Here is a 113,533-nt window from a genome sequence, read left to right on the forward strand (position 1 = left end):
AGGAGGCAGGCGCCCCAAAGCGATCCTGAGCGGCGGCGCTGACGGAGGGGCCGGTGCTTTCGCGAGCGGGAGCAGCAGGCGCGCGGCCGGTCGTCTCCTCGGCACGCGCCATTGTCTGAGCGCGGGGGGGTGCATTCCGGCGCTCGCCTTGCAGCTCGGCCTCCAGCCCGGAGAGCCGGCCCATGATCGCCTCGAGCGACATGTGGACGGCGCCCAGCGCATCCTGCGTCTGGCGCTCGGACGAGACATGGGTGTCGCGCAGGCCGGTGACGAGGTTCGACAGCTCGGCGATGCCCTTGCCGGGCGCCGCGGCCGTGCTGGTCGCCTGGACGAGGGCCGCCCGCTCGGCCGCAGTCTCCTCGCGCATCGACCGCAGATGCACGACGAGATCCTGCAGCGTGCGCTCGATGCCGGTTTCGGCCGTACGTGTCGCTGCCGCCTCGTCGAGGCGAGTTGCAATGCCTGAAATCTGCTGTTCCAGGGCTTCGAACGATTGCGAGTCGGCGCCGGGGGCGCCGGCTTCGTCGATCTTGTCGGCGAGATGGCGCAGCATCTGCTCGATCGGGCCGAGATCGACCGGCGTCGCCGGGTCGCCTGTGCCGACCATGCGGTTGAGCTGGCTCGATGCGGCGAGGCTCTCGATCCGGCCGGCCAGCGCTTCGATCTGGCGGGTGACGGCGGATGGGCCCTGCTCGGCGAGGAGCTCGATGCGGTGCTGCAAGGCGTCGATGCGATCGTCGAGATGGTCGCCATGCCGCTGCGCCGTGACGTCGTCGAACTTGCGCGACAGCATTTCGATCTGCGTCGCGAGCGAAGCCAGGGGCGCGGCGTCGAAGTCCTGTGGCCGGCTGGACAGGACCGTGCTGCGCACGTCCTCGATCGCAGCCGAGAGCGTACGCATCTCCCGCGGGTCCGGCTGGATTTCGCGCAACCGGCCGATCTCGAAGCCGAGCGAGGCGACCTGCTGGGCGAGGTCCTCGAGCCGGTGATCCTGGCCGCCGGATGCGACCAGGCTGCGCAGCTCCGCGATGTCGCGCATCACCGGGTCGAGGTTGGCCGTCTCGCCGCCGCGCGTCGCGAGCGCGTCGATCTTGGCGGCGAGATGCGCGATTTCGAGCTGGAAGCGCTGATAGCTGTCGCCCGTGCGATCCTGCGACAGCCGCGAGACCTCGGCCTCGATCCGGGCCAGGGGCTTGAGCAAAGGTTCGAACTGGTCGCGCCGGTCGAAGCGGTCGAGACGCTCGGCGAGGCCGGCGATCTTGTTCTCGATGATGCTGGTGTCCGCCTGGCGCGGCTGCGGAGCGGCGGGGCGCTGTGCCGAGGTGCGCCGGGTCCCGAGGGAGAGTCTCGATTCCAGCTCCCGCAAATCCTCCCGCAACGCGGAGATACGTTCCGGCGCGACGCTTGCGGCACGCGAGGGCACGGTTTCCTCGGTGTCGAGAACGCGCTGGCGCGTGCGGATGTCGGTGACGGCCGCCGCCAGCCCGTCGCGGCTGAAGGCGAGACGCGGCGAATGCTCGGCCCGGTTCTGCTGGATCTCCTGGCTGCGCCGCTCGATGTCGGCGATGCGTTCGCCCATCGTTTTGATCGCCTCGGCGATGACGCTGGTCGCGCGCTCCTGTCGTTCGGCGGAGCCGCGCTCGCTCGACGACATGCGGTCTTCGGTCTTCTCGATCCAGCGGGCGATGGAATCGAGCGCGCCCGCGGTGCGGGTGCTGGCCTCCCGGGTCAGGCGTTCGATGCTGGCGGCCTGGTTGACCACGGCATCGAGTTCGAAACGCGACAGGTCGGGAACGGCGTTGCGCGGCGCGGTATCCATCTGTCCCTGGGACAGGCGTGCGAGCCTTTCGGAAAGGGCCGCGATATCCAGCTGCTCGGGCTTGGCGGGTGTCGGTGTCGGGGCGAACTCGGGCTCCCCGCTCTCGTCGCGGATCTTGTGGTCGAGCCATTCGCCGAGCGTCATGCCGGCGCGCCGTGCCGCTGCCTTTGCCGCGTCGCGCGTCCGGGGATCAACGCCCTTGACGCTCCAGGGCAAGCTGTTGGCCATGTTCTCGCTCGCCTACGGGGCCGATCTCCACGTCGGGTGCGGCCCCCTGATGCCGCAAACCCGCCGCGCGAACCTGGGCAGTCGTGAAGATAATGTTGACGACGCCGATGCGCGTTCCCGACATTTGACGGCCATGGTAAACAACGAGTTAAGAAACGGCTTCCGAACCGTTAATTTTCCGCCATTGACTCATGGGAACATCGGCCGGGCCGCGATGTAACGGTAACTTACCCGGGCAAAGCGACGTATTACCTGACGCAACGAAAGCGTCTTCCGTATGAGGAGGTATCCTGATCGATGCTGCCGTATGGGCAGCGATTCGATCTCCCGCAAGGAACGAGACCTCCATGTCGCGCCAAAGCCTGGCTATGGCGGGTTCTTCGAGTCATGAAGCCCGCTCTATAAACGCACCCGCCGAGGCCGATGAGGCCGGCGAATTCACCATCAGCGATCTCGCTCGCGACTTCGACGTCACGCTGCGTACCCTTCGCTTCTACGAGTCGCGCGGCCTGATCACGCCGACCCGTTCGGGGATGGTGCGCATCTATTCTGCGCGCGATCGCGCGCGGCTCGCATTGATCCTCAAGGGCAAGCAGCTCGGCTTCACGCTGGTCGAGATCCGCGCCATGCTCGCCAATGAGGACAAGAAGGGCGGGGCCGGGGACAAGGCCGCCAATGTCGGTGGCCTTCAGCTCAGCCGCGACCAGATCGTCGAGCAGCTCGAGCTGCTGCGCAGCCAGCGTGCCGAGATCGAAAGCGCGATCTCGGAGCTTGAGGCTTCGCTCGCCCGCTTCCCGAAAGCCTGATCTCCTTTTCGTTCTGGCTACCCACGAAACCCCGGCTTTGCCGGGGTTTTTTTATGCCGCATGCCCAGCGGCCGTCCGCAGAACGACAAAAAGGCGGTGTACCCGGTTGCATGTCGACCGGGATTGTTTATATATGAACCATCTTCAAGCGGCCCGGTTGACGAAGTGCCGCTCAGCGACGAGAGGGAGGACCAGATGCCGGTCTACAAGGCGCCCGTCGACGATACGCTTTTCCTGCTCAACGACGTTTTCAACATCGAGCGCTACAACAATCTCCCGGGCTTCGCCGATGCGAGCGCGGATGTGGTCGAGGCTGTGCTCGGCGAGGGCGCCAAGCTCTGCGAGGAAGTCCTTCAGCCGATCAACTATTCCGGCGACCAGGAGGGCTGCACGCGCCATCCCGACGGCCGGGTGACGACGCCGAAAGGCTTCAAGGCGGCCTATGAGGCCTATGCCGGCGGCGGCTGGATCGGCCTCGCCATGGACCCCGAATATGGCGGCCAGGGCCTGCCCTACACGCTCGGCGCCGTGATGAACGAATATGCCTCCGCCGCGAACATGGCCTTCGCCATGTATCCGGGCCTGACCATGGGCGCGATCGCCGCGCTCTACGTCCATGGCTCCGACGAGCAGAAGCGGGCCTATCTGCCGAAGATGATCGAAGGCACATGGTCGGGCACGATGAACCTGACCGAGCCGCATTGCGGCACCGATCTTGGCCTGCTCAAGACCAAGGCCGTGCCGAACGGCGACGGCTCCTACGCGCTGACCGGCACCAAGATCTTCATCTCGGCCGGCGAGCAGGACATCACCGAGAACATCATCCACCTCGTGCTTGCCCGCATCGAGGGCGCACCGGCCGGCGTGAAGGGCATCTCGCTCTTCGTCGTGCCGCGCAACCAGATCGGCGCGGATGGCTCCGTCGGGGAGAACAACCACGTCTCCTGCGGCTCGATCGAGCACAAGATGGGCATTCACGGCAATTCGACCTGCGTCATGAACTATGAGGGTGCGCAGGGCTGGCTCATAGGCGCCGAGAACAAGGGCCTCAACGCCATGTTCGTGATGATGAACGAGGCCCGCCTCGGCGTCGCCATCCAGGGCCTCGCCCAGTCGGAGGTCGCCTATCAGAACGCCGTCGTCTACGCCAAGGAACGCCTGCAGGGCAGGGCGCTGACCGGCGCCCAGGCTGCCGACAAGCCGGCCGACCCGATCATCGTTCATCCCGACGTGCGCCGCACGCTGATGTCGATCAGGGCGTTCAATGAGGCGGCCCGCGCCTTCGTGCTCTGGAACGCGTTGCAATCCGACATCGCCCATCGCTCGGGCGATGCCGCCGAGCGCCAGGCGGCCGACGACCAGCTCGGCCTGATGACGCCGGTGCTCAAGGGCGTGCTCACCGATATCGGCTTCGACAATGCTGTGAAGGCGCAGCAGATGTTCGGCGGCCACGGCTACATCGCCGAGACCGGCGTCGAGCAGTTCGTCCGCGATGCCCGCATCGCCATGATCTATGAGGGCGCCAACGGTGTGCAGGCCATGGATCTCGTCGGCCGCAAGCTCGGCCGCGACGGCGGGCGTGCCATCATGGCCTTCTTCAACGAGGTCGGCGGCTTCCTGAAGGACAACGCCGAGGACGAGGCTCTGAAGCCTCTGCTCGGGCCGCTCCAGGTCTCGCTCGGCCATCTCCAGCAGGCGGCGATGTGGTTCATGAACAACGCGCTCGCCAAGCCGGACAATGCCGGCGCGGGGGCGAACGACTTCATGCACCTGCTCGGTCTGGTCTCGCTCGGCTACATGTGGGCGAGGATGGCCAAGGTCGCGCAGGAGAAGCTCAAGGCCGGCGCCAACGGCGCGACCGAGCGGATGAACGCCAAGCTGGTCACGGCCCGCTTCTTCATGGAGCGCACCTTGCCCGAGACTGCCGCGCATCTGGCGCGGATCACTGCCGGTGCCGATACGACCATGGCGCTGACGCCTGAGCAGTTCTGACGATCGACGGTCATGCCTGGGCTCGACCCGGGCATCTCTTGCAGAACCCGCTGGATGACGAGATGGTCGGGCCAAGCCCGACCATGACGTCCGGCACCAGAACGCGCCGGCCGACGGCGCCCCGGGAGGCCACCAAATGGCAGACGCATTCATCTACGATCACGTCCGCACGCCGCGAGGCAAGGGCAAGGCTGACGGCTCGCTGCACGAGGTCACGGCGATCGAGCTGGGCACGCAGGCCCTGCGTGCGATCAAGGACCGCAGCAACCTCGATCCGCTGCTCGTCGAGGATGTGGTGCTCGGCTGCGTCGATCCGGTCGGGGAGGCTGCGGCCGACATCGCCCGCACGGTCGCGCTCAAGGCCGGCTACGGCAAGGAAGTGCCGGGCGTGCAGATCAACCGCTTCTGCGCCTCCGGCCTCGATGCGGTGAATCTCGCGGCAGCGCAGGTCATGTCCGGCCAGAAGGAGATGGCGATCGGCGGCGGCGTCGAATCCATGTCCCGCGTCGGCATGGGCGCCTCCGGCTTCGGCATCGCCGTCGACCCCAGTGTCGCGATCGACACCTATTTCATGCCGCAGGGCATCTCGGCCGACCTGATCGCGACGAAATATGGTTTCTCGCGCGACGATGTCGACGCCTTCGCCGTCCGCTCCCACCAGCGCGCCGCCAAGGCCTGGAAGGAAGGACGCTTCAAGAACTCGATCATCCCCGTGACCGACGTCAACGGCCTCATCATCCTCGACCACGACGAAACCATTCGTCCCGAGGCCAACATGCAGGCGCTGGCCGCGCTGAAGGCCTCCTTCGTCCAGATGGGTGAGATGGGCGGCTTCGATGCGGTCGCGACTGCCGCGCATCCGGATGTCGAGTTCGTCAACCACGTCCACCACGCCGGCAATTCGTCGGGCATCGTCGATGGCGCGGCGGCCGTCCTCGTCGGCTCGAAGCGCGCTGGCCGCGCGGCGGGCCTGAAGCCGCGCGCTCGCATCAAGGCCTTCGCCACGGTCGGCTCCGACCTCGCGCTGATGCTGACCGGCCCGATCGACGTCACCCAGCTCGTGCTGAAGAAGGCCGGCATGACCTTGAAGGACATCGACCTCTTCGAGCTGAACGAGGCCTTCTCCTCCGTGGTCCTGCGCTATCAGCAGGCGCTCGACATCGACGACGACGTTCTGAACGTCAACGGCGGCGCCATCGCGATGGGCCACCCGCTGGGCGCGACCGGCGCGATGGTGCTCGGCACCGTGCTCGACGAGCTGGAGCGGCAGGACAAGCAGACCGCGCTGGTGACGCTCTGCGTCGCGGTCGGAATGGGCGTTGCGACCATCATTGAGAGGGTCTAGCGCCGCCGTCATTCCGGGGCGCCGCATAGCGGCGAGCCCGGAACCCATGACCACCAGCCGCTGCGGAAGAGGCGCAGCGGCTGCCGCAGCAAATCAACATCACACGTCGTTCATGGGTTCCGGGCTCCTCGCTGCGCTCGGCCCCGGAATGACGAGGGAGGATTTCAGATGAACCTCACCAATTTCCGCTTCGAGACCGACGCCGACGGTATCGCCGTCGCGACCTGGGACATGCCGGGCCGCTCGATGAACGTCATCACCCCCGAGGCGATGGAGGAGCTGAACCAGATCGTCGACAAGGTCGCCGCTGACGAAGCCATCAAGGGCTGCGTCGTCACCTCCGGCAAGGAGAGCTTCTCCGGCGGCGCCGACCTCACCATGCTCCAGGGCCTGCGCGATCTCTATGTGAAACTCGCCAAGGAGAAGGGCGAGGCGGTCGCGATGCAGAGCTTCTTCGACGAGAGCCGCAAGCTCTCGCTGCTCTACCGCAAGCTCGAGACCTGCGGGAAGCCCTTCGCCGCCGCGATCCATGGCGTCTGCCTCGGCGGGTCCTTCGAACTCTCGTTGTCCTGCCAGTACCGTGTCGTTTCGGACGATGCCTCGACCCGCGTCGGCCTGCCCGAGATCAAGGTCGGGCTCTTCCCCGGCGCCGGCGGCACCCAGCGCGTCGCGCGTCTGATGCAGACCGGCGACGCGCTCCAGATGATGTTCAAGGGCGAGCAGGTGAAGTCGCTGCCGGCGCGCAATTCCGGCCTCGTCCACGCCGTCGTGCCGCGCGCCGACATCGTCCAGAACGCCAAGGACTGGCTCAAGGCCAACCCGCAGGCGACCGCGCCCTGGGACCAGAAGGGCTTCAAGCTGCCCTCCAACAAGGTGCATTCGCCAGCCGGCATGCAGATCTGGCCGCCGGCCAACGCGATCTATCGTCGCGAGACCAACGACAACTATCCGGCCGCCCGCGCCATCCTCTCGGCTGTTTATGAGGGGCTGCAACTGCCCATCGATCTCGCGCTGAAGGTCGAGAGCCGCTACTTCGCCAAGATTCTGCGGACGAAGGAGGCGGCCTCGATGATCCGCTCGCTCTTCGTCTCGATGCAGGAGCTGAACAAGGGCGCCCGCCGCCCGGCCGACGTGCCGCCCTCCAAGCTCAAGAAGGTCGGCGTCATCGGCGCCGGCTTCATGGGCGCCGGCATCGCCTATGTCACGGCGCAGGCTGGCCTGGACGTCGTGCTGATCGACAGGGACATCGAGGCGGCTGAGAAGGGCAAGGCCTATTCGCACAAGCTGGTCTCCGACCAGATCATGAAGGGCCGCGCCAAGACCGCCGACCGCGACGCGCTGCTTGGCCGCATCAAGGCCTCGTCCGACTATACCGACCTCAAGGGCTGCGACCTGATCGTCGAGGCCGTGTTCGAGGATCCGAAGGTCAAGGCCGCGGTCATCGCCGAGGTCGAGGCCGTGGTCGGCCCGCGCACCATTTTCGGCTCCAACACCTCGACGCTGCCGATCACCGGCCTCGCGGAAAACAGCCAGCGCCCGAAGAACTTCATCGGCATCCATTTCTTCTCGCCGGTCGAGAAAATGCTGCTGGTCGAGGTCATCATGGCCAAGAAGACGGGCAAGAAGGCGCTCGCCATGGCGCTGGATTATGTCCGCGCCATCAAGAAGACGCCAATCGTCGTCAACGACACCCGCGGCTTCTATGCCAATCGCTGCGTCGGCAACTACATCCGCGAAGGCCATCTCATGCTGATGGAGGGCGTGCCGCCGGCGATGATCGAGGCTGCCGGCAAGCAGGCCGGCATGCCGGTCGGCCCGCTCTCGCTCAATGACGAGGTCGCGGTCGATCTCGCCTGGAAGGTGCTGAAGGCCACCAAGGCCCAACTCGGCGACGCTGCCGTCGATCCGGCGCAGGAGAAGCTGCTTTCCGACATGGTCGAGAAGCACGGGCGGCTGGGCCGCAAGAATAAGAAGGGCTTCTACGATTATCCGGAAGCCGGGCCGAAGCGGCTCTGGCCGGGCCTGGCCGATCTCGTCGGCAAGCGGCTCGATCCGGAAAGCGTCGACATGGAGGAGCTGCAGCAGCGCCTGCTCGTCACGCAGGCCCTGGAAGCAGCCCGTACCTATGAGGAAGGCGTCGTCACCGATCCGCGCGAGGCCGATGTCGGCTCGATCATCGGCTTCGGCTTCGCGCCTTACTCGGGCGGCACGCTCTCCTACATCGACAACATGGGCGCGGCCGTCTTCGTGAAGCTCTGCGAGAAGCTGGCCAAGGCCCATGGCGAGCGCTTCAAGCCGAACCGGCTGCTGAAGCGCATGGCCAAGACCGGCGAGAGCTTCTACGCCACGGCGGAGAAGAAGGCGGCGGCCTGACGACGAGCCGCCGCCATGGCTATCCGCCAGATCGTGCGGTTCCCGGATCCGCGTCTGCGCGTGGTGGCCGAGCCCGTCATCCGTTTCGACGCCGATTTGCGGGCGCTCGCCGAGGATCTGCGCGACACGATGCGGGCGGCGCCGGGTGTCGGCATCACTGCGCCGCATATCGGCGTGCCGCTGCGGCTGGTCGTGCTGGAGCCGACGCCGGGCGAGGTCGCGGTCTACGTCAATCCGGTCGTCGTCGAGGCGTCGTCCGAGATGATCCGCCATAGCGAGGGCAGCGTCTCGATGCCGGGCGTAGTCGACGAGATCGAGCGCCCGGCGCGGGTGACGATAGGCTATCGCGATCTCGACGGCGTCGAGCGGACCGAGGCAGCGGAAGGCTTTCGGGCGATCTGCCACCAGCACGAGATCGACCAGCTCGACGGCATCTTCTGGATCGACCGCCTGTCGCGCCTCAAGCGCGATCGGCTTATCGCGCGCTACAACAAGTTGCAGCGCGGGTGAACTGATCGCCGGCTATCGCGCCAGCCCGCCGAAGACGAACTCGTTCGTCAGCTTCACCGATGTCTGCCAGCCATCCGGCTGGTTATAATTGCCGGCGGTGACCGCGACGACGATATCGAGGTCCGGTGCGACGACCAGGCGCTGGCCGCCATTGCCGAAGGCGCCGTATCGCACCGAGGGTGTGCCATAGCGCGGCAGGTACCAGTGATAGCCGTAATCGAGGCCGTCGCCCGTCCTGATGCGCGAGGTCAGGCTCGCCTCCAGCCAATCGGCGGGGACGACCTGCCGGCCGCCATATGCGCCCTTGTCGAGCAGCAGCTGGCCGATGGCGGCGAGATCGCGCGGGCGCAGGCGCAGGCCGGAAGCCGCGGCCTCCAGGCCGTTCGAGCCCTTGATCCAGGCGAAATCGCCGATACCCAGCGGAGCGAACAGGCGCTCGCGGGCAAACGAACCGAGCGGCATGCCGCTGCCCTTCGCGATCAGATGGCCGAGCAGCGCGGTTGCGCCGCCGCTATAGGTCCAGGCCTCCCCGGGCGACCGGTCGATCGGCCGGTCGAGGATGAAGCGATAGCGATCGGGCGCGCGTTCCATGGCGATCTCGCTGTTGCGCGGATCGCTATACGGCAGGCATTCGTCCCATTGCGTGCCCATGGTCATCGCGAGCACATGCGATACGCGCAGCCTCTGGCGGGCCGCGTCGGCGGTGAGATCGGGGTACTCGGGGAAGCTCGCGAGCAAGGGCGCGGTCGGCCCCGGCACCAGCCCGTCCGCGAGCGCGATTCCGTAGAGCAGCCCGACGATGCTTTTCGAGACGGAGCGCAGATCGTGCAATTCGCCGGCATCGAAGGCGACGACGCCGCGGCTATCGCCCCAGATCTCGTCGGCGCCGGGGAAGTAACGCTCGAGTGCGATCTTGCCTTGCCGCAGCACGACAACGCCGTGGAGGCCTTTCAGCTCTCCAGCGGCGAAGGCCTTGTCGATGCGTTCGCCGGCATCTGCCCGGAAACCGGCCTCGACGGGCGAGAGGCTCTGCCACTCTCTCATCGATTGTCGTGCGGCGACAGGGGCAGCCATAAGGGCCATGCCCGTCGCTGCCAGGAAAGCGCGGCGGTCCATGGCCTGGTGCGAATCAGTTCGCCACAGCCCGGATCACCCGGCGCAGCTTCTCGACCAGTTCGCCGACCTGGCTTTCCGTGATGATCAGCGGCGGCGAGAAGGCGATCGTGTCGGCGGCGGTGCGGACCATCAGCCCTTCCTCGCGGAAGGCACGGTCCATCGCCTCGTAGCCGCGCTTGCCCGCGCCTTCCGCGCGCGGAGCGAGATCGACGGCGCCGACGAGGCCGAGTGTGCGGATGTCGACGACGTTGGGCTCGCCCTTCAGGCTCATCACCGCATCGGCCCAGGCATCCTCCATCGCACGGGCGCGCTCGAACAGCCCTTCCTCGCGATAGATGTCGAGGGCCGCCAGCGAAGCGGCCGCTGCCAGCGGGTGGCCCGAATAGGTGTAGCCGTGAAACAGCTCGATGACGTTGTCCGGGCCGTTCATGAAGGCGTCGTAGATATGCTTGCGCACGATCACGCCGCCCATCGGCACGGTGCCGGAGGTCACGCCCTTGGCGAAGGTGATCATGTCCGGGATAACGCCGTAGCGCTCCGAGGCGAAGGCGAAGCCGAGGCGGCCGAAGCCGGTGATGACCTCGTCGAAGATCAGCAGGATGCCGTGCTTGTCGCAGATCTCGCGCAGGCGCTTGAGATAGCCCTTCGGCGGCGGCAGCGCGCCGGTGGATCCCGCCATCGGCTCGACGATGACGGCGGCGATGGTCGAGGCGTCATGCAGCGCGACGACGCGTTCGAGATCATCCGCGAAATGCGCGCCGTATTCCGGCTCGCCCTTGCTGAAGGCCTGCTTCTCGCGGTCATAGGTGTGGGCGATATGGTCGGTGCCGGTCAGCAATCCACCGAAGAACTTGCGGTTGTTGACCATGCCGCCGACCGAGATGCCGCCGAAGCCGACGCCGTGATAGCCACGTTCGCGGCCGATCAGACGGGTTTTCGAGCCCTTGCCCGAGACGTTCCAATAGGCAAGCGCGATCTTGAGGGCCGAATCAGCCGCTTCCGAGCCCGAGCCGGCGAAGAAGACATGGTCGAGATCGCCTGGCGCCAGCGCCGCGATCCGGGCGGCGGCGGCAAACACCTTCGGGTGGCCGTATTGGAAGGACGGCGCGTAGTCGAGTTCGCGCGCCTGCGCCTGGATCGCCTGGATGATCGGCTCGCGGGCGTGGCCGGCATTGCAGCACCACAGGCCCGCCGTGCCGTCCATGACCGGCTTGTTGTCCGGCGTATAGTAGAACATGCCCTCGGCCCGCGCGACCATGCGCGGGTTCTTCTTGAACGACCGATTGGCCGTGAACGGCATCCAATAGGCTTCGAGATCGTTCGGCGTGCCGATGGCGGAAGGTGCTGAAGTCATCGAAGGGCCCCTGTGGATTAACCTTCGTTGAACCTAGCAGGCGAAAGCGGGCTGTAAATCGCCATCATGGTGCGCCATGGCTGCACCGGACAAATAGCGGTCTGGGCAAGGCTGCACGTGACGTTAGGTCGTCGATGGCGTAATCTCCCCACTTGGGGCGCAGACTGAACGGACCCCGATGATAGAAGGCGATGGTGATCCTGGACGGCTGGACGAACGGGCCGCAGCGATCATCCGCGCGGAGCTGGCCCGTGTCCTTGCGTCCGACGCTTTTCGCGCCGCGCCTCAGCTTTCGGCTTTCCTGAGCTTCATCGTCGAGCGCACGATCGAAGGCCGCGCCGCCGAATTGAAGGGCTACACAATAGCCGTGGAAGGCCTCGGCCGGCCGGCCGACTTCAACCCTCAGATCGACCCGATCGTCAGGGTAGAGGCGGGCCGGCTCAGGCGTGCGCTGACGCAGTATTATGGCGGCGAAGGCCAGGGCGATCCGGTCGGGATCTCTATGCCGGTCGGCGGATACGTTCCCGTTTTCGAGATCGTCGACGCGAATGAAGAGATTGGTTGGGTTCCGGCTCCCGCCCGTCGGGACGAGGACACCATGGCGGCGCCACGGGCCGCAAAACCCGCCGATCGCGTCGCCGCGCGTCGGTGGTCCGTGGTTACCATTGCGGCGCTCGCGCTCGGCCTTCTCGCGCTCGGCTGGTGGTATCTGGCGCTGCCCGACGCGCCGGCCGAGCTCGCTTCGGCCAAAACGGCGGGATTAGAACAGGGCGCGGGCACACCGCAGGGCATCGCAGCTTCACTGCAGCTTGTCCGCGTCGCGATCACGATCCCCACCATGCCGTCCGATCCCAAGCTGGCAGGCATCCTGCGCCGGTTCTCCGATCTGCTCGTCGATGCGATGGCCCGCTTCGACGATCTCGTGACGATCAAGGCTCCTGCGCCAGGGGCGGCGGCGCCGGCCGACGTCGACTATGTTTTCGAGATGAACGTCCAGGCCGTCGATGGCGGCGTCGAGGGGTTGGGTCGCCTGCGTTCCGTTCGGGACGGACGCATCGTCTGGACGGCGTCCTCCGGCCGGCCATCGCTCGAACTGCTGCAGGAATCCGACCTTGCCGAGATGGCCCGCAGGCTGGCGACAAGGCTGATCGAGCCGTTCGGCATCATCCCGGCCGATGCGCGCCAGTCGCCGCCGACACCGGCGGTTGGCTGCGTCCTGCAATCCTTCGATGCCCGGCGCTCGATGTTGCCGGACGACCTTCTCGCCGCCCGCTCTTGCCTCGAAAAACTGGTGGAGCAGGAGCCGGGCTTCTATCCGGCCTGGGCCCATCTTGCGATCATGACGCTTGGCGAGCACGGCTCCGGTTTCAATCCCGAGACCCTCGTTCCCAAGAACCTGGACGACAAGGGCCGTTCACCGCTCGACCGTGCGCTGGCCGCGGCTCTCACTGCCATTCGCCTGGCTCCGTCCGGCGCGCGCGCCTATCAGGCGATGATGAAGGTCCTGCTCTTGCGCGGATCGACCGAGGAGGCGATCCAGAAGGGGCGGGAAGCTCTGACGCGCAATCCCTATGATCCCGACATCATGGCCGATCTCGGGTCGCTCTATGTCCGGCTCGGCCGGCCGATCGAGGGGCTGCCGCTGCTCGAGCGCGCGACGGCGCTGAGTGTCGGGCGCCCGCCGCGCTACGATTTCTATGCCTTTCTGGGGGCCTATCTGATCGGGGCGAAGAAGGTTTCCGAGACCTATGCCGCCACGCTCGCCGCCGACACCAGCCCGTTCGGCCTGCTGGCCCAGGCACTGCGCGCCGTATCGGACGACGACTCGCCGGCACAGGCCAAGGCCATCGCAGGGCTGCGCGACAAGGCGCCGCTCTTCGCCAGGGATCCGCGCGCCTATCTGGCCCGAAAGGGGTTCGCCGAAGAGGTGACGGGCAAAATCCTGACCGCGCTCGGGCTCGACAAGTCCTAGGCGTTTTCTGCAAGCCGCCCAGAGCGCCCGCGCTCCCATGTGACGCTGCTCGCATAACATTGTGCGCGCAGGTACTCTGCGGCTCAGTGTTGTGATTCGTTCCCCGCTTTCCGATCCACCCTTGTAGCGCGAACGCTGCCGTGGCCCCCTTGCGCTTGAAAGCCTTGCATCCTCTCGCCGGCGCGATCACCGGCCTTTCGGCCGGCGCGGTGATGACGATCCTGTTGCCTGGCGCGCTCGGCTCGGCGTTGGGGTTGCTCGCCTCGGGCGCTGGCGTATTGGCCACCATCCGTGCCTTCGAGCGCTATGGCCTCGCGCGGCATGAGCAGGCTCTGGCCGGACTCGGCGAGGTCAAGGTCCGGCTCGCCACCAATGCCATCCGTCTCGATGCCTTGTCGCAGCGTGTCGAGCAGATGCCGATGCGGGATGTCGATGCGGCGCCGGCGCGGGCGGCGATCCATGAGCTCACCGCCGAGGTCGGGCTCCTCGGCGATCTCATCCATCAGGTGGCGATGACGCTGGCCGATCATGAGAACGTGCTGGCCCGCCTGCCCGAACCGGCCGCAGCCGCGCCGGCGCCAGCGGCTTCAGCCATTCCCGAGGTCGTTCTCGATCCGGAAGCGGCGCGGCGCGCGCGGGCAGAACAGCTCGCCGCCGAACGCGCTGCCGCGGCCAAGGCTGCCCGGGAAGAGGCCGAAGCCGAGCGTGCCGCCCTTATCAGCACCGCGCTCAGCGAGGGGCGCCTCGAAGTCCACCTCCAGCCGATCGTGTCGTTGCCGCAGCGCCGCACCCGCGGCTATGAGGCGCTGGCGCGGCTGCGGCTCGACGAGAACACGCTGCTTCTGCCGCATGAATTTCTCGATACCGTCGAAGCCCGCGGCTTCGGGCCGACGCTCGACGCGCTTGTCCTGACGCGCGCCTTGGCGATCGCCCGGCGCCTTGGCTCGAAGGATGGCGATATCTTCGTCTCCTGCAATTTCAGCGCCGCGACCTGGGATTCGTCGCGCGCATTGGCCGCCCTGACGCGCATTCTCGACAAGTATCGCGACCACACCAGGCATCTCGTCATCGAGATGCCGCAGGCGGTCTTCCGCAAGCTTGATCCGACCAGCCTCGGCCTGCTCGGCGCGATGTCAGCGAATGGCGTGCGCTTCGCGCTCGATCATCTCGTCGATCTCAGGCTCGATCCGCATGCGCTGTTCGAGCGGGGCGTGCGTTACGTCAAGGCTCCGGCGGCGCTGCTGCGGGACCATGTCGAGGGCAGGATTGCCAGCGATATCGCGGCTGGCGATCTCGCGGCGATGATGGGCCGCGCATCGGTCACGCTCGTTGCCGAGCAGGTCGAGGACAACCCGCTGGCCGCCGACATGATCGAGCTCGGCGTCACGATGGGACAGGGGCAGGCGTTCTCTCCGCCGCGCCCGGTCAAACCGGAGGTCTTCGCCGAGCCGGAGGCTGCTTCTGCGCTGTCTCAGGCAGTCTCGTCGCAGGCCCCGCAGCAGGACGCAGCAAACGACGTCGTGCGTCCGATGGTGTCTGCCGAGCTGCCTCCGGCCCCACCCATTCAGCAGGCGGAAAGCCGCCCAGAGCGGCTGCCCTTCCGCTCCGTCCTGCGCCGCGCCACAGCCTGACGCGCGGCGGTGCGCCGCAACATCCGGTTCCGCTCTCTGCGAATCCCGTCTAGACCTGCCTGCGCGAGGCGGCTTCCGCATCGCTACCAGCCGCCGGAGATCGAGACAGTGTCGCCATCGGGGATCGCATCAACCATCGCGCTATCGGGCTTTTCCGAGGTCGCGGACCGCTTCGATCTCTGCCTGTGCGACGTCTGGGGCGTGGTCCACAATGGCGTTGCCGCCTATCGCGAGTCGATCGTGGCGCTGATGCGCATGCGCGAACGTGGCATGAGCGTCGTGCTCGTCACCAATGCGCCGCGTCCGAGCGATGTCATCGTCGGTCAGCTCGACAATTTCGGTGTGCCGCGCGAGGCCTGGGACGCGATCGTCACATCCGGTGATGTCTGCCGGTCCCTGATCCGCGCACGCGCCGGCGAATCGATGTTCCGCCTCGGTCCGGATCGTGACCTGCCGCTGACCGCGGGTCTAGACGTGCGGGAAACTGGTCCCGACGACGCGGCCTATGTGCTCTGCACCGGCCTGTTCGACGACGAGAACGATACGGCGGCGACCTATGCCGATCTGCTGGCAGGCTTCGCCGCGCGGAAGCTGCCGCTGATCTGCGCCAACCCGGACCTCGTCGTCGAGCGCGGCGGCCGCATCATCCCCTGCGCCGGTTCGGTCGCGCTTGCCTATGAGGAGATCGGCGGGCAGGTGATCTATGCCGGCAAGCCCCATCTGCCGATCTACGAGGCAGCGTTGGCCGCGGCCGAGGAGAAGCGCGGTGCCCCGATCGCCCGCGACAGGATCTGCGCCGTGGGCGATGCGATCCGCACCGACATCGCCGGTGCCGAGGGCTTCGGCGCGGCCGGCGTCATGGTGCTGGCGGGCATCCACGCCCAGGATCTGATGGAAGCGTCGTGGGAGGAGCGTCACGGCTGGTTCGGCCGGCAGACGCACCGCCCGGCCTATGCCATGCCTCATCTGGTCTGGTGAGCGGCGCTAGAGCATTTTCGAGCGAAGTGGATACCGGTTCGCGTGAAGAAAATGCGGCGCAACAAAGAGGTGGAGCATTTCGCGCTTCGAAGCACGCGGGAATGCTCTACGCGGCCACGCAGACCGATTCGATCTTGGTCTTCAGCATCTGGGCGTTGAACGGCTTGACGATGTAGTTGCTGACGCCGGCCTTCTTGGCGGCGATGACGTTCTCGGTCTTCGATTCGGCCGTGACGATGATGAAGGGCGTCTCGGCCAGCCGCGTCTCCTCGCGGACCTTCTGCAGCAGCTCGAAACCGCTCATCGGCTCCATGTTCCAGTCGGAGATCACGAGCCCGTATTTCTTGTCGCGCATCTTGGCGATCGCGACCGAGCCGTCCGAGGCGTCGTCGACATTCTCGAAGCCGAGCTGCTTCAGCAGGTTGCGGATGATGCGGATCATCGTTTGGTAGTCGTCGACCACGAGGATCGGCATGGTTGGATCGAGAGCCATCGAGACGCTCCAGGGCAGTGCAGCGGTTCCGGCGCCGGAACATACCAGCGCCACGCCGCCCGTTCGGGGCGGCCTCCACTCGCATTCGGTGATAGCTCCGGCACGTTGCGAAGCGGTTAATCCGATTGCCGAGTGACGTAACGACATGATGGCGCGCCGCACCAAAGTTCAATTGCCGTCATATTGCAGTTGCGAGATGCTTAACCCGATCGCTGACAGGGGCTGGGGGCCGCCTGCAAGCCGAGAGAGATCCATGACAGTTCAGCCGATGCCCGGCGCGCTCTATACCGTTCATGCCTTCGAGGATCTGGCCGTCGGCCAGAACGAGAGCCTGATGCGGACCGTGATGGAACGCGATGTCGCGCTCTTCGCCGAGCTGTCGGGCGATGCCAATCCGATTCATCTGTGCGATCATTTCGCTGCCGGCACCAAGTTCGGCCAGCGCATCGCCCATGGCATGCTGACGGCGAGCCTCGTCTCGGCGCTGCTCGGCACGCGCCTGCCAGGGCCGGGTGCCGTCTATCTCTCGCAGACGCTGACCTTCCTGGCACCCGTGAAGATCGGGGATGTCGTCACCGCCCGGGTCGAGGTCGTCGAGCTCGTCACTGAGCGCCGCAGGGCGCGCTTCTTCTGCGAATGCCTGGTTGACGGCAAGGCGGTGATGGAGGGCGAGGCCTGGGTGGCGATGCCGCCGAGGCCGAAATCCTGAGGCGTTCGGCCGGCCGTGGCCTTGACGCCTCGCCGGCCTTCGCCGCAAAGACGACCGACGCCCGGCTTTCGCGGGCAGACGGACGTTCTCGATCGATGTCATCCCCAGCCGATGCGCCGTTGCGCCCAGAGCCGGCGGCCGTGGTCCTCGACCTCGACAAGCCCATACCCGATAGCCTGCGCGGCGCCGTCCTGGCGCTCGGCAATTTCGACGGCGTCCATCGGGGCCACGCCGAGTTGGCGCGCGTGGCGGGCGCCATGGCGAGTGACCTCGGAACCAGGCCCGCCGCCTTCACCTTCGAACCGCATCCGCGCAGCGTCTTCCGCCCGGAGGAGCCGGTATTTCGGCTAACGCCGCCGCAGCTCAAGCTCGAATTGCTGGCCGATTCCGGCCTGGCCCAAGTCTTCGTCCTGCCCTTCGACCGCGACATCGCGGCGATTCCCGCCGAGCGCTTCGTGGACGATCTGCTCATCGGCCGGCTGGGCGCCTCCGGCCTCGTCTGCGGTTACGATTTCCATTTCGGCAAGGGCCGCACCGGTTCGCCGGAGATGCTGCAGGCTCACTGCCTTGCGGCCGGCATCCCGGTCAGGGTCGTCCCGCCCTTCGCGTGGCAGGGCGAGGCGGTGTCTTCGACGCTGATCCGCCAGGCATTGGAGGAGGGCGATGCCGCCCGCGCCGCAGCGTTCCTGGGCCGCCCCTGGTTCGTGCGCGGGCTCGTAGCTCACGGCGACAAGCGCGGCCGCGAACTCGGCTACCCCACCGCCAACATGCACCTCGCTCGCGATTGCCGGTTGCGCCACGGCATCTATGCCGTGCGCATGCGCATCGATGGCGCCTGGCATGACGCCGTCGCGAGCTTCGGCCGCCGCCCCACCTTCGACGACGGCGCGCCGCGGCTGGAGACATTCGTCTTCGATTTCTCGGGCGATCTCTACGGCAAGCGCGTCGAAGTCGCTTTTGTCGACTGGTTGCGCGGCGAGGCGAAGTTCGACTCGCTCGATGCCCTGATCGTGCAGATGGACGCAGACAGCGCCCGCGCGCGCGACATTCTGACCAAGGCCCCTGCTTTCGACGCGCCGCCCTTCCTTCCGTGAGCGGCGCCTGCTAGAAGCCCCTCATGCCCGCTGAACGCGCCATGCTGATCGATTTTCCCCGGCGAATTACGGGCCCGGCTGCCGCCTCGCGCTAGACAGGCGCGGGCGCTTGCGCAGTCCGGGTTGAAGACCGCTTTTCCCGTTTCAAGAGTGGACGCGCCGGGGCCTGATCGAAGGCCCGCCGTTCCGATTGCCCGAGCCGGATGATGACTGACAGCACCAAGACCGCCCAAGTTGCCGAGAGTGTCGACTATTCGCAGACGCTCTTCCTGCCGCAGACCGAATTCCCGATGCGCGCGGGCCTGCCGCAGCGCGAGCCGGAGCTGCTCGCCCGCTGGGCGAAGCTCGACCTCTACCGCAAGCTGCGCCAGGCCGGGCAGGGCCGGGACCGTTTCGTCCTGCATGACGGCCCGCCCTATGCCAACGGCAACATCCATATCGGCCATGCGCTCAACAAGGTCCTGAAGGACCTCGTCACACGCTCGCAGCAGATGCTCGGCTACGATTCCAACTACGTGCCCGGCTGGGACTGCCACGGACTGCCGATCGAGTGGAAGATCGAGGAGCAGTACCGCGCCAAGGGGCTGAACAAGGACGACGTTGATGTCGTCGAGTTCCGCAAGGAATGCCGCGCCTTCGCCGAGCACTGGGTCGACGTGCAGCGTCAGGAGTTCAAGCGCCTCGGCGTCGAGGGCGACTGGGCCCACCCCTATCTGACCATGGCCTATCCCGCCGAGGCGCAGATCGCCCGCGAAATCATGAAGTTCGCCGAGACCGGCCAGCTCTATCGCGGCTCCAAGCCGGTGATGTGGTCGGTCGTCGAGAAGACGGCGCTCGCCGAGGCCGAGGTCGAGTACGAGGAGCATACGAGCGACACGATCTTCGTGGCGTTTCCGATCATCGATGTTGAGCAGGCTCCGGTGGTTTACGAGTTCGGCAAGCCGCCGGAAGACCCAAGCGCGCTTGAAACGCAGCTTGAGGAGGTGAATGCGCTTATCGATTGCTCGGTCGTTATCTGGACGACGACGCCTTGGACCATTCCCGGTAATCGGGCGATCGCCTACTCCTCCAAGTTGTCCTATGGCGTGTACAAGGTTGACGACGCGCCCGAAGGGAATTGGGTGAAGCCGGGAGCCAAGTTCGTCCTCGCTGACAAGCTGGCGGAATCCGTCCTGAAGGCTGCCAAGGTATCGAGCTTTCATCGGATCAAGGCCGTTGAGGCCAACGAGCTCAGAACGATGTTTTGTGCTCACCCGCTGCGCGGCCGCGGCTATGATTTCGACGTTCCGCTGCTCGATGGTGATCACGTCACCGACGAAGCCGGTACCGGCTTCGTTCACACGGCACCGAGCCACGGTCGCGAAGACTTCGACGTCTGGATGGCGAACGGCCAGAAGCTTGTGAAGGCAGGCATCGAGACCCGCATCCCCTATACCGTCGATGCCGATGGCCGCTTCACCAAGGAGGCTCCGGGCTTCGAGGGCGCGCAGGTCATCACCGACAAGGGCGAGAAGGGCAACGCCAACGACGTCGTCATCAAGGCGCTGGTCGAGGCCGGCAACCTCGTCGCGCGCGGCCGCCTGAAGCACCAGTATCCGCATTCCTGGCGCTCGAAGAAGCCGGTGATCTTCCGCAACACGCCGCAATGGTTCATCGCCATGGACAAGCCGATCGGCGAGGCCGGCGCGCCGGACGTAGCCGATCCGCAGCCGGTCGCGGGTGGCAACGCCGACACGCTGCGCAACCGCGCGCTGAAGGCGATCAAGGAAACCGAGTGGGTGCCGGCCGCTGGCGAGAATCGCATCAACGGCATGATCGCCAATCGGCCCGACTGGGTGGTCTCGCGCCAGCGCGCCTGGGGCGTGCCGATCACCGTCTTCGTCGAGAAGGAGACGAAGGAGATCCTCATCGACGCGAAGGTCAACGCCGCCATTGCCGAGGCCTTCGAGGCCGAGGGCGCCGATGCCTGGTTCACCGACACCGACGGCGCCCGCTTCCTGAAGCCGCTCGGCTATGATCCGGCGAAATATGAGCGCGTCACCGACGTGCTCGACGTCTGGTTCGACTCCGGCTCCACCCACGCCTTCACCCTGGAGAAGCGGGCCGATCTGCGCGCCCGCCGCAAGGACGAGGGCGGCAAGGACCGCGTGATGTATCTCGAAGGCTCGGACCAGCATCGCGGCTGGTTCCATTCGAGCCTGCTTGAAAGCTGCGGCACGCGCGGACGTGCGCCCTACGACATCGTCCTGACCCATGGCTTCTGCCTGGACGAGAAGGGCGAGAAGATGTCGAAGTCGAAGGGCAACGTCACCGCCCCTCAGGACATCATCAAGGATTCCGGCGCCGACATCCTGCGCCTCTGGGTCGCGGCGGCGGATTATTCCGACGATCTGCGCATCGGCAAGGAGATCCTGAAGACCTTCGTCGAGACCTATCGCAAGCTGCGCAACACGCAGCGCTGGATGCTCGGCACGCTCGCGCATTTCAGCGAGGATGTCCGCGTCTCCGACGTGCAGACCATGCCGGAGCTGGAGCGGCTGATGCTGCACCGGCTCGCGGAACTGGGGCCGCAGGTCGCGGAGGCCTACCGCACCTATGACTACAAGAAGGTCGTGACGCTGCTCTCGCAGTTCATGAACACCGAGCTGTCGGCCTTCTATTTCGACATCCGCAAGGACGCGCTCTACTGCGACCCGCTGTCGAGCCACGTCCGCAAGAGCGCGCTGACGGTGGTCGATCATCTGTTCCGCAGCCTCACCACCTGGCTGGCGCCGATCCTCGTCTTTACCTCCGAGGAAGCCTGGCTCGAACGCTACCCGGAGCAGAAGGCCGCCGAGGGTTCGGTCCATCTCGAACTCTTCGCACGCGCCCCGGAGGATTGGCTCGATCCCGAGCTCGCCGAGCGCTGGAGCAAGATCCGCCGCGTCCGCCGCGTCGTCACCGGCGCGCTCGAGCTTGAGCGCGCCGCCAAGCGGATCGGCTCCTCGCTTGAAGCTGCTCCCCAGGTCTTCGTTTCCGACGCCGATCTCTACGCAGCCCTGTCGGGCGTCGATCTCGCCGAGATCGGCATCACCTCCGATGTTCGCATCGAGAACGGGGAGGGGCCGGCCGAGGCCTTCCGTCTCCTCGATGTGCCGGGCGTGGCAGTGGTGCCGCATCGCGCCGACGGCATCAAATGCGCCCGTTCCTGGAAGTATTTCGACCCGGCGACGGCCGACCCGGCCTATCCGCAGGTGACGCCACGCGACGCGAAGGCGCTGAAGGAGTTGGGAGTGCGCGCCTGATGACGCCTGCCCGCCGCCTCGGCCTGGCCACGGTCCTGATCGTCTTCATCTCCGATCAGGTCCTGAAATCCTGGCTGCTCTACAATGTCGGGCTGGCCGAGAACGGCCCCTTCGATCTCGCCCCGTTCCTGACGATCGTGCTCGCCTGGAACCGCGGCATCTCCTACGGCCTGTTCCAGCAGGGCACCGATCTCGGCCGCTGGTTCCTGGTGGTGATCTCCTTCGTCGCGGCCATCTGGCTCTGGCGCTGGATGTGGCGCAGTCCTGACAGGCTGACGGTCCTGAGCCTCGCCCTGATCATCGGTGGGGCGCTGGGCAACGGCGTTGATCGTGCTGTCTACGGCGCGGTTGTGGACTTCGTTCACTTTCACTGGGGTAATTTCAGCTGGTACATCTTCAACATCGCCGATGTCGCGATCGTTGTCGGCGTGGTCGGGCTCCTGTATGAGTCCTTCCGACCGGCTGGGGAAAAGACAGCTGAGTGACGGTCTCGCCATCCTTTCGCCGCTCCTCCGTGGTTGAGGCGGGTCTTGAGATCGTCCAAAGGGAGATTTGACATGGCGCAACGCATCCGCGTGACGCATCTGCTGCTCGCCGGCGGGCTCGTGCTGGCCGCTCAACCTGCCTTTGCGCAGGAGGGCATGCTGTTCAAGAACCTGATCGAGGGAACTTTTGGCGGCCGTGGTGCCGGCGGCGATATCGAGTATCGCGCTCGGCCGCCGCTGGTCGTGCCGCCGAATTCGACGCTGCCGCGTCCGCAGGATCCTGCCAGCGCCCGCAGTGCCGCCTGGCCCAATGATCCGGACGTCCAGCGCCGCAAGGACGAGGCCAATCGCCCAGCCTATGTGCTGACGGAGAAGGCGCGCAACAACCCGGTCCTGTCGCAGGAAGAGCTGCGCCGCGGCCGGATCTCGCGGGGCGAGGTGGCGCCGACCATCGTCGAGGAACACAGCAACTATAACAACCAGATTCAGCCGATCCGCATCGGCAAGGATCTGGCTGCCCGCCGCAATCAGGCTGCCGAGGAGACGCTGGCCTATGGCAGCGAGCCGCCGCGTCGCCTGCTGAGCGAGCCGCCGACCGGATATCGTCGCCCGGCAGCCACGGCCGCATTCGGCCCCGGTCGCGGTGGCCCGGTCGAGGACAAGCAGGCCGTCGGCCAGCGCGAATTCGTGACCGGCCAAGGCCCGGTGATGCAGATCAAACCCGAATAGGGGCGATCCGCGGAATCGGCTGAGGCGAGCCCTTGCCGAAGCCGGGCAAGCTGACCAAGTTCTCTTTGGGGCGGGCGCATCGTGCCCGCCCCTTCTTATCTGAGCAGGAGACGGCATCAGGTGAATATCCACGCGCGCCAGCCCGACGCGGCGGAGCCCGTCGAGTCCTTCCGCCTCGGTAATGGTCTCGATGTCGTGGTCGTGAAGGACCACCGCGCGCCGGTCGTCACCCACATGGTCTGGTACCGCAACGGCTCGGCGGATGATCCGGCCGGCAAGTCGGGCATCGCGCATTTCCTTGAACACCTGATGTTCAAGGGCACGCAGCGCTGGCCCGCCGGCGAGTTCTCCAAGATCGTCGCCGGCTATGGTGGCCAGGAGAACGCCTTCACCTCCTTCGACTACACCGCCTATTTCCAGCGCGTGCCAAAGGAGCATCTGCGCGCGATGATGGACTACGAGGCCGACCGGATGACCGGTCTCTCCTTCGACGAGAGCGTCGTCGCGCCGGAGCGCGACGTGGTGCTGGAGGAGCGGCGCATGCGCGTCGATTCCGACCCGGCTGCCGAACTCGGCGAGGAATTTTCCGCGACGCTGTTCTTCCACCATCCCTACGGCACCCCGATCATCGGCTGGGAACATGAGATCGAGGGCCTGAGCCGGGACGACGCCTTCGCCTATTACCAGCGCTTCTACACGCCCGAGAACGCGATCCTCGTCGTCGCCGGCGACACCGATGCCGCCGAGGTGCGCCGTCTCGCCGAGGAGAGCTATGGCAAGATCGCGGCCCGCGGCGCGGCGCCGGTCCGCAGCCGCCCGATCGAGCCCGAGCCCCGCGCCTCGCGACGTGTGACGCTGAACGACCGCCGCGTGCAGCAGCCCTCGCTGCGCCGTGGCTGGCTGACCCCGACATACACCAGCGGAGACCGCGACGAGGTTCTGGCGCTCGAACTCGTCGCCGAGATCCTCGGCGGCGGCACGACCTCGCGGCTCTACCGCAAGCTCTGTGTCGAGGACGAGCTGGCGGCCGGCGCCAATGCTTATTTCATGGGCTCGATGGTCGATCGTTCGGCCTTCCAGCTCTCGGCGAGCCCGCGCCCGGGCGTCGAGATGGCCGCGATGGAGGCAGGCCTCGACGCCGTCCTCGCGACCTTCCTGGCTGAGGGGCCGAGCGAGCTCGAATTGGCGCGCGCCCGCACGCGGCTCGTCGCGGAGACGATCTTTGCCCGCGACAATCAGGCCTCGCTCGCCCGCATCTTCGGCTCGGCCCTGGCTGTCGGCGAGACCGTCGAGGACGTAATCGCCTGGCCGCAGCGCATCGAGGCGATCAGCCGCGACGCCGTCGTCGAGGCTGCCCGCCGCTATCTGAAGCCGGATCGCAGCGTCACCGGCCTGCTCCTGCCCGCCTGACCTCGCGGTCTTACCCTTTCGAACGGGCGGGCTTCAGGGCCCGCCGACAGGAAGCGACATGAACGCGCCGATTCCGACCCCCAAGCTCAATACCGCCGGCCCCGCCATCGCGGTCCAGACCGTCCGCTCGCCCGGCGGCATCGAGGCCTGGCTCGTCGAAGACCATAGCCTGCCGTTGATCGCGGTCGATTTCGCCTTCGACGGCGGCGCCAGCCGGGATCCGGAGAACGCGACCGGTAGTGCCTATCTGATCTCGGGACTCCTCGACGAGGGTGCCGGCAATCTCGACGCCGAAGCCTTCCAGGGCCGGCTGGCGGACCACGCGATCAGCCTCGGCTTCGAGGCCCGCCGGGATGATTTCCACGGTCATCTGCAGACCCTGGCGGGCCACCGCGACACCGCCTTCGAACTGCTGGCGCTGGCGCTCAACCAGCCGCGTTTCGATGCGGACGCCGTTGCCCGCGTCCGGGCGCAGATCATCGCCGGTCTGCAGCGCCAGGCACAGAATCCCGAAGTGATGTGCCGCAACGCACTCTTCGCCGCGGCCTTCCCGGGCCATGCCTACGGCCGGCCGGAGAAAGGCGATGTCGACAGCGTCTCGAAACTGGAAGCCCCGGCGCTCAGGGTGCTGACGCCGGACCTGCTCGATCGCGGCGGGCTCAAGGTCGTCGTGGTCGGCGACATCACGGCTGCCGAGCTCGCCGGGCGCCTCGACCTGCTGTTCGGCGGCTTGCCGGCCGGGGAAGCGCGTCCGCGCCCTTCCGAGCCGCTGCCGATCCAGGGCCTCGGCCAGACACATGTCATCGATCTCGACGTGCCGCAGACCGTCCTGCGCTTCGTGGGACCGGGGCTGATGTGGCACGACCCCGACTTCATCCCCGCGAGCGTGCTCAACCACATCCTCGGCGGCTCCGCCTTCACCTCGCGCCTCTTCATGGAAGTGCGCGAGAAGCGCGGCCTCGCCTATGGCGTCTCCTCCAGCATGATGCCGCTGCGCGAGAGCGCCATGCTGGTCGGCGGCACGGCCACCCGCAACGACCGCGCCGCAGAGTCGATGAAGGTGATCCGCGAGGAGATGATGAAGCTCGCCAGCGAGGGCCCGACCGAACATGAGGTCGAGGAAGCCAAGCGCTACATCATCGGCTCCTACCCGCTGCGCTTCGACACCTCCCCGAAGATCGCCGGCGAATTGCTGCATCTCGCCTTGCGCGGCGACACGCCCGATTTCCTCGCCCGGCGCAATGGCCTCTTCGCTGCCGTGACGCTGGCCGACGTCAAGCGCGTCGCGCAGCGCCTGTTCGGCAATCCCGACCTGCTCGTCCAGGCGGTTGGCAAGCCGGTCGGGCTGGTCTGAAATAGCCCTGTCTTCCTGTCGATACGGATAGTGCCCATGCTTCAGCAAAGCTTCGATCTCGCGCTCGAATCCAAGGTCGGCAAAGGGGGCATTCCCGATGCGGCCTTCGAAAAGGCGCTGGGGGATCTCAAGCCTGCGCTGGCGAAGCTGCAGGGGCAGGCCAGGGATGGCTCGCTTCCGCTGCTGAAGCTGCCGAGCGACACGGCCGATCTCGGCCCCGTGAAGGCTGCCGCCGAGCGCTTGAAGCAGGGCGGCACCACCGATGTGCTCGTGCTCGGCACCGGCGGCTCCAGCCTGGGCGGCCAGACTCTCGCGCAACTCACCGGCTACGGCATCCCCGGCCTCTCCCAGTTCACCTCCGGCCCGCGCGTCCACTTCATCGACAATCTCGACCCGGCGACATATGCGGCGCTGCTCGCCAGGCTGCCGCTCAAGACGACAAAGTTCGTCGCGATCTCGAAATCGGGCGGCACCGGCGAGACCCTTCTGCAGTCGATCGCTGCGATCGAGGCGCTGCGGGGCGCGCATCTCGACGACAAGCAGATCGGTGATCACTTCCAGGGGCTTTCCGAGCCGGCCAAAGCCGGCAAGCTGCACCCGCTGCGCGCGCTGCTGGAACCCTATGGCACGCCCTTCCTCGAGCACCACACCGATGTCGGCGGCCGCTATTCGGTATTGACCAATTGCGGCCTGCTGCCGGCCGCCGTGCTCGGCCTCGACATCGAGGCGCTGCGGCTTGGCGCGGCAAGGGCGGTGGCGCCGCTGCTGGCCGGCAAGGATGTCCGCGAGACGCCCTCGGCGGTCGGAGCCGCGCTTCACCTCGCCGCCATGCGCTCCGGCAAGAACATCGCCGTGCTCATGCCCTATGCCGACAAGCTGGCGCTGCTCACCCGCTGGTGGATGCAGCTCTGGGCCGAGAGCCTCGGCAAGGACGGGCAGGGCACGCAGCCGGTCGGCGCGCTCGGCCCCGTCGACCAGCATTCGCAGCAGCAACTCTATCTCGCCGGGCCGAAGGACAAGTTCTTCACGGTCTTGACCACGAACGTGAAGGGCAAGGGTCCGAAGATCGACGCAGCCCTGGCGGAGAAGATCGGGCAGGCCGATTTCGCCGGCAAGACGATCGGCGATCTGGTGGCGGCGCAGGGCATCGCCATGATCGACACCTTCGCCAAGAATGGCTGCGCGGTCCGCCGCTTCCATGTCGAGCGGATCGACGAGACCAGCCATGGCGAGGTGCTGATGCATTTCATGCTGGAGACGATCCTGACCGGCTACGCCATGGGTGTGGATCCCTTCGACCAGCCCGCGGTGGAGGAGGCGAAGCTCCTCGCCAAGAGCTATCTTGCCGAGGGGCGCAGCTGAGCGAATCGGCTGGCCGCATTGTCATTCCGGGGCAGGCCGAAGGCCTGAGCCCGGAACCCATAACCGCAGGTCCGACATGGTTCCCTCGACCGCAGCAGCCCCTGTCGGCAAGCTCCGGTGTTCATGGATTCCGGGCTCTTCGCTGACGCGAAGCCCCGGAATGACGGCGAGTCCATGACCGTCCGCCGCCTCGATCCCGTCCTGGTCGACCGCATCGCCGCCGGCGAGGTGATCGAGCGCCCGGCAGCGGCCGTGAAGGAACTGGTCGAGAACGCGATCGATGCCGGCGCGCGCGCGATCGCCGTCACCATCGCGGGCGGCGGGCGCGAGCTGATCCGCGTCGTCGACGACGGCGCCGGCATGACGCCGGAAGACCTCGAACTCGCGGTCGAGCGCCACGCCACCTCGAAGCTGCCCGAGGGGGACCTCTTCGCGATTCGCTCGCTCGGCTTCCGCGGCGAGGCGCTGCCCTCCATCGGCTCGGTGGCGCGGCTTTCGATCGCGACCCGCCGGCGCGAGGCGCCGCAAGGGCACGGCCTCGTCGTCGAGGCCGGCGAGAAGGGCGTGGTCCGCCCCGTTGCCGCCGCGCCCGGCACGCGGATCGAGGTCAGCGACCTCTTCATCTTCACCCCGGCGCGCCTCAAATTCCTGAAGAGCGACCGCGCCGAGGCGCAGGCCGTTTCCGAGATGCTGCGGCGCCTCGCCATCGCCCATCCCGAGATCCGCTTTTCGCTCGAAGGCGAGCATGTCAGCGCCTTCGACTGGGCGGCCGAGCCGCTCGGCGAGGAAGGGCTTCTGCGCCGCCTCGGCCGCGCGCTCGGCCGGGACTTCCCCGAGAATGCGCTGAAGATCGATGCCGAGCGCGAAGGCTTCCGCATCAGCGGTTTCGCTGGCCTGCCGACCTTCCATCGCGGCACCTCGGCCGGCGTGCATCTCGCGGTCAACGGCCGCCCGGTGCGCGACAAGCTGCTGCTCTCGGCCGTGCGCGGAGCCTATGCCGACGTCGTCCCTTCCGACCGGCATCCGGTGCTCTTCGTCGATGTCGGCTGCGATCCGCGCTCGGTCGACGTCAACGTCCATCCGGCCAAGAGCGAGGTGCGCTTCCGCGATCCGGCGCTGGTGCGCGGCCTCGTCGTCTCCGGCCTGAAGGCGGCGCTCGCCGCCGCCGGCCACCGCGCCACCACGACCGGTGGCGCGCGCACGCTCGATGCCTTCCGCGCCGTTTTCTCGATGGGCGGCAGCGGCAACGCCATCCCGCGTCCCGCTTTTCCGGAGACGCCGGGCTGGAGTGCCGCAGCGTCGGCCTCGTACTCACCGCCGCAATCCGGCTTCTCCGATTTCGCCGCGCCTTCCGCCGATGCCCGCGCGCATCTCGCCGAGCCGTCAGCCGACGCGCTCGACCGGCCGCTCGGCGCCCCGCGCGCCCAGCTCCACGAAACCTATATCGTCGCCCAGACCCGCGAGGGTGTCGTCATCGTCGACCAGCACGCCGCCCATGAGCGGCTGGTCTATGAGCGGCTGAAAGCCGAGCGTGCCCGCTCCGGCATCGCCCGCCAGCCCTTGTTGCTGCCCGAGGTGGTCGAACTCGACCCCGTCGATGCCGACCGGCTGGTCGCTGCCGGGAGCGAGCTTGAAAGCCTCGGCCTCGTCATCGAAGCCTTCGGCCCGGGCGCGGTGCTGGTGCGCGAGGCGCCGGCCCAGCTCGCCGGCGGCAATCTCCAGCGCCTCGTCCGCGATGTCGCCGATGCGCTGGCCGAGCATGGCACGGCCGGCTCCTTGGAGCGCCGGCTCGACCATGTGCTGGCGACGATGGCCTGCCACAACTCGGTCCGCGCCGGCCGCCGGATGCGCCCCGAGGAAATGGACGCGCTGCTGCGCGAGATGGAGATCACGCCGAATTCCGGCCAGTGCAATCACGGCCGCCCGACCTATGTCGAGCTGAAGCTCAGCGATATCGAGCGGCTGTTCGGGCGGCGGTGAGGGAACGATGACGGCGCCGGCGGATGGGGGCCCGGCGCGACTGCGATCAACTCGGTCGATAGAAACCGGAATCGAGATTGTCCAGCGTCATGCCGGCATCGCCGGCTTGTGGAAACCATTGCTCGTCGACGATGGCCTGAAGTTCGCGTCGCGCAGCGACGTAGTCGACCGCGAGATTGGCATGCGCAGCCGTCAGGCGGACTTGCATGTTGGGGTGACCAAAGAGTTCCATGAGGACGCGCCTCTGATCTCCACGACGGGATTTGAGTTCAGTTGCCAGAGCCCATGTTTTCAAGATTAGGCGATTGGCTCGTGCGTTTTCGTTACGCTCGATCGCATCGTATTGCTCGATGCAGAGCTGTTCAAAAAGTCGCACGATCTCGGCGTTCGACAGGGACTTCAAATCTCGTTGCCGCATCATTTGAGCACCTTAAACTGCCGCAAGGCTTGATGACCGATCCGCACATGCTCCGACCAGTCTCTGCCTCGAAGATAGTCGCGTGGCGTCTGCATGCCGAGCTTCCAGTTTCGCCTACCATACCACCCGCTGATCTCGTGGTGCTTGTATCGCGGGATACTGACCACATTCTCGACGCTATCGATCATGGAGCGCGAAAAGTCCTGGTTCAACCGCGTGTGCTGTTCGACGATATGGTGGTCGTCATAGCCCGGTCGCTGCTGACCGACATGCTGCTGCAACTCGTCGAGCGACTTCGGCTCGTCCTGATAGGAGCGGATCGAGGGATACTCCGTATAGAGCCAGTGCCCCACTTCGATCGCTGTAATGACGACGCCGACCGGACCTGCTCGGCGCAGAGCCTGAAGCGCGATCGCTTTGGCCAGCGCCTTTGCGGCCTGTGTCTTTGAAGGCTGGCCCCTCGCTGTATCCTTGGGCAGGTCGAGCGCCGGGCCGCCATTGTCGCCGATGCCGGGCTGCCGGCTTTGGCCGGAGCCCTCGCCGCCACCCCATTGGCCGCCCTCGGGGCTGCCCGCCGGAACACGCGGTTGATCCGGATTGAAGCCGCCCTTCTCGATCAGCGCCTGCAGGCGGGCGAGGGCACGCATCATGCGATCGCCGGCGAGCCGGCAAGCAACGGCATGGTGGCGGGCAGCGTGCCCGCAAGGTTCGATGGATCGTAGGGTGGGCATCCGGCGCTGGGTCTCCGCGGCGGATGCGGAGACTAAGCGCGAAACAGCGGGTGGGGATAAGTTCGCTGGCGCCGCCGTGGCTCTATGAGGCCCGCAGCACCATCACCTGCGTCTCGCCATAACCCCGCCGCTCCAGCTCCTCGAAGCCCTCGGGCAGGACGATCTCGGCATCCGCCGCCTCTTCCAGCACGATCAGCGCCTCCGGCTCCAGCCAGCCGCCTTCGCGGGCCGAGACCAGAGCCTTTTCGCCCAGCCCCTTGCGGTAGGGCGGGTCGCAGAAGACGAGGCCGAAGGGGGTCATGCCGGTGATCGGGCCGAGCTTGGTCGCGTCGCGCCGGAAGATGCGGCTGAAGCCGGCGATGCCCAGCGCCATCTGGTTCTCGCGGATGATGCCGCGGGCCTCCGTCCCGTCATCGACGAGCAGGGCGAAGCCGGCGCCGCGCGACAGCGCCTCGAAGCCGAGAGCTCCCGTGCCGGCGAAGAGATCGAGCACGCGAGCGCCCTCGATCGCATCGCCATAGGCATGGGCGAGCACGTTGAACAGGGATTCGCGCAGGCGGTCCGAGGTCGGCCGGATGCTGCCGATCCCCGGTTTCGGGCCGGCCAGTGGCCGGCCGCCCAGGCGTCCGCCGACGATCCGCATCGCTTAGCCGCGGTTACCGCCACTGCCAGGGCGCGGACCTCTGCCACCGCCGCCGGGGCGCGGGCCCTTGCCACCACCAGGCCGCCCGCCGCCCGGCTTGCCGCCGAAGGGGCGTCCGCCGCCGGCCGGCCGCTCGGAGGAGCGGGCGCCGAAGCTCTTGCCGCCGAAGCCTTTGCCGCCGCCCGGCTTGTCGCCGAAGCTGCGGCCACGCGGCCGGTCATCAGAAGGTCGCTCGGAGGAACGGGCGCCGAAGCTCTTGCCGCCGCCGAAGCTTCTGCCGCCACCGGGCTTGTCATCGAAGCTGCGGCTGCGGGGGCGATCCTCGGCCGGCCGCTCGCTGAAGCGGCGGGCAGGGCGCTCGGCTCCGTCGCGAGGGGCGCGGTCGGGGCGGTCCCCGCGCGGCGCGCGATCCTGCCAGGGCCGCTCATCGGCGCGGTCTCGCGCTCCGGCGTCCTCGCGCGGGCGTCGCGCCGGTCTCTCGCCGCCGCTCGGGCGGTCGAAGGAGCGCGGAGGCCGAGCCTCGGCGCTGCCCCGTTCCTGGCGCGGCTTGCGATCGGGCCTGCGCTTGCTCTCGCGCGGTGCCTCCGGCTCCGCGCGCGCGGGGGCGGCGACACGCTCGACCAGCACGCGCCGGCCCTTGGGATCGGCGATGGCCTTGTCGCGCCGGCGCGCGACGCCGCCGCTCTCCTCGCGGCTCTGGCGTTCCAGCTTGGGGTCGGCGCCACGGCGCGGCGGTGCCTTCCGCTCGCGCTGCGGCTCGGTCTCGGCATCGCGCCAGACCGTGCGGGTCCACGGCTTGTCGCCGCGTAAGGGCGCGCGGGCCGGTTCGCCATCGCGTCCCGTTTCGTCGCGGCGGCGCCGCGGGCGGTCGTCGCCCGCCGGAGCCGGGCGCGGCGCGGCGGGCAGTGCGTCGCGGCGCGGCGATTCGAAGTCGGCGCCGGCCTGGGCGGCGAGCTCGGTGCCGAGCTGGTCCTGCAGCACGCGCGAGCGGATCTCGTCGGCCTCTCCCTCGGGCAGGTCGCCGAGTTGGAAGGGGCCGAAGGAGATGCGGATCAGCCGGTTCACCGTCAGCCCGAGATGCTCGAGCACCGTCTTGACCTCGCGGTTCTTGCCCTCGCGCAGATCGACCGTCAGCCAGGTGTTGAAGCCCTGCTGGCGCTCGAAGCGGGCGGTCACCGGCCCGTAATGGATGCCGTCGATGGTGACGCCGTCCTTCACCGTGTCGAGCACGTCCTGCGTCACCTCGCCGAAGGCGCGCACGCGGTAGCGCCTGAGCCAGCCAGTCTCCGGCAGCTCCAGCACCCGCGCCAGCCCGCCGTCGTTGGTCAGAAGCAGCAGGCCCTCGGTGTTGATGTCGAGCCGGCCGATGGTCAGCACGCGCGGCAGGTCCTCCGGCAGCGCGTCGAAGACGGTCGGCCGGCCTTCCGGGTCGAAATTGGTCGTCACCACGCCGCGGGGCTTATGGTAGAGCCACAGCCGCGTGCGCTCGCGCGCCGGCAAGGGCTCGCCGTCGACCAGCACGATATCGGTCGGCTTCACGTCGAGGGCCGGGCTTTCCAGCACCGTGCCGTTCACGCTGACGCGGCCTTCCGCGATCATCGCCTCGCTGTCGCGGCGCGAGGCGACACCGGCGCGCGCCATCACCTTGGCGATCCGCTCCGGCTCCTCCGCCGTGATCAGCTTGCGCTCGGGTGCGGCGTCGTGCGAACGGCGCGGCCGCTCGTCATGGCCTCCGCCACCTTCGAAGCGCGGCGTGCGCGGCCGCGAAAAACGCTTCTCGCCGTCGCGACCCTCGCCGCGCGGCGGCCGGTCGGCGCCGCCCTGCGCCCTGTCGCGAGACGGGAAGGGGCGATCGCCCGCTCCTGCCGGGCGCCGGGGCCGCTCATCGCCCGAACGCTCGCGGAAACTGCGGCCCTCGCCTTCCGGCTTGAAGCGGGCGGGCCTTTCACCGTCGAAGCGGCGCGGACGCGGGGCTTCGCCCTCGCTGCCGGCCGGTCGCTCGAAACGGCGGGCCGGGCGCTCGTCGCCGGCCGAATGGCCGCGGAACGGTTTGCGCTCGCCATCGCGGGCGGGGCGCCCGTCGCTGGCGGAGTGAGCCCGAAACGGCTTGCGTTCGCCGTCACGCGCCGGCCCACGGCTTTCCCCGCCGGAACGGCCGCCGAAGCCCTTGCCGCCGAAGCCCTTGCCGGGGCCACGGCCGCCGGCGCCACCGCCCTTGTGGGGGCCGCGGCCTCTGTTGTTGCTGTCGTCTTTCATGGTTGCTCCTGAGCCGGCCGAGCACAACCGCTTTGCGGAGAGGCCTGGCTCGCTTATTCGCTAGAGCGCGCGCCGATCAGCTTGCGACGCAATCTGATCGGATAACGCGTTCTCTATCAATATCTGAGAGACGGATTCACCGATCAGGTTGATCCAACCTGATCGGATCCGGCTCTATGACCGGCGCTTGTAGCAGAGGCTTTTCCTCGCTGCGAGCGCCAAAGCAGGGGTTGATGATGCCGCAGCCGAAACCGTCTCCCGCGCCAGACGCGATGGCGCTCGCCTTCGACGAGGCGAAAGCGGCCGCCCTGCGCGGCGAGGTGCCGGTCGGCGCGGTGGTAGTGCGCGACGGCGCGGTCCTCGCCCGCGCCGGCAATCGTACGCTGGAATTGAAGGATCCGACCGCCCATGCCGAGATGCTGGCGCTGCGTCTTGCCTGCGAAGCGATCGGCAGCGAGCGTCTGATCGGCTGCGATCTCTACGTCACGCTCGAGCCTTGCCCGATGTGCGCCGCCGCGATTTCCTTCGCCCGGATCAGGCGGCTCTATTTCGGCGCGGGCGATCCGAAGGGTGGCGCGGTCGAGAACGGCGTCAGGCTCTATGAGAGCCCGACCTGCCACCATGTGCCGGAAATCTATGGCGGGCTGCGCGAGACCGATGCCGCGGCGCTGCTCCGGGATTTCTTCCGCGAGCGGCGTTGAGCCTCAGGTATCCGACGAGGTGATGCCGAACTTCTGCGCGAGCTGCGTGCGGTCCATGCAGGAGACGTCGTAGGTCACCTGCCGGCCCTTGAACTCGGGGCGCCTGCCGAATTCCTTGGTCATCGTGCCGATGATGTCGTCGACCCGCGCTTCGCAAGCCTGGGCGGTGGTGAACTCCATCTCGCTGATCCGCGCGGTCGTGCACTGGGGCTCCCCGGCGACGCAGGCCATGACGACCATGGTGAAGGCATCCATGCAGGCGCTCCTGTTGCTGCCCGCCGAGGCTGCGCCCGTATGGTTAGGGCGGCGTTAACGGCCGGCGAGGTGGTCCAGGGTGCTTAAGCAAGATGCGCGCCGTCAGGCAAGACCGCGCCAGCAGAGATAGGCGCCGAGCGCCAGCAGGCCGGCGAAGAAGCAGATCTTGAAGGTCGCGGGCGAGATGCGGCTGCGGATGAACTGGCCCGCGCCCATGCCTGCCAGTGCGGGCACAAGAGCCAGCAGCGATTGCCAGGCGACGGTGCCATTGAGCGCGCCGGCGCCGATCAATCCGAGGGAGAGCGCCAGCGTCGAGACGATGAAGGAGATGCCGAGCGCCTGCACCAGCTCGTCCTTGTCGAAACCGAGTGCCTGCAGATAGGGCACGGCCGGCAGCACGAAGACGCCGGTCGCGGCGGTGACGACGCCGGTCGCAACGCCGATGACGGGGCCGAGCCAGCCTTCCCAGGCCGGCGGCACGCGCAGCTTCGCCGCCTTCAGCCCGACAAGCGCATAGAGCACCAAAGCCAGACCGAGCCAGAGCGTCGCGGAGCCGTCCTTCTGCTGCTGCAACAGGCCCGCGCCGGCCCAGGTGCCCAAGCAGATGGTTGCGAGCATCGGCCAGAGCCGCCGCAGCGTCGCGCCGAGCTTCGGGCCAGTCGCGATCTGCCAGCCATTGGTGACGAGGTTGGGTACGACCAGCAGCGCCGCAGCTTGGGCCGGGGCCATGACCACGCCGAGAATGCCGACCGCGATGGTCGGCAAGCCCAGCCCGATCACGCCCTTGACGAAGCCGGCGAGCACGAAGGTCGCGGTGACGAAGAGGAGGAGAGTCGTGTTGTCCATGTCCCGCTTGTGGCATTGGGGGCGGCGGCTGTCGCGGGCCGATGCTACGGCCGGCGCCGTAGCGTTCCCGCTTGCGGTGGTGGCGGGTTGGCGCATCATGCGGCCCATGAACACGCAAGGTCCCTACCTCGCCGAGATCGCCCATCTGATGGGCGATCCTGCCCGCGCCAACATGCTGCACACGCTGATGGACGGCCGTGCGCTCACGGCCAAGGAACTCGCCTGGATAGCCGGCGTCGCGCCGCAGACTGCGAGCGGCCATCTCGCCAAGCTGATGCAGGGCAGCCTGATCGACGTCGCCGTGCAGGGGCGCCACCGCTATTACAGGCTGGCCGGGCCGGAAGTTGCAGCGGCGCTCGAAGGCCTGATGGTGCTCGCCAATCTGGACGGGACGAGCCGGCGCCTGCCGTCGCGCGTCGGCGCCGAATTGAGCCAGGCCCGCACCTGCTACGACCATTTCGCCGGCCGGCTCGGCATCGGCATCCACGACGCGCTGATGACGGGCGACCATCTCTCTGCCAGCGAAGGCGGCTATGCGCTGACCAATTCGGGGAAAGCCATCTTCGTCGCGCTCGGGGTCGATCCCGAAGCAAGCGCCAGGAGCCGCCGCGCCGCCTTGCGTCCCTGTCTCGACTGGAGCGAGCGGCGGCCGCATCTTGCCGGACATCTCGCAGCGGCGCTGGCCTGCCGCTGCTTCGAGATGGAGTGGGTGCGTCGTCGCAAGGACAGCCGCGCCGTCAGCCTGACGGAAGACGGCCGCACCGTGCTCGAAGCGGCGCTTCCCGGTTTCCGCTGCGATGCGCCGGAAACCGTCAGCCCGCCGCTGCGAGAGCGCGCGCCAGCGCTCGCTTGACCTCGTCCTTGATCGGCTCGGCCGCCGCGAGGATCGCCTTGGCCTTGAAGAAGTCGAGCCCGCCGATGCGATCGGCGCCCGCCCGGATCAGGATATCGGGCGGCCGGCGCTCGACCATGCTCTGGACCAGCGTCCGGGTCAGGATCTGCGATGCCCCGACGATCGCCTCCATGGCGCCGGGAATGCGCGTGTCGCTCGTTGCCGTTGTGGGTGCGCTGACATCGACAGCGATGACGATGCGGCCGGGCGCCAGCAGGCCTTGATAGGGCAGGGGGTCGATGGCGCCGCCGTCGATCAGCACGCGCCCGCCGAGCGCGACCGGCCGCACCAGTCCGGGGATGGCGAGCGAGGCCGCGACGGCCGGCGTCAGCGGCCCCTCGTCGAGCAGCACCTCGGCATGGCGATGGTAGTCGGCCGCGACGGCGGTGAAGGGGATCGCCAGCTCCTCGAAGCGATCCGGCACCGCCTCCGGCCAGAACAGGTCCAGCAGCCGCTCGCCGTCGATCAGCACGGGGTTGCCAAGCCCGCGCACGAGGTCGGTGAGCTTGCCGACGCGGGCGTCGAGCAGCTTTGCGATCACGCGGGCCCGGTCGCGGAAGCTCTGCAGCGCATGCTCGCGCAGGTCACGGCCGGAGAGGCCGGCGGCATAGGCCGCGCCGATGATGGCGCCGATCGAGCAGCCGGCGATCTGCGACGGCTTGAGCCCAAGTTCGTCGAAGGCCTCCAGCACCGCGATATGGCTGAGGCCTCGCGCACCGCCGGCACCCAGCACGAGCGCGATTTCCGGCGCGCGACCGGTTCCTTGTGAGGAGATGGCGGTACGGGAGCCCGGCATGCCTTCCGTTCCCGTCCTCTGCCTCAAGCCACCGCCCGAGCCAGGAAGGGCTTCAGCGCCGCCAGCGTCGCCTCCGGATTTTCCTCGGGCAGGAAATGCCCGTTGTCGATCGCCTGTCCCTCGGCCTGCGGTGCGAAGCTCTGGTGCCACGTCTCGAGCGGGCTCGCGCCCTTGGCCGGGATGCCAGCCTCGCCCCAGAGCACCAGCGTCGGGCAGAGGATGCGCTTGCCTTCGGCGAGATCGGCCTTGTCATGCTCGATGTCGGTGGTGGCGCCCGCCCGGTAATCCTCGCAGGCCGCATGGATGCGCGTGGGATCGTTGAAGGATTCGGCGTAGGATCGCATCGCCAGCGGGTCGAACAGGTCGAGGTTCTTTGCCCGGCTCCAGCTTGCGATGGTGTGGTCGAGCCAGCCGACCGGATCGGCCTTGATCAGGTTCTCCGGCACCGGCTCGGGCTGCGCCAGGAAGGTCCAGTGATAGACCTGCATCGCGCGCGCGGCGTCCATGCCCTCCCACATCGAGACGGTCGGCAGGATATCGAGGAGCACGAGTTTCTCGACGCGGCCGGGATGGTCGAGGGCCAGCCGGTAGGCGACGCGCGCGCCGCGGTCATGGCCGATCACGCCGAAGCGCAGATGACCGAGCGCCTGCATCACCGCGACGATGTCCTCGCCCATGCCGCGCTTGGTGTAGGTCGCCTTGCCTCCGTCGCCATGCGGCGCCGCCGACCAGCCATAGCCGCGCAGGTCTGGGCAGACGACGGTGTGGGTCTTGGCCAGTTCCGGCGCGAGCCTGTGCCATTCGGCATGGGTCTGCGGGAAGCCATGGATCAGCACCAGCGGCGGCCCTTCGCCGCCGACGCGGGCGAAGATCTTGCCGATCGGCCCGTCGATCCAGTGTGCCTTGAAGCCGGGGAAGAGCGTGTCGATGTTCGCCATGGCCGGGAGCATAGACCCGGTCATGGCGAGCTGTCAGCCTTGCTCGCGCTTCACCGCCTGCCAGCCGATGTCGCGACGGCAGAAACCCTCCGGCCAGTCGATCCGGTCGACCGCCTCATAGGCCCGCACCTGCGCCTCCCGCACGCTCTTGCCGAGACCGACGACGTTGAGCACGCGCCCGCCATTGGCGGTGAGTTCGCCTTCCTTCAGCTTGGTGCCGGCATGGAAGACGAGGACGTCGTCCAGCGCTTCGGCCTTCTCGACGCCACGGATAACGCTGCCGGTTTCGGGCTTCGCCGGGTAGCCCCTGGCCGCGAGCACGACGGTCAGCGCCGCCTCGTCGCGCCAGCGCAGATCGACGCTGGCGAGCACGCCGTCGCAGGACGCGAGCAGGGCCGGCACGATGTCGCTCTTGAGGCGCGGCATCAGCACCTCGCATTCGGGGTCGCCGAAGCGGACATTGTATTCGATCAGCTTGGGGCCTTGCGCCGTGATCATCAGCCCGGCGAAGAGCACGCCCTGGAACGGCGTGCCGCGCTTGGCCATTCCGGCGAGGGTCGGCCTGATGATCTCGGCCATGACGCGCTCTTCCATGGCGGGCGTCATCACGGGGGCGGGCGAATAGGCGCCCATGCCGCCGGTGTTGGGGCCGGTGTCGCCATCGCCGACGCGCTTGTGGTCCTGCGCCGAGGCCAGCGCCAGCGCATGCGTGCCGTCGCAGAGGGCGAAGAAGCTGGCCTCCTCGCCGATCATCCATTCCTCGACCACCACCTCGGCGCCGGCCTCGCCGAGCCCGCCGGCGAACATCATGTCGATGGCCTCATTCGCCTCGTCCAGCGTCTCGGCCATGATCACGCCCTTGCCTGCGGCGAGCCCGTCGGCCTTGATCACGATCGGCGCGCCCTGAGCGGCGACATAGGCCTTGGCGGAAGACGCATCGCCGAAGCGCCCGAAGGCGGCGGTCGGGATCGCGAATTCGGCGCAGAGCTCCTTGGTGAAGCCCTTCGAGCCTTCGAGCTGCGCCGCCGCCTTCGACGGGCCGAAGACCTTGATCCCGGCCTGGCGGAGATCGTCGGCGATGCCATCGACAAGCGGCCCTTCAGGCCCGACGACGACGAGGTCGATGCCCTGCAACCGGCAGAAGGCGATCACCGCATTGTGGTCGGCGACATCGACCGCGACGTTCTCGCCGCATTGCGCCGTGCCGGGATTGCCGGGCGCGATGAACAGCAGGTCGCAGAGCGGCGATGCCGATATCGCCCAGGCGAGCGCATGCTCCCGCCCGCCCGATCCGATCAGAAGAATTTTCATGGCGCCATCTCCGCTCCGTCACGGGCGCAATAGCGGTCGATCGCTGCGGCGGCAACGCTTCTGCTGTGCGGGCAGGGCCGTTATGGTCCGGTCATGAACACCGAATCGCCCCTGCCGACCGGCAATGCCCCGGAATGGTCCGTCTCGGACCTCTCCGGCGCGCTGAAGCGCACCATCGAGGATAATTTCGGCTTCGTGCGCGTGCGCGGCGAGATTTCGGGCTATCGCGGCCCGGTCGCTTCCGGCCATGTCTATTTCTCGCTGAAGGACACCAACGCCAAGATCGATGCGGTGATCTGGAAGGGCGTCTTCGGCCGGCTGAAGACGCGGCCGCAGGAGGGGCTGGAGGTCATCGCCACCGGCAAGATCACCACCTTCGCCGGCAAGTCGAGCTACCAGATCGTCATCGATTCGTTGGAGCTGGCCGGCGCCGGCGCGCTGATGGCGCTGCTGGAGGAGCGGCGCAAGCGCTTGGCGGCCGAGGGACTCTTCGCCGAGGAGCGCAAGCAGCTCATCCCCTATCTGCCCTCCGTCATCGGCGTCGTGACCTCGCCGACCGGCGCCGTCATCCGCGACATCCTGCACCGGCTGGAGGATCGCTTCCCCCGCCATGTCCTGGTCTGGCCGGTGAGGGTGCAGGGCGAGACCAGCGCGGCCGAGGTCGCCAACGCCATCGCCGGTTTCAACGCGCTGGCGCAGGGCGGACGCATCCCGAGACCGGACGTCATCATCGTCGCGCGCGGCGGCGGCTCGCTCGAAGACCTGATGAGCTTCAACGAGGAGGTCGTGGTGCGCGCCGCCGCAACCTCCGGCATCCCGCTCGTCTCGGCTGTCGGCCACGAGACCGACTGGACCCTGATCGACCACGCTGCCGATCTGCGCGCGCCGACGCCGACCGGCGCGGCCGAGAAGGTCGTGCCGGTCCGCGCCGAGCTGATGAGCTTCGTGGCGGACCTGTCGCGGCGCCACGCCGGGGCGATGCTTCGCCTCTCCGACCGCCGCCGCAGCGACCTGAGGGCGCTGGCTCGCGCCCTTCCCGGGCCGGAAGCGGTGCTGTCCGGCCCGCGTCAGCGACTCGATCTCGCCGGGACACGGCTGGCTCCGGCGCTGGCGCGCAACGCCCGCGCTCATGAGCAGGCGCTGCAGGGCCTGTCGCGCCGGCTGGAGGCGCGTTCGCCCCGTGTGGCGCTTGCCAAATTGAGGGCCGAACTGGCGGGCTTTGCGCGCGTCCTCGCCAACGCCAGAACGAACGCATTGGAGAAGGAGCGCACCCGCATCGCCCATGCCCGCGATCGTCTGGCGACACTCGATGCGCGCGCCCGCAACGCCTTCGGTCAGAGCCTGATTCAGCGTCGCGACCGTGGTGCCGCACTGGCCGAGCGGGCCGAGCGCGCCTTCGGGCAGAGCCTGCATCGGCGCGGCGATCGTCTCACCTCGTTATGGACGCTCATCCGCTCGCTCGGCCCCGAAACCGTGCTGGCGCGTGGATACGCGCTGATCCGCGACGAGGCCGGCGCGCTGGTGCGCAGTGTCGGTGAAGCGCTTCCGGGCCGGGCGCTGACGGTGCAGCTTGGCGATGGCAGCTTCGGCGTCACCGTTGCCGGAGGCGAGCCCGGCGGGCCGAAGCCGGCGCCGCGCCCGCTGCGCAAGGGTCCGGCCCCGGCAGGGCAGGGCGATCTGTTCTGAAGCTCAGGGTGCGTTGAGAAAGGTGTTGACGCGCTTCAGCGCATCCTCGCGCGCGGCCATGTTGGTGCCGACCGTGACCTTGCCTGTGCCGCTGGCGGAATAGGCGATGTTGTCGCGCTCCCTCACCTCGAGGCGCGGATGGTCGAAATCATGCAGGACGCCGGGATAGAGCACGAGGCCGACCTGCTCGCCGCGCGCCTGCGCTGCCTTGGCGAGGTAGCCGCAGGGCGCTGCCGGCGTCCAGTCGTCGGCATCCCCCATCAGGATCAGCAGCGGCAGGCGGGCCGAGAAGCTCGGCGATTCCGATTGCACGCGGCAGGCTGGATAGAACGCGATGGCGCGCTTGAAATCCGGCCGCCCGTCGGTTGGAAGCCGGTCCTTGCGGATCGCGGCCAGAACCGTCGAGCCGCCGCCCGACCAGCCGAGCAGGGAGATCATGCCGGGCCGGATATCGCTGCGGTGCTGCAGCCAGTTCCGCGCAGCGGCGGCGTCGCTCACGCGCTCGCGCCCGGCGCGCACGGTCAGGTCCTTGACGCCGCATTGCGAGCCGAGCCCGCGCGAACCGTAGCTGTCCGGCATCAGCACGGCGAAACCGGCAGCAGCGAGCCGCTCGCCCCAGTCCATATGCCGCACCGACAATTTGCCTTGCTCGCGCCACAGACCGCCGCAACCATGCAGCGCGACCACGGCTGGAAAAGGCCCCGGTCCGGCTGGGCGGTAGAAGACGCCTTCGAGATGCCCGTCGTCCAGCGGAAGCGAGACGCGCTCGTAGCCGGCGGCCAGGGCGGCCGGGGCTCCAAGCAGTAAAAGGCTCATCAGACACGCGGCAAGGCGCTTGAGACTGGACATCACCGACCAGAAGATTATCACAAGCTCTGGAGTATTCCGGTTTTCCGTTTCCCGATCAATGATTTGATACGAATTTGATGAACATCAGCGAGCGTCTTCCTCCGAGCGGGCCCGAGGCGGTCCTCGATTACGGCCCCGGCGAGTTCCGCGTGATGAAGCCCGGCGCCTTCGTGCGTTGCGCCGTGACGTCCGTGCCGATCCGCCTGGAGGAGCTGCGCTACTGGTCCATCGAATGGCAGGAGGCTTACGCCTCGCCGGAAGCGGTCCTGCTCAGGCTACGCCGGGCCGGGCGCGCCTGACGCGGCAGCGAGCAGGCTTTCGACACGGTCCGGTTCTGCGAAGACGAGCTTGACGGGCACCACGACGATCCGATCGATCTCCGTCTCCGGCCAGAGCGCCGCGAGCTTGGTCCAGTCCTTTTCCGTGGTGGCGATCAGCGCGTCGCGCCTTTTCGCCTCGGTCGTGACTTGGGCGATATCGCCTTCCGTATAGGCATGGTGATCGCCAAAGGAGCGCTCGGCGACAATGAGGGCGCCGGCTTCCCGCAGCGTGACGGCGAACTTCTCCGGCCGGCCGATTCCCGAAAGCGCCAGGACGTCTCGCCCCCTCAGCCGCTCGGTCGCTGTGCCCAGCGGTTCCAGCCGGGCAGCAATAACTGGCCGGCCGTGGGACCGGGCGGCGGCCGCAACCTGCCGGCCGGCCTCGCCCTCGCCGATGACGATCACGGCGTCGGCCTCATCGATCTGATCCGCGAGCGGCGCCCGCAGTGGACCGGCCGGCAGGCAGAGCCCGTTGCCGGCGCCTGAAAGCCCATCGACCACCGCCAGCCTGAGGCGCTTCGTGAGCGAGGGGTTCTGCAAGCCGTCGTCCATGACGATCACGCTGGCGCCGAGCCCATGGGCCAGCCGCGCGCCGGCAACCCGATCGCGGGCGATGACGGTGCGGGCATGGCGCGCCATCAGCATCGGCTCGTCGCCGACATCGGCGGCGGCATGATGGTCGGGATCGACCTCGACGGGGCCAGCCAGCCGGCCGCCATAGCCGCGCATCAGCACGAACGGCGTCTCGCCGCGCCGGTTCAGCAGCTCCGCGATGGCGATCGTCGTCGGCGTCTTGCCAGCGCCGCCGGCGACGAAGTTGCCGACGCAGATGATCGGGATCGGGAGATCGGCGCCGGTCCGTCGCATGCGCCGCAGCGTGATCGCGCCATAAAGCCAACCGAGCGGCCAGAGCAGCCAGGCGGGGAGCGTCGGCTTCGGCAGCCACCAGAAGCGTGGCGCGCTGAGCATCAGGAGGTGGGGTCGCGCTGCCCGAGCGCCACGCGCATCAGCAGCGGCTCGATGGCATGGAGCGTGCGGTTGAGCGCGCCGCCGAGCTGAGTCGCCGTCTGCGCCGCCGCCCGCGCTGCCTGCCGCGCGCTTGCCGGGTCGCTCAGCCAGCGATGCACGGCACCCGCCAGGGCCTGCGCATCGGCGACGGAGCGCGAGCCGCCATCCTGGTCGAAGGCCCCGAAGATCTCGGCATTGTTGTGGACGTAGGGGCCGTGCAGCAGCGCGCAGCCGAGCTTGGCCGGCTCGATCGGGTTGTGCCCGCCGATGCCTTCGACCAGCGAGCCGCCGAGGAAGGCGACCTGCGACAGCCGGTAGAACAGCCCGAGTTCGTTGACGGTGTCGGCGACATAGAGCTCGACATCGCGCTCCGGGTTCTCACCGGTGGCCCGGCGCGACATGGCGACGCCGTTGGCCTGCGCCAGCGCCTCGATATCGGGGCCGCGCTGCGGATGGCGCGGCGCGATGATGGTCAGGAGCTTCGGCAGATAGGGCTTGATCGCGAGATGGGCAGCGAGCACGAGTTCGTCCTCGCCCGGATGCGTGCTGGCGGCGATCCAGACCGGGCGCCCGGTCGTCATGCCGTCGAGGATCCCGAGCATGTTCGGCTCGGCGGGCGGGGCCGGCACATCGAATTTGAGGTTGCCGGCGACGCTGACGCGTGGCGCACCGAGCTGGGCGAGCCGCTCCGCATCGCCCTGCGACTGCGCGAGGCACGCCTCGAAGCAGGAGAGCAGGAAGCGCGAGGTCCTCGGCATCTTGTACCAGCGCGCGAAGGAGCGCTCGGACATCCGCCCGTTGACCATGACAACCGGGATCGTGCGGCGCTGCGCCTCGATCAGCAGATTGGGCCAGATCTCGGATTCGCAGATCAGGCAGAGCTCGGGCCGCCAGTAATCGAGGAAGCGGCGCATGTAGCGGGGCACGTCGAGCGGCAGGTACTGGTGGATCACGCCCGCGGGCAGCCGCGCCGCCAGGAGCTTGGCGGAAGTGACGGTGCCGGACGTCACCAGCACGCCGAGGCCGCGCTTCTGCAGCTTGGCGATCAGCGGCAGCAGCGTCACCGTCTCGCCGACGCTGGCGCCATGCAGCCAGACGACGGGCTTGTTCGGCCGCTTGACCCCCGCATGGCCGCGGCGTTCGGGCAGGCGCTCCGGATCCTCCTTGCCGCGCCGCCGGCGCCACAGCAGCAGCCCGGCCGCGGCCGGTTCAAGCAGGGCCGTGGCGTAGCGATAGCTCCTGAGGATCGCGCCCTTGCCGCTCATGCCGGCGCCCCGGCCGGCTGCTGCCGCTCACGCAGGCCTGCGCCCGGATCGCGGCTGCCGACGATCGCATAGGCCCGCGCATGGACGTCGTCGAGGCTCGCCTGCAGGGCGAGGCGGGCTGCTTCCTGCGTCGCCTCGTCGGCATCGCGCGCGACCAGGATCGGTTCGCCGACGACGATCGCGCCGCGTCCGAAGGGCAGGCCGATCGAGGCGCGGTCCCAGCTGTTGAAATCGATGCGGCGGCTGGTGACGACCGCGACGGCGCGGATCGGCCGGCCGGAAGCGCGCGCGAGAGCGATGATGCCGGGGCCGGCGATGCGGGCTCGCTTGGGGATATCGGCGGTCAGCACCATCGTGTCGCCCGCCGCCAGACGGCGCACCATCGCCAGGAAGGCGCTGGCGCCGCCCTTTTCGCGCACCTTCTTGCCCAGCGCGCCGGAGCCGCGGATCGCGCCGATCCCCAGTTCGCGCAGCGCCACGGCGTTGAAGCCGCCATCGCCATGGCGGGAGACCAGCGAGCAGGCCGGCATCCAGTCCGGCCGGGCGAAGGGGATCATGATGTGCTGGCCGTGCCACATCGCGAAGATGACGGGCAGCTCCGGCCGGACATCGTCATAGATGTCCGCCGGTTCGAAGACGATCTTGTTGGTGCGCTGCACGAGGCGCAGATAGCCGGCCAGCAATCGGCCGAGCGTTTCCTGCGCCGCGCGCGTCTTGAGGAGGGAAAACCCCATCTGCGTGTCGTCGAGATCCTGTGCCGGTTCAGGCCTTGGTTGCTTCGGGGTCGAGAAGGCGGTGCAGATGCACGACGAAATAGCGCGTCTGCGCCTGGTCGACCGTTTGCTGGGCCTTGGCCTTCCAGGCCATGTGGGCGCTGGCATAATTCGGGAAGATCCCGACGATGTCGAGCTTCGCCAGATCCTTGAAGGTGACGCCTTCCAGCGAGGCGAGCTCGCCGCCGAAGACGAGATGGAGAAGCTGCTTCTGATCTGGTTCCGCGCTCATCAGTGTCTCCTGCAGGGCTCTGGCGCCCCCCATAAGCCATCCGCGCTGCGCATGCGAGCGGGCCGGGTGGCAAGCCTTCAAAAAAAGCCTCAGACGGACTGCGTCTGTCCGTCGCGCAGCCGCCCGACTGCATGCAGAAGCGGGGCGGCGAGCGCGCCATTGCTGGCAATCAGCATGCCATGCACGGGAGTGGGGCGGTTATAGGCGACAGCCCCTCCTGTGGCGTCGCTGAGCCGCCCGCCGGCCTCGCTCAACACGAGATCGGCCGCTGCGAGGTCCCAGTCGCGTGCATCGGACGAGATCAGCCCGGCGTCGATCGTGCCGTCGGCGATGCGCGTCAGCCTGAGCGCGAGCGAGGGGATCTTGGCGGCTGCCTCGAACTGCTCGAACTGCGCCAGCGCGTCCAGCATCGGCTTGGGGCCGGCGATCCTTGCGCCGGCAAGGCTACCGGCCGGCGAGGTCTGGATGGTGTCGCCGCTGCGCTTCGCGCCGCCGCCCCGCAGTGCCGTATAAGTCGCGTCGCAGGCTGGGGCGTGGACGATGCCGAGCACCGGCTCGCCGGCGTCCAGCAGCGCGACACAGACGGCCCAGTCGGGCGAGCCGCTCATGAAGGCGCGCGTGCCGTCGATGGGATCGACGACCCAGACGAAGCGGTGCGACAGGCGCAGGGCGTCGTCGACCGTCTCCTCGGAGAGCCAGGCAGCTTCCGGCAACAGGGCCGACAGGCGAACGCGCAGGAAGGTGTCGACGCCGATATCGGCCTCCGTCACCGGCGAGCCGCCACTCTTGGACCATGTGCGTGCCGCCGTCTGCGCGCCCGGGCGGAAGAGATCCAGTGCGAGGGCCCCGGCTTCCAGGCAGCTTTCGCAGGCTGCCTTCATCAGCTCGCCCGCGATCGGTAGCGTCATTGCACTCATGCCCTTCGTATCGGTCGCGAAAGTTGCGGTTTCAAGCCGAAAATGCGGGCGGGTTGCGAAAGATTCCGTCAAGCATCAGCGCCGAAACAAGCACAATGGACCCGGCCAGGGGCGAAAACACCATCCTTTAACCCAACCCCTTAAGCGCTCGGACACGGCTGGCGACCATCCTCATCTGGCAAGCACGAGAGCCCCGGCATCGACAGAGGGCTCCGTAGCAGCAGGGATTGAGAGAGGCGTTATAACCGATGGCCAGCGTCACGCCGGCTGCCGGGGAGGGTGGCTTTGCGCCGCATCTCCTCGGCGGCTCGACAACCACAGCGATCGTTTCCAGCAACCCGATGCCGGCCCGGCCGGCGGCGCCCGCGATCGAGCGCCTGGCTTCCGTGCGAATCCTGCGCGGCTCGGCCAATTGGCGCGGGGTCGCGTTGCGTCTCGCCAACCCGGCGGGTGACGATGACCGTTTCGAGCTTGCGCTGACGGCCGGCGATGGCCGCTCCATCGTGGTCGCCTGTGCCGATGAGGCCGATGCCGTCGCTCTCTGGCGTGATTTCGGCCGCGCCAGCGGCTTGCCGCTGCTGCTCGAAACTGCTGACGGCGTGGTGAGCGAACCCTTCCCGCAGATCGGCCGCGTCGCGCTGGGCCCGGTGCGGATCAGGCGTCGCCACGGCCTGCTCAATGGCCGTCGCCCGCGTTTCCTGACGCGTCGCAAGACCGGACGGATCGCGGAGTTGCCGGTGATCGTTTCCGGCGACAGGCTGACGGATTAACTTGCCAGCAGCGCCCGGCTGATCGTGTCAAGCGCCAGCCCGCCGGCCAGCAGCAGCCCGGCATTGCGGTTCGAGCGGAACAGCACCAGGGCCTCGGGCGAGCTCGCGCCCGCAAGGCGCGTGACCTGCCGGCCGAGATGAGCGGCGAAGGCGGCGAGCCCGAGCCAGGCGAAGGCACCGCCACCGACGAGCCAGATCGCGATACCCGTGAGCGACACCGCCAGCCCGAAGCAGAGTGCCACGGCCTCGCGCGTATGATCGCCGAAATAGCGGGCGCTCGACTTGATGCCGGCGATGACGTCGTCCTCGATGTCCTGCATCGCATAGATCGTGTCGTAGCCGACCGTCCAGGCGATCGCTGCCGCGTAGATCAGATAGGCCGGCGGATCGAGCTGTCCGAAGACGGCGCTCCAGCCCATGAGTCCGCCCCATGAGAAGGCGAGGCCGAGCACGAACTGGGGCATGTTCGTGATCCGCTTCATGAAGGGATAGACCGCGACGATCGCCAGCGAGCCGATGCCGAGCAGGATCGTGAAGCGGTTGAACTGCAGCAGCACGGCAAGCCCGCCGAGCGACAACGCGATCATGAACAGCGCGGCTGCCTTGGCCGTCACCTGCCCGGACGGCAGCGGCCGGCCGCGCGTACGCGCCACCTCGGCATCGAGCTTCCGATCGATGATGTCGTTGAAGGTGCAGCCGGCTCCGCGCATCAGGACCGCGCCGATCAGGAAGAGCAGGCTGTGCCAGGAATCGGGATAGGGCCGGCCGGCGGCGATCGCGGCGAGCCCCGCCGCCCACCAGCACGGCAGCAGCAGGAGCCACCAGCCGATCGGCCGCTCGATACGGGCGAGCTTCAGAAAGGGACGGGTCGCACGTGGCGCCCACGTATCGACCCAATGCCCTTTGAGCGCGTCGGGCAGGACGGTGTCAGTTCCGGGAGTGGCGTGGAGCGGTGCCGGCTCCGGCATGATCGGGCTCGCCGGTTAGAGCGCGCCCTGCGGAACGCGCAGCCCACCGCCGGTGCCACTCGTGATCGAATCGGCGCCGCCGAACGGATTCGCGCCCTGCGCCTGCTGCTGGGCCCGCCGCTGCATCACGGCCTGCTGTTTGACCGCATTGCAGGCCTGGCCGCGGAACGTCAGAACTTTCTGATTGTCGGTCTTCATGCCGTCGATGAAGGAAGGCGGGATCTGGCACCAATCCTGGTTCGCAGTGGCGAACTTGATGGCCGACTCGCCGTTGTTCGCCAGCCGGCCGAAGGTGCTGCAGGCTTCCTGCGGCGTCATCTTCTTCTTGGCCTTCTGGGAAGCCTGGAGCCGGGCGACGATCGTCTGGCGCTCTACGAGCAGCTTCTGGATCTGCTCGCAGCCGGAAACCTGGGCGCTGGCGGGTGCGGCGGACAAGAACGAAGCCACGGCGAGGCCGACCGTCGCGACTACGCCTGATGCCATCCTGCGCCGCATGATGTTCCTCTCCAGCTTGCCGGCCGGGTCTGGCCGATCTTTAAATATGTCCTTAACAGCAGGGCGCTGTTAACGCGAACGACCCTAGCGAGTCTACTCTTCGTATGTCGGAAGTAGCTCGCTGCTAATCGATGATTGTGGCGTTTTTCACGCCGCTCTCAACAGCTCTACCCTTTTGCGGAGACGCCTGCCCACATGTCCGTCCCAGATTTCGCCCGCCATCGGCTCTTCATCGATGGAGCCTTGGTACCGGGTGTGGCGCTTCCGCTGGAGCGCGAGCAGGCGAACTATCTGCTCAACGTCCTGCGCTTCAAGGCGGGCGAGACGGTGCTCGTCTTCAACGGCCGCGACGGAGAATGGCTGGCGAGCGTCGTGCCAGAGGGACGCAAGCAGGCGACGCTCGCCCTCGTCAAACAGGTGAAGCCGCAGCCGCCTGCGGGGGATCTGCACTGTCTCTTCGCACCGCTGAAGCATGCCCGCCTCGATTATATGGCGCAGAAGGCGGTCGAGATGGGGGCGAGCGTCCTCCAGCCGGTCATCACCCGGCGCACGCAGGTTTCGCGTCTCAACCTCGACCGCATGCGCGCCAATGCCATCGAGGCGGCGGAGCAATGCGGAATCCTGAGCCTGCCCTCCGTCGAGCCCGAACTGCCGCTGCAGGCCGCTCTCGCTTCTCTGGCGCAGGAGCGGCTGCTGATCTTCTGCGACGAGGCCGCGGGGGAGGTTAGTCCCATAGCGGCATTGGCGGAGCGGGAACGGGCGCCGCTGGCGGTTCTGATCGGACCGGAGGGCGGTTTCGACGAGGCCGAACGGCAGTTGATCAGGTCTCGGCCGAACACCCTGCCGATCTCGCTCGGCCCGCGCATCCTGCGCGCCGATACCGCGGCGGTCGCCGCGCTCGCCGTTGTCCAGGCCACGCTCGGGGACTGGTCCCGGCGCTGAGCGGAACGCCGGCGCCCCTGCGACGTTCATCAGGCGGGGCATGCGTGGCTGCCGGACAAGGGCCGACTGCGTCCCCGTGTGATGAAACCGATCGGGACGGATTGATGGCTGCGCAGCGCTTCGGAATCGAGGAAGAGTATTTTCTGGCGGATGCCGCGAGCCGTGGCGCCGTGCGCAAGGTGCCGCCCGCCTTCATCGACGATGCGCAAAAAGCCTTTCCGGATGAAGTACAGCGGGAGATGCTGCAATCGCAGATCGAAGTCGCGACCGCGATCTGCACCACGATGGCGGAAGCCCGATCGGCGCTCGCAAGGCTCCGTTCAGGGCTTGCGGATATTGCCGGACGGCACGGCCTGCTGCTGCTGGCTTCCGGCACGCATCCCAGCGCAATCTGGTCGCGGCAGCGCGTCACCGAGGCCGCCCGCTACGATCGCCTGATGCAGGAACTGCAGATGATCGGCCGCCGCAACCAGCTCTGCGGGCTGCATGTGCATGTCGAAGTGCCCGATGAGGACGAGCGTATCCGGCTGATGGCGCGGATCATGCCGTATCTGCCGCTGTTACTGGCGCTCTCGACCTCATCCCCCTTTTGGCAGGGGCGGCGCACCGGGCTGATGGGCTATCGCCTCGCCGCCTATGCCGAGTTGCCGCGCACCGGATTGCCGGAACTCTTCGTCGAGCCGGACGAGTATCGGTCCTATATCGCCGCGCTGGTGAATTCCGGCGCGATCAAGGACGAGAGCTACATCTGGTGGGCCATGCGGCCCTCGATGCGCCATCCCACGCTGGAGCTGCGCATCGCCGACAGCTGCACCAGCCTCGAGGACACGCTTGCGATCGCCGCGCTCTATCGCTGCCTCGTCCGCTATCTCCTGCGCAACCCGGCGGTGAATGCGAGGCCGGCGCCGGCGACGCGCGGCATCGCGCTGGAGAACTTCTGGCGGGCGCAGCGCTACGGTATCCATGGCGGCTTCATCGATGGCGCGGGCACCGGCATGCGCCCGGTCGCGGATATCGTGGAAGGCTGGATTGGCCGCTTGGCGGAGGATGCCTCGGCGCTCGGCTGCGAGGCCGAGCTGGCGCGGTGCGGTGTCATCGCTCGCGACGGCACCAGCGCCGACCGGCAGCTCGCGATACATGAAGAGGCCCGCCAGCGCGATGGCGACCAGGCGGCACTGGCCGCGACGGTCGATTGGATCGCCGCCGAAACCCGCCGCGTTGAGGGCGTGGAGCGCGGTGAAGAGACAGCGCAGGGCCTGCTTCGCGCCTGCTGAACGGCTTGCCGGCAACTCCGAGGCCTGCTGTCAGCGCCGGACGGCCTTTCGCGAATGCAAGGACCGGGTCGTTGTCGAGCGTTCTGTGCTCGCCTATGTGTGTCCTCCCGCACCTGCTGCCCCCGGCTTCCGTCGGCGAGCTGCTGGTCCTTCATGTCTGTTCTGCCGGAGCACCCATGGCTCGCGACGTGTCCGATTCGACCCCGATCGGTTCGAAGGATGAACTGGTCTCCTGGATCGCAGCCGGCGAGAAACCGGAATCCGCTTTCCGGATCGGCACCGAGCACGAGAAGTTCCCGTTCTACCGCAGCGATCTCGCGCCCGTTCCCTATGAGGGGCGCGCCGGAGCCGGCGGCATCCGTGCGCTGCTGGAAGGCATGCAGCAGCGCCTCGGCTGGGAGCCGATCCTCGATGCCGGCAACATCATCGGCCTCGCCGGCCCTGATGGCGGCGGCGCGATCTCGCTGGAGCCGGGCGGCCAGTTCGAATTGTCGGGCGCACCCCTGGCCACGCTGCATGAAACGCAGAGCGAACTCGCTGCGCATATCGCCGACGTGAACGCCGTCGCTGCCCCCCATGGCATCGCCTTCACGGCGCTGGGCGCATCTCCGCTCTGGACGCGTGCCGAAACGCCGATGATGCCCAAGGGCCGCTACAAGATCATGGCGAACTACATGCCGAAGGTCGGCACGCACGGCCTCGACATGATGTTCCGGACCTGCACGGTGCAGGTCAATCTCGACTTCGCCACCGAGGCCGACATGGTGCGCAAGCTCCGTGTCTCGCTCGCCCTGCAGCCGTTGGCGACGGCGCTGTTCGCTTCCTCGCCCTTCCTCGAGCGCAGGCTCAACGGCTTCCAGTCGATGCGCTCCGAGATCTGGCGAGATACCGACAATGCGCGCTCGGGCATGATCGCCTTCGCCTTCGACGAGGGCATGTCCTACGAGGGTTATGTCGACTGGGCGCTCGATGTGCCCATGTATTTCGTCAAGCGCGGCGATATCTATCATGACGTGGCCGGCGCCTCTTTCCGCGATCTGCTGGCCGGGAAGCTGCCGCAATTGCCGGGCGAGCGTGCGACCATCTCGGACTGGGCCAATCATCTCTCGACGCTGTTCCCGGAAGTCAGGCTGAAGCGCTTCCTCGAGATGCGTGGCGCCGATGCCGGCCCCGCCGACATGCTGACCGCGCTGCCGGCGTTCTGGGTGGGGCTGCTCTACGACCAATCGGCCCTCGATGCCGCCTGGGACATCGTGAAGGGCTGGAGCGCGGAAGAGCGCCAGGCGCTCCGCGATGCCGTTCCCAAGAAAGGGCTTGCCGCGACGATCGCGGGCCGCAAGCTGAGCGAGATCGCGGCCGAGGTGGTCGAACTCTCGCGCGCCGGTCTCGTCCGGCGCGCCAGCCGGAACGCTGCGGGCCAGGACGAGAGCGTCTTCCTGGCGCCTGTGCATGAGATCGTGGCGCGCCGCCAAAGTCTCGCAGAACGCCTGGAGGAGCGCTTCCGCTCTGCCTGGAACGGCAAGGTCGAGCCGGTCATGACCGAGCTGAGCCTTTAGCTCGACACGCAGGCTCACGCCGGAATCGTGATTTCCGGCGCATTCTGCCGGCGAAATTAACGAGTTGGCGGAAACTTCATGCATAACCTAACGGCATGAAGCAGATCGGCGCCAGCTTTGCGGGGTTCTTGAGCGACGAGCGTGGCGCCACGTCGATCGAGTACGCTTTTATCGCCAGCCTGGTTTCGATCGTCATCCTCGGTGCCGTCACGCTGATCGGCACGCGCCTCAACACACTGTTCGAGGGCGTTGTCCCCGGCCTCGGGAAATAGCCCGCCGATCGGGGCCTCGCCTTATTCCGCCGCCGTCTTGAAGCTCGCCAGATTGTCCAGGCTCTGGATGATGTGCTCGGCCAGCGCGTTCGAGAGCACCGACGGGTCAAAACGGGTGCGCAGCAACCCGATCTTGCACGAGGGCAGGGTGGCGTAACCCTCGGACGGGCCGAGGATGCGCATGCCCGGCCTGACGGCGCTTTCCGGCAGCACCGAAACCGCCAGCCCCGCCAGCACCGCAGCGCCGACAGCCGTCGAGTTCCAGCTGGCATAGAGCACGCGGAAGCGGCGTCCCTTCGACTCCAGCGCATCCACCGCGGCCTGTCGCCAGTTGCAGGTCGGCCGCCCCAGCGCCAGCGGCAACGGATCCTCCTCATGGACGCCATGGCGTGCCGAGGTGACCCAGAGCAACGGCTCGATCCGGATGATCTCGCCCTGACCGCGGCTCTCGACATGGGTGATGATGGCGAGGTCGATGTCGCCGGTCGCGATCCGCTCGGCCAGCATCGGGGTCGGCTCGCAGACGACCGTGACCTCGGCGCGCGGGTTCGAATGGGCGAAGCGGGCGAGGATCTCCGGCAGATAGCGGTCGGCATAGTCGTCGGGCACGCCGAGGCGAATGCGGCCCTTGAGGTCGGCATCGGCGAAGGAGGCGACGCATTCGAGGTTCAGCCGGACGATGCGGCGGGCATAATCGAGCAGGCGCTCGCCATCTTCCGTCAGCTTGGCGTGGCGACCGTCACGCCCGAACAGGGGGCGGCCGACACGCTCCTCGAGCCGCTTCATCTGCATCGAGACCGCCGACTGCGTCTTGAAGACGATCTCGGCGGCGCGGGTGAAGGAGCCGGTATCGGCGATGGCGACAAAGGTCTTGAGCTGATCGGCATCGAGCACATGGGCCATTGGCGATCCCCATCCACTGTTCATCAATTTCAGTGTTGCGAGACATCATAACCATTCGTTTGGCTGATGACCAGAGCCTCGATATGGTCTTCGTAATCTCCGAGTTCCCCCAGTCAATGGTGAGTCCGGACCGGGAGGAGATGCCGAACCATCCTTTCACCCGTCCGCCCCAGGAGGCCGTCATGCTGCTCATGACCATTGCCGCGAAGTCGCTCTCGTCCGTTTCGGTTGGGATCACGCGCATTGCCACGGTGGGTTTCGGCGGGATTGCCCAATTCGTTCGCGCCGTCATCCACCGTCGCGAGGTGATGCGCCTCGCCGAGCTCGACGAGCGCGGTCTCAAGGACATCGGGCTCGTGCGCTCCGATATCGCCGGTGCGCTGGCGACGCCGTGGTTCAAGGACCCGTCGGCCGTCCTCGCGGATCGTTCGCAGGCGCTGACGGACACGGCCGCGGCCCGCCGTGAGCACGCGCTTCTCCATGCGCCGGCCCACCCGAAACGGGCGGCCAACATCGATCTAGCGGTTGCACGCTGCGCCTGACCCCTTGGCGCCAGCGTCCCTGCGGGCGGGAGCTTCGTGCTTCCGCCCTTTTTTATGCCTTGGTTGACGGTTTCCTTCGCCGAATAACGTAAATTTCACCATTCTGACGGAAATCTGCCCGCGGGTGCCGCCATGCTGGCGGCCGCGTTGAACGTGGGCTGTCGGCATGAAACTGTCATTGCGCCTGAAGGACATGCGGATTCGCACGAAGATCGCGATCCCGCTCATCGCGATGGGCCTGATCGGGTTGGGCACCGCGATCTACGCCGGCAACGAATACGCCCGTATCCAGAAGACCTATTCGGACCTGATCGACCAACGCGCCACTGCGATCCTCGGCTCGGCCCAGTCGACCCTGGCGACGAGCTACATCCTGCGCGATCTCTACAAGGCGATCGCCTATCCCGAATTCATGAAGCAGAACGCCACGAGCATCGAGGATGTCCGCAAGGGCTACGATCTCGCGCTGCAGCAGCTCACCAACGCCAAGATCAGCTTCCCCGAGAAGCATGCCGAGTTCGACGGGCTGGCGCGTCGGATCACCGAGCTCAAGTCCAAGATCGACGACGTGACCAAGCAGGCTTCGCGCGACGAGGACCTGCCGGCGCTCTCGGTGATGTCTGAGTTGGACCGGGCCTTCGGAACGATCATCGCCGACGCCGTGAAGCTCAACGGCGAGATCAAGGGCGATACGCTGACGGCCGCACACGTGCTCGATGCCGAGGCGCAGCAGCTCGACTGGCTGATGCTGGTGTTGACCCTCGTCGGCACCTTGCTCGGCCTTGCCGGCGCGATGCTGCTCGCCCGGCAGTCCATCACCAAGCCGCTCGACCAGCTCAAGGAGCGGATGGCGGACCTTGCGGCCGGCAACTATGCGGTCGAGATCGACGGCCAGGTGCGGCGCGACGAGCTCGGCGCGATGGCGCGGACCGTGCAGGTCTTCAAGGAGAACGGCCTTGCCGTGCAGCGCCTCGAAGCCGAGACGGCGGAGAGCCGCGACGCTTCTGAGGCCGAGCGACGCATCATCGAGCAGGAGCGCGCCGCCCGCTCGCATGAGCAGGATCGCCTCGCCGCCGAGCAGCGCCAGGTGATGGAGGCCCTTGCCGAAGGGCTCGACCGGCTGTCGCGGGGCGACCTGACGTGCCGCATCGATGCCGAGCTGGCGGCGGAATACGAGAAGCTGCGCGACGACTTCAATCTCGCGGTCGGCCATCTGGCCGAGACGATCCGCACGATCCAGGCGACATCCGGCGACGTCAGCAATACGGCGCTGGAGATCAACACCGGCGCCGACGACCTGTCCAAGCGCACCGAGGAGCAGGCCTCGTCGCTCGAGGAGACGGCTGCGACCACCGAGCAGCTCGCTGCCTCCGTCAAGGCGTCCGCCCAGTCTTCCCATCAGGCGGTGGCGCTCGCCGACGAGGCGATGGACGTTGCCCGCAAGGGCGGCGCCATCGTTCAGGATGCTGTCGATGCCATGGCGCGCATCGAGGCGGCCTCCCGCAAGATCTCCGACATCACCACGGTGATCGACGAGATCGCCTTCCAGACCAATCTTCTGGCGCTTAACGCCGCGGTCGAGGCCGCACGCGCCGGCGACGCGGGCAAGGGCTTCGCGGTCGTCGCCTCGGAGGTGCGGACGCTCGCCCAGCGCTCGGGCGAGGCTGCCAAGGACATCACCACGCTGATCACCGAATCCGGGGCGGAGGTGGCGCAGGGCGTCGGTCTCGTCCGTTCGGCGGGCGCCGCGCTGGAACGCATCGTCGATGCCTCGCGGAAGGTGTCCGCGACGGTCTCGGAGATTTCCGCCGCTGCGACGGAGCAGTCGCACGGCATCGACGAGATGAGCCAGGCCGTCGCCCATATGGACGAGATGACCCAGCAGAATGCGGCGCTGGCCGAGGAGAGCGCGGCTTCCGCGACGGCGCTCGCCAACCAGATCGAGCGCCTCAACGATCTCGTCGCCAGCTTCCGGACGCGCGATGATGTCACGGCGCTGCGCGGCATCGCAGCCACGATGGCCTCGCCGCAAGGCGATGACGGCTGGGATCAGCGCCTGCGCGCCTGAGCCCTCACTTCAGCAAGCCGGGCCGGACGGAAGAGTCCGGCCGCACGCCCGGGCGACCTCAGCGGCGCCCCTGGCCGCCGCCGAGCATGGCATCCAGGATCGACTTCAGCGCGTTCTGGTGATCGTCCTGAATCTGGCGGCCGTGCTCGAACATCTGGTTGAGTGCGTCGAGACCGATCGAGCCGGGTCCGGCGGCCGAAGACGAGAGCGGCGCATCGTCCGGTTCGGGCGCGGGCGGAGCGGGCGCGCGCCGGGGCGGGGCGCTCCGTGGCGCGGGAGCCGGATCAGGCTCAGGGGCCGCACCGCCGAACATGCCGCCGAGGATCTGGCCGAACGCGCCGCCGAACGGATCGGTCGGCGTCGGCTGGGGATTGGCCTGCGGCGGGCCGGCAGCCTGGCCGAACATGCCCTTCAGGATCGCGTCGAACGGATTGACGGGCGCCTGAGGCTGCGGCGGCGGGGGCTGCATCCCCGGCATCTGGCCGCGCATCATCTCGGCGAACTGGCCGAGAATGCCGCCGAGACCTTGATTGCTGGTCGACTTGAACAGACCGCCCATCAGCATCGAGGCGATGATCGGGAGCATCTGCTTCAGGATCGCCTGGCTGACGCCGCTGGTCGCGGCCGCCTGCACGGCGATGGCCTGGCTGACCTCGGGGGAGCCGAAGAGCTGGCTCAGCACGTTGTTGCCGGCCGTCTGCGCGCCCGATGGAATGCCGCCGCCGGCCGCCTCGAAGAAGCGGGCATAGGGCGAGGCCGTCATCATCTGCGCCAGCGAGCCGAAGGCGTAGGGGTCGTGCGTCTGCCGCTGCAGCCCCATCGAGAAAGCCGGAAGCAGCGCGTCGAGCGCGGCCTGGGTCTGCTGCATGTTCAGCCCGTACTGTCGGGCGAGGTTCTGCATCGCCTGCCCGTTCTGGGCCGATTGCATGATATCGAACAGGTTCACCATCGGCGCCTCCCGGCCGGCACTAGCTCCGTGCCTCGGCCGACGATAGCAGGGTGTCGTTGGCTGGCAAATCGTGGGCGGCCCGGCGTTGTGCCGCCTCCCGTTCCAGCCGGCTGATGCCGCGATAGGCGAAGACCAGCGCCAGCACGCCGAAGGCGACCGCCCCCAGTGCCGAGCCGGCGAGCGCGCCCTTCGGCCCGGCGAGATGCGCACCGAGGATGGCGAACGGCATCGTGCCGAGCGTGGCGCGGCCCCAGCTGAACAGCGTCGACAGGAACGGCATGCCGAGATTGTTGAAGGCGGCGTTCGCGACGAAGAGCATGCCGACGAACAGCCACATCGGGCCGGCGATCAGGCAGAAGAACTCGACCAGCTCCGCCGTCAGGCCGGTGGCATGGAAGGCGGCGACGATGGTGCCGCGCAGCGCATAGAGCAGCAGCCAGGAAATCAGGACGCAGGCCCCCGCGAAGATCGCGGAATCGGTCAGGCCGCGCCGCATGCGGTCGAAGCGCCCGGCCCCCCAGTTCTGACCGAGGATCGGCCCGACTGCCCCGGACAGCGCAAACAGCACGCCGAAGGCGACCGGCACCAGCCGGTCCATGATGGCCAGCGCCGCAACCGCCGCATCGCCGAAGCGGGCGACCACGCCGGCGAAGACGGCATTCGCGATCGGGTTGGAGAGATTGGTCAGGATCGCCGGTCCCGCGATGGCGAAGGTCCGGGCGCTGTCCTGCCGCACGAAGCTCAACTTGGGCCGCGCCATCATGCCGTGGACGATCACGGTGCCGTGGAAGCCGATGGCGACGATGATGATCCGGGCCAGCACGATCGCGATCGCGGCGCCGTCCGGTCCCAGACCGAATCCGAAGATCAGCAACGGGTCTAGCCCCGCAGTGGCTATGCCACCGCCGAGCGTCACGAACATCGCGCGCCTTGCATCGCCGATGGCGCGCAGGATGCCGGAAAAGCCCATGCCTACGGCCATCAAGATGTTCGAGGGCAGCACGATGTGCAGGAAGGAGAGGGCGATCGCATGCGACTGGTCGCGTGCGCCGAGCAGGGTGAGCAGGCGCGGCAATAGCGGCAGGGCGATCAGCGACAGCACGAGGGCGACGAGCGCCGCCAGCACCATGGTCGAGGACGCGATGCGCCGCGCGGCCTGCCGATCGCCGGCGCCGATGCTGCGGGAAGTCAGGGCGGTGATGGCGATCATCAGCCCGACATTCACCGATACCATCAGATAGAGCACGATGGTGGCAAAGCCGACGCCGGCGGTCGCCTCCGGCCGCCCGAGCCAGGAGACGTAGAGTAGCGACAGGAGGTCGACGACGAAGACGGCCATCAGGCCGATCGAGCCCGTCGCGGTCATCACCGCGACATGGCGCATCAGCGGGCCCTCGACGAAGACGGCCCGAGCCGGCCGGACAGAGGCGTTCGTCACAGTTCGGGCTCTCCGACGCCGCCGACCGAGACCTCGGCCCCGCCATCGGCGATGACCTGCTCGGTCTCGGCATTGAGGGCCTTGGACTTGCCCTTCGGCTTGACGATCGGTTCCGGCGTGACGCGCGGCACGCGGTTCAGCGCGGCGGCGATCCCCTCGCTGAACTGGATCTCCATGCGCTGGGCGTCGCGATCGCGGACATGGTCGATGACGAAATCGGCCTCGTCGTGGCTCAGGCCGAGAGCTTCCAGCGTCACGCGCCCGAAACCGAGCGCCGATTCGAAAGTCTCGCGCATCTGGTAGTCGACATTGGCCTTCATCAGCTCGATGGCGTGGATCCTGTCGAAGGCCCGGACATGGACGCGGACATTGGGAAACTCGGCCTTGATCATCTCCACGATCCGGAGGGCCGCGTCCTTGTCGTCTACGCAGACGCAGACCACCTTCGCCCGGCCGGCCCCGGCGGCGCGCAGCACGTCGAGGCGCGTCCCGTCGCCGTAATAGACCTTGAAGCCGAACCGGGCCGCGGCCCGGATCTGCTCGACGTCGGAATCGATCACCGTGATGTTGATGTGCTGCAGCAGCAGCGCCTGCGTCACCACCTGTCCGAAGCGGCCGAAGCCGACCACCATCACCTGGCTGTCGCTGGTCCCTTCATAATCCTCCTCCATCGTCTCCGGTGTGGTGCGCGCCAGCAGCACGGCGTCAATCAGCTTGGCGACGACCGGGCCGAGCAGCATGCTGATGGCAGCCAGAGCGGTGGCCATCGCCGCCTGTTGCGGGTTCAGCAACCCCTGGGCCAGGCCGAGAGGCACAAGCACGAAGGCGAATTCGCCGGCCGGAGAGAGCAGCGCGCCGGCCCGGATCGCCTCGAGCCAGCTCGAACAGGAGATCCTCAGGATCGAGGTGACGACGACGATCTTGAACAGCACGAGCAGCGGCGCCGCCACGGCCAGCAGCATCCAGTTGGCGGCCACCAGCCGGAGATCGAGCGACATGCCGACCGCCATGAAGAACAGCCCGAGCAGCACGCCGCGGAACGGCTCGATGTCTGCCTCCAGCTCATGCCGGAAATGCGAGTCGGCCAGCATCACGCCGGCGAGGAAGGCGCCCATCGCCATCGACAGCCCGACATGCTCCATCAGCAGCGCCGCGCCGAGCACGATCAGCAGGGCCGCAGCCGTCATCACATCCTTAGCGCCGGTATTGGCCAGGATGCGGAAGAACGGGTTCATGACGTAGCGCCCGGCCAGCACGATCAGCACCAGGGCGAAGAGCGCGATGCCGAGGCTGGCGAGCGCCCGCATCGGGCTGCCGGCCTCCGCGCCGCCGGTGGTGGCGAGCAGCGGCAGCAGCGCCAGCGCCGGAGCGATCGCCATGTCCTGGAACAGGAGGATCGAGAAAGTTCGCCGGCCGTAAGGCTCGCTGGCGTCGCCCCGTTCCTGGAGCTGCTGCAGCGCGATCGAGGTCGCCGACAGTGCCAGTGCCACGCCGACAGCGACCGCGCCCGCCGCGGAAAGGCCGAACCACCAGCCGAAAAGCCCGATGCCGGCGGCGCTGAGCGCCATCTGCGCCAGGCCCGTGCCGAGAATGTCCTTGCGCATCGAATAGAGCCGCGCCGGCTGCAGTTCGAGCCCGACGAGGAAGAGCAGCAGCACCACGCCGATCTCGGCCGTGCTGCGGATCGCGTCGGGGTCCTTGATGACGCCGAGGATCGACGGGCCGATGACGATGCCGGCGGCGAGATAGCCGAGAACGGCCGATTGCCCGAGCTTGCGGAAGAGCGGGACGGCGATCACCGCCGCGGCGCAGAAGGTCAGGATCGGCGGCAGGTAGCTGACATGCGAGGCGGCGTCGGCCATGCGGAACTCGTGATCGGGAGCGGGCGTGCGGTGGGTTGGATTGCGGTCGTGCGGTGCGACCGGCCATGACCTATCTAGGCTCTGGGCGGCGATCCTGCGAGGGGCAATCGGCGCGAAGGCGCAGGCCGCGCGGTTTCGCTTCCTTGACATCGCCCCGATCCCGCCGAAAGAAGACCTGGACCGATTGGAGTTTGCCCCGCGCGTGACCAAGCCGCCGCTCGACATTCTGCTCTGTGCCCCGCGCGGCTTCTGCGCCGGGGTCGTGCGCGCCATCGACGCGGTCGAGAAGGCGCTCAACCTGCATGGCGCGCCGGTCTATGTCCGCCACGAGATCGTCCATAACAAATACGTCGTCGAATCCCTGAAGCGGAAAGGCGCGGTCTTCGTCGCCGAATTGTCAGAGGTGCCGGACGCGACCCGGCCGGTGATCTTCTCGGCCCATGGTGTCGCCAAGGCGGTTCCGGCCGAGGCGAAGTCCCGCCATCTCTTTGCCATCGACGCGACCTGCCCGCTGGTGACGAAGGTCCATCGCGAGGCGGAGGTCCATCACAAGCGCGGGCGCCATATCCTGCTCGTCGGCCATGCCGGCCACCCCGAGGTCATCGGCACGATGGGCCAGCTCCCCGTGGGCGCCATCACGCTGATCGAGACGCTGGACGACGTTGCGACGCTGAGCCCCCCGGCCGGCCAGCCGCTCGCCTATGTCACCCAGACCACGCTTTCGGTCGACGATACCCGCGAGATCGTCGAGGCGCTTCAGGCCCGTTTCCCGGACCTGATCGCCCCGCACAAGGAAGACATCTGCTACGCCACGACGAATCGCCAGGAAGCGGTGAAGCGCGTCGCCCCGCAGGTCGAGGGGCTGATCGTCGTCGGCTCGCCCAACTCCTCGAACTCGCAGCGCCTGCGCGAGGTCGCCGAGCGCGCCGGTTGCCCGGTCGCGCGGCTCGTCCTGCGCACCGACGAGATCGACTGGTCGGTCTTCGGCAACATCCGCAGCCTCGGCATCACCGCGGGCGCCAGCGCGCCCGAAGTGCTGGTCGAGGAGATCATCGACGCCTTCGCCGAGCGCTACGAGGTCCGCGTCGAGACCGTCTCGACCGCCGACGAGAACGTCTTCTTCCCGCTGCCGCGCGAATTGCGCGGCGAGGCGGCGCCAGCCGCGGCCGAATAATTCCAGCAGAAGCATTTTCGAGCGAAGCGGGCATCGGTTCGCGTGAAGAAAATGCGACAGACCAAAGTAAGAGAGCCCGATCTTGGCCGTCTATACCGAAGTGCCCGATGACGAGATGGCCGCCTTCGTGGCGCGCTACGGCATTGGCGAACTGCTTTCCGCCAAAGGCATCGCCGAAGGCGTGGAGAATTCGAACTATCTGATCCACACCACGCAGGGCACCTACATCCTCACCCTCTACGAGAAGCGGGTGAATCCGGACGATCTGCCGTTCTTTCTCGGCCTGATGCAGCATCTTGCCGGTCGCGGCCTGATCTGCCCCCAGCCGGTCGAGGACAGCCGCGGCGAGATGCTCGGCCGCCTGGCAGGGCGCCCGGCAGCGATCGTCACCTTCCTCGACGGGCTTTCGGTCCGCCGCCCCACAGCCGCCCATTGCCAGGAACTCGGCCGTGGCCTCGCTTTGATGCACGAGGCCGGCGCGGATTTCACGATGGAGCGGGTCAATGCGCTCTCCGTGCCGGGTTGGCGGCCGCTGGCGCATCAGGCCGGCCCCGATGCCGACAAGGTCTCCCCGGGCCTCGCCCGCCGGATCACGGCCGAGATCGCCGTGCATGAGGCGAGCTGGCCCAAGGATCTGCCGCGCGGCGTGATCCATGCCGATCTCTTCCCCAACAACGTCTTCTTCATCGGCAGCCGCCTGTCCGGGCTGATCGACTTCTACTTCGCCTGCACCGACGCCCATGCCTACGACCTCGCGATCTGCCTGAACTCCTGGTGCTTCGAGGCCGATGGCTCGTTCAACCTGACCAAGGGCCAGGCCCTGCTCGCCGGCTACGAATCCGTCCGCCCGCTGAACGAGGCGGAGATCGCGGCGCTGCCGCAGCTCTGCCGCGGCTCGGCCCTGCGCTTCCTGCTGACGCGGCTGGTCGACTGGCTGAACGTGCCGGCCGGCGCCCTGGTCAAGCCGCATGATCCGCTCGAATACGACCGCAAGCTCGCCTTCCACCAGCGCGTGCTCGATGCCCGCGAATATGGGCTGAAGCGATGAGCGATACGGTCGAGGTCTGGACGGACGGTGCCTGCTCCGGCAATCCCGGGCCCGGCGCGCTTGGGGCTTGCCCCATTCGCGCCACCAAAAATCGCCGGGACCTGCCATGAGCGATACGGTCGAAGTCTGGACGGACGGTGCCTGCTCCGGCAATCCCGGTCCCGGCGGCTGGGGCGCGATCCTCAACTATAACGGCGTCGAGAAGGAGCTTTCTGGCGGCGAGGAAATGACGACCAACAACCGCATGGAGCTGATGGCGGCGATCGCGGCGCTGGAGGCGCTGAAGCGGCCCTGCACGGTCGCGCTCCACACCGACAGCCAGTATCTGCGCCAGGGCATCACCGGCTGGATCCATGGCTGGAAGAAGAACGGCTGGAAGACCGCCGACAGGAAGCCGGTCAAGAATGTCGAACTCTGGCAGCGCCTTGAAACGGCGCTGGGGCGCCACAAGATCGAGTGGAAATGGGTCAAGGGCCATGCCGGAGACGAGATGAACGAGCGCGCCGACGCGTTGGCACGCGCCGGCATGGCGCCGTTCAAGCCGGGGCGGTAGAGCCTCCTGATTTCTGACGGAAGCAGAACGTCATCCCGGACAAGCTGCGCAGCAGCGCCGATCCCGGATCCATCGTAGAGTTCCGGAGCCCTCCGATGGATCATGGCTCAAGGCCGGGATGGCGCCGTGGTTCCGAGAAAACGTAGCGTGCGCTGGTCTGGATCGCCACACGTCATCGGACGCGCCAACGGCCGCGTCGTAGCTTTCGACAGGTCATCAGTAGGGAGCGCCTGTCGGGCACTCCCTGCTGATCGAAGCCTTTCGACGTCGCGGTGTTAGCCGGCCGGCCTTACGCGGCCTGCGAACTCATCCTCGGCGTCACGTTCTGGTTCATGCGGAACAGGTTCGAAGGGTCGTAGCGCTGTTTCAGCGTGGCAAGGCGATGATAGCTGCCGCCATACGCCTCCTGAACGCGATCCGTCTCGTCGGCCGGCATGAAGTTGATATAGGCAGTCCCGGCGGAAAGCGGTCTTGTCGCGTCGAAGAGCTCTCGCGCCCAGCCGATGCAGGCCTGGTCCATGGCCGGTTCGCGCCACCGCGCATGAACGTTCATGACGAAATGGGAACTGCGTTGCGGAAACGCCGTGGCATCGGCGGCGACACGGCCCGCTGCGCCCCCGACGTGAGCGATGAATATCTCGCATTCCGGGCTCGGAAGATGGCACGCCGCGCCGATCAGCAGACGGATCGTCGTGTCCGATAGCTCGGCGAAGTCGTGGCTCTTCCAGTAGTTGCGGGCGCCGGGTGCGAGCAGGGGGTCGAAAGCCTGTTGCCATGCCGTGAACGGCGTGGCTCCCACCACATCGGCGATCGGCGTTCCGATCGAGCGCAGCCTGGCGGTCGCCTTGTTGCCTTCGGCGATGTCGCCGCAATAGCACATGGCAAGGATGAGCACTTCCTTGCCGTGCCACTCCGCCGGGAGGAACGGCAGGGGCGGTGCCTGCCGCATCACGGCCCAGCACGTCAGCTCGTCCGGCGCGAATTCGAGCGCCTGTCGGTATTCCCTCAGAACCGTTTCGGCTTCGCTGAAGGGGTGGACGACGAGGCCCGACAACACCTGCGGGCCGAATTTGTGAAGGCGGAACTCGAACGCGGTCACCACTCCGAAATTGCCGCCGCCGCCACGCAACGCCCAGAACAGGTCCGGATCCTGCGCTTCGCTGACTCGCCGGAGCTCGCCATCGGCCGTGACCACCTCGACCGACACCAGGCTATCCAGCGTCAGGCCGAACTTGCGTGTGATCCAGCCGAAGCCGCCGCCCAGCGTCAGCCCGGCGATGCCGGTCGTCGAATTGATGCCGGTCGGCACGATGAACCCGGCCGCCTGGGTTTCCCTATCGACATCGGCGAGAAGCGCCCCCGGCTCGACCCATGCACGCTCTGACGCCGCATCGACGCGGACCGACTTCATCTGCGACAGATCGATCATCAGGCCGCCGTCGCAGACGGCGTTTCCGGCAATGCCATGTCCGCCGCCCCGCACCGAGACGAGCAGCCCGTTGTCGCGTGCGAAGCGGACCGCGCTGACGACATCGGCCGCAGCCATGCAGCGTATGATCAGGCCGGGCCGGCGATCGACCATCCCATTCCAGATCGCGCGTGCCTCGTCATAGGCTGCGTCACTTGCGTCGAGGATGCTGCCGCGGAGTTGGGAGGCCAGCATTTCGATGGCCGAGGCACTGATGGCCTTCTTGCCGGCCGCCAGTGTCGTAAGGCTATGAGCAGTCATGATAGCGCCTCCCGAATGAGTTTTTGTGGTTCGGCCCGATGGCCGCCGGCACTGTGAGCCCATTCGTGGTTCCGCTCCGTGATGCAGATCACACGGGAAGTGCACACCGGGAAACGCCGAAAACCCCTCTCCTATGCGGGAGAGGGGCTGCCATGGTTCCAGCGCTTGCTTTTCGGATGCCCGGCTTGATCCGGGATGAAGGCTGGAGGGGGGAGCGTCCCGCCTCAGCGCCAGCCGAGGCCGGGCGCGACGTGCTTCAGGATCGCCTCGATCACATGGGCGTTATAGTCGACGCCGAGCTGGTTCGGGACGGTCAGCAAGAGCGTATCGGCCTCGGCGATCGCCTCGTCCTTGGCCAGCTCCTTGATCAGCTTGTCCGGTTCGGCGGCGTAGCTGCGCCCGAAGATGGCGCGGGTGTTCTCGTCGATGAAGCCGACCTGATCGTCGCTCTGGTCTCCGCTGCCGAAATAGGCGCGGTCGCGGTCATCCACCAGCGCGAAGATGCTGCGGCTGACCGAGACGCGCGGCTGGCGCGCATGCCCCGCCGCCTTCCAAGCTTCGCGATAGGCGCGGATCTGCTTCGCCTGCTGGATGTGGAAGGGCTCTCCCGTCTCGTCGTCCTTGAGCGTCGAGCTCTGCAGGTTCATGCCGAGCTTGGCAGCCCAGACGGCAGTCGCGTTGGAACCGGCGCCCCACCAGATGCGCTCGCGCAGGCCTTCGGAGTGAGGTTCGAGCCGCAGCAGCCCCGGAGGATTGGGGAACATCGGGCGCGGATTGGGCTGGGCGAAGCCCTGGCCACGCAGCACGTCGAGAAAGACCTCGGCATGGCGCCGGCCCATATCGGCGTCGCTCTGGCCCTCAGCAGGCTCGTAGCCGAAATGGCGCCAGCCATCGATGACCTGCTCGGGCGAGCCGCGGCTGAGGCCGAGCTGGAGGCGTCCGCCGGCGATCAGGTCCGCCGCGCCGGCATCCTCCGCCATGTAGAGCGGGTTCTCGTAGCGCATGTCGATCACGGCGGTGCCGATCTCGATCCGCTTTGTCTTCGCGCCGATGGCGGCAAGCAGAGGGAAGGGCGAGGCCAGTTGCCGCGCGAAATGGTGGACGCGGACATAAGCGCCGTCAGCGCCGAGCTCCTCGGCGGCGACGGCAAGATCGATCGACTGCAATAGGGCATCGCCGGCCGAGCGCGTGCCGGATTGCGTCGAGGGCGACCAATGGCCGAACGAAAGAAAGCCGATCTTCTTCATGATTCCAAACCTGCCGGTCACCGCGAGGGCGATCATTCCCCCCGATATAGTGCGGTTCGCGGCAAGGCGCGCGTGCGCTCCTGCACGCTCGCGTCTGCACCGGCGCCATCAGGGCGTCATGCTCGGGCTCGACCCGAGCATCTCCTGAAGGAAAGGCGCCTCTTTCGGCATGAGATTCCCGGGCCAGCCCGGGAACGACGCCTTGCCGCTCAAGCCAAGGGCTGCCGATAGACGATGAAGCCCGATTTGTCGGCGACCTTGTTGTAGAGCTCCTGCGCTTGCAGGTTGCTCTCATGCGTCTGCCAGTAGACGCGGAAACAGTTCTTCGCCCGCGCCATCTCGTTCACGGCCTCGATCAGCTTGCGCCCGACGCCGGTGCCGCGGGCTTCCGGCACGGTGAACAGGTCCTGCAGGTAGCAGATATTGCGCTCGCTCCAGGTCGAGCGGTGGATCACCCAGTTGGTCATGCCGAGCGCCTCGTCGCCGCGCATGGCGATGAAACCGCCCATAGGCTCCTGGCCACCGGTCAGCCGGTCGAAGGTGACGGCGTCGAGCTCCGGCGGCAGCGTCGCCTTGTAGAAGGTCAGGTATCCCCGCCAGAGCGGCGTCCAGGCGGCGCGGTCGGCAGCGGTCAGCGGGCGGATGATGATGTCGGACATGCGGGGTCTCTCCTCCGCCGCAGAAGCTAGCGGGCAGTCCGGCACATGTCTCATGACAAGCCGAGATCGGATCGATCACGTGCGGGAAGAGGGGAGACGGGATGTGGTTGGGATGACGGGCAGTCGGCCCGTTGCGGACCTTAGTCGCGCATCATCAGGACCTATTGGGACGGTTCGCCGAGCCAATCGACAATTAACATCACGAGGCTAACCAGCATGATGACGATGGCCGGCAGCGCGACCCATGGAGCGATAACATCCGCGACAGTGTGCGTCCCGTTACCACCGAAATTCCAACATGCGGTCAATGACGACAACAAAGCGATCAAGCTTGACCAACCTAAAGTTCGGCGCGTTATCTCGAAAGCCCGCTGCTTCATGGAAAGATCTCTCAAATCACCACAACGACTTGTCGTCTCTAGGCGCGTCGTATGATGTCCATCGCGGCCGTTGGTTACAACAACGCGTTAACGTTTGCTATCGACGGCGGGCTCAACTGATCGCCGCAACACACTCGGCGAACTTCTCGGCTGGGGTTTGATAGAGCAAGGTCTTTCTGGGCCGTTCGTTGAGCTGACGGGCGATGGCGCTGAGCTGGGCCTGGCTTTGCAGGGACAGGTCGGTTCCGTGGGGAAGATACTGGCGCAGGAGCCGGTTGGTGTTCTCGTTCGAGCCACGTTGCCAGGGTGACCTGGGATCGCAGAAGTAGACCTCGACGTTCGAAGCGAGGGCCAGCCGCTTGTGGTCGGCCAACTCCTTGCCTCGGTCCCAGGTCAGGGACTGATAGAGTTCGCCTTGATCAGGGCGGTGATGACGCTCCCGGTGTCTTTGTTGGCGACCTTGACCAGCATCACGTAGCGCGAATGCCGCTCGACCAGCGTGGCGACGTAGCTGTTCCGGGAGCCGCCGATCAGGTCGCCTTCCCAGTGACCAGGGACCGCACGATCCTCGACGGAGGCCGGCCTTTCGCTGATGGAGACGGCGTCCCTGATCTGGCCCAGGCCGTTCCGCTTCAGGCTGGCGTGCCGGGAGCGGCGGATCGTTCGCCGGGCCCTCAGGTGGTCCAGCAGTTCCTTCTTCAGCACCCCACGGGTCTGGATGAACAGGCTGCGGTAGATCGTCTCGTGCGACACTTGATTGTGTGGCTCCCGGGGGCAGGTGCGCTTGAGCCAGCCGGCGATCTGCTCGGGCGACCAGTTCCGCTGCAGCTTGCCGGATACTGTCCGGGCCAGACCAGGTCGGCAAGCCAGCTTGCACGGCTTGGGACGCAAGGCCCGGTCCCAGGCCGCCTGATCGGAGCGCGCCGCGCGGTAGCGATCCGGCCCGCCGTTGCGCTGAACCTCGCGACTGACCGTGGACGGTGATCGGCCCAATTGCCGAGCGATCACGCGCAGCGACCGGCGGGTGCTGAGCCCTCGGGAGATTTCCTCCCGCTCGCTGAGAGTGAGCGCCCGCGGCGCCCGCCGCCGGTCTGGAGGCCGAATGCCGCCCGTCGGCGAAAGCACCGAGAACACCGAAGAGGACTCCCGATCGAACCGCCGCCCAATCGAACTCATCGACTCGCCGGCCTTCCAGCGATCCCAGATCTCAGCCCGCTGGGCCGCCGAATAGTAGATCCGCCGCCGCTGCTTCATCACCCACGCTCCATCTCCAAAGGAAAAGTAGCGTGTTGCGATTACCGATTGAGACCACCACCCATTCCTGACATTTGTCGCGTTGAGCGCTTCAACGCCGCCGGCCCAACAAAAAAGCCCGCACGAGACGATCGCGCGGGCCTTGGGACTGCTACCCGGAAAGCCTCAGAGCTGGCCGAGCATCGTCTCGGCGCCGGAGGCGTCGGCTTTGCCCGGCGCTTCCTCGACATTGAGGGACTTCACCACGCCGTCCTCGATCAGCATCGAGTAGCGCTGGGAGCGTGTGCCCATGCCGAAGCCCGAGCCGTCCATCGACAGGCCGATCTCCTTGGCGAAATCGGCGTTGCCGTCCGACAGGAACTCGATGACGCCGGCGCCGCCGCTGGACTTCGACCAGGCATCCAGCACGAACACGTCGTTGGTGGAGGTCACCAGGATGGCATCGACGCCCTTGGCCTTGATCTCGTCCGCCTTGGCCAGGTAGCCGGGCAGATGGTTCTTGTGGCAGGTCGGGGTGAAGGCGCCGGGCACGGCGAAGAGCACGACCTTGCGGCCCTTGAACAGGTCGTCGGTCGTCTTGGCCGCCGGCCCGTCGGCGGTCATGACGCGGAACGTCGCCTGCGGAAGCTTGTCACCCACCTTGATCGTCATTGCGGCTGTTCTCCGTGAAGCCTGCGGCCGAGGCCGCTCGCCCCCGGATTAGGGCCTGCTGGCGGGGATGTCGAGTTCGAGCCGCGTCTCGACGGGCTTGGGCATTCCGCGGATGGTGAAGATGAGGGGGACCGGGCCGGCGGCGCTCTTCGGGCGTTCGTTGATCCGGATCTGGGCGACGACCGTCCCATCGGGCTGCGGCGCCAGCCGGGATTTGCCGAAGGACCACATTCCCGGGCCTTCGGCGAAGATGTCCTGCACCTTGCCATCGGGCGGTGGCTGCAGGACGAGCCGCAACCCTGGATCGACCACGGTGTCGTCGAGCTTCGCCTCGATGATGGAGGTCTTCTCCTTGTGCGTTCCCGGCTTCACGGGCACCGGAACGCGCGCCTCGAAGCTCTCAAGCCGTGGCGACGTCACGGTGGTGACGCCCGGCTCGAGCCAGAGGCTCGCCTCGCCCTTGGCGGGAATGCAGATCTTCTCGCAGACGGCATAGTCGAGCTTGAGCACGACCATCACCGGCCGCGACGGATCGACCGGCTGCACCGAGATCGGGATCACGACCTCGCCGACATAGCCCACGGAATAGCCGGCCGAATCCTGGAAGCGCTCCGGAACCGGCCAGCGCACGTCGAGCCCGCCGATATTGATCGAGCCCGACCAGTCGAAGCTTGGCGGCACGCCGAATTCACCCGGGCTGCGCCAATAGGTCTTGAAGCCCGGCGACATCACGATCTCGACGCCGACGCGCTGCTTTCCGGTCGGGGTCGTGGGGCCGGCGATCAGGCGCAGCTTAGAATGCTCGCTCGTCGACCAGGGCGACGTCGCGGCTTCGGTCGCTGCCTCCTGCGCATGCGCGACGGCGCTCAGCACGAAAGGCGCCATGGCCAGCAGGGAAAAAACTCGGTTCACCGACCCTGCCTTATCCATTGCGAAACCGAAAAGCGAACAAATCCTGCATCTCCCTGCGAAGCCAGCGCCGCCGCGACCGTGCAGTTTCTTGCATAAATGGGGCACAATCGCGTTGCCGGCCGTGTCAGTACGCGCATTCAGCCGAGCCGCACGCGAACGTGATCCATGGCGGTGGCCAAGCCAGGGTCACGCGATCTTGGCAGGCGTGTTCGCATCCAACCCTTGCCGAGACTCCCCGACAACCTCTAGCATGGGCGGATGAAGATCGGCTCACAACCACGCGTCGGCGGCCGCAGCTATCTCGACGGGCAATGCCTGATCGCGATGCCCGGCATGGCCGATACGCGCTTCAGCCGCAGCGTCGTCTATGTCTGTGCCCATTCCGAAGATGGCGCGATGGGCATCATCGTCAACAAGCCGGCCGCCGATACGAGATTCCCGGATTTGCTCGTCCAACTCGACGTCATCCCGTCGGAAGAGATCATCCGCCTGCCGAGCCGCGCCGAGAAGATGCAGGTGCTGCGCGGCGGGCCGGTCGAGACCAAGCGCGGCTTCGTGCTGCATACCGCAGATTTCTTCCTCGAATCGGCGACGCTGCCGATCGACGACGGCATCTGCCTGACGGCGACGCTCGACATCCTCCGCGCCATCGCCGTCGGCAGCGGGCCGGAAAACGCCGTCCTCGCTCTGGGCTATGCCGGCTGGGCCGCCGGCCAGCTCGAGGCCGAGATCCAGTCCAATGGCTGGCTGCACTGCGCCGCCGACCCCGAACTGCTGTTCGACGAGGGCGTCGACACCAAATACCAGCGGGCGCTGAACAAGATCGGCATCGACCCGGCCTTCCTCTCGCGCGAAGCCGGCCACGCCTGAAAACCCCCCGCTCCGGCATTCTCGGCCCTGACCCGAGCATCTTTTCAACCCGAGTCATCTAGGGCGTGCCGATTTGGTGCGGAATCACGCCGTCATCCCGGGCTTGACCCGGTATCCATGCCGGAGCGGGTCTCGTGGATCTTCAGGCATGGATCCCGGATCTCCGCTTCGCTACGTCCGGGATGACCCGCGTTTGACGAAAACGCGGCATGCTCTTGTCCTGCGATCCCCGGGTCTGCGCTTCGCTTTGCCCGAGCATGACGCAGTGGGTCACGCCGCTTCCGTCGCCGCAGCCGTTGCGCCCATCAGGCGGCGCGCTTCGGCCGCCGTCATCGGCTGTCCGAAGATGTAGCCCTGCGCGTATTGGCAGCCGAGCTGGTAGAGCTCGATCGCATCCGACTCGCTTTCCGCGCCTTCCGCGACCACGTCCATGCCGAGATCGGAGGCGAGTTGCACGATCGAGCGCAGGATCACCGGCGGGCGGCCATTGCCCATCTGCCGCACGAAGCTCTGGTCGATCTTGATCGTGTCGAAGGGGAAGCGCTGCAGATAGGACAGCGACGAGTAGCCCGTGCCGAAATCGTCGAGCGACAATCCGGCGCCGAGGTCGCGGATGCGTTGCAGCATCTGCGCGGCATATTCCGGATTCTCCATCACGAGGCTCTCAGTGATCTCGAGCTTCAGCGTGCCCGGCAGCACGCGCCGGCGCCCGAGCACGGTCTTCACGTCATGCAACAGATCGTGGCGCAGCAGTTGCCGGCTGGAGACGTTGACGCTGGCGAAGATCGGCGGGTCGACTTCGAGTGCAGCCTGCCAGGCTTCGAGCTCGCGCGCCGTCTTGTCCATCACATAGACGCCGAGATCGACGATCAGCCCGGTCTCCTCGGCGATGGCGAGGAAGTCCTGCGGCATCAGCCGGCCCTCGCGCGGATGGTCCCAGCGCACCAGCGCCTCGAAGCCCGCGATCGTGCGGTCCTCCAGCCGGACGATCGGCTGGTACATGACCTGGATCTCGCTGCGCTCGATCGCCCTGCGGAGGTCGCTTTCGAGCGCGAGCCGGTCGTTGCGGTCCGTCCGCATCGCCGGCACGAAGACCTCGATCTTGTTGCCGCCCTGGCGCTTGGCATGGGCCATGGCGAGCTCGGCGTTCTTAAGCGCATCGTCCTTGCGTGCGGCCGAAGAGGGATCGAACAAGGCGAGCCCGATCGAGGGCGTCAGCACGATCTCGCGCTCGGCATAGGTGATCGGCGTCGAGACGGCGCGGCGCACGAGCTCTGCCAGCGCCAGGATGCGCTCCGGGTCGCGCTCCGAGACAAGGATCATCGCGAAGGTATCGCCGCCGATCCGGGCGAGCGTGTCCTGCGCCCTCAGCAGCCGTCCGAGCCTGCGGGCCAGCGTCAGCAGGATCGAGTCACCGGCCGAGAAGCCGACCGATTCGTTGACCTGCTTGAAGCGGTCCACGTCGATCACGAGCACGGTCGGGCGGATGTTGTCGTCGGCACGGGTGAAGCCGAAGATCGCGCCGAGCCGGTCCTGGAATAGCTTGCGGTTGGGCAAGCCGGTCAGGTTGTCGTGGACGGCGTCGTGCAGCAGCCGCTCCTGCGCGGTGCGCTGCTCGGTGACGTCCGAGAGCGTGCCAATGACGCGGATGACCTCGCCGTCAGAGCCGAGGACCGGCCGCGCCTTGACGTTGAACCAGTGATAGGCGCCGCTTGCGGCGCGCAGGCGCAGGTCGAGATTGAGCTTGCCGCGCCGCTGCTCCAGCACGGCGTCGAGCGTGACGCGGTAGCGATCGCGGTCGGCGACGTGCATGTGCTCCAGCCATCGTGCCGCGGAGCCTTCGAGCGAGCCCTTGGGCAGGCCGAGCAGCGCCTCGATCTGCGGCGAGACGAAGACCTTGTCGGAACTGACGTCCCAGTCGAAGACGAGGTCGCCCGAACCCGAGAGGGCGAGCGCCCGCCGTTCGGTATCCGAGACCAGGCCTTGCGAGATCGCGCCGCCGGCGAAGGCGTGCTGGATCACGGTGAAGCCGATCAGCAGCACGATCAGCACGAGGCCGCCCAACAAGGCAGGCGCGACCAGATCGCGTTGGAATTGCCCGGTGACGGTGAAGCTCGCCGCCGTGACCCAGACCGCGAGCAGGAACCAGGTCGGGATCAGCATCACCGCGCGCTCATAGCCATGCGTCGCCAGATGCACGACGAGCACAAAGCCGACAGCCGCGACGGCGGCGATCGAGATGCGCGCGATGCCCGAGGCCATCGGCGCGTCGAAGACGGCAAGACCGATCAACCCGGCGAGCCCGAGGATCCAGATCGCCGTGACATGGCCGTAGCGCACATGCCAGCGCGACAGGTTGAGATAGGCGAAGAGGAAGACGAGCAGCGTCGCCGCCAGCACCACCTCGGCGCCGGCACGGTAGATGCGCTCGATCGCAGGCGTGAGCGGGAAGAGACGCTGGAAGAAGCCGAAGTCGAGGCCTGCATAGGCAAGGACCGCCCAGGCGAGCGCCGCGGCGGCCGGGAAGATCACCGCGCCCTTGACCACGAAGATGATGGTCAGGAACAGCGCCAACAGGCCGGCGATGCCGATGATGATGCCCTTGTAGAGGGTCAGCCCGTTGGTCTTCTGCCGGTAGGCTTCCGACTCGTAGAGATAGAGCTGCGGCAGGTTGGGCGACTTCAATTCGGCGACGAAGGTCACGGTCGTGCCGGGGTCGAGCGTGATCAGGAAGACGTCGGCGTCGGGGCTGGCCTCGCGATCGGGTGCGAGGCCCTGGCTCGCGGTCACCGCCTCGATGCGCTTGTCGCCGAGATCGGGCCAGACCACGCCGGAGCCGATCAGGCGGTGGAACGGCGCGACCAGCAGCCGGTCGATCTGCTCGTCGGAATCATTGGTGAGCGCGAAGACGATCCAGTCCGGCCGCGCGCCGGATTCGCGCGCCCTGACCGCGATGCGGCGGACGATGCCGTCCGGCCCCGGCGCGGTCGAGATCTGGATGACGTCGCCGTCGGATTTGTTGCGCTCGACGACATTTGTGAGGTCGATCACCGGCACGTCGACCGGCACGCGCACCGCTTCGACGGCGCTTGCCGGCGTCGCGGCCGCAAAAACAAACCACAGGGCAAGGCCGGCGACGGCGAGGCCGATCCGGAGGATGCGCTCGGAATTGGACAAGCTGTGCTCGGCTATCAGGCGGGAAACGATCATTCGAGTTTGAACGAAAATCCCTATTGGTCGCTCATGGCAAGGGCAAGGCAGAGCGCGGCTGTGGTCAACCGCTGCCGTCACGGCTTCTCTCCGGTCAGCGCATCGTTCGAGAGCACGGCATAGAGCAGGTGATCGGCCCAGGCGCCGTTGATCTTCAGATAGGCGCGCGCCAGCCCCTCATGCCGGAAGCCGACCCGCTCCAGCAGGCGCCGCGAGGGCTCATTGTTCGACAGACAGGCGGCCTCGACCCGGTGGAGCGCAAGTTCGGAGAAGGCGAAGCGCACGGCGCCGCGCACCGCTTCCGTCATATGGCCCCTGCCGGCATGGCGCTTGCCCATCCAGTAGCCGAGCGTGCAGGCCTGTGCGACGCCGCGTCGGATCAGGCCCAACGTCAGCCCGCCGAGCAGCGCTTCCGAATGGGCCTCGAAGATGAACAGCGAATAGGCCTCGTCGCTGGCGATCTCACGCGACGCGCGCTTGGCCCGCAGCCGGAACGAGGCGCGGGTCAGGTCGTCCTCGTTCCAGGTCGGCTCCCAGGGCGTCAGGAACTCGCGGCTTTCGATGCGCAGCACGGCCCAGGCCGAGTAGTCGCTGGCCTGCGGCGCCCGCAGGAAGAGGTTCTGCGTCCGGATCAGCGGGCGGTTTGGCGGCTCGCTCGGGAAACGGAAGAGCGCCATCGCCGTTCAGTCCGCCGCCCGGGCCGCCTGGCGCAGGCGCTTGGCGGCGGGAACGTCCTGGATCGGGCCGATCGCGGCGATGGTCGGTTGGTGGCCGAGCAGCGAGCGGCCGGCGGCGCGCACGTCCTCCAGCGTCACCGCGTCGAGCCGGGCGGCCAGCTCCTCGCGCGGGATCGCCCGGCCGAAGATCAGCACCTGCCGCGCCATCTGCTCCAGCTTGCCGCCGGGGCTCTCAAGTGAAGCCAACAACCCCACCTTCATCTGGGCACGGGCGCGCGCCACCTCGATCTCGCTGACATCCTCGGCCGCCTGGCGCAGGCAGCCGAATGCGACCTCGATCAGCTCGTTGGCATCTTCCGGCGCGGTGCCGGCGCCGATGCCGAAGACGCCGCAGTCGGAGAAGGGCCAGTGGAAGGCGTCGATCGCATAGGCCAGGCCACGCTGTTCGCGCACCTCCTGGAACAGCCGCGATGAGAGCCCGCCGCCGAGCACGGAGGCGAAGATCTGCAACGGATAATGGGCTCCGCCGGTGAAGGGCAGGCCGGGCAGGCCGAGCACGAGATGCACCTGCTCCTCGTCGCTGCCGATCCGGGCTTCCCCGCCGCGATACTCGCCGGCTTCCCGCTCCGGTATTTCGTCAGGCCTGGGCGGTAGGTTCGACAGGTGCTCGCGAGCCAGCGCGACCAGCTCCTCATGGTCCACGGCGCCGGAGGCGGCGAGCACCATGTTTCCCGCATGGTAGTTGCGCGCGAGATAGGCGCGGATCGCATCGGGCGTGAAACCCTTCACCATCTTGGCGGTGCCGAGGATCGGCCGGCCGATCGGCTGGTCGGGGAAGGCGGCCTGCAGGAAGCGGTCGTAGACAAGATCGTCCGGCGTGTCCTGAACGGCCGAGATCTCCTGCAGGATCACGCCTTTCTCGCGCTTCAGCTCCTCCTCGGTGAGGGCGGGCGAGGTCACGATATCGGCGAGGATGTCGACGGCGAGCCCGAGATCGGCGCGGAGCACGCGGGCGGTGTAACAGGTGTATTCGACTGATGTCGCGGCGTTGAGGTCGCCGCCGACGCTTTCGATCTCCTCGGCGATCTGCAGTGCGTTGCGCCGCGCCGTGCCCTTGAACGCCATGTGCTCGAGCAGATGGGCGAGGCCGTGCTCATGGGACAGCTCGTCGCGCGAGCCGGCGCCGATCCAGATACCCAGCGAGACGGTCGCGGCATGCTCCATGTGTTGCGAGACGATGCGCAGGCCGGAGGGCAGGGTGGTCAGCCCGACCTCGGGATCATGGGCACCTTCCGGCCGAGCCGGTGCGGCGATCTCGGCGGCCTCGGCCGGTCCGGTCGCGCTCACGCTGCCGCCCCGCGGACGGCGCGGGCATGCTCGCGCACGAAGGCCTCGACCTTGCCGAGGTCGTTCGGCAGCAGCGTCAGGCGCTCCTTCCGCTCCATCAGATCGGCAAGATGGGCGGGCAGGGCGGGTTCGACGCCGCTCGCCGCTTTCACCGCCGCGGGGAACTTGGCTGGGTGGGCCGTGCCGAGCACGATCATCGGCGTTGCCGGGTTGCGCTTCAGCGCCTGCCGCGCGGCGCCGATGCCGATTGCGGTATGGGGGTCGAGCAGATATCCGGCTTCGGTCCAGCTCTTGCGGATCTCGGCCGCGACCTGCTCCTCGCTCCGGGCGCTCGCGTCGAAATCGCCGCGGATGCGATCGAGCGGCTCTGCCGCGATCTCGAAGCGGCCGGATTGCTGCAGCGACTGCATCAGCCGCCGCACGGCGCCGCCGTCGCGGCCATGGGCCTCGAACAGCAGCCGCTCGAAATTCGAGGATATCTGGATATCCATCGAGGGCGAGGTTGTCGCCGCGACGCCGCGCATCTCATAGGCGCCGGTTTCGAGCGTGCGCGTCAGGATGTCGTTGCTGTTGGTCGCGATCAGCAGCCGCTCGATCGGCAGGCCCATCTGCTTGGCGACCCAGCCGGCGAGGATGTCGCCGAAATTGCCGGTCGGCACCGCGAAGGAGACCTTGCGCGCCGGGCCTCCGAGCGCGACGGCGGAGGTGAAGTAATAGACCACCTGCGCCGCGATGCGGGCCCAGTTGATCGAGTTCACGCCCGAGAGCCCGATCTCGTCGCGGAAGGCGTGGTGGTTGAACATCGCCTTCACGAGATTCTGGCAATCGTCGAAGGTGCCTTCGACCGCGATGGCATGGACGTTCGGCGCATCCACCGTCGTCATCTGCCGGCGCTGCACGTCGGAGACGCGGCCCTGCGGATAGAGGATGAAGACGTCGACGCTCTTCAGCCCCTTGAAGGCGTCGATGGCAGCCCCGCCCGTATCACCGGAGGTCGCGCCGACGATGGTGGCGCGCTGGCCCCGCTGGCCGAGCACCTGGTCCATCAGCCGCCCGAGCAGCTGCATCGCCACGTCCTTGAAGGCGAGCGTGGGGCCGTGGAACAGCTCGAGCACGAAGAGATTGTCGCCAATCTGCGTCAGCGGGCAGACGGCCGGATGCCGGAAACCGGCATAGGCCTGATGGATCATCGCGCCCAGCGCCTTAGGCTCGACATCGCCGTCTGTCAGGGCGCCGAGCACGCGTTCGGCCACGGCAGTGTAAGGCTGGCCCGCGAAGCCGGCGATCTCGGCCGGCGTGAGTTTCGGCCAGCTCTGCGGCAGATAGAGGCCGCCGTCGCGGGCGAGCCCGGTCAGGAGCGCGTCGGAAAAGCTGAGCGCCGGGGCTTCACCCCGGGTGGAGACATGCAACACGATCTTGGCCTCGGTGATCTCAGTCAGATGCTATAGGCCGGTCCGTCGGTTTCGGCAAAACCGTCTAGACGTCAGGCCGGGGCCGAGCCCTTCCGCGCCTGCCAGACCCAGGCCGCGAAGACGCCGAGCAGGGTCAGCGCCAGTCCGAACCAGGTCAGGGCGTATTGGAGATGGTTGTCGGGGATTCGTCCGATCAGCTCGCGCACGTCGACGCCGGCCGGTGGCGTCAGCCCGTCGCCCTCCCGCTCGGCTTCGAGATAGAACGGCGCCGGAGGCAGGCCGAGCGAGGCGGCGATGGCGCCGGGATCGCGCGTGTAAAACTCGCGGATCGACGGCAGGTCATCCGGCGTGAAGGTGTTTCGGATTTCCGGCGCGCGCAGGAAGCCCTTGATCGTGTCGGGGCCGCTGGCCGGGCCGATCTGTCCGATGCGGCTTTCAGGCACGAAGCCGCGATTGACCAGGATGATGCCGCCATCTTCCAGCCGGAAGCCCTGGAACACCCAGCGGCCGAAGCCGGAGAGCTGGCGCGAGCCCGGCGGGCCGGCGGCGATCGTGGTGCGCACGCCGGCGATCGGCCCGTCGACGTAAGCTCCCTTGGCGGCGACGCGGGTCAGGTCGAGCGCGGCGGCATCGAGCTTGGCCCATTCGGCGTTCGCTGGCATCGCAGCCGGCGCGCCGGCAGCCTGCGCCTGCAGCCGCTCGATATAGGCGTGCTTCTCCTGCATGCGCTGGAGCTGCCAGGCCCCGAGCGTGCAGAGGATCGCCGTGCCCACGATCGTCAGGATCGTCGGCAGGATCAGGCCCGGCCTCCGCTCGATTGCGATTTGCGCCGTCACTTCGCGCGTCTGCCTTCCTCGGCCTTGTGGGCGTATTGCAGCGCGACGGCGAGCCCCTTCATCGGCCTGAGCAGCCCGAGGCAGAGGATCAGCGCCAGCGGCAGCCACATCGACAGGTGCAGCCAGATCGGCGGCTCATAGGCGATCTCGACATAGAGCGCCGCGCCCAGCACGACGAAGCCCGCGATCAGCATGATGAAGACGGCCGGGCCGTCGGCTGAGTCCGCGAATTTGTAGTCGAGCCCGCAGGCGCTGCAGCGCGGCTTCAGCTTGAGGAAACCTACGAACAGCGCGCCTTCGCCGCAGCGTGGGCAGCGCCCGGCCAGCCCCGTGGAATAGGGGGAGGGAGGTGTGGGTTCAGGACCGGCCATCGCAGCCTCCCAGAGCATCGGCCCGAAAAGTGGAATGCGGTTTTCGGGAAAGCCGATGCAAAATCAAAGGACCTAAGCAGGAAAGGCGGCCTCGCGGCCGCCTTTCGTCAGACGAGAACCGCGAGGGCGCGGTAGTTGTTCGTGATCTAGTGCGCCGCGGCCGCGTGTCCGCCTGCACCCCAGACATAGATCGCGGCGAACAGGAACAGCCAGACCACGTCGACGAAGTGCCAGTACCAGGCGGCGAACTCGAAGCCGAGATGCTGGTCCGGCTTGAAGTGGCCGAGATAGGCCCGGTAGAGGCAGATCGCCAGGAAGATGGTGCCGATGATGACATGCGCGCCGTGGAAGCCGGTCGCCATGAAGAAGGTGGCGCCGTAGATGTTGCCCTTGAAGGCGAAGGTGGCGTGCGAATACTCGTAGGCTTGGCACAGCGTGAACAGGATGCCGAGGATCACCGTCAGCCACAGGGCCTGCTTCAGGCCGGCGCGGTCGTTGTTGATCAGCGCGTAATGCGCCCAGGTCACGGTCGTGCCCGAGGTCAGCAGGATCAGCGTGTTGAGCAGCGGCAGATGCCAGGGATCGAAGGTCTCGATGCCCTTGGGCGGCCAGACGCCGCCGGTAAAATCGTAGCGGAGATAGTTGATCGTCTCGCCGGAAAACAGGCTGGCGTCGAAATAGGCCCAGAACCATGCGACGAAGAACATCACCTCCGAGGCGATGAACATGATCATGCCGTAGCGGTGGTGGAGCTGGACGACGCGGGTGTGGTGGCCTTCCGTCTCGGCCTCGCGCACCACGTCCATCCACCAGGAGAGCATGGTGTAGAGCACGCCGAGCAGGCCGGCGCCGAAGACGAGCGGGCCGATATGCATGCCGCCCACGGGCAGCGCCTTCATCCACATCACGGCGCCGATCGCCAGCACGGTCGCGCTGGCGGCGCCGACGAGCGGCCACGGGCTCGGATCGACGAGGTGGTAGTCGTGGTGCTTCGTATGGGCCCCGGCCATCTTATTCAGTCTCCGCGTACGGCGTCTTGTCCGCGCTTTTGCTCTAGCGCGTTCTACAGTTTCGAATTGCCCGCGTCACCCTTGACGGAGCCGGCCTTGTCCTCGGCGACGGGCTGGCCCGACTTGGAGGCGAAATAGGTGTAGGACAGCGTGATGGCGTGGACCCCGTCGAGCTCGCGATTCCCAGCGATCTCGGGGTCGATATAGAACACCACCGGCGCTTCGAAGCTCTCGCCCGGCTTGAGCGTGTGCTCGGTGAAGCAGAAGCACTGGATCTTGACGAAATAGGCCGCGCCCTTCTCCGGCGCGACATTGTAGGTCGCGATGCCGGTCACGGTGCGGTCCGAGCGATTCGTCATCTTGTAGAACACGGTCTGCGTCGCGCCGACGCGGACCTTGATCTCCGGGCTCTCGGCCTCGAACTTCCAGCCCAGCCCCGGCGCGACATTGGCGTCGAAACGCACTGCCATCGTCCGGTCGAGGATCTTGCCGGCGCCGGCCGTGCCGACCATCGGCGTGCCGCCGAAACCGGTGACCTTGCAGAACAGGTCGTAGAGCGGCACCGCCGCGAAGGAGGCGCCCAGCATGCCGAAGGCGACGCCGGCGCAGATCAGCGCGGTGCGCGCCGGATTGGCCCTGGGCTTCTCGGGGGCGGGGTTCGTCATCACAGCGGCCGGTTCATGATCGCGGGGCCGGTCTTCACCAGCGTCACCACGAAGAAGAACACCACGAGCCCGGCCAGCACCAGCGCGAGCGCGACGGAGCGGCGGCGGCGGCGCGCCATGTCCTCTGGCGAGAACGGAGCTGGCGCGGGCTGCTTGGGGGGCTGCTCGCTCATCCGATCACCTTCGGCAGGGCCCACATCAGCCCAAGGCCGTTCTCGACGAGCAGCACGGCGAACAGCAGGAAGAGATAGATGATCGAGAAGCCGAACAGGGAATAGGCGGCCTTCACGGCGGGCTGTCCCTCCGTGCGGCGCCAGACGCGGATCGAAAGCCAGATCATGGCGAGGCCGGTGGTCACCGAGACGATCAGGTAGAGCAGGCCGCCGAAGCCCATCAGCGCCGGCAGCACGGCGACGGGAGCCATGAGCAGCGAATAGAGCACGATCTGCCGGCGGGTGGCGGCAGGCCCGGCCACGTTCGGCATCATCGGGATGCCGGCGCGCGCATAGTCTTCGGACTTGACCAGCGCCAGCGCCCAGAAATGCGGCGGCGTCCACAGGAAGATGATCGCGAACAGCACCAGAGAATGCCAGCCGAAGTCGCCGGTCACCACCGCTTCGCCGATCATCGGCGGGAAGGCCCCGGCGGCACCGCCGATCACGATGTTCTGCGGCGTCCAGCGCTTCAGCCACATCGAGTAGACGACGGCGTAGAAGAAGATGGTGAAGGCCAGCATGAAGGCCGCAAGTTCATTGGCGACCAGGCCGAGCACCAATACCGAGCCGATCGAGAGTGTCAGCCCGAAGGCGAGCGCCTCGGAGGCCAGGACGCGGCCCGCCGGGATCGGGCGCTTGGCCGTGCGGCTCATCAGCGCGTCGATATCGGCGTCGTACCACATGTTGAGGCAGCCGGACGCACCGGCGCCGACCGCGATCGCGATCAGCGCGGCGAGCGCGAGGACCGGGTGCACGGAGCCCGGCGCCGTCGCCATGCCGGTCAGCGCCGTCACCACGACGAGCGACATCACGCGCGGCTTCAGCAGCGCAAAGAAATCGCGCGCTTCGCCGGGGGAGGCGGTCAGGCCGTCGGTGCGGGTTTCGAACGCAGCAGACATCTGTCGAATCGTCTTCGTACTCGTGAAACAGCGCCGTCAGGCGCGTGGGTATTCGCGGCGATGATCTTGCCGCCCGTCTCCGGAAAGCCTCGGTCGAGGCTCTCGGGGGAAGGGCGGCGGCGGGCCGGTTGGCCCGCCGCCTGTTGTCTCAGTGGTCCGAGCCGGTGATGCGCGGCAGCGTCTCGAACTGGTGGAACGGCGGCGGCGAGGACAGGGTCCACTCCAGCGTCGTCGCACCTTCGCCCCACGGATTGTCACCGGCGAGCTGCTTCTTCGTGAAGGCGACCACGAGGCCGTAGAAGAAGATCAGCAGGCCGAAGGCGAAGATGTAGGAACCGATCGACGACCAGAAATGCCATCCCGCGAAGGCATCGGGATAGTCCACATAATGACGCGGCATGCCGGCGAGCCCGAGGAAGTGCTGCGGGAAGAACAGCAGGTTCGCACCGATGAAGGCCACCCAGAAGTGCAGACGGCCGATCCAGTCGGGGATCACGTAGCCGCTCATCTTCGGGAACCAATAGTAGAAGCCCGCGAAGATGCCGAACACGGCGCCCAGCGACAGCACGTAGTGGAAGTGCGCCACGACGTAGTAGGTCGCATGCAGCGAGCGGTCGACGCCGGCATTGGCCAGCACCACGCCGGTCACGCCGCCGACGGTGAACAGGAAGATGAAGCCCACCGCCCAGACCATCGGCGCGGTGAAGCGGATCGAGCCGCCCCACATCGTCGCGATCCAGGAGAAGATCTTGATGCCGGTCGGCACCGCGATCACCATCGTGGCGAACACGAAGTAGCGCTGCGTGTTGAGCGACAGGCCGGCGGTGTACATGTGGTGCGCCCACACGATGAAGCCGACGACGCCGATCGCGACCATGGCGTAGGCCATGCCGAGATAGCCGAAGATCGGCTTCTTCGAGAAGGTCGAGATGATGTGGCTGACGATGCCGAAGGCCGGCAGGATCATGATGTAGACTTCGGGATGGCCGAAGAACCAGAACAGGTGCTGGTACAGGATCGGGTCGCCGCCGCCGGCCGGATCATAGAAGGTCGTGCCGAAGTTGCGGTCGGTCAGCAGCATGGTGATCGCGCCCGCGAGCACCGGCAGCGCCAGCAGCAGCAGGAAGGCGGTGACCAGCACGCCCCAGGCGAACAGCGGCATCTTGTGCATGGTCATGCCGGGCGCGCGCATGTTCAGGATCGTGGTGATGAAGTTGATCGCGCCCAGGATCGAGGCCGCACCGGCGAGGTGCAGCGACAGGATGCCGAAATCGACCGACGGGCCGGGGTGTCCGGTCGTCGAGAATGGCGGATAGACCGTCCAGCCGGTGCCGACACCGTGCGCGCCGGGAGCGCCTTCGACGAACATCGAGATGATCATCAGGATGAACGCGGCGACGGTGAGCCAGAACGAGATGTTGTTCATGCGCGGGAAGGCCATGTCCGGCGCGCCGATCATCAGCGGCACGAACCAGTTGCCGAAGCCGCCGATGACCGCGGGCATGACCATGAAGAAGATCATGATCAGGCCGTGGCCGGTGACGAAGACGTTGTAGCTCTGGCCGTTGGCGAAAATCTGCAGGCCGGGCTGCTGCAGCTCGATGCGCATCATGATCGAGAGGAAGCCGCCGACGAGGCCCGCGATGATCGAGAAGATCAGGTAGAGCGTGCCGATGTCCTTGTGGTTGGTGGACAGGAGCCAGCGGCGCCACCCGGTCGGGTGGTCGTGATGGGCCTCGTCATGTCCATGGCCGTGAGCGTGCGGTGCCGCGGTTGCCATCGTCTAGTCTCCTCGGCGAATTACTTGGACGCGGCGGCGAGCTTGCTGCCCGCATCCTCGGCATTGGCGAATTTCTGCTTCGCCTCGGCGAGCCAGGCGGCGTAGCGCTCCTGGCTGACGACGCGGAAGGCGATCGGCATGTAGGCGTGGTTCTGGCCGCAGATGAACGAGCACTGGCCGTAATAGATGCCTTCGCGCTCGGCCTTGAACCAGGTTTCGTTCAGCCGGCCGGGAATCGCGTCGATCTTGATGCCGAAGGACGGCACCGTAAACTTGTGGATGACGTCGGCGCCGGTGACCTGGACGCGGACGGTCTTGCCGACCGGCACGACCGCCTCGTTGTCGACGGCGAGCAGGCGCGGGGCTTCCGCCGCCGCGATCTTGTTGCTGGCGATCGCCTCGGCGCGCTGCTTCTCGTCCAGCATCAGCGAGTCGAAGCCGAAGGCGCCGTTGTCCTGCGCATATTCATAGGACCAGTACCACTGCTTGCCGGTGACCTTCAGGGTCAGGTCGGCCTGCGGCACTTCGAGCTGCAGCTTGAGCAGGCGGAAGGAGGGAATCGCGATGACGACGAGGATCAGGACCGGGATCACGGTCCAGGCCACTTCGAGCAGGGCGTTGTGCGTGGTCTTCGACGGAACCGGGTTGGCCTTCTCGTTGAAGCGGAAGACCACGTAGACCAGCAGGGCGAGCACGAAGAGCGTGACGACGCCGATGATGATGTTCAGCCAGTCATGGAACCAGTGGATGAACTCGGCGACCGGGGTCGCCGCACCCTGCAGGTTCATCTGCCAGGGCGATGGCATGCCGGTGCCGGCGATGGCCGGGACAGTCGCCAGCGCGGCGACGGCAAGGGCCGTGGCGGCCGCTGTTGCAAAGGTCCTGCTCAGAAATCGCATCGATCCGACATGCTCCTCAATCGACCTGCATGGGAACCGACCGGCTTTGCCCCACGCACGAAGGGGCGACCGCGAAGTCGCCTCGTTCTTCGGGATTGCGATAAATCAAAGATCGCGCTTACGCCAGAGGGGCAATGAAGAGGCGCCCCGACATCTGTGCGGCATAATCGCGCGAGGTCTTGACGGAAGCGGCTGGACACGCCCGTGCCCGCCTTGACAGGGCCCTGCCTGCATGGTCCCAACGGATTTTATGTGAAGAGCGGTGGGATTCTCTCGCACGGTCGGCGTTTTGCCTGAATCTTGCGCTTCTGCTGCAGTGACGAGTCGGTTTGGAGGATGGCACGGATGATGAGGATCATCGGAGCGGCAGGCGCCTTGGCGCTGGCGCTGCTGGGGACGAGTCTCACCGCCGGCTCCGCTTTCGCGCAGGGCGCGGTGCGTTCGACACATGGCGATTGGCAGATGCGCTGCGAGGTGCCGCCGGGTGCCAAGGCGGAGCAATGCGCACTCGTCCAGAACGTCGCCGCCGAGGACAGGCCGAATTTGACGCTGCTGGTCATCGTGCTGAAGACGGCCGATCAAAAGAGCCGGCTCCTGCGTGTCGTCGCGCCGCTCGGTGTGCTGCTGCCGTCCGGTCTCGGCCTGAAGATCGACGACAAGGATATCGGCCGCGCAGGTTTCGTGCGCTGCCTCACCACCGGTTGCGTCGCCGAGGTCGTGATGGACGACAATCTGCTCGGCCAGCTCAAGGGCGGCAAGAGCGCGACATTCATCGTATTCCAGACGCCGGAAGAGGGGGTGGGCGTGCCCGTCTCGCTCAACGGCTTCGGCCCCGGCGTGGAGGCGCTGCCTTGATCGACCAGACTTTGACTGCGAGCCGCTGGTTTGCCCTGCCGCTGCTCTGCCTTGGCCTTGCCGGCTGTGGATCCTCTTCGTCCTCGTCGGGCCAGCCGAGCACGGCGCAGACGATCGGCAACGTCCTCATGTTCCAGTCGACGAAGCCGCCGGCGCCGGATCAGCTGCCGAAGGAGGAGAATGACGGTCAGTCCATCTGTCCGGAGGTCATCGTCGCCGATGGCGGTGCCGCGGTTCGCGCACAGGCCGGGCAGGACAGCAGCGGCCTGCGCTATCAGATCTCGATCACCAACGTCGCGCGCGAATGCACATCGACAGGCAATGGCGGCTTCCGGCTCAAGGTCGGTGTCGAGGGGCGCGTGCTTCTCGGCCCCGCCGGCGGTGCGGGAAGCTACGGCGCCACGCTGACGACGACGGTGTCGCGCGGCACGACGACTGTCGCCCGCCGCGCCTCGCGCGTCGGCGGCACGATCTCGTCCGGCCAGGGCGGTGTCGATTTCTCCCATGTCGAGGACGGCATCGTGGTGCCGGCCGGCAGCGGCGATGTCGAGATCATCGTGGGCCTGGGCCAGGGCGGCGCTGTCACTCCGGCGCGCAATCGCCGTCGATAAAGGCGGCTTTGCCGTGAAAGAGGGCGGCGCGCCGATTGACTAAGGCCGCGCCTCCTGTATCTCTGCCCCAGCCGCATATCCCCGCGGAAGAGACCGGGCCTGATCCGTCAGGGCCGGCGCCGAAGGCGCAACCGCCCCGGAAACGCTCAGGCAACAAGGACCGCTGGGGATTTGGCGCTCTGGAAAGCGGCGGGAAGCGATTCCCGCCCACCGACGGGTGTAACTCGTCCGGCCTCACGGTCTGGCGGGGAAATCTCTCAGGTCCCAAGACAGAGGGGGCGCGTTCCGGGCGATGCCGTCCGGAGCTTGCGCTCGACTCTGGGAGGGGCATGCCATGGCTGCCGAGGCACTTGAGGCCACAACCGACAATGCCGGCGCGCCTGCGCCGCTGAAGACGCCGCTTCATGCCCGCCATGTCGCGCTCGGCGCGCGCATGGTGCCCTTCGCCGGCTACGACATGCCGGTGCAGTACCCGGCCGGCATCCTGACCGAGCACAACTGGACACGCGAGAAGGCCGGGCTCTTCGACGTCTCGCATATGGGCCAGGCCTTCCTGATCGGCCCCGATCACGAGACTACGGCCAAGGCGCTGGAAGCGCTGATTCCCGCTGACATCGTCAATCTCGCCGCCGGCAAGCAGCGCTATTCGCAGCTCCTCAACGAAGAGGGCGGCATCCTCGACGACCTGATGGTGACGCGCTCGCTCGATCCCGACGAGGATGGGGCGCTCTATGTCGTGGTCAACGCCGCCTGCAAGGATGCCGACTACGCCCATATCGAGGCGCGGCTGCCGGCCAATGTGAAGCTGGTCAAGGCCGAGCATCGCGGGCTGATCGCGCTGCAGGGGCCGGGCGCCCAGGCGGCGCTAGCCGCCATCGCTCCGGAAGCGGCCGAGATGGGTTTCATGACCTCCCGCACCATGAAGGTCGCGGGCATCAAGGCCAATGTCAGCCGCTCCGGCTATACCGGCGAGGACGGCTACGAGATTTCCGCCGCCACCAACAAGATCGGCGAAATCTGGGACACGCTGTTGCTCGATGCCACGGTGAAGCCGATCGGCCTTGGCGCCCGCGATTCGCTTCGGCTCGAAGCCGGACTTTGCCTTTACGGCCATGATATCGATACCACGACGTCCCCGATCGAGGCCGCGCTCAACTGGTCGATCCAGAAGCGCCGCCGCGAGGAGGGCGGTTTCCCCGGCGCCGCGCGCATCCAGCGCGAGCTGGCCGAGGGTGTGTCCCGCATCCGCGTCGGCCTGCTGCCCGAAGGTCGCGCTCCGGCCCGCGAAGGCACGGAGATCGCGACACCAGACGGCGAAGTCGTCGGCACCGTGACCTCGGGCGGCTTCGGCCCGACGCTGAACGGCCCCTGCGCCATGGGCTACGTCGCCAAGGCCCATTCCGCACCGGGCACGAAGCTCAACCTGATCGTGCGCGGCAAGCCGCTGCCCGCCGTCATCGCGCCCATGCCCTTCGTGCCGAACGGCTACAAGCGCTGAATCGTTTTTCCGAGATATTTCGCCAGGAGGAGACCATGGCAGAGACCCGTTACAGCAAAGACCACGAATATATCCGCATCGAGGGTGACGTCGGCACCGTCGGCATCAGCGACTACGCCCAGTCGCAGCTCGGCGATGTCGTCTTCGTCGAGCTGCCGGCCGTCGGCAAGGCGCTGGCCAAGGGCGGCGAGGCCGCCGTGGTCGAGAGCGTCAAGGCCGCCTCGGAGGTCTATGCCCCGGTTTCCGGCGAGGTCGTCGAGGTCAATGGCGAGCTCGAAGCCACGCCCGGCACCGTCAACGAGGACCCCGCCGGCAAGGGATGGTTCCTCAAGCTGAAGATCAAGGACGCGGGCGAGCTCGACGGGCTGATGAACGAGGCCGAGTACCAGGATTACGTCAAGACGCTTTGAGCTGAACCTCCGCGTCATCCCGGACAAGCGGCGAAGCCGCGCTGCTCCGGGATCCATCGGAGAGCGCGCCGCCCTTCGATGGATCCCGGGTCTTTGCCCGGGATGACGACGCGGTTTGGAATGCGTTCGGCGCCAGCACGATAACGGAAAACCCCATGCGCTATCTCCCCCTGACAGATACCGACCGCGAGGACATGCTCGCGCGGGTCGGCGTCTCCGACATCGACGCGCTGTTCAGCGATGTGCCCGCCGGCAAGCTCCTGAAAGGCCCGGTCGATCTGCCGCGTGCCAGGGGCGAGATCGAGGTTGAGCGCATCCTCGGCAAGATGGCCGGCCGGAACACCGCGGCTTCCGCCGTGCCATTCTTCGTTGGCGCCGGCGCCTACAAGCATCATGTCCCGGCGACGGTGGATCACCTGATCCAGCGCTCGGAATTCCTGACCAGCTACACGCCCTATCAGCCCGAGATCGCGCAGGGCACGCTGCAATATCTCTTCGAGTTCCAGACCCAGGTCGCGGCGCTGACCGGCATGGAGGTCGCCAACGCCTCGATGTATGACGGCTCGACCGGTACCGGCGAAGCCGTGCTGATGGCGCATCGCGTCACCCGGCGTCGCAAGGCGGTGCTCTCCGGCGGCCTGCACCCGCACTATACCGACGTCGTGAAGACGCTCTCGGAGATGGCGAATGACGAGGTCGTGGCGCTTAAAGCCGACGTCTCGGCCAATGAGGACATCCTCTCGCAGATTGACGATAGCGTCTCCTGCATCGTCGTGCAGTCGCCCGACGTGTTCGGCAATCTCCGCGACCTCAAGCCGATCGCCGAGAAGGCCCATGCCCATGGCGCGCTGCTGATCGCGGTCTTCACCGAAGTGATCTCACTCGGCGCTGTGGTGCCGCCGGGCGCTGAGGATGCCGACATCGTCGTCGGCGAGGGCCAGTCGATCGGCAACGCCTTGAACTTCGGCGGCCCCTATGTCGGCCTCTTCGCCGCCAAGTCGAAATATATCCGCCAGATGCCGGGAAGGCTTTGCGGCGAGACGGTCGATTCGACCGGGCAGCGCGGCTTCGTGCTGACGCTCTCGACACGCGAGCAGCATATCCGCCGCGACAAGGCGACCTCGAACATCTGCACCAATTCCGGCCTCTGCGTGCTGGCCTTCACCATCCATATGACGCTGCTCGGGCAGTCGGGTTTGACCCGCCTTGCCGAGGTGAACCACGCCAATGCCGTGAAGCTTGCCGATCTGCTGGCCGGCGTGAAGGGCGTCTCGGTGCTCAACGAGAGCTTCTTCAACGAGTTCACGGTGAAGCTGCCGAAGCCTGCGGCCGAAGTGGTCGAAGCTCTCGCCGAGAAGGGCGTGCTCGGCGGCGTGCCGGTCTCGCGGCTGATGCCGGGCGCCGGGCTGGACGACCTGCTGCTCGTCGCTTCCACCGAAGTGAATACCGATGATGACCGGGCGGCCTTCGCCAAGGCGCTCGCGGAGGTGCTGTGATGCTGAACCGTCAGGGACGTCCCACGCAGGCCGGCGAGGCCTCACATGAAGAGCACCTCACCTTCACCGGCAACAAGGCGCTTCAGCAGATCGAGCCGCTGATCTTCGAGATTGGCCATCACGAGACGACCGGCGTCGACATCGAAAAGCCGGCGCCGTTCAAGTCGCGTCTGGGCAAGCATGCCCGCCAGGGCGAGATCGGCCTGCCCGGCCTCTCCGAGCCCGAGGCGATGCGCCACTATGTCCGCCTCAGCCAGAAGAACTACGGTATCGATACCGGGCTCTTCCCGCTCGGCTCGTGCACGATGAAGCACAACGCCCGCCTCAACGAGAAGATGGCGCGGCTTCCGGGTTTCTCCGACGTGCATCCGCTGCAGCCGCTCTCGACCGTGCCCGGCGCGCTCGAATTGATGCTGGAACTGGCCAACTACCTGATGACGCTGACCGGCATGCCGGCCGTGGCGCTGAGCCCCAAGGCCGGCGCCCATGGTGAGGCCTGTGGCATGATGGCGATCAAGGCCGCGATCGAGGCCAAGGGCGAGGGCGCGACCCGCAACGTCGTGCTGGTTCCCGAATCGGCGCATGGCACCAACCCGGCGACCGCCGCGCTGATCGGCTTCTCGGTGAAGGCCGTTCCGGCGCGTCCGGACGGCACCGTCGCGGTCGAAGACGTGAAGGCCCTGCTCGGGCCCGACATCGCGGCGATCATGCTGACCAACCCGAACACCTGCGGTATCTTCGAGCCGCAGATCGTCGAGATCGCCGCGGCGATGCATGAGGCCGGCGCCTATTTCTACTGCGACGGAGCCAACTTCAACGCCATCGTCGGCAAGGCGCGTCCGGGCGATCTCGGCGTCGACGCCATGCACATCAACCTGCACAAGACCTTCTCGACGCCCCATGGCGGCGGCGGGCCGGGTGCCGGCCCGGTCGTACTCTCCGAGCGCCTGGCGCCCTTCGCGCCCGTGCCCTTCATCCATGTCGAGGATGGCGGCAAGCTGCATCTGATCGAGAGCCGGGAGGAAGCGCCGGAAGGCAACAAGCCCTTCGGCCGCATGACCGCCTTCCACGGCCAGATGGGCATGTATGTCCGGGCTCTCGCCTACATGCTGAGCCATGGCTCGGACGGCATGCGGCAGGCGTCGGAAGATGCGGTGCTGAACGCCAACTACATCCGCGCCGGGCTTGCCGACCTGATGTCGCTGCCCTTCCCGGACCATCCGTCGATGCACGAAGTGCTGTTCGACGACGAGTGGCTGAAAGGCTCGGGTGTCTCGACGCTCGATTTCGCCAAGGCGATGATCGACGAGGGCTACCACCCGATGACGGTGTATTTCCCGCTGGTCGTCCACGGCGCCATGCTGATCGAGCCGACCGAGTCGGAATCGAAGGCTTCGCTCGACCTTTTCATCGCGACGCTGCGGGACCTCGCCATGGCCGCCAAGGGCAATGACAAGGAGCGCTTCACCAGCGCCCCGCACCACGCTCCGATCCGCCGGCTCGATGAGACCCGTGCCGCGCGCCAGCCGGTGCTGAAGTGGGAGAAGCCGGCGCCGGCGAAAGTCGCGGCAGAGTAAACGGCGACAGGCCGTCGCCGGCCGATCTTAATGCTTCCTTGACTATGTCGAGGAATGATCCCCCCGTGCCGCTCCCTGCGGCTCGGGGGTTTCCATGTCTATCCGTCCCGCCATCCTCGCTGCGACGGCCGCTCTTCTCCTGGCTTCGACGGCGGTCGTGCGCGCGAACGAGCCGAGTTACGGCCCGAATACCTATGACCGCACGCTCGAGGCGCTGATCGCCCATGAGGATGTCGCTGGCCGTGGCGGCTGGCCGAAGGTGCCGGGCAGCGCCGCGGCGCTGAAGCCGGATTCGCAGGGCGCGGATGTCGTCGCGCTGAAGCAGCGGCTGCTCGCCAGCGGCGATCTCGCGCCCGAGGCTATCGCGGGCGACGTCTACGATGCCGCCGTGACCGAGGCGGTGAAGCGCTTCCAGCGCCGTCACGGCCTGTCGGATCTCGGCACGGTCGGGCGCCTCACCCTCAAGGCGATGAATACGCCGGTCGAGACCCGGCTCAACCAGCTCACCGCGACTCTGGAGCGCCTCAAGGGCAACGGCTTCAACTTCGCCAGCCGCTATGTCGTGGTGAACATCCCCGGCGCCAGCGTCGAGGCGGTCGAGAACGGCGCCGTCCAGCAGCGCCACCTCGCCATCGTCGGCCGGGCTGACCGGCCTTCGCCGGTGATCCAGGCCAACATCACATCGGTCAACCTCAATCCCTATTGGACGGTGCCGATGTCGATCGTGAAGGCCGACATCATCCCGCATATGCGAAAGGATCCGGGCTTCATCGCCAAGTCGAACATGAAGCTGCTCGGAGCGGAGAACAAGGAAATCGACCCGGCGAGCGTCAACTGGGCGGGCCTGACCAATCCCTATTTCTATGTCCGGCAGGAGCCCGGGCCGACCAATTCGCTCGGCCAGCTCAAGATCGACATGCCGAATTCCGAGGCGGTCTACATGCACGACACGCCGAAGAAGACGCTGTTCCGCAACGATGTCCGTTTCAACTCCTCCGGCTGTGCCCGTATTGAGGGCGTCCGCGATCTCGCGGCCTGGCTGCTGGAAGGCTCGGAGTGGAATCGCCAGGCGATCGAGGACGAGATCGCCAAGGGCGAGCGCAAGAACATCGCGCTGAAGAAATCCGTGCCGGTCGCCTGGGTTTATCTCACCGGCTGGCAGGGCGCGGACGGGCAGGTCCAGTTCCGCGACGATATCTACGGGCTCGACACGCCGCAGGGCATCGTTACCTCGACGATCCAGCCGCGCAAGCCGAAGCCCAAGGCGGCGGTGGCTCCGCCGCCGTCACGACCTGCTGCGATGCCGGTGACTGCGGCGGGCAATGCTCCGGCTCCAGCGGCGACCGCCAGCAACTGAAGCGGCAACCCTGCCGTCATTCTCGGGCGAAGCGAGGCGCAGGTCCGAGAAGCTCTTTCAGGATGGGGCGCCTCTTTCGTCCTGAGATGCTCGGGGCAAGCTCGAGCATGACGCGTCACCCTCTCAGGCATCAAAAAGAAAACGCCGCGCTCCGAAGAGCGCGGCGTTGATCTTTCAGACGATCAGGGCTGGGCTCAGTTGAGCTTGGCCTTGACCTCCTGCAACCCGGCGGCGAAGGCGGCTTCGCCCGCCTTGCCGGCCATCTGGCCGCGCAGGATTGTCTCGGCCGCCTTGGTGGCAGCCTCCGCAGCCGCGGCGCGAACCTCGGCCTCGGCCTGGCTCTCGGCTTGGGCGATCTTCTCCTCGGCCGATTTGGTCCGGCGGGCGACGAAGTCCGCGAGCTTGGCCTCGGCTTCCGCCGCGAGGCGCTTGGCCTCGTCATTGGCGGAGGAGATGATCTCGGCGGCGTCGGCCTCTGCGGCCTTGCGCTTGGCATCGTACTCGGCGAGCAGCTTCTCGGCCTCCTGGCGCAGGCGGCGGGCTTCCGCCAACTCCTGAGCGACCTTCTCCCCGCGCGCATCGAGCGCGGAGACGATGGCCTTGGGCACGCCGAACTTGGCGAGCAGGGCGAGGAAGATAACGAGCGCGACGCCGACCCAGAAAGTATCCATCTGATCTCTCCTCAGCCGCGCGACAGGGCCTGGTCGACAGCCGCAGACGCCTCGCTGGCGCTGGGAGCCTGACCGGTCAGCTTCTCGACGATCGCGACGGCGATGTCGCTGCCGAGGCCGCGCACATTGGTCATCGCCTCGGTCTTGGTCTTGGCGATGGTCGCCTCGGCCTGAGCAAGCTTGGCGGCGAGCTCGGCCTCGGTGGCGTGACGCTGGGCGTCGCTCGCCTTGGCGCCGGTCTCGCGAGCCGTCTGGGCGATGCCCTGAGCGTTCTTGCGCGCCTCGGCGAGGGCCTTCTCATAGGCCTGCGCCATCTCCTCGGCCTTGCCCTGCATCTGCGTGGCGTGGTCGAGGTCGCGGCCGATCGTGTCCGCGCGCTCTTCCAGGATGGCGCCGAGACGGGGCAGGGCGACCGTGGACATCAGCCAGTAGAGCACCGCGAAGGTGATCGCGAGCCAGAACAGGTTGCTGGCGAAGTGTGTCGGATCGAAGGGCGGGAAGGAGGCCTTCTCGCCGCTCAAGCCGTGTTGCTGCTCGGCAGCCTGCGCCGCACCCGCCAGCAGAGTGGCGAACGAGGCGACAGCCACCGGCCATCCTTGTCCGACGAACCCTGAAGATCGAACCGGCATGGGGTGCCTTTCAGCGCAGAGAAAAGGAATCGCCGCGCACATGGCCGAAAGATGGCCGGCGCGCGCGACGAGAAAGCGATCGACGAAAAGCGTCAGACCACGAAGAGCAGCACGAGCGCGACGACGAACGCGAAGATGCCCAGACCTTCGGCGAGCGCCGCACCGATGAAGGCGCGCGGGAACTGGCCGTCAGCCGCGGAAGGGTTGCGCAGCGCGCCCGAGAGGAAGTTGCCGAAGATGGTGCCGACGCCGATGGCGGCGAGGCCCATGCCGAGCGAGGCGAGGCCGGCGCCGATGAACTTGGCTGCAACAGGATCCATGATGTTTCTCCAGTGTGGAAGGCTAAACGGTGGGTTGAACTCTCGCGAGCGCTGCTACGGGCTCAGTGGCCGGGGTGCAGCGCGTCGTTGAGATACACGCAGGTCAGGATCGCGAAGACGTAGGCCTGCAGGAAGGCGACGAGGAACTCGAGCGCGGTGAGCGCGACGGCCAGCAGCAGCGGCAGCGGCGCGATGGCATAGTTCAGCACGGCGCCCGAGCCGAGCAGCACGACCACGAAGCCGCCGAAGACCTTGAGCGCGATATGGCCGGCCAACATGTTGCCGAACAGGCGCAAGCTGAGCGAAACCGGGCGCGAGAGGAAGGAGACGACCTCTATCACCACCATGAAGGGCAAGAGCCAGCCCGGCACGCCCGACGGCACGAACAGGCCGAAGAAATGGCTGCCATGCTTCACGATGCCGTAGACCAGCACCACGCTGATGACGAGCACGGCGAAGGCGGCGGTGACGATGATCTGGCTGGTGACGGTGAACGAGCCGGGGATCATGCCCAGCATGTTGCTGGCCAGCACGAACATGAACAGCGAGAACACGAGGGGGAAAAACTTCATGCCCTCACGGCCCATCACGCCCGTGAGGGTGGAGGCGACGAACTCGTAGATCATCTCGGCGAGCGACTGCAGCCGGCCGGGAACGACCGAACGCTGGCTCGAGCCGTAGATCATGATCACCGAGACGACCGCGAGCACGATCACCATCCACAGCGAAGTGTTGGTGAAGGACAGGTTGAGGCCGAACGGCTTCAGCTCCACGATGGGAGTGATGTGGAATTGGTGGATCGGATCGATTCCGCCGCCGGCCGCCATGCTCTCGTTCCCTGTCGTGCGGCCTTCGCAGGCCGCCCTTCGATCAATTCGCCTTCGGACCGCCATTCGACCCGGAGGTCGGACGCGAACCGAGCCGATAGACGGATCTCAGGCCGGCGATGGTTCCGATCACCATGAAGGCGATCAGCAGGAACGGAGACGTTCCCAGCCACCGGTCGCCGAGGTACCCGATCAGGGCGCCTGCGATGATGCCGCCTGCGAGATCCGTCGCGGCGCGAAAGCCTGAGGACATCGCACCCGCAAGGGCCTTGTCCTCTCCAGCCGGACCCGCGCCCGGCTTATCGTTCTCTTCCGCCCGTTTGATCGCGGACTTCAGGGAACCCAGTCTTGCGCGCAACTCCGAGTCTGAGGCGTTTGGGTCGGGTTCGGGCATGGTCTCGGTCCTCCGTCTTGATCGCGTTTACGCCGCGATCCCGCGAAAAACCACTATAACCACGACCAAACCCGCGCATCGAGCCGTCGTCAGCACGGCCTCCTTTATTGACAGCCCCCCGCGCTGTCAAGGCAGGTGGATAACACCTAACACATTGGAATATTTAGAAATTCGGGCTGGGTGCGACATTCTTGCCGCAATGCGGCGCAGATTGTGGCATTTTTTCAGCGCAGGGAACGCCGCCTTCAGACGGCCTCGCGGATGCGTTCGGCCGTGGCGAGGTCGACAGAAACCATCTGGCTGACGCCGCGCTCGGCCATGGTCACGCCGAAGAGCCGTTCCATCCGCGCCATGGTGATCGGATTGTGGGTGATCAGGATGAATCGCGTCTCGGTATTCCGCGCCATGTCCGCGAGCAGGTCGCAGTAGCGCTCGACATTGGCGTCGTCGAGCGGCGCGTCGACCTCGTCGAGCACGCAAATCGGCGAGGGATTGGTCAGGAACACCGCGAAGATCAACGCGGTCGCGGTCAACGCCTGCTCGCCGCCCGATAGCAGGGTCATCACCTGCGGCTTCTTGCCGGGCGGGCGGGCGAAGATTTCGAGCCCGGCATCCAGCGGATCTTCCGAATCGACCAGCTTGAGCTCCGCCTCGCCGCCGCCGAACAGGATGCCGAAGAGGCGCTGGAAATGCGCGTTGACGATCTCGAAGGCAGCCAGAAGCCGCTCGCGGCCCTCGCGATTGAGCGCCCCGATCGCCTGGCGCAATCGCCGGATCGCCTCGGTCAGGTCGTCGCGCTCGCCGGAAAGCCCCTCGCGCTTCGTCTTCACCTCCGCGAGTTCGTCCTCGGCGCGCAGATTGACGGCGCCGAGCCGCTCGCGTTCGCCCTTCAGGTTGGCGAGCCGCCGCTCGACGGCCTCCGGCTCGGGCAGGGCGTCGCCCGGCTTGATCCCGGCGATTTCCTGCAGCCCGTCGAGCCCGGTTTCCAGCCCGTCCTCGATCTGCCGCGTGATGTCGCCGACACGCTGGCGGGCGGCTTCGAGCCGCGCCTCGGCCGAAGCGCGGCGCTCGCGCGCGCCGGACAATCCTTCGAGCCCGATGCGGGCCTGCCGGTCGGCGTCCGCAAGCGCCGTTTCGCCGGCGGCGAGCCTGTCGGCGGCGTCGCGGCGGGCGCCTTCGGCCTGCTCGATCTCCGCCAGGAGTCGGCGCCGCTCTGTCAGGAAGGTGTCGGGTGCTTCCAGCAGCGTCTTCTGCTCGGTGCTTGCGGCTTCGATTCGGCGGCGTGTTTCTTCGGCGGTCTGCAGGCTTGCCGTTGCGCGTTCATTCCAGGCCCTGATGTCGGCGGCGATGGCGGCGCGGCGGCGCATCCGCAATTCGGCCTCGCGCGCCAGCGTCTGGACGCGGGCGCGCGCATCGGAGGCCGCAGCGCGGCTCTCGCCCAGCAGCACGCGCGCCTTGAGCAGAATGTTCTCCAGTTCCGCGGGGGCAGGCAGCGCCGCGAGCCCCGCCTCATGCGTCGCGATCTGCGACACCGCTTCGGAGACGGCCTGGCCGAGACGCTTGATCGCCTCGGCCAGCGTCGAGCGCTTCACCAGCGTTTCGGCAGCCTTGCGCTCGGCGGCGGCCAGTTGCTCGCGGGACTGATCGACGCCACGGCGGGCCTGCCGCGCGGCCTCGATCGCGGCGGTCTCTGCTTGCGCGGCCTTACGCGCCTCGGTGCTGACGGCCTCCAGAGCCCGCCGGGCGGCATCCGCCGCTTCGCGCGCCGCTTGGGCCGCACGCTCCAGATCGGCAAGCCGGTTCTTCTCGGACAGCCGCCGTGCGGCCGGGGAGGGCGCGTCTGCGGCGCTGGTGAAGCCGTCCCAGCGCCAGAGATCGCCCTCGCGCGAGACCAGGATCTGGCCCTGCTTCAGATGATGCCGCATCCCTTCGCCGTCGCCGCGCGCGATCACGCCGATCTGCGCCAGCCGCCGCCCGAGGGCCGCCGGTCCCCCGACATGGTCGAGCAGCGGCGTCGCACCTTCCGGCAGTGCCGGATCGTCGGATCCGGCGCCGGTGTCGTCCCAATGGGCAGGGGCCGCGGCCTCGGTCGAGGCATCGAGATCGTCGCCGAGCGCCGCGCCGAGCGCGACCTCATAGCCCTTCGCGACGCTGAGCGATTCGAGGATCGCCGGCCAGCGATCACCAACTGCCGGGGCGAGCAGCTTGCGTAGCGTGCCGATCTCGGTGTCGAGACGCTGGGCGCGGCGGTCGGCCTCGGCGAGAGGGCCACGCAGCGCGGCCTCGCGCTCGCGCGCCGCCGCGACGGCCGAACGCGCCGCGGCGACTTCGCTTTCCGCGCTCTGCACTGTCTTCTCTGCCGCCGCCAGCGCCTCGCGCAGCCGGTCGAGCATCGTCTTCGCGTCGGAGGAATCGAGGATTTCGAGTTCGCGTCGCAGTTTCTCCCGCTCGCCGGTCGCACGCTCCTGGCGCTCGCGGGCCTCACGCGCCGCACGCTCCAGGGCACCGCGCCGCGCGGCGAGATCGGACAAGGCCGCCTGTGCGGCGCCGTGTTCAGCCTCCGCTGCGGCAAGCGCAGCCTCCGCCTCCTGCTGTTCTCCCGTGGCGGCTTCCGCCCCGGAGCCGGCGCCATCGCCCTCGCGGGCAAGCGCTGCATCCTCCTCGCCGAGCCGGGACAGGCTTTCCGCAGCATCGCGGCCGACGCTTTCCTGACGCGCGAGATCGGCCTGCAATTCCGTGAGACGGCGGCCGAGTTCCTCCGCTCGCAGGCGGGCACGGCGATTCTCGGCTTCGAGCTCGTCGAGCCCGCGCTTCAGCCGGACCAGCGCCGCGGCGGCCGTGGCCTCGCCCTCGCGCAACGCCGGCATCTCATGGGCGGCGATGGCCTGCCGCTTGGCGGTTTCGGCCTGGATGCCGGTCTGGTCGGCGACGCCGCGCACCGCTTCCTCCAGCACGCGCGTGGCCTGCGCCTCCTGGGTGCGCGCATCATGCAGGGCGATCAGCGCCAGGATTGCTTCGGCCCGGCGGATATCGGAGGCGAGGCTGCGATAGCGCCCGGCCTGCCGCGCCTGCCGCTGCAGGGCTTCGATCTGCCCGTCGATCTCGCCGAGCACATCCTCCAGCCGGGTCAGATTGTCCTCGGCGCCGCGCAGCCGGAGTTCCGCCTCGTGGCGGCGGCTGTGCAGCCCGGCGATGCCCGCGGCGTCCTCCAGGATGCGCCGGCGCGATTGCGGCTTGGCCGAGATGATCTCGCTGATCTGCCCTTGCCGTACGAGCGCCGGAGAGCGCGCGCCGGTCGCAGCATCGGCGAAGAGCAGCTGCACGTCCTTCGCCCGCACCTCCTTGCCGTTGATGCGGTAGGTCGAGCCTTCCTCGCGCTCGATCCGGCGCGTGACTTCGAGCACCTCCGCCTCGTTGAAGGCGGCGGGCGCCTTGCGGTCGCTGTTGTCGAGGGTGAGCGAGACTTCGGCCATGTTGCGGGCCGGGCGTTCGCCCGAGCCGCCGAAGATGACGTCGTCCATCCCCGAGCCGCGCATGTTCTTGAACGAGCTTTCGCCCATCACCCAGCGCAGGGCTTCGACGAGATTGGACTTGCCGCAGCCATTCGGCCCGACGATGCCGGTCAGGCCGGGCTCGATCAGGAATTCCGTCGGCTCGACGAAGGTCTTGAAGCCGGCGAGCTTGAGGCGCGTCAGATGCATCGACGCGCCCGCTTTTTCCCTTCTCCCCTCGGGGGAGAAGGTGGCCCGGCGAAGCCGGGTCGGATGAGGGAGCGACGGGCAAGGGAGAGCGAGTCGGCCCTCATCCGTCTGCTACGCAGACACCTTCTCCCCCAAGGGGAGAAGGAAACGCGCGCGAAAACCGCGCCCTCACTGTCCGAGGAGCGGCTCCAGAATCTTGTCGAACTCGGCGATCGAGAGCGCACCGGAACGCTTTTGCCCGTTGATGAAAAAGGTCGGCGTCGAATCCACGCCAGCCTTGGCCCCGCCATCCTTCACGACAGTGACGGCGTCATAGATATCCTGCCTTTTCAAGCAGGCCTCGAACGATTCCTGTGTGAAACCGGCCTGTTTCACCAGCGCGGACAGCGCGTCGACCGGCTTTTCGGTGAAGGCCCAGTTGCGCTGCTGCGCGAACAGTAGGTCCGTCACCGGGAAGAACTTGTCGTTGCCGTTGCAGCGGGCGAGCATGAAGCCGGCCGTCGCCAGCGGATCGAGCGGGAATTCGCGGAGCGTGAAGCGCACCTTGCCGGTGTCGATGTACTTCTTCTTCAGCTCCGGCCACGTCGTCTCATGGAAATGCGCGCAGTGCGAGCAGGTCATCGAGGCGTATTCGACGATGCTGACCTTGGCGTCGGCCGGGCCGAGCCAGACATCGCCCAGCGGGCCGGCGTCGGGCAGCTTGGTCTGGGCCCGCGCGGCGTTCGTGCCGGCGAGCGCGGCAGCGGCGATGCCGGCCGCGCCGGTCAGGAGCTGTCGCCTGTTCGTCATCGTGAGAATTCCCCGGAAGGTCCAAATCGGTTGCGGAGCTATAGAGGCCATCGCGATTGTGGCAAGAGCACATCGCGCCGCGCACCGCCTCGCTCACGAAGCCGTGTCATGGCCTCGCGATTTCGCGTTGAGGGCGACGGCGCGGCCGAGCCGCGCCAATGCCTCGCGCAGCCCCTCGTCGGCGACGCAGGCGACCTGCTCGTCGACGCGTGCGGCAGCTTCCCCGTCGAGCTTCGGCACCGGCTTGGCTGTGACAGGCGGGGCAACCGGCCCCTGCTTGAGCACGAGCTTGCCGACAGCGCGCCAGCCGAGATGGGTGTTCACCCGTTCGACGACCAATGGGCCGAGCTGCTGCATCTCCAGCGCGAAGGCGCCCTCGACGCGCACGACCATCGTCGCCGGCTCGGTCGCCTCGCCCGGGGCGGGGCGGCGGCGCGGCCAGTCGATCTTGAGCGGGCGCGAGCGCGCCGCCAGCCGCTCGCCGACGATCTCCGGCCAGAGCGAGACGATGGCGCGCCCCGCGAAACCCTGCGCGGCGAGCGCGGGCGCGATGCAGTTGTCGATCAGCTCTGCGAGCGGTTTTGCGGCCATGGCCCAGTTTGCGCGAGCGAGCGGTGGCAAGGCAAGCCGAATGCGTCGGGAGGCGAGAATGGGCTTCGGCTTTCGACCCCACCGGAAACTGGACAGGTCCGCGCGCAAGGCGAATCCTTGCGGAGGGACGATCTCCGTGGTTTGATGCGGGTAGAGGGGTTATCGCGACGACCCCGTGAGGCGTCAGCCCAACGATCGCGTCCATTATCCTCGGTTCATCGGGATGGACGCTCATGTCTTCATTCACCCAGATATCGCCACAGCAGCTCTCGCGTCTCGTCGGAACGCTTGACGCGCCAACGATCATCGATGTCCGCATCCCCGACGATGTCGCCATCGATCCCCGAATCCTGCCCGGAGCGGTTCACCGCTCTCATAAGAACGTCGCCGAATGGGCGCGTGAATATCTTGGCCAGCGCATCGCCGTCGTCTGCCAGCGCGGCCAGAAGTTGAGCGAAGGCGTCGCGGCATGGTTGCGCCACGAAGGCGTCGAGGCCGAGAACCTGGCGGGCGGCTTCGAGGCGTGGCGAGATGCCGGTGGCATCCTGGTCGCGACCGGCAAGCTGCCGGCGCGCGATACCGCCGGGCGCACCTTATGGGTCACGCGCTCCCGGCCGAAGGTCGACCGGATCGCCTGCCCATGGCTGATCCGGCGCTTCGTCGACCCCAACGCCGTGTTCCTGTTCGTGACGGCCGCCGAAGTGCCTGATGTTGCCGACCGCTTCGGGGCGACACCGTTCGACATCGATGACGTGTTCTGGAGCCATCGCAGCGAGCGCTGCACCTTCGACGTCATGATCGAGGAGTTCGGCCTGGCCAATCCAGCGCTCGATCAGCTCGCCACGATCGTGCGCGCGGCCGACACCGCGAGGCCGGACCTCTCGCCCCAGGCGCCAGGCCTCCTGGCGGTTTCCCTCGGGCTCTCGCGGATGTATCGGGACGATCTCGAACAACTGGGCGCGGGCATGTTGCTCTACGACGCCTTCTATCGCTGGTGCCGGGATGCAACCGAGGAGACCCACAACTGGCCGTCCGTCCCGAAGAAGTCTTGAGGGAGGGCGCCATGACGATCGCTTCGACCTCGGACGACACCCACATCTCGCCGTCGGCGCCGACATTCGCAGAGGCCACCAGGGTCTGGGCGAAGGTCGGCTGCCTGTCGTTTGGCGGCCCAGCCGGGCAGATCGCCCTCATGCACAAGGAACTCGTCGAGGATCGGCGCTGGATCGGCGAGCAGCGCTTTCTGCACGCTCTGAACTACTGCATGCTCCTGCCGGGTCCGGAGGCGCAACAGCTTGCCGTCTACATCGGCTGGCTGATGCATCGGACCATCGGCGGCCTCGTCGCGGGCTTGCTCTTTATCCTGCCCGGCGCGCTGGTGATGCTCGGGCTGAGCCTGCTCTACGTGCTCTACCGGCAGGTGCCGCTGGTCGATGCCGTCTTCTTCGGCGTCAAGGCGGCTGTCCTTGCGGTTGTGATCGAGGCCTGCCTCCGCATCAGCCGTCGCGCCTTGAAGAACCGCGCGATGGTCATGATCGCGATTGCAGCCTTCGTCGGGATCTACCTCTTCAAGATCCCGTTCCCGATCATCATTCTTGCCGCCGGCATCGTCGGCTGGGCCGGAAACCGCTACGCCCCCGCGACGTTCGCCGGCGGTGGCCACGCGGCCAAAGCCGGCGCGCCCGAATTCAAGGGCGTGGTCGACCTGATGTTCGAGCGCGGCGAGCTTGCGCACGCCACGCCTTCGGGCGCGAGGGCGCTCCAGACGGTCGCGATCTGGCTTCCGCTCTGGCTCGGCCCCGTCGCCCTGCTCTGGTTGCTGACCGGGCAGGCGAGCGTCTGGACACATCTCGGCGGCTTCTTCAGCACGATGGCTGTCGTCACCTTCGGCGGCGCCTATGCGGTGCTGGCCTATGTCGCGCAGGCCGCAGTGGAGAGTTTCGGGTGGCTCGCGCCGGGGGAGATGGTCGATGGGCTCGGACTCGCCGAGACGACGCCGGGTCCGCTGATCCTGGTGCTGCAGTTCGTCGCCTTCCTCGCAGCCTATCGCGCTCCGGGTGTCTTCGATCCGCTGCTGGCCGGTTGCCTCGGGGCGCTGCTGACGCTTTGGGTCACCTTTGCGCCCTGCTTTTTCTGGATTTTCCTCGGGGCGCCCTATGTCGAGGCATTGCGCGGCAACAAGGCTCTCGCGGCGGCCCTGACCGCGATCACAGCCGCGGTGGTCGGCGTGGTGATGAACCTCGCATTATGGTTTGCGCTGCACGTGGTTTTTCGAGAGGTGCGCTCGGTGAGCTTTCTCGGCCTCTCGCCTGATATGCCGGTCTTTGCGTCGGTGGATTGGCAGGCCGCGCTGCTGTCAATCGCGGCGATGATCGCAATGCTGCGGTTCCGGGTGGGCATGATACCAACCTTGGCCATGGCAGCCTTGGCCGGCGTCGTGCTGCGTATGGCTTTCTGAAACAAGGGCTTCGGGGCTGCCCAGGCATGTCCGCTCCTGGCTCCATGGCGCATGGCCGCCTGCCTCTTCGCTGACATCGGGAGCACCCGCCGCCGTTCGGCCCTTCCACAGCTTCGGCTCCTCGCGCTAAACCGGACGCATGGACGCCCCCGTTCCGATGCCCCGCGCCGCCGATCTGCTCGCCTGGTACGACCGCCATCGCCGCGCGCTGCCCTGGCGCGCCGTTGCAGGCGCGCGGCCCGATCCCTATCGGGTCTGGGCCTCCGAGATCATGCTGCAGCAGACCACGGTCACGGCGGTGAAGCCCTATTACGAGCGCTTCATGACCCGCTTCCCGACGGTGAAGGCACTTGCCGACGCGCCATCCGAAGAGGTCATGCAGGCCTGGGCCGGCCTCGGCTATTACTCACGCGCCCGCAATCTCCATGCCTGCGCGAAAGCTGTGATGGAAAGCCATGGCGGCCGCTTCCCCGATACGGAGGACGGCCTGCGCTTGCTGCCCGGCATCGGCGCCTATACGGCGGGCGCCGTGGCCGCGATCGCCTTCGACCGGCCGGCCGCGGCCGTCGACGGCAATGTCGAGCGCGTCATGACGCGGCTTTTCGCGATCGAGGACGAATTGCCGGGCGCGCGTCCGCTGATCCGCGAGAGGGTGCTGGCGCTGCTGCCGCATGGCCGTCCGGGCGATTTCGCGCAGGCCTTGATGGATCTCGGCGCAACCATCTGCACGCCGCGCAATCCGGCCTGCGGCCTTTGCCCGTGGCGCGAGCCCTGCCGGGCGCGGGTGGCGGGCACGCAGGAGAGCTTTCCTCGCAAGGCGCGCAAGAAGGCCGGTGTGACGCGCTATGGCGCCGCCTTCGTGCTGACGCGGGCCGATGGCGCGATCCTGCTGCGCACGCGTCCCGACAAGGGACTGCTCGGCGGCATGGCCGAGGTGCCGACCAGCGAATGGCGCGCCGATTACGAACTCGACGGTGCCGCGCAGGATGCGCCCTTGCCGCTGCGCTGGAACCGGCTGCCCGAGCCGGTGCGCCATGTCTTCACGCATTTCCCGCTGGAACTGACCGTGTTCACCGGCAGCGTGCCGCCGCAAACGCGGGCGCCCGCCGGCATGCGCTTCACGCCGCTGGTCGATATCGCGAGCGAGCCGCTGCCGAGCCTCATGCTCAAGGTGGTCGAGCGTGCCGGGCTTTATCGCTCGAAGACGCGGTAGGTCATCGTCGGCAGGTCGACGGACCATTTGAAATAGCCCTTGGAGTAGATCTTGCCGCGGTTCGGCGGCCAGGGATCGTGGATGCGCAGCGTCGTGCCGGTGCCGTCGGGGTTGCCGTCCCCGCGCATGCCGACCACCACGATCATATGGCCGGGGCTGCCGCGCCCGGCGGTGTATTCGTCGACGCGCCAGAGCATGTCGAACATCAGCGGCCCGCGCGACAGCGCCTGCCGCAGCAACTCGACCGACCAGGACATCGGCGCGTTGCAGCGCAGCCCGTGGATGCGGCCATAGCGCTGGCCGGTCACGATCGCCTGGTCGCTCTCCGACGAGTTCAGCAGCCCGCCATCGGAGGCGATCATGTCCGGCGGCGTCCTGGCGATGATGATCGGCACGGTCGAGTTCTTCATCATCGCCGTCGAGGTCGCCCAGCAGGTCGTGTTCGTCGGCTGGGCGATGAAGGAGACCTTGTGCAGGATCGGCGCGAAGGCCTCGATGTCATAGAGGCAGGATTGCGTGGCCGGGCCGGCTTCGCCGTCCTCGACCAGCCAGTTCTTGCGCTGGAGGGCGAGCACCGCGCTGCGGGTCAGGTTGCCGAACTGGCCATCGGGGACGAGCAGCGGCCGCGGCTTCAGCGTGGCGTTCAGCGCTTCCTGAAGCTTCTTGACCTCAGGCCCGCGGGAACCGTTTTTCAGGATTGTGGCCATGACGTATCCGCCGGAGATGTCCTGCGCCCAGAGTGCGTGCGCCCAAGGGGCGCAGGCATCATCCGAACGAAGGACAGGCGCGTGGATACGGGGCGGCCCGCCGTTCAGGCGGCCGCCATCTGCGCCCTGATCTCGCCGCGCAGCGTGTCGAGCACGGTCAGATTGCCGCCGCGCTCGACATGCCAGAAGGTCCAGCCATTGCAGGCGGGCAGCCCCTGAGCGAGAGCGCCGACCTTGTGGATCGAGCCCACCGCGGGGCCGAGGATCAGCGTGCCGTCGGCCCGGATCACGGCCTTGTGGCGGCGCTTCTCGTCATGGACGGTCTCGCCCGCCTTCACCAACCCGGCCTCGACCAGGCTGAGGAACGGCACGCGCGGCTCGCTGCGCTTCGAAGGAGCGGTCGAGAAGGCCTCCGGCGCGAGTGGCGTCACTGCGGCGATGCGCTCGCGCGCCGCCTTGGCATAGACCGGATCGCGCTCGAGCCCGATGAAATGGCGGCCGAGCGCCTTGGCGACGGCGCCCGTCGTGCCGGTGCCGAAGAAGGGATCGAGCACGACGTCGCCGGGATTGCTGGCCGAAAGCAGTACGCGGGCTAGCAGGGCCTCCGGCTTCTGCGTCGGATGCACTTTGGCTCCGCCAGCGTCCTTCAGGCGCTCCTCGCCGGTGCAGAGCGGCAGATACCAGTCCGAGCGCATCTGCAGGTCGTCGTTGCCGCCCTTCAGCGCCTCGTAATGGAAGGTGTATTTCGAGCTTTCGCCGCGCGCCGCCCAGATCAGCGTCTCATGCGCGTTGGTGAAGCGCCGGCCGCGGAAATTCGGCATCGGATTGGCCTTGCGCCAGACGATGTCGTTCAGCATCCAGAAGCCGAGATCCTGCAGCGTCGCGCCGACACGAAAGATGTTGTGGTAGCTGCCGATCACCCACAGCGCCCCGTCCGGCTTCAGCACGCGTCGCGCCGCGGCAAGCCAGGCGCGGGTGAACGCATCATAGTCGGCGAAGGAGGCGAACTTGTCCCAGTCGTCGTCGACGGCGTCGACGAGGCTGTCGTCGGGCCGGCGCAGATCGCCGCCGAGCTGGAGGTTATAGGGTGGATCGGCGAAGACGAGATCGACGCTCGCCGGTGGCAACGCATTCATCGCCGCGACGCAATCGCCGACGAGAATCTGATCCAGCGGCAGTTCCGATGGAACGCCGATTGTTTCGGGAAGGCTCTTGGCCTTCATCCGAGCCCCCAGCGCAGGCCGTCCGGTACGCGAAACTTGAATCCGGACGGGAGCGCTGGCGGTCCCGGTACGCGAGATACCCATGACGCCAAGACCGTTACGCAACTTCAACAAGCGCGATATTGGCCGGACAGGGTAAAGGGCGGGTTTCCGCTTTGAAAAAAATGCGTCCCGTTTTGGGGCTGCAGAAATTGCCTAGCCCATTGGCATTGAAAGGAAATTTCCTAACGGGAATTAACGCTTCGCCCTGCCGTAACGGCAGTCTCTAGCGCGACCAGACGCCCTTCACCGGGGCGAAGGAGTAGCGGTGCTCGGGGCAGGGGCCGTGCTCGGCGATCGCCTTGCGGTGCTGCGGCGTCGCATAGCCGACATGGCCGGCGAAGCCATAGGCCGGATAGCGCCGCGAGAGCCGCGCCATCATCCTGTCGCGTGTCACCTTGGCGACGATCGAAGCCGCTGCGATGGAGGCCACCGCCCCATCGCCTTGAATGATGGCCTCGCAGCCGCAGCCGAATTGCGGCGGGTCGTTGCCGTCGACCAGCACATGCAGCGGCGCGAGCGGCAGCGCGGCTACGGCCCGGCGCATCGCGAGCAAGGTCGCCTGGCGGATGTTCAGCGCATCGATCTCGATCGCGGTGGCGCTGGCGACCGCGACGGCCAGCGCGCTCTCGACGATCTCGCCGAAGAGTTCCTCGCGGACCGGCGCCGACAGCTTCTTCGAATCGTCGAGCCCATGCGGCACGCGGGCAGGGTCCAGGATCACGGCGGCGGCCACAACAGGCCCGGCCAGCGGCCCGCGCCCGACCTCGTCAATGCCGGCAAGCGGCCAGCGGCCGGTCGCGATGGCGTGGGTCTCTCGGCTGAAATCGGCGGGCATGGCCGGGTTATGCAACATCCGTCCCTGGGGAGCCAGAGCGACATGAGTGCGCTCCACGGTCATCCCGGGTCTACGCTTCGGTTCGCCCGGGACGATGGCGCCTCACTCTCCAAACGCTCCCGCTCAAAACAAACTCAGCTGCGCCTTCTCCTTCTCGGGCTTGACGAACAGGTCGGTGCGCAGGCGCCGCCGCGTCGTGTTGAAGCCGCTGCGCTCAGCCGCGAGCTCGAAGCGCCGGCCGATCATCCAGGCATAGGGGCCTGAGCCGACCATGCGCTGGCCCCATTGCGAATCGTAGTCCTTGCCGCCGCGCGTCGAGCGGATCAGCGACATCACATGCCGGAGCTTGTCCGGGTGATGCGTCAGGAGCCATTCCTGCACGATGTCGCGCACCTCGAGCGGCAGCCTGAGCAGCACATAGCCGGCCTCCTGCGCGCCCGCCGCCTTGGCGGCGTCGAGGATGCGCTCGATCTCATGCTCGTTGATAGCCGGCACGACCGGCGCGACCAGCACCGTCACCGGAATGCCGGCCTCCGACAGCTTGCGGATCGTCTCCAGCCGCTTGGGCGGCGAGGCGGCGCGGGGCTCCATGCCGCGTGCGACCTTGGGGTCGAGCGTCGTCACAGAGAGCGCGACCTTGACCAGCCCCTTCTCCGCCATCGGAGCGAGGATATCGATGTCGCGCTGGACCAGCGCCGACTTCGTCACGATGCCGACCGGATGATTGAACTTCGCCAGCACCTCCAGGATCGAACGCATGATCCGCAGCTTCTTCTCGATCGGCTGATAGGCGTCGGTGTTGGTGCCGATTGCGATGGTGCGCGGCTGGTAGGAAGGGGAGGAGAGTTCCTTCTCCAGCAGCGCCGCGGCATCGGGCTTGGCGGTCAGCTTGCTCTCGAAATCGAGGCCGGGCGACAGGCCGAGATAGGCATGGGTCGGTCGCGCGAAGCAGTAGACGCAACCATGCTCGCAGCCGCGATAGGGATTGATCGAGCGGTCGAAGGAGATGTCGGGCGAGTCGTTGCGCGTGATGATGTTGCGCGCCTTCTCATAGGCGATCTCCGTCGTGAACGGCGGCAGCTCTTCCAGCGAGCCCCAGCCATCGTCCTCCGCGACGCGCTGCTCGGCCTCGTAGCGCCCGCCCGGATTGATCGTGGCGCCGCGCCCGCGCCGTCTCTCCGGATCGATGCGGTGGCCGGCATAGGCCATCGGGTCGGCCGGGGCGACGACAGGCGCGGAGACCGTCGGCTCCCGGTCGTGCCGCTTCAGCGGCTGGGCCGCCGGATAGGGCCTCTCGGTGGGTCTGGCCTGACGCATGGCAGTCGAACCTCGTCCAAAGCCGGGAATCGGCGTCGGTTCTCGCTCACCAATGTGAACATACCAAGAACAAATGGCAAGTGACAGGATTGCGACATGCTGCGCCGCATCATAAGCATTGGGCATGCTCACAGCCGTGATCCGGGCAGACGGTTCTCCACAGGCACTCGCCGCGACGCTCGCCGTGCTGATACCGGCGGTGGCCGAGGGTTTTCTCGGCCATGCGGTAATCGTCGATGCCGCGGGCTCGGCCGATATCGAGCGCATCGCCGACGGGACCGGGGCGCATTATCTGCGCGGCGGGGTCGAGGCCTGGCAGCGTGGAGCGGCCGAAGCGCGCGGAGACTGGATATTGCTGCTCGATGCCGGCGACGTCCCGCAGCCCCATTGGGTGCAAACCGTCGAGCGCCATTTACTGCTCGCCCCGAATCGGCCGGCACTGATCCCGGTGGAGGGGGCGGCAGCCTCGCTGCGTGAGCGTGCGGCAGTGGCCTTCGGTGGGCGCCGGCTGAGAGCGGGCCTCGTCGTTCCGAAAAGCGCGGCGCAGTCCGGGCACCTCGCTCGCGCACCGAAGCGGCTGGCGGTGCGGCGGGAAAGGGCCGGCTAAAGAGCCGCCCTAGGTCTTTTGCGTTCCTGGCATGCAAAGGCCCCGCCGAAGCGGGGCCTCAGGATTGGGAGCCGGTGGCTCGGCCGGAACGCGACGCCTATCCGGTCAGGCTTGCTCCAGCAGCAGGTTTTCGTCCCGATGCTCGCCGCCGAGTCCGGCAGCCCAAGCCGCCGCCGCGGCGCCGACAAGCAAGGCCGCCGCCGTCAGGAAGGCGGAGAGGACGGCGATCTTTCGGGCGCGTTCGGCTGCCTGCTTCGCGGTCTCCTTTGCCTGAGCCAAGCGGGCGTAGGCGTCATCGATGCGCTTCTGGGCATCCTGCTGGGCGATACTGGCCCGCGCCGCGAGCCGGCCGGCGAGGTAGTCCCGATCGGCAGGCTCGATCTTTCCATTGGAGAGCGCATTGACGAAGATTCGCGAGGCTTCGTTACGCTCCTCGGCCGTTACAGGCTGCTGGCCGCTGGCGCGCATGGAATTGTCGAGCGCCATGCTGAGCGGATCGACATTCTGGGAGATCAGCGATGCCGCTCCCGAGCCGGCGGAGGCGACGCCGCTGGCTGCCGTCTTCGCGGCCCCGAACAGCGACGATGTCGCGACGATGGTGATCAGCAGCGCGCCGGTGGCCCAGACGAGCAGACCATGGGTGGCGTCGCGCACTTTCCGCTCGTCCTTGGTGGAATCGAAGGTCGGCTGGCGCATGCGGCCGGCGAGATAGCCGCCTGCCATGCAGCAGGAGACGGTGACCCAGAGCGCCCAGAGAGCGCCGGCGATCGCCAGCGCCGTTGCGCTCGAACTCCTTTCGTAATCGGCGGAGACCATCGACAGGCCGATGGCCGAACCGAATACGGTCATGATCGTCGAGATGGCGGTGGCGATGACGGCGCCGCCGATGATCGGCCCCCATTGCACGTAAGAGTGCGTCTGCTTGTTGACGGTCACCGGGGCGACGACGACGTCTGTTCCTGACATGGACATGGGGATCTCCTATCGAAGCCCGAGGAACGACAGGATGGCCAAGATGACCACGACTAAGCCGACGAGATAGATGATGCTGTCCATGAGCCCCTCCTGCTGGCGAAAATCGCCATCTGCGTGAGAGGCAAACGGTTCTGAGGGCGCAGAGGTTCCTCCGCACCCGTCCAGATTGCAAAACAGCCGAAACCTGTCGTCGCGGCTGCCGGCGTGTCGATGCTCGCTCCGGCGGTGTCGGAGTTCCCCGCTACACCTGATTGCGGAACGTGTCGCAGCTCTGCATCGAGCCCGACTGGAAGCCGGTATTGAACCACTTCGTGCGCTGTGCCGAGGAGCCGTGGGTGAAGGAATCCGGCACCACCGTGCCCTGCGCCGCTTTCTGCAGTTTGTCGTCGCCGATCGCGGAAGCGGTGCGGATCGCCTCCTCGATGTCGCCCTGGTCGAGCCGGCCCATGGCCTGGACGTTGTGCGCCCAGACGCCGGCAAAGCAGTCGGCCTGCAATTCGACGCGCACCGAGATGGCGTTGGCATCGCGCTCGGACGAGCGCTCGCGCAGCTGGTTGGCCTTGGGCAGGATGCCGAGCAGGTTCTGGATGTGGTGGCCGACCTCGTGGCCGATCACATAGGCATAGGCGAAGTCGCCGCCGCCGCCGAGCTTGCGCTGCATCTCCTGGAAGAAGGAGGTGTCGAGATAGACCTTGCGGTCCTGCGGACAATAGAACGGACCCATCGCCGATTGTGCCGTGCCGCAGCCGGAGCGGTCGATACCGGAGAACAGGACGAGCCGCGGCGCCTGATAGCGGGTATTGGCCTGCTGCGGCAGGATCTTCGTCCAGACATCCTCGTTCTGCGCCAGCACGGCCGAGACGAAGCGGCCCATCTGGTCCTGCGGCGGGCCGGACGAGCGTCGGGTCTCCTGCGTCTGCTCACGCCCGCCGATGCCGCCGATCATCTCGGCGCCACCGATCAGCAGGCGCGGATCGATGCCGAGCGCCCAGCCGAGCAGGCCGAGCACCACCATCGTGCCGATGCCGATGCCGCCGCGGCCGCCGGGCATGCCGGCGAACCCGCCGCCGCCACCGCTGCCGCGCCTGTCCTCGAGATTCTCGGACTGGCGGTAATCTTCCCACTGCATGGACCGGTCCCCGAGAAAGCTCCCCGCAATCTCGCCAAGTGAGGCGGGGAACTCAAGCCGTCTTTGCAGGCGGCGGCTGAATATAGGCTGACTGCGGCCTGTCGGCTCAATGATAGCCGCTGTCGGCCCGCACCTTGCCGCGGAAGGTCCAGTACACGAAGGCCGTGTAGAACAGGATCATCGGCAGCAGGAACGCGACGCCGATCAGCACGAAGATATGGGAGGAGGGCGCTGCGGCCGCATCCCAGATCGTCACGTCCGGCGGCACCAGATAGGGGAAGTTCGAGATCGAGAGCCCGAGGAAGCAGAGCAGGAAGATCGCGATCGTCAGCGCGAAGGGCGTGAACTCGTGCGCGCCATGGAGCCGCCGCCAGGCGAGATAACCGCACAGCGCCGTCAGCACGGGGAAGGGCCACAGCCAGACGAGATTGGCTGGCGTGAACCAGCGCTCGGCGATGCGCGGATGCGCATAGGGTGTCCAGAGCGAGACCAGCACCGCGAAGGCCAGCAGCCCCAGCAGCAGGGTCTTCGCCTGACGCCGGGCCCGTTCGGCGACCGGGCCGTCCGTCTTGTAGAGCAGCCAGGTCGCGCCGAGCAGCGCATAGCCGACGACCACACCGGCCCCGCACATCACCGTGAAGGGCGTCAGCCAGTCGAGCGGTCCGCCGGCGAACTGTCCCTTCGCGACGGTGACGCCCTGGATCAGGCCGCCGAGCACAAGGCCTTGCGAGAACGCGGCCACCGTCGAGCCGAGCCAGAAGGCCAGATCCCAGCGCTGGTGATGCGGCTTGGCGACCCAGCGGAACTCGAAGGCGACGCCGCGGAAGATCAGCGCCAGCAGCATCAGCGTGATCGGGATGTAGAAGGCGGGCATGATGATGGCGTAGGCCTGCGGGAAGGCGACCCAGAGGCCGCCGCCGCCCAGCACAAGCCAGGTCTCGTTGCCGTCCCAGAACGGGGCAACAGAGTTCATCATCTGGTCGCGCTCGCCCTCGTCCTTGGTCGTCGGGAACAGGATGGCGATGCCGAGGTCGAAGCCGTCGAGCACGACATAGAGCATCACGGCGGTGCCGATCAGCACGGCCCAGATGATCGGAAGATACCATTCCATTGTCGTGCCCTCAGATCGCCGGCTGGATCTTGTCGTCGCCGGGATGGCCGTCTCCGAAGATCGTGGCGGCCTCGCCCTGCACCGCCTTGAGCGGGCGCTTCGATGGCTGCTCCGGTGGCTCTTCGCCGGTGATCTCGTCCGGTCCCTTGGCGATCAGGCGGTTGATCAGCAGGATGCCGGCCGTGAACACCACCGAATAGACGCAGACGAACAGGAAGAGCGAGATCGCGACCTGCAGGGTCGTGACCGGGGAGACGGCGTCGGCCGAGCGGATGATTCCCGTCGCCAGCCAGGGCTGGCGGCCGACCTCGGTGACGAACCAGCCTGAGAGAATGGCGACGAAGCCCGCCGGCCAGGAATACTGGGCGATCCAGAGCCAGCGTCGCGATTCGAATACTGTGCCCTTGCGCCAGAGCCAGGCGCCGGTCCACCCGAACAGGATCATCAGCACGCCGATCCCCACCATCGCCCGGAAGGCGAAGAACGGGATCAGGACGGGCGGCCGATCCTGCACCGCAAAGTCCTTCAGGCTCGGGAAGAGCGCGTTCATGCTGCCATGGGTCACCAGGCTGGCGACGCCCGGGATCGATATCTCGAATCGGTTGAGCTCGGCCTTCTCGTCGGGCCAGGCGAAGAGCACGAGGGCGCCGGGCTTCGACGAATCCCAGTGCGCCTCGATCGCGGCGAGCTTGGCCGGCTGATAGGTCGCCGTGTCTCGGCCGTGGAAATCGCCGATCACCGCCTGCAGCGGCGCGGTCAATGCGATCATCAGGATCGCCATCCGCACCATCGTCTTGGCCGATTCGGTGCGATGTCCGATGAGCAGATGCCGCGCGCCGGTCGCCAGCACGACGAAGGCGGTCGTCAGATAGGCTGCCGTCATCATATGGGCGAAGCGTAGCGGGAAGGTCGGGTTGAAGACGATCTTCATCCAGTCGACCGGGTAGGCGATACCATCGCGCACCTCATGCCCGGTGGGATACTGCATCCAGCTATTGGCCGAGAGAATCCAGAAGCCGGAGAGCGCCGTGCCGCCCGCGACGATGATCGCCGAGGTGAAATGCAGCCAGGGCGGCACGCGCTTCCAGCCGAACAGCAGCACGCCGAGGAAGGACGCCTCCAGGAAGAAGGCCGAGAGCACCTCGTAGCCGATCAACGGCCCGATGACGTTGCCGACCGCCGTCGAGAACCGGCTCCAGTTGGTGCCGAACTGATAGGACAGCACGATGCCGGAGACCACGCCCATGGCGAAGGAGACGGCGAAGATCTTGGTCCAGAAGCGCGCGACCAGGTGGAATTTAGGATCGCCGGTCTTGAGCCACAGGCCGAGCAGCGTGGCGATATAGGCGGAAAGCCCGATGGTGAACGCTGGAAAGACGATGTGGAAGGAGACGGTGAAGGCGAACTGCAACCTTGAAAGCAAGAAGGCGTCGATGACCATTGCAGAACTCCATCCGGCAGCGCCATGAAGGCGCCGGGTTTCGCCCGCTGGGGCGCTTCTGGATATGATCTAATTCGAGCTTGCCCTGCTTGGCTCCGGTCCGCAACGCCGCTGCGTCAATTCTTCCCATCGAGCGCGGTTTTGAGCGCGCGCAAATCCCGCCAGGCGAGCCGCTTCTGCAATGGCTGACGCAGCAGATAGGCCGGGTGCAGCGTCGCGAGGGCGCGGATGCGCCGCGAGCCGGTATCGTACTCGACCCATTGTCCGCGCGAGCGCAGGATGCCGCTGAAGCCGAGCAGCCCCTGCGCCGAGGGCCCGCCGACGCAGACGAGGATATCGGGGTCGGCAAGCTCGATCTGGCGCTGGATGAAGGGCAGGCAGATCGCGACCTCCTGCGGCGTCGGCGTGCGGTTGCCGGGCGGCCGCCAGGGCAGCATGTTGGCGATGTAGACGTCTTCCTTGCGACTGAGGCCGATCGCAGCCAGCATCCGGTCGAGCAACTGCCCGGACCGTCCGACGAAGGGCAGGCCGAGCCGATCCTCGTCGGCGCCGGGCGCTTCGCCGACCATCATCACCCGTCCCTCCGGATTGCCGTCGGCGAAGACGAGGTTCTTGGCGGTGGCCTTCAGCGCACAGCCCTCGAACTTGGCCAGCGCCTCTTTCAGCTCATCGAGCGTGCGCGCTTCGCGGGCAAGCGCCCGCGCGCTGACCGCGGCATCTTCGGGCGCCGTGGCGGCGGCTGCGATCGGCCGGGGCGCGGCAGCCGGACGGCCCGGCAGCGAACGCAGTTGTCCTGCGGGCCGGTCAGCGGGCGCCGGCTCGGCGAAATGATTGCGCGGCGTTTCGTCGAGCGCTTCCGTCACGCCCATCTCGGCGTACCAGCTCAGAAGCTCGTAAGGGTTTGGCTCGTCGGGGCCGGCTGCATCGGACAGGCTCATGAGCGCATCCTATACCCTGCAAAGCCGCTTCGCGAGCCAACGCAGTTGCAAAATGGAACGGGCACTTGGATAGAGGGGTTCCAGACTGGACGGAAGCCGAACGTTGAACGAGT

General features: G+C 67.3%; 101 protein-coding genes, 2 pseudogenes and 1 riboswitch (1 of these 104 only partly in view). Of the genes and pseudogenes, 43 read left to right on the plus strand and 60 right to left on the minus strand.

What is annotated here, in order from left to right:
* Window positions 1-2,047, minus strand: partial view of a hypothetical protein gene (locus tag NWE53_RS25855; protein WP_265052155.1) — the 5' portion only. Its footprint begins 1,331 nt before the window's first position; 2,047 of the gene's 3,378 nt are visible here — the first part of the coding sequence; the start codon lies at window positions 2,045-2,047; its stop codon lies beyond the left edge, outside the window.
* A gap of 347 nt (window positions 2,048-2,394) precedes the next feature.
* Between NWE53_RS25855 and NWE53_RS25860 the strand changes: the two genes are divergently transcribed.
* The 5 genes from NWE53_RS25860 (at window position 2,395) to NWE53_RS25880 (ending at window position 9,073) form a co-directional block, all read left to right on the plus strand.
* A complete protein-coding gene (locus NWE53_RS25860) occupies window positions 2,395-2,853 on the plus strand; it encodes a MerR family transcriptional regulator (protein ID WP_265052156.1) in 459 nt (152 codons plus the stop codon).
* Window positions 2,854-3,048: 195 nt separating this feature from the next.
* Entirely contained in the window at window positions 3,049-4,845 is a 1,797-nt protein-coding gene (locus NWE53_RS25865; RefSeq protein WP_265052157.1) for an acyl-CoA dehydrogenase C-terminal domain-containing protein, read from the plus strand.
* A 136-nt stretch (window positions 4,846-4,981) separates the two neighbouring features.
* Window positions 4,982-6,190, plus strand: coding sequence for an acetyl-CoA C-acetyltransferase (locus tag NWE53_RS25870; protein ID WP_265052158.1), 1,209 nt, complete (start codon window positions 4,982-4,984; stop codon window positions 6,188-6,190).
* Between the two features lie 168 nt (window positions 6,191-6,358).
* Window positions 6,359-8,563 (plus strand): FAD-dependent oxidoreductase, encoded by a 2,205-nt coding sequence (locus tag NWE53_RS25875; RefSeq protein WP_265052159.1) that lies wholly within the window; start codon window positions 6,359-6,361, stop codon window positions 8,561-8,563.
* A 15-nt stretch (window positions 8,564-8,578) separates the two neighbouring features.
* Window positions 8,579-9,073 (plus strand): peptide deformylase, encoded by a 495-nt coding sequence (locus tag NWE53_RS25880; protein ID WP_265052160.1) that lies wholly within the window; start codon window positions 8,579-8,581, stop codon window positions 9,071-9,073.
* Window positions 9,074-9,085: 12 nt separating this feature from the next.
* Here the strand turns inward: NWE53_RS25880 and NWE53_RS25885 are convergent, their stop codons facing one another.
* Together NWE53_RS25885 and aptA are read right to left on the minus strand one after the other, a co-directional pair.
* Window positions 9,086-10,117, minus strand: coding sequence for a serine hydrolase domain-containing protein (locus tag NWE53_RS25885; protein WP_265052161.1), 1,032 nt, complete (start codon window positions 10,115-10,117; stop codon window positions 9,086-9,088).
* 85 nt (window positions 10,118-10,202) lie between these two features.
* Window positions 10,203-11,543, minus strand: coding sequence for an omega-aminotransferase AptA (gene aptA / locus NWE53_RS25890; RefSeq protein WP_265052162.1), 1,341 nt, complete (start codon window positions 11,541-11,543; stop codon window positions 10,203-10,205).
* Between the two features lie 178 nt (window positions 11,544-11,721).
* On the opposite strand from aptA, the gene NWE53_RS25895 reads away from it, so the two are divergent.
* From NWE53_RS25895 to NWE53_RS25905, 3 genes are all read left to right on the plus strand, one after another.
* The gene (locus tag NWE53_RS25895; RefSeq protein WP_265052163.1) at window positions 11,722-13,515 is read left to right on the plus strand and encodes a tetratricopeptide repeat protein; all 1,794 of its coding nucleotides are present in this window, start codon (window positions 11,722-11,724) and stop codon (window positions 13,513-13,515) included.
* A 140-nt stretch (window positions 13,516-13,655) separates the two neighbouring features.
* A complete protein-coding gene (locus tag NWE53_RS25900) occupies window positions 13,656-15,146 on the plus strand; it encodes an EAL domain-containing protein (protein WP_265052164.1) in 1,491 nt (496 codons plus the stop codon).
* 108 nt (window positions 15,147-15,254) lie between these two features.
* The gene (locus NWE53_RS25905; RefSeq protein WP_265052165.1) at window positions 15,255-16,124 is read left to right on the plus strand and encodes a TIGR01459 family HAD-type hydrolase; all 870 of its coding nucleotides are present in this window, start codon (window positions 15,255-15,257) and stop codon (window positions 16,122-16,124) included.
* A gap of 106 nt (window positions 16,125-16,230) precedes the next feature.
* On the opposite strand, the gene NWE53_RS25910 is transcribed toward NWE53_RS25905, so the two are convergent.
* Complete coding sequence (locus tag NWE53_RS25910; protein WP_265052166.1) at window positions 16,231-16,617, minus strand: response regulator; 387 nt, start codon at window positions 16,615-16,617, stop codon at window positions 16,231-16,233.
* A 253-nt stretch (window positions 16,618-16,870) separates the two neighbouring features.
* Here NWE53_RS25910 and NWE53_RS25915 point away from each other — a divergent pair, with 253 nt between their 5' ends.
* The 9 genes from NWE53_RS25915 (at window position 16,871) to mutL (ending at window position 29,024) form a co-directional block, all read left to right on the plus strand.
* Entirely contained in the window at window positions 16,871-17,326 is a 456-nt protein-coding gene (locus tag NWE53_RS25915) for a MaoC family dehydratase (RefSeq protein ID WP_265052167.1), read from the plus strand.
* 95 nt (window positions 17,327-17,421) lie between these two features.
* Window positions 17,422-18,420: a bifunctional riboflavin kinase/FAD synthetase gene (locus NWE53_RS25920; protein WP_265052168.1), complete on the plus strand. Its 999-nt coding sequence runs from the start codon at window positions 17,422-17,424 to the stop codon at window positions 18,418-18,420.
* 206 nt (window positions 18,421-18,626) lie between these two features.
* A complete protein-coding gene (ileS, locus tag NWE53_RS25925; protein WP_265052169.1) occupies window positions 18,627-21,704 on the plus strand; it encodes an isoleucine--tRNA ligase in 3,078 nt (1,025 codons plus the stop codon).
* The gene (lspA, locus tag NWE53_RS25930) at window positions 21,704-22,189 is read left to right on the plus strand and encodes a signal peptidase II (protein ID WP_265052170.1); all 486 of its coding nucleotides are present in this window, start codon (window positions 21,704-21,706) and stop codon (window positions 22,187-22,189) included. The genes ileS and lspA overlap by 1 nt, the downstream gene beginning before the upstream one ends.
* Before the next feature lie 72 nt (window positions 22,190-22,261).
* Window positions 22,262-22,918 carry a hypothetical protein gene (locus NWE53_RS25935; protein WP_265052171.1) on the plus strand — a complete coding sequence of 219 codons (657 nt, stop codon included), beginning with the start codon at window positions 22,262-22,264 and terminating at the stop codon, window positions 22,916-22,918.
* Between the two features lie 120 nt (window positions 22,919-23,038).
* A complete protein-coding gene (locus tag NWE53_RS25940) occupies window positions 23,039-24,328 on the plus strand; it encodes a M16 family metallopeptidase (RefSeq protein ID WP_265052172.1) in 1,290 nt (429 codons plus the stop codon).
* 58 nt (window positions 24,329-24,386) lie between these two features.
* Window positions 24,387-25,682, plus strand: a complete 1,296-nt coding sequence (locus tag NWE53_RS25945) for a M16 family metallopeptidase (RefSeq protein ID WP_265052173.1) — start codon at window positions 24,387-24,389, stop codon at window positions 25,680-25,682.
* 36 nt (window positions 25,683-25,718) lie between these two features.
* Entirely contained in the window at window positions 25,719-27,044 is a 1,326-nt protein-coding gene (locus NWE53_RS25950) for a glucose-6-phosphate isomerase (RefSeq protein WP_265052174.1), read from the plus strand.
* A 174-nt stretch (window positions 27,045-27,218) separates the two neighbouring features.
* On the plus strand, window positions 27,219-29,024 hold the full coding sequence (mutL, locus tag NWE53_RS25955) for a DNA mismatch repair endonuclease MutL (protein WP_265052175.1): 1,806 nt from the start codon (window positions 27,219-27,221) through the stop codon (window positions 29,022-29,024).
* Between the two features lie 46 nt (window positions 29,025-29,070).
* Here mutL and NWE53_RS25960 read toward each other — a convergent pair whose 3' ends face one another.
* The 4 genes from NWE53_RS25960 to NWE53_RS25975 all read right to left on the minus strand — a co-directional run bounded on the left by NWE53_RS25960 (window position 29,071) and on the right by NWE53_RS25975 (window position 32,496).
* Entirely contained in the window at window positions 29,071-29,427 is a 357-nt protein-coding gene (locus NWE53_RS25960) for a DUF2019 domain-containing protein (protein ID WP_320109539.1), read from the minus strand.
* Window positions 29,428-29,441: 14 nt separating this feature from the next.
* Complete coding sequence (locus NWE53_RS25965) at window positions 29,442-30,089, minus strand: hypothetical protein (RefSeq protein ID WP_265052176.1); 648 nt, start codon at window positions 30,087-30,089, stop codon at window positions 29,442-29,444.
* A gap of 166 nt (window positions 30,090-30,255) precedes the next feature.
* Complete coding sequence (gene rsmD, locus NWE53_RS25970; protein ID WP_265052177.1) at window positions 30,256-30,816, minus strand: 16S rRNA (guanine(966)-N(2))-methyltransferase RsmD; 561 nt, start codon at window positions 30,814-30,816, stop codon at window positions 30,256-30,258.
* Window positions 30,817-30,819: 3 nt separating this feature from the next.
* On the minus strand, window positions 30,820-32,496 hold the full coding sequence (locus tag NWE53_RS25975; protein WP_265055030.1) for a pseudouridine synthase: 1,677 nt from the start codon (window positions 32,494-32,496) through the stop codon (window positions 30,820-30,822).
* Between the two features lie 812 nt (window positions 32,497-33,308).
* Between NWE53_RS25975 and NWE53_RS25980 the strand changes: the two genes are divergently transcribed.
* The gene (locus NWE53_RS25980; protein ID WP_265052178.1) at window positions 33,309-33,773 is read left to right on the plus strand and encodes a nucleoside deaminase; all 465 of its coding nucleotides are present in this window, start codon (window positions 33,309-33,311) and stop codon (window positions 33,771-33,773) included.
* Between the two features lie 3 nt (window positions 33,774-33,776).
* Here the strand turns inward: NWE53_RS25980 and NWE53_RS25985 are convergent, their stop codons facing one another.
* Window positions 33,777-34,028: a hypothetical protein gene (locus tag NWE53_RS25985; RefSeq protein WP_265052179.1), complete on the minus strand. Its 252-nt coding sequence runs from the start codon at window positions 34,026-34,028 to the stop codon at window positions 33,777-33,779.
* A gap of 102 nt (window positions 34,029-34,130) precedes the next feature.
* On the minus strand, window positions 34,131-34,874 hold the full coding sequence (locus NWE53_RS25990; RefSeq protein ID WP_265052180.1) for a sulfite exporter TauE/SafE family protein: 744 nt from the start codon (window positions 34,872-34,874) through the stop codon (window positions 34,131-34,133).
* On the opposite strand from NWE53_RS25990, the gene NWE53_RS25995 reads away from it, so the two are divergent.
* Window positions 34,873-35,727, plus strand: a complete 855-nt coding sequence (locus NWE53_RS25995; RefSeq protein ID WP_265052181.1) for an ArsR/SmtB family transcription factor — start codon at window positions 34,873-34,875, stop codon at window positions 35,725-35,727. The genes NWE53_RS25990 and NWE53_RS25995 overlap by 2 nt on opposite strands.
* Here the strand turns inward: NWE53_RS25995 and NWE53_RS26000 are convergent.
* Genes NWE53_RS26000 through purD form a run of 3 tightly spaced genes read right to left on the minus strand, consistent with a single transcriptional unit; the run spans window position 35,687 to window position 38,811 of the window.
* On the minus strand, window positions 35,687-36,562 hold the full coding sequence (locus NWE53_RS26000; protein ID WP_265052182.1) for a patatin-like phospholipase family protein: 876 nt from the start codon (window positions 36,560-36,562) through the stop codon (window positions 35,687-35,689). The two genes, NWE53_RS25995 and NWE53_RS26000, sit on opposite strands and share 41 nt — an antisense overlap.
* A gap of 23 nt (window positions 36,563-36,585) precedes the next feature.
* Window positions 36,586-37,524, minus strand: coding sequence for an alpha/beta fold hydrolase (locus NWE53_RS26005; RefSeq protein ID WP_265052183.1), 939 nt, complete (start codon window positions 37,522-37,524; stop codon window positions 36,586-36,588).
* Between the two features lie 9 nt (window positions 37,525-37,533).
* The gene (gene purD / locus NWE53_RS26010) at window positions 37,534-38,811 is read right to left on the minus strand and encodes a phosphoribosylamine--glycine ligase (RefSeq protein WP_265052184.1); all 1,278 of its coding nucleotides are present in this window, start codon (window positions 38,809-38,811) and stop codon (window positions 37,534-37,536) included.
* Between the two features lie 93 nt (window positions 38,812-38,904).
* Between purD and xseA the strand changes: the two genes are divergently transcribed.
* Window positions 38,905-40,497, plus strand: coding sequence for an exodeoxyribonuclease VII large subunit (gene xseA, locus NWE53_RS26015; protein WP_265052185.1), 1,593 nt, complete (start codon window positions 38,905-38,907; stop codon window positions 40,495-40,497).
* A 3-nt stretch (window positions 40,498-40,500) separates the two neighbouring features.
* Here the strand turns inward: xseA and NWE53_RS26020 are convergent, their stop codons facing one another.
* On the minus strand, window positions 40,501-41,313 hold the full coding sequence (locus NWE53_RS26020) for a dienelactone hydrolase family protein (RefSeq protein ID WP_265052186.1): 813 nt from the start codon (window positions 41,311-41,313) through the stop codon (window positions 40,501-40,503).
* Between the two features lie 110 nt (window positions 41,314-41,423).
* On the opposite strand from NWE53_RS26020, the gene NWE53_RS26025 reads away from it, so the two are divergent.
* A complete protein-coding gene (locus tag NWE53_RS26025; protein WP_265052187.1) occupies window positions 41,424-41,645 on the plus strand; it encodes a DUF2093 domain-containing protein in 222 nt (73 codons plus the stop codon).
* Here NWE53_RS26025 and lpxK read toward each other — a convergent pair.
* The 5 genes from lpxK to NWE53_RS26050 all read right to left on the minus strand — a co-directional run bounded on the left by lpxK (window position 41,622) and on the right by NWE53_RS26050 (window position 45,852).
* Complete coding sequence (gene lpxK / locus NWE53_RS26030; RefSeq protein ID WP_265052188.1) at window positions 41,622-42,635, minus strand: tetraacyldisaccharide 4'-kinase; 1,014 nt, start codon at window positions 42,633-42,635, stop codon at window positions 41,622-41,624. The genes NWE53_RS26025 and lpxK overlap by 24 nt on opposite strands.
* Window positions 42,635-43,939, minus strand: coding sequence for a 3-deoxy-D-manno-octulosonic acid transferase (locus tag NWE53_RS26035; protein ID WP_265052189.1), 1,305 nt, complete (start codon window positions 43,937-43,939; stop codon window positions 42,635-42,637). The genes lpxK and NWE53_RS26035 overlap by 1 nt, the downstream gene beginning before the upstream one ends.
* Complete coding sequence (locus NWE53_RS26040; protein ID WP_265052190.1) at window positions 43,936-44,673, minus strand: lysophospholipid acyltransferase family protein; 738 nt, start codon at window positions 44,671-44,673, stop codon at window positions 43,936-43,938. The genes NWE53_RS26035 and NWE53_RS26040 overlap by 4 nt, the downstream gene beginning before the upstream one ends.
* A 28-nt stretch (window positions 44,674-44,701) precedes the next feature.
* Window positions 44,702-44,944: a DUF4170 domain-containing protein gene (locus NWE53_RS26045; RefSeq protein WP_265052191.1), complete on the minus strand. Its 243-nt coding sequence runs from the start codon at window positions 44,942-44,944 to the stop codon at window positions 44,702-44,704.
* A gap of 89 nt (window positions 44,945-45,033) precedes the next feature.
* On the minus strand, window positions 45,034-45,852 hold the full coding sequence (locus NWE53_RS26050; RefSeq protein WP_265055031.1) for a 3'(2'),5'-bisphosphate nucleotidase CysQ: 819 nt from the start codon (window positions 45,850-45,852) through the stop codon (window positions 45,034-45,036).
* A 257-nt stretch (window positions 45,853-46,109) separates the two neighbouring features.
* Here NWE53_RS26050 and NWE53_RS26055 point away from each other — a divergent pair, with 257 nt between their 5' ends.
* The gene (locus NWE53_RS26055; protein WP_265052192.1) at window positions 46,110-46,631 is read left to right on the plus strand and encodes a DUF6101 family protein; all 522 of its coding nucleotides are present in this window, start codon (window positions 46,110-46,112) and stop codon (window positions 46,629-46,631) included.
* Here the strand turns inward: NWE53_RS26055 and ubiA are convergent.
* Window positions 46,628-47,599 (minus strand): 4-hydroxybenzoate octaprenyltransferase, encoded by a 972-nt coding sequence (ubiA, locus tag NWE53_RS26060; protein WP_265052193.1) that lies wholly within the window; start codon window positions 47,597-47,599, stop codon window positions 46,628-46,630. The two genes, NWE53_RS26055 and ubiA, sit on opposite strands and share 4 nt — an antisense overlap.
* A 15-nt stretch (window positions 47,600-47,614) precedes the next feature.
* Window positions 47,615-48,094 carry a hypothetical protein gene (locus NWE53_RS26065; RefSeq protein WP_265052194.1) on the minus strand — a complete coding sequence of 160 codons (480 nt, stop codon included), beginning with the start codon at window positions 48,092-48,094 and terminating at the stop codon, window positions 47,615-47,617.
* A 195-nt stretch (window positions 48,095-48,289) separates the two neighbouring features.
* Between NWE53_RS26065 and NWE53_RS26070 the strand changes: the two genes are divergently transcribed.
* From NWE53_RS26070 to NWE53_RS26085, 4 genes are all read left to right on the plus strand, one after another.
* Window positions 48,290-49,036, plus strand: a complete 747-nt coding sequence (locus NWE53_RS26070; RefSeq protein WP_265052195.1) for a 16S rRNA (uracil(1498)-N(3))-methyltransferase — start codon at window positions 48,290-48,292, stop codon at window positions 49,034-49,036.
* A 101-nt stretch (window positions 49,037-49,137) separates the two neighbouring features.
* Window positions 49,138-50,310 carry a carboxylate-amine ligase gene (locus NWE53_RS26075; RefSeq protein ID WP_265052196.1) on the plus strand — a complete coding sequence of 391 codons (1,173 nt, stop codon included), beginning with the start codon at window positions 49,138-49,140 and terminating at the stop codon, window positions 50,308-50,310.
* A gap of 176 nt (window positions 50,311-50,486) precedes the next feature.
* Window positions 50,487-51,866 (plus strand): glutamate--cysteine ligase, encoded by a 1,380-nt coding sequence (locus NWE53_RS26080; protein ID WP_265052197.1) that lies wholly within the window; start codon window positions 50,487-50,489, stop codon window positions 51,864-51,866.
* Between the two features lie 95 nt (window positions 51,867-51,961).
* On the plus strand, window positions 51,962-52,138 hold the full coding sequence (locus NWE53_RS26085) for a Flp family type IVb pilin (protein WP_265052198.1): 177 nt from the start codon (window positions 51,962-51,964) through the stop codon (window positions 52,136-52,138).
* Window positions 52,139-52,159: 21 nt separating this feature from the next.
* On the opposite strand, the gene NWE53_RS26090 is transcribed toward NWE53_RS26085, so the two are convergent.
* The gene (locus NWE53_RS26090) at window positions 52,160-53,041 is read right to left on the minus strand and encodes a LysR substrate-binding domain-containing protein (RefSeq protein WP_265052199.1); all 882 of its coding nucleotides are present in this window, start codon (window positions 53,039-53,041) and stop codon (window positions 52,160-52,162) included.
* Between the two features lie 182 nt (window positions 53,042-53,223).
* Between NWE53_RS26090 and NWE53_RS26095 the strand changes: the two genes are divergently transcribed.
* Entirely contained in the window at window positions 53,224-53,583 is a 360-nt protein-coding gene (locus NWE53_RS26095; protein WP_265052200.1) for a DUF1127 domain-containing protein, read from the plus strand.
* 166 nt (window positions 53,584-53,749) lie between these two features.
* Entirely contained in the window at window positions 53,750-55,651 is a 1,902-nt protein-coding gene (locus tag NWE53_RS26100; RefSeq protein WP_265052201.1) for a methyl-accepting chemotaxis protein, read from the plus strand.
* A 58-nt stretch (window positions 55,652-55,709) separates the two neighbouring features.
* On the opposite strand, the gene NWE53_RS26105 is transcribed toward NWE53_RS26100, so the two are convergent.
* The 3 genes from NWE53_RS26105 to NWE53_RS26115 are packed head-to-tail and all read right to left on the minus strand — an operon-like array spanning window position 55,710 to window position 59,900.
* Entirely contained in the window at window positions 55,710-56,600 is an 891-nt protein-coding gene (locus NWE53_RS26105; protein ID WP_265052202.1) for a DUF937 domain-containing protein, read from the minus strand.
* Between the two features lie 19 nt (window positions 56,601-56,619).
* On the minus strand, window positions 56,620-58,038 hold the full coding sequence (locus tag NWE53_RS26110) for an MATE family efflux transporter (RefSeq protein WP_265052203.1): 1,419 nt from the start codon (window positions 58,036-58,038) through the stop codon (window positions 56,620-56,622).
* Window positions 58,035-59,900 carry a monovalent cation:proton antiporter-2 (CPA2) family protein gene (locus NWE53_RS26115; protein ID WP_265052204.1) on the minus strand — a complete coding sequence of 622 codons (1,866 nt, stop codon included), beginning with the start codon at window positions 59,898-59,900 and terminating at the stop codon, window positions 58,035-58,037. Before NWE53_RS26115 ends, NWE53_RS26110 begins: the two co-directional genes overlap by 4 nt.
* 202 nt (window positions 59,901-60,102) lie before the next feature.
* Here NWE53_RS26115 and ispH point away from each other — a divergent pair, with 202 nt between their 5' ends.
* The 3 genes from ispH to rnhA all read left to right on the plus strand — a co-directional run bounded on the left by ispH (window position 60,103) and on the right by rnhA (window position 62,675).
* A complete protein-coding gene (gene ispH / locus NWE53_RS26120; protein ID WP_265052205.1) occupies window positions 60,103-61,074 on the plus strand; it encodes a 4-hydroxy-3-methylbut-2-enyl diphosphate reductase in 972 nt (323 codons plus the stop codon).
* An 82-nt stretch (window positions 61,075-61,156) separates the two neighbouring features.
* Window positions 61,157-62,122 (plus strand): homoserine kinase, encoded by a 966-nt coding sequence (locus NWE53_RS26125; protein WP_265052206.1) that lies wholly within the window; start codon window positions 61,157-61,159, stop codon window positions 62,120-62,122.
* Between the two features lie 106 nt (window positions 62,123-62,228).
* A complete protein-coding gene (gene rnhA / locus NWE53_RS26130) occupies window positions 62,229-62,675 on the plus strand; it encodes a ribonuclease HI (protein ID WP_265052207.1) in 447 nt (148 codons plus the stop codon).
* 289 nt (window positions 62,676-62,964) lie between these two features.
* Here rnhA and NWE53_RS26135 read toward each other — a convergent pair whose 3' ends face one another.
* From NWE53_RS26135 to NWE53_RS26160, 6 genes and pseudogenes are all read right to left on the minus strand, one after another.
* Complete coding sequence (locus tag NWE53_RS26135; RefSeq protein ID WP_265052208.1) at window positions 62,965-64,404, minus strand: FAD-binding oxidoreductase; 1,440 nt, start codon at window positions 64,402-64,404, stop codon at window positions 62,965-62,967.
* 224 nt (window positions 64,405-64,628) lie between these two features.
* Window positions 64,629-65,651 carry an LLM class flavin-dependent oxidoreductase gene (locus NWE53_RS26140; RefSeq protein ID WP_265052209.1) on the minus strand — a complete coding sequence of 341 codons (1,023 nt, stop codon included), beginning with the start codon at window positions 65,649-65,651 and terminating at the stop codon, window positions 64,629-64,631.
* A gap of 209 nt (window positions 65,652-65,860) precedes the next feature.
* Entirely contained in the window at window positions 65,861-66,310 is a 450-nt protein-coding gene (locus NWE53_RS26145; RefSeq protein ID WP_265052210.1) for a GNAT family N-acetyltransferase, read from the minus strand.
* Window positions 66,311-66,802: 492 nt separating this feature from the next.
* Window positions 66,803-67,944: pseudogene (locus NWE53_RS26150) on the minus strand (IS30 family transposase).
* A 165-nt stretch (window positions 67,945-68,109) separates the two neighbouring features.
* The gene (locus tag NWE53_RS26155) at window positions 68,110-68,595 is read right to left on the minus strand and encodes a peroxiredoxin (protein WP_265052211.1); all 486 of its coding nucleotides are present in this window, start codon (window positions 68,593-68,595) and stop codon (window positions 68,110-68,112) included.
* Window positions 68,596-68,643: 48 nt separating this feature from the next.
* Complete coding sequence (locus NWE53_RS26160; protein ID WP_265052212.1) at window positions 68,644-69,507, minus strand: protein-disulfide reductase DsbD domain-containing protein; 864 nt, start codon at window positions 69,505-69,507, stop codon at window positions 68,644-68,646.
* A 258-nt stretch (window positions 69,508-69,765) separates the two neighbouring features.
* On the opposite strand from NWE53_RS26160, the gene NWE53_RS26165 reads away from it, so the two are divergent.
* The gene (locus tag NWE53_RS26165; RefSeq protein ID WP_265052213.1) at window positions 69,766-70,377 is read left to right on the plus strand and encodes a YqgE/AlgH family protein; all 612 of its coding nucleotides are present in this window, start codon (window positions 69,766-69,768) and stop codon (window positions 70,375-70,377) included.
* 270 nt (window positions 70,378-70,647) lie between these two features.
* On the opposite strand, the gene NWE53_RS26170 is transcribed toward NWE53_RS26165, so the two are convergent.
* The 12 genes from NWE53_RS26170 to coxB all read right to left on the minus strand — a co-directional run bounded on the left by NWE53_RS26170 (window position 70,648) and on the right by coxB (window position 83,698).
* On the minus strand, window positions 70,648-73,587 hold the full coding sequence (locus NWE53_RS26170; RefSeq protein WP_265052214.1) for an EAL domain-containing protein: 2,940 nt from the start codon (window positions 73,585-73,587) through the stop codon (window positions 70,648-70,650).
* A 77-nt stretch (window positions 73,588-73,664) separates the two neighbouring features.
* On the minus strand, window positions 73,665-74,264 hold the full coding sequence (locus tag NWE53_RS26175) for a GNAT family N-acetyltransferase (protein WP_265052215.1): 600 nt from the start codon (window positions 74,262-74,264) through the stop codon (window positions 73,665-73,667).
* Between the two features lie 6 nt (window positions 74,265-74,270).
* Entirely contained in the window at window positions 74,271-75,578 is a 1,308-nt protein-coding gene (locus tag NWE53_RS26180) for a M16 family metallopeptidase (protein ID WP_265055032.1), read from the minus strand.
* 29 nt (window positions 75,579-75,607) lie between these two features.
* Complete coding sequence (gene thrC / locus NWE53_RS26185; protein WP_265052216.1) at window positions 75,608-77,023, minus strand: threonine synthase; 1,416 nt, start codon at window positions 77,021-77,023, stop codon at window positions 75,608-75,610.
* Between the two features lie 71 nt (window positions 77,024-77,094).
* Complete coding sequence (locus NWE53_RS26190) at window positions 77,095-77,859, minus strand: SURF1 family protein (protein ID WP_265052217.1); 765 nt, start codon at window positions 77,857-77,859, stop codon at window positions 77,095-77,097.
* Window positions 77,856-78,230 (minus strand): DUF983 domain-containing protein, encoded by a 375-nt coding sequence (locus tag NWE53_RS26195; RefSeq protein ID WP_265052218.1) that lies wholly within the window; start codon window positions 78,228-78,230, stop codon window positions 77,856-77,858. Before NWE53_RS26195 ends, NWE53_RS26190 begins: the two co-directional genes overlap by 4 nt.
* A gap of 146 nt (window positions 78,231-78,376) precedes the next feature.
* Window positions 78,377-79,240, minus strand: a complete 864-nt coding sequence (locus NWE53_RS26200) for a cytochrome c oxidase subunit 3 (RefSeq protein WP_265052219.1) — start codon at window positions 79,238-79,240, stop codon at window positions 78,377-78,379.
* 53 nt (window positions 79,241-79,293) lie between these two features.
* Window positions 79,294-79,905: a cytochrome c oxidase assembly protein gene (locus tag NWE53_RS26205; protein ID WP_265052220.1), complete on the minus strand. Its 612-nt coding sequence runs from the start codon at window positions 79,903-79,905 to the stop codon at window positions 79,294-79,296.
* Complete coding sequence (locus tag NWE53_RS26210) at window positions 79,905-80,078, minus strand: hypothetical protein (protein WP_265052221.1); 174 nt, start codon at window positions 80,076-80,078, stop codon at window positions 79,905-79,907. The genes NWE53_RS26205 and NWE53_RS26210 overlap by 1 nt, the downstream gene beginning before the upstream one ends.
* The gene (locus NWE53_RS26215) at window positions 80,075-81,019 is read right to left on the minus strand and encodes a heme o synthase (protein WP_265052222.1); all 945 of its coding nucleotides are present in this window, start codon (window positions 81,017-81,019) and stop codon (window positions 80,075-80,077) included. The genes NWE53_RS26210 and NWE53_RS26215 overlap by 4 nt, the downstream gene beginning before the upstream one ends.
* A gap of 148 nt (window positions 81,020-81,167) precedes the next feature.
* The gene (gene ctaD, locus NWE53_RS26220; RefSeq protein ID WP_265052223.1) at window positions 81,168-82,799 is read right to left on the minus strand and encodes a cytochrome c oxidase subunit I; all 1,632 of its coding nucleotides are present in this window, start codon (window positions 82,797-82,799) and stop codon (window positions 81,168-81,170) included.
* A 20-nt stretch (window positions 82,800-82,819) separates the two neighbouring features.
* Window positions 82,820-83,698: a cytochrome c oxidase subunit II gene (gene coxB, locus NWE53_RS26225; protein ID WP_265052224.1), complete on the minus strand. Its 879-nt coding sequence runs from the start codon at window positions 83,696-83,698 to the stop codon at window positions 82,820-82,822.
* A 345-nt stretch (window positions 83,699-84,043) separates the two neighbouring features.
* Here coxB and NWE53_RS26230 point away from each other — a divergent pair, with 345 nt between their 5' ends.
* From NWE53_RS26230 to NWE53_RS26260, 7 genes are all read left to right on the plus strand, one after another.
* Entirely contained in the window at window positions 84,044-84,553 is a 510-nt protein-coding gene (locus NWE53_RS26230) for an invasion associated locus B family protein (RefSeq protein ID WP_442864909.1), read from the plus strand.
* Window positions 84,550-85,164, plus strand: coding sequence for a hypothetical protein (locus tag NWE53_RS26235; RefSeq protein ID WP_265052225.1), 615 nt, complete (start codon window positions 84,550-84,552; stop codon window positions 85,162-85,164). Before NWE53_RS26230 ends, NWE53_RS26235 begins: the two co-directional genes overlap by 4 nt.
* A gap of 74 nt (window positions 85,165-85,238) precedes the next feature.
* A riboswitch (glycine riboswitch) is annotated at window positions 85,239-85,337 on the plus strand.
* A gap of 161 nt (window positions 85,338-85,498) precedes the next feature.
* The gene (gene gcvT, locus NWE53_RS26240; RefSeq protein WP_265052226.1) at window positions 85,499-86,662 is read left to right on the plus strand and encodes a glycine cleavage system aminomethyltransferase GcvT; all 1,164 of its coding nucleotides are present in this window, start codon (window positions 85,499-85,501) and stop codon (window positions 86,660-86,662) included.
* Between the two features lie 35 nt (window positions 86,663-86,697).
* Window positions 86,698-87,072: a glycine cleavage system protein GcvH gene (gene gcvH, locus NWE53_RS26245; protein WP_265052227.1), complete on the plus strand. Its 375-nt coding sequence runs from the start codon at window positions 86,698-86,700 to the stop codon at window positions 87,070-87,072.
* A 155-nt stretch (window positions 87,073-87,227) separates the two neighbouring features.
* Entirely contained in the window at window positions 87,228-88,568 is a 1,341-nt protein-coding gene (gcvPA, locus tag NWE53_RS26250) for an aminomethyl-transferring glycine dehydrogenase subunit GcvPA (RefSeq protein ID WP_265052228.1), read from the plus strand.
* On the plus strand, window positions 88,568-90,145 hold the full coding sequence (gene gcvPB / locus NWE53_RS26255; protein WP_265052229.1) for an aminomethyl-transferring glycine dehydrogenase subunit GcvPB: 1,578 nt from the start codon (window positions 88,568-88,570) through the stop codon (window positions 90,143-90,145). The genes gcvPA and gcvPB overlap by 1 nt, the downstream gene beginning before the upstream one ends.
* Before the next feature lie 94 nt (window positions 90,146-90,239).
* Window positions 90,240-91,502, plus strand: a complete 1,263-nt coding sequence (locus tag NWE53_RS26260) for a L,D-transpeptidase family protein (protein ID WP_265052230.1) — start codon at window positions 90,240-90,242, stop codon at window positions 91,500-91,502.
* A gap of 194 nt (window positions 91,503-91,696) precedes the next feature.
* On the opposite strand, the gene NWE53_RS26265 is transcribed toward NWE53_RS26260, so the two are convergent.
* From NWE53_RS26265 to NWE53_RS26300, 8 genes are all read right to left on the minus strand, one after another.
* Entirely contained in the window at window positions 91,697-92,173 is a 477-nt protein-coding gene (locus NWE53_RS26265) for a F0F1 ATP synthase subunit B family protein (protein WP_265052231.1), read from the minus strand.
* 11 nt (window positions 92,174-92,184) lie between these two features.
* Window positions 92,185-92,760, minus strand: a complete 576-nt coding sequence (locus NWE53_RS26270) for a F0F1 ATP synthase subunit B family protein (RefSeq protein ID WP_265052232.1) — start codon at window positions 92,758-92,760, stop codon at window positions 92,185-92,187.
* Between the two features lie 134 nt (window positions 92,761-92,894).
* Window positions 92,895-93,122, minus strand: a complete 228-nt coding sequence (locus NWE53_RS26275; RefSeq protein WP_038360954.1) for a F0F1 ATP synthase subunit C — start codon at window positions 93,120-93,122, stop codon at window positions 92,895-92,897.
* A 62-nt stretch (window positions 93,123-93,184) separates the two neighbouring features.
* Complete coding sequence (locus tag NWE53_RS26280) at window positions 93,185-93,949, minus strand: F0F1 ATP synthase subunit A (protein WP_265052233.1); 765 nt, start codon at window positions 93,947-93,949, stop codon at window positions 93,185-93,187.
* Between the two features lie 43 nt (window positions 93,950-93,992).
* Window positions 93,993-94,343 (minus strand): AtpZ/AtpI family protein, encoded by a 351-nt coding sequence (locus NWE53_RS26285; protein WP_265052234.1) that lies wholly within the window; start codon window positions 94,341-94,343, stop codon window positions 93,993-93,995.
* A gap of 245 nt (window positions 94,344-94,588) precedes the next feature.
* Window positions 94,589-98,044 (minus strand): chromosome segregation SMC family protein, encoded by a 3,456-nt coding sequence (locus NWE53_RS26290; protein ID WP_265052235.1) that lies wholly within the window; start codon window positions 98,042-98,044, stop codon window positions 94,589-94,591.
* Window positions 98,045-98,212: 168 nt separating this feature from the next.
* The gene (locus tag NWE53_RS26295; protein ID WP_265052236.1) at window positions 98,213-98,833 is read right to left on the minus strand and encodes a DsbA family protein; all 621 of its coding nucleotides are present in this window, start codon (window positions 98,831-98,833) and stop codon (window positions 98,213-98,215) included.
* Window positions 98,834-98,926: 93 nt separating this feature from the next.
* A complete protein-coding gene (locus NWE53_RS26300; protein WP_265052237.1) occupies window positions 98,927-99,424 on the minus strand; it encodes a DUF721 domain-containing protein in 498 nt (165 codons plus the stop codon).
* A gap of 233 nt (window positions 99,425-99,657) precedes the next feature.
* On the opposite strand from NWE53_RS26300, the gene NWE53_RS26305 reads away from it, so the two are divergent.
* The 3 genes and pseudogenes from NWE53_RS26305 to mutY form a co-directional block, all read left to right on the plus strand.
* A complete protein-coding gene (locus NWE53_RS26305) occupies window positions 99,658-100,476 on the plus strand; it encodes a sulfurtransferase/chromate resistance protein (protein WP_265052238.1) in 819 nt (272 codons plus the stop codon).
* Window positions 100,477-100,487: 11 nt separating this feature from the next.
* Entirely contained in the window at window positions 100,488-101,882 is a 1,395-nt protein-coding gene (gene chrA, locus NWE53_RS26310; RefSeq protein ID WP_265052239.1) for a chromate efflux transporter, read from the plus strand.
* A 139-nt stretch (window positions 101,883-102,021) separates the two neighbouring features.
* Window positions 102,022-103,068, plus strand: a pseudogene (gene mutY / locus NWE53_RS26315) (A/G-specific adenine glycosylase); the annotation flags it as partial.
* Window positions 103,069-103,073: 5 nt separating this feature from the next.
* On the opposite strand, the gene NWE53_RS26320 reads toward mutY, so the two are convergent.
* From NWE53_RS26320 to NWE53_RS26335, 4 genes are all read right to left on the minus strand, one after another.
* Window positions 103,074-103,802, minus strand: a complete 729-nt coding sequence (locus NWE53_RS26320) for a peptidoglycan-binding protein (protein WP_265052241.1) — start codon at window positions 103,800-103,802, stop codon at window positions 103,074-103,076.
* Between the two features lie 104 nt (window positions 103,803-103,906).
* Complete coding sequence (locus NWE53_RS26325) at window positions 103,907-105,109, minus strand: site-specific DNA-methyltransferase (protein WP_442864910.1); 1,203 nt, start codon at window positions 105,107-105,109, stop codon at window positions 103,907-103,909.
* A 181-nt stretch (window positions 105,110-105,290) separates the two neighbouring features.
* A complete protein-coding gene (gene rnhB / locus NWE53_RS26330) occupies window positions 105,291-105,902 on the minus strand; it encodes a ribonuclease HII (RefSeq protein WP_265052243.1) in 612 nt (203 codons plus the stop codon).
* Between the two features lie 123 nt (window positions 105,903-106,025).
* Window positions 106,026-107,219, minus strand: a complete 1,194-nt coding sequence (locus tag NWE53_RS26335; protein WP_442864911.1) for a PA0069 family radical SAM protein — start codon at window positions 107,217-107,219, stop codon at window positions 106,026-106,028.
* 124 nt (window positions 107,220-107,343) lie between these two features.
* Here NWE53_RS26335 and NWE53_RS26340 point away from each other — a divergent pair, with 124 nt between their 5' ends.
* Window positions 107,344-107,826, plus strand: coding sequence for a glycosyltransferase family A protein (locus NWE53_RS26340; RefSeq protein WP_265052244.1), 483 nt, complete (start codon window positions 107,344-107,346; stop codon window positions 107,824-107,826).
* A 105-nt stretch (window positions 107,827-107,931) separates the two neighbouring features.
* On the opposite strand, the gene NWE53_RS26345 is transcribed toward NWE53_RS26340, so the two are convergent.
* From NWE53_RS26345 to NWE53_RS26365, 5 genes are all read right to left on the minus strand, one after another.
* Complete coding sequence (locus NWE53_RS26345) at window positions 107,932-108,798, minus strand: hypothetical protein (protein ID WP_265052245.1); 867 nt, start codon at window positions 108,796-108,798, stop codon at window positions 107,932-107,934.
* A gap of 244 nt (window positions 108,799-109,042) precedes the next feature.
* Entirely contained in the window at window positions 109,043-109,930 is an 888-nt protein-coding gene (ypfJ, locus tag NWE53_RS26350) for a KPN_02809 family neutral zinc metallopeptidase (RefSeq protein ID WP_265052246.1), read from the minus strand.
* A gap of 106 nt (window positions 109,931-110,036) precedes the next feature.
* Complete coding sequence (cydB, locus tag NWE53_RS26355) at window positions 110,037-111,041, minus strand: cytochrome d ubiquinol oxidase subunit II (RefSeq protein WP_265052247.1); 1,005 nt, start codon at window positions 111,039-111,041, stop codon at window positions 110,037-110,039.
* Window positions 111,042-111,051: 10 nt separating this feature from the next.
* A complete protein-coding gene (locus NWE53_RS26360) occupies window positions 111,052-112,482 on the minus strand; it encodes a cytochrome ubiquinol oxidase subunit I (protein WP_265052248.1) in 1,431 nt (476 codons plus the stop codon).
* A 116-nt stretch (window positions 112,483-112,598) separates the two neighbouring features.
* On the minus strand, window positions 112,599-113,420 hold the full coding sequence (locus NWE53_RS26365) for a uracil-DNA glycosylase (RefSeq protein WP_265052249.1): 822 nt from the start codon (window positions 113,418-113,420) through the stop codon (window positions 112,599-112,601).
* Between the last annotated feature and the right edge of the window lie 113 nt (window positions 113,421-113,533).

The sequence above is a fragment of the Bosea sp. NBC_00550 genome, assembly GCF_026020075.1.
Classification (GTDB): domain Bacteria; phylum Pseudomonadota; class Alphaproteobacteria; order Rhizobiales; family Beijerinckiaceae; genus Allobosea.

Excerpts from the sequence above, each read along its gene's own strand:
- NWE53_RS25860 (WP_265052156.1), top strand. The coding sequence starts at position 2,395 with ATGTCGCGCCAAAGCCTGGCTATGGCGGGTTCTTCGAGTCATGAAGCC.
- NWE53_RS25865 (WP_265052157.1), top strand. The coding sequence starts at position 3,049 with ATGCCGGTCTACAAGGCGCCCGTCGACGATACGCTTTTCCTGCTCAAC.
- NWE53_RS25870 (WP_265052158.1), top strand. The coding sequence starts at position 4,982 with ATGGCAGACGCATTCATCTACGATCACGTCCGCACGCCGCGAGGCAAG.
- NWE53_RS25875 (WP_265052159.1), top strand. The coding sequence starts at position 6,359 with ATGAACCTCACCAATTTCCGCTTCGAGACCGACGCCGACGGTATCGCC.
- NWE53_RS25880 (WP_265052160.1), top strand. The coding sequence starts at position 8,579 with ATGGCTATCCGCCAGATCGTGCGGTTCCCGGATCCGCGTCTGCGCGTG.
- NWE53_RS25885 (WP_265052161.1), bottom strand. The coding sequence starts at position 10,117 with ATGAGAGAGTGGCAGAGCCTCTCGCCCGTCGAGGCCGGTTTCCGGGCA.
- aptA (WP_265052162.1), bottom strand. The coding sequence starts at position 11,543 with ATGACTTCAGCACCTTCCGCCATCGGCACGCCGAACGATCTCGAAGCC.
- NWE53_RS25895 (WP_265052163.1), top strand. The coding sequence starts at position 11,722 with ATGATAGAAGGCGATGGTGATCCTGGACGGCTGGACGAACGGGCCGCA.
- NWE53_RS25910 (WP_265052166.1), bottom strand. The coding sequence starts at position 16,617 with ATGGCTCTCGATCCAACCATGCCGATCCTCGTGGTCGACGACTACCAA.
- NWE53_RS25915 (WP_265052167.1), top strand. The coding sequence starts at position 16,871 with ATGACAGTTCAGCCGATGCCCGGCGCGCTCTATACCGTTCATGCCTTC.
- NWE53_RS25920 (WP_265052168.1), top strand. The coding sequence starts at position 17,422 with ATGTCATCCCCAGCCGATGCGCCGTTGCGCCCAGAGCCGGCGGCCGTG.
- ileS (WP_265052169.1), top strand. The coding sequence starts at position 18,627 with ATGACTGACAGCACCAAGACCGCCCAAGTTGCCGAGAGTGTCGACTAT.
- lspA (WP_265052170.1), top strand. The coding sequence starts at position 21,704 with ATGACGCCTGCCCGCCGCCTCGGCCTGGCCACGGTCCTGATCGTCTTC.
- NWE53_RS25935 (WP_265052171.1), top strand. The coding sequence starts at position 22,262 with ATGGCGCAACGCATCCGCGTGACGCATCTGCTGCTCGCCGGCGGGCTC.
- NWE53_RS25945 (WP_265052173.1), top strand. The coding sequence starts at position 24,387 with ATGAACGCGCCGATTCCGACCCCCAAGCTCAATACCGCCGGCCCCGCC.
- NWE53_RS25950 (WP_265052174.1), top strand. The coding sequence starts at position 25,719 with ATGCTTCAGCAAAGCTTCGATCTCGCGCTCGAATCCAAGGTCGGCAAA.
- mutL (WP_265052175.1), top strand. The coding sequence starts at position 27,219 with ATGACCGTCCGCCGCCTCGATCCCGTCCTGGTCGACCGCATCGCCGCC.
- NWE53_RS25965 (WP_265052176.1), bottom strand. The coding sequence starts at position 30,089 with ATGCGTGCCCTCGCCCGCCTGCAGGCGCTGATCGAGAAGGGCGGCTTC.
- rsmD (WP_265052177.1), bottom strand. The coding sequence starts at position 30,816 with ATGCGGATCGTCGGCGGACGCCTGGGCGGCCGGCCACTGGCCGGCCCG.
- NWE53_RS25980 (WP_265052178.1), top strand. The coding sequence starts at position 33,309 with ATGCCGCAGCCGAAACCGTCTCCCGCGCCAGACGCGATGGCGCTCGCC.
- NWE53_RS25985 (WP_265052179.1), bottom strand. The coding sequence starts at position 34,028 with ATGGATGCCTTCACCATGGTCGTCATGGCCTGCGTCGCCGGGGAGCCC.
- NWE53_RS25995 (WP_265052181.1), top strand. The coding sequence starts at position 34,873 with ATGTCCCGCTTGTGGCATTGGGGGCGGCGGCTGTCGCGGGCCGATGCT.
- NWE53_RS25990 (WP_265052180.1), bottom strand. The coding sequence starts at position 34,874 with ATGGACAACACGACTCTCCTCCTCTTCGTCACCGCGACCTTCGTGCTC.
- NWE53_RS26000 (WP_265052182.1), bottom strand. The coding sequence starts at position 36,562 with ATGCCGGGCTCCCGTACCGCCATCTCCTCACAAGGAACCGGTCGCGCG.
- NWE53_RS26005 (WP_265052183.1), bottom strand. The coding sequence starts at position 37,524 with ATGACCGGGTCTATGCTCCCGGCCATGGCGAACATCGACACGCTCTTC.
- purD (WP_265052184.1), bottom strand. The coding sequence starts at position 38,811 with ATGAAAATTCTTCTGATCGGATCGGGCGGGCGGGAGCATGCGCTCGCC.
- xseA (WP_265052185.1), top strand. The coding sequence starts at position 38,905 with ATGAACACCGAATCGCCCCTGCCGACCGGCAATGCCCCGGAATGGTCC.
- NWE53_RS26020 (WP_265052186.1), bottom strand. The coding sequence starts at position 41,313 with ATGAGCCTTTTACTGCTTGGAGCCCCGGCCGCCCTGGCCGCCGGCTAC.
- NWE53_RS26025 (WP_265052187.1), top strand. The coding sequence starts at position 41,424 with ATGAACATCAGCGAGCGTCTTCCTCCGAGCGGGCCCGAGGCGGTCCTC.
- lpxK (WP_265052188.1), bottom strand. The coding sequence starts at position 42,635 with ATGCTCAGCGCGCCACGCTTCTGGTGGCTGCCGAAGCCGACGCTCCCC.
- NWE53_RS26035 (WP_265052189.1), bottom strand. The coding sequence starts at position 43,939 with ATGAGCGGCAAGGGCGCGATCCTCAGGAGCTATCGCTACGCCACGGCC.
- NWE53_RS26040 (WP_265052190.1), bottom strand. The coding sequence starts at position 44,673 with ATGGGGTTTTCCCTCCTCAAGACGCGCGCGGCGCAGGAAACGCTCGGC.
- NWE53_RS26045 (WP_265052191.1), bottom strand. The coding sequence starts at position 44,944 with ATGAGCGCGGAACCAGATCAGAAGCAGCTTCTCCATCTCGTCTTCGGC.
- NWE53_RS26050 (WP_265055031.1), bottom strand. The coding sequence starts at position 45,852 with ATGACGCTACCGATCGCGGGCGAGCTGATGAAGGCAGCCTGCGAAAGC.
- NWE53_RS26055 (WP_265052192.1), top strand. The coding sequence starts at position 46,110 with ATGGCCAGCGTCACGCCGGCTGCCGGGGAGGGTGGCTTTGCGCCGCAT.
- ubiA (WP_265052193.1), bottom strand. The coding sequence starts at position 47,599 with ATGCCGGAGCCGGCACCGCTCCACGCCACTCCCGGAACTGACACCGTC.
- NWE53_RS26065 (WP_265052194.1), bottom strand. The coding sequence starts at position 48,094 with ATGCGGCGCAGGATGGCATCAGGCGTAGTCGCGACGGTCGGCCTCGCC.
- NWE53_RS26070 (WP_265052195.1), top strand. The coding sequence starts at position 48,290 with ATGTCCGTCCCAGATTTCGCCCGCCATCGGCTCTTCATCGATGGAGCC.
- NWE53_RS26080 (WP_265052197.1), top strand. The coding sequence starts at position 50,487 with ATGGCTCGCGACGTGTCCGATTCGACCCCGATCGGTTCGAAGGATGAA.
- NWE53_RS26085 (WP_265052198.1), top strand. The coding sequence starts at position 51,962 with ATGAAGCAGATCGGCGCCAGCTTTGCGGGGTTCTTGAGCGACGAGCGT.
- NWE53_RS26090 (WP_265052199.1), bottom strand. The coding sequence starts at position 53,041 with ATGGCCCATGTGCTCGATGCCGATCAGCTCAAGACCTTTGTCGCCATC.
- NWE53_RS26095 (WP_265052200.1), top strand. The coding sequence starts at position 53,224 with ATGCTGCTCATGACCATTGCCGCGAAGTCGCTCTCGTCCGTTTCGGTT.
- NWE53_RS26100 (WP_265052201.1), top strand. The coding sequence starts at position 53,750 with ATGAAACTGTCATTGCGCCTGAAGGACATGCGGATTCGCACGAAGATC.
- NWE53_RS26105 (WP_265052202.1), bottom strand. The coding sequence starts at position 56,600 with ATGGTGAACCTGTTCGATATCATGCAATCGGCCCAGAACGGGCAGGCG.
- NWE53_RS26115 (WP_265052204.1), bottom strand. The coding sequence starts at position 59,900 with ATGGCCGACGCCGCCTCGCATGTCAGCTACCTGCCGCCGATCCTGACC.
- rnhA (WP_265052207.1), top strand. The coding sequence starts at position 62,229 with ATGAGCGATACGGTCGAAGTCTGGACGGACGGTGCCTGCTCCGGCAAT.
- NWE53_RS26135 (WP_265052208.1), bottom strand. The coding sequence starts at position 64,404 with ATGACTGCTCATAGCCTTACGACACTGGCGGCCGGCAAGAAGGCCATC.
- NWE53_RS26140 (WP_265052209.1), bottom strand. The coding sequence starts at position 65,651 with ATGAAGAAGATCGGCTTTCTTTCGTTCGGCCATTGGTCGCCCTCGACG.
- NWE53_RS26145 (WP_265052210.1), bottom strand. The coding sequence starts at position 66,310 with ATGTCCGACATCATCATCCGCCCGCTGACCGCTGCCGACCGCGCCGCC.
- NWE53_RS26155 (WP_265052211.1), bottom strand. The coding sequence starts at position 68,595 with ATGACGATCAAGGTGGGTGACAAGCTTCCGCAGGCGACGTTCCGCGTC.
- NWE53_RS26165 (WP_265052213.1), top strand. The coding sequence starts at position 69,766 with ATGAAGATCGGCTCACAACCACGCGTCGGCGGCCGCAGCTATCTCGAC.
- NWE53_RS26170 (WP_265052214.1), bottom strand. The coding sequence starts at position 73,587 with ATGATCGTTTCCCGCCTGATAGCCGAGCACAGCTTGTCCAATTCCGAG.
- NWE53_RS26175 (WP_265052215.1), bottom strand. The coding sequence starts at position 74,264 with ATGGCGCTCTTCCGTTTCCCGAGCGAGCCGCCAAACCGCCCGCTGATC.
- NWE53_RS26195 (WP_265052218.1), bottom strand. The coding sequence starts at position 78,230 with ATGGCCGGTCCTGAACCCACACCTCCCTCCCCCTATTCCACGGGGCTG.
- NWE53_RS26200 (WP_265052219.1), bottom strand. The coding sequence starts at position 79,240 with ATGGCCGGGGCCCATACGAAGCACCACGACTACCACCTCGTCGATCCG.
- NWE53_RS26205 (WP_265052220.1), bottom strand. The coding sequence starts at position 79,905 with ATGACGAACCCCGCCCCCGAGAAGCCCAGGGCCAATCCGGCGCGCACC.
- NWE53_RS26210 (WP_265052221.1), bottom strand. The coding sequence starts at position 80,078 with ATGAGCGAGCAGCCCCCCAAGCAGCCCGCGCCAGCTCCGTTCTCGCCA.
- NWE53_RS26215 (WP_265052222.1), bottom strand. The coding sequence starts at position 81,019 with ATGTCTGCTGCGTTCGAAACCCGCACCGACGGCCTGACCGCCTCCCCC.
- ctaD (WP_265052223.1), bottom strand. The coding sequence starts at position 82,799 with ATGGCAACCGCGGCACCGCACGCTCACGGCCATGGACATGACGAGGCC.
- coxB (WP_265052224.1), bottom strand. The coding sequence starts at position 83,698 with ATGCGATTTCTGAGCAGGACCTTTGCAACAGCGGCCGCCACGGCCCTT.
- NWE53_RS26230 (WP_442864909.1), top strand. The coding sequence starts at position 84,044 with ATGATGAGGATCATCGGAGCGGCAGGCGCCTTGGCGCTGGCGCTGCTG.
- gcvT (WP_265052226.1), top strand. The coding sequence starts at position 85,499 with ATGGCTGCCGAGGCACTTGAGGCCACAACCGACAATGCCGGCGCGCCT.
- gcvH (WP_265052227.1), top strand. The coding sequence starts at position 86,698 with ATGGCAGAGACCCGTTACAGCAAAGACCACGAATATATCCGCATCGAG.
- gcvPA (WP_265052228.1), top strand. The coding sequence starts at position 87,228 with ATGCGCTATCTCCCCCTGACAGATACCGACCGCGAGGACATGCTCGCG.
- gcvPB (WP_265052229.1), top strand. The coding sequence starts at position 88,568 with ATGCTGAACCGTCAGGGACGTCCCACGCAGGCCGGCGAGGCCTCACAT.
- NWE53_RS26260 (WP_265052230.1), top strand. The coding sequence starts at position 90,240 with ATGTCTATCCGTCCCGCCATCCTCGCTGCGACGGCCGCTCTTCTCCTG.
- NWE53_RS26265 (WP_265052231.1), bottom strand. The coding sequence starts at position 92,173 with ATGGATACTTTCTGGGTCGGCGTCGCGCTCGTTATCTTCCTCGCCCTG.
- NWE53_RS26275 (WP_038360954.1), bottom strand. The coding sequence starts at position 93,122 with ATGGATCCTGTTGCAGCCAAGTTCATCGGCGCCGGCCTCGCCTCGCTC.
- NWE53_RS26280 (WP_265052233.1), bottom strand. The coding sequence starts at position 93,949 with ATGGCGGCCGGCGGCGGAATCGATCCGATCCACCAATTCCACATCACT.
- NWE53_RS26285 (WP_265052234.1), bottom strand. The coding sequence starts at position 94,343 with ATGCCCGAACCCGACCCAAACGCCTCAGACTCGGAGTTGCGCGCAAGA.
- NWE53_RS26290 (WP_265052235.1), bottom strand. The coding sequence starts at position 98,044 with ATGCATCTGACGCGCCTCAAGCTCGCCGGCTTCAAGACCTTCGTCGAG.
- NWE53_RS26295 (WP_265052236.1), bottom strand. The coding sequence starts at position 98,833 with ATGACGAACAGGCGACAGCTCCTGACCGGCGCGGCCGGCATCGCCGCT.
- NWE53_RS26300 (WP_265052237.1), bottom strand. The coding sequence starts at position 99,424 with ATGGCCGCAAAACCGCTCGCAGAGCTGATCGACAACTGCATCGCGCCC.
- NWE53_RS26305 (WP_265052238.1), top strand. The coding sequence starts at position 99,658 with ATGTCTTCATTCACCCAGATATCGCCACAGCAGCTCTCGCGTCTCGTC.
- chrA (WP_265052239.1), top strand. The coding sequence starts at position 100,488 with ATGACGATCGCTTCGACCTCGGACGACACCCACATCTCGCCGTCGGCG.
- NWE53_RS26320 (WP_265052241.1), bottom strand. The coding sequence starts at position 103,802 with ATGGCCACAATCCTGAAAAACGGTTCCCGCGGGCCTGAGGTCAAGAAG.
- NWE53_RS26325 (WP_442864910.1), bottom strand. The coding sequence starts at position 105,109 with ATGGGTATCTCGCGTACCGGGACCGCCAGCGCTCCCGTCCGGATTCAA.
- rnhB (WP_265052243.1), bottom strand. The coding sequence starts at position 105,902 with ATGCCCGCCGATTTCAGCCGAGAGACCCACGCCATCGCGACCGGCCGC.
- NWE53_RS26335 (WP_442864911.1), bottom strand. The coding sequence starts at position 107,219 with ATGCGTCAGGCCAGACCCACCGAGAGGCCCTATCCGGCGGCCCAGCCG.
- NWE53_RS26340 (WP_265052244.1), top strand. The coding sequence starts at position 107,344 with ATGCTCACAGCCGTGATCCGGGCAGACGGTTCTCCACAGGCACTCGCC.
- NWE53_RS26345 (WP_265052245.1), bottom strand. The coding sequence starts at position 108,798 with ATGTCCATGTCAGGAACAGACGTCGTCGTCGCCCCGGTGACCGTCAAC.
- ypfJ (WP_265052246.1), bottom strand. The coding sequence starts at position 109,930 with ATGCAGTGGGAAGATTACCGCCAGTCCGAGAATCTCGAGGACAGGCGC.
- cydB (WP_265052247.1), bottom strand. The coding sequence starts at position 111,041 with ATGGAATGGTATCTTCCGATCATCTGGGCCGTGCTGATCGGCACCGCC.
- NWE53_RS26360 (WP_265052248.1), bottom strand. The coding sequence starts at position 112,482 with ATGGTCATCGACGCCTTCTTGCTTTCAAGGTTGCAGTTCGCCTTCACC.
- NWE53_RS26365 (WP_265052249.1), bottom strand. The coding sequence starts at position 113,420 with ATGAGCCTGTCCGATGCAGCCGGCCCCGACGAGCCAAACCCTTACGAG.